The sequence below is a fragment of the Halarchaeum grantii genome (assembly GCF_014647455.2).
In the GTDB taxonomy this organism is placed as follows: Archaea; Halobacteriota; Halobacteria; order Halobacteriales; family Halobacteriaceae; genus Halarchaeum; species Halarchaeum grantii.
In genome coordinates this window covers 763,535-871,674 of sequence record NZ_BMPF01000001.1, presented here as the reverse complement: position 1 = coordinate 871,674, position 108,140 = coordinate 763,535, and the positions used below count along the sequence as shown (strand labels likewise).

Sequence of the window (108,140 nt, the reverse complement as noted above, 5' to 3'; positions counted from 1 at the left end):
CCTCAAAACGCCACCGTTTCACACACCCGCGCGGGCGGTGCTTTTAGGCGCCAGCCCCGAGACGTTCGGGTCGGATGGAGTTCGATACGCGGACGATATTCGTCGGGTTCCTCGGCGCCGTCGCCGTCCTCGCGGCGCTCCTCTGGGTCGTCGGCATCGGCGAAACCCGGCGGGTCCTCGGCCTGCTCTCGCCCGCCGTGCTCGCCGTGATCCTCCTCGTCGGGGTCGTCTGGCTCGTCGCGTGGGGGCTCGCCCTCCGGCGGGTCCTCGGCGCCCTCGGCGTCACCGCGAGCGCGGCCGACGGCTTCCTGCTCTACGCCGCCGCCGCGTTCGCGAACAACGTCACGCCGTTCGGGCAGGCCGGGGGCGAGCCGTTCAGCGCGCTCCTCATCTCGCGCGCCACCGACAGCGAGTACGAAACCGGCCTCGCCGCCATCGCCAGCCTCGACACGCTCAACTTCGTCCCCTCGATCCTCCTCGCGCTCGTCGGGCTCAGCTACTACGCCGCGCGATTCACCGTCGGCGACAGCGTCCGCCTCGTCCTCGGCGTCGTCGTCCTCCTCGCCGTCGGTATTCCCGCTCTCGCCTACGTCGGCTGGCGGAACCGCCACGCCGTCGAAGCCCGCATCGTGCGCCTCGTCCACCCCGTCTGGAGCGCGCTCGGCCGGCGCCTCCCGGTTCTCGGCGTCCCCAACCGCGAGAGCGTCAGCCGCCGCATCGACGGCTTCTTCCGCGCCATCGAGCGCGTCGCCACCAGCCGCCGCGACCTCGCGGTCGCGCTCACCTACTCCACGCTCGGCTGGCTCTGCATGTGCCTCGCGCTCGCCCTCTCCCTCCGGGCGCTCACCCCGATGACGGACGTCGGCGCCGCCGTCGTCTTCGTCGTCGTCCCCGTCGCCTCCATCGCGAGCATCACGCCGCTCCCCGGCGGAACCGGCGGCGTCGAGGCCGCCATCGTCCTCCTCCTCGTCCCCATAACCGGCATCTCGGCGGCCACCGCGACGTCCGCCGCGCTCGTCTTCCGGGGTGCGACCTACTGGTTCCCCATCCTCCTCGGGGGTGGTGCGACCGCGTGGCTCGAAGCGCGGACGGGGCGCTAACGATGGGTTTAACCCTCGGCACCGAGCACTAGTCGCGTAATGGCAACCCTCTACGATGCCCCGACGGACGAGCTCCTCGAAGCGCTCACCGACGAACTCGACGGCCGACTCGACGCCCCCGCGTGGGTCGAGTTCGCGAAGTCCGGCCACGACCGCGAGATGCCGCCCCAGCAGGAGGACTTCTGGGCGCGCCGCGCCGCCAGCCTCCTCCGTAAGGTCGCCGTCGACGGTCCCGTCGGCGTCGAGCGCCTCAGCACCGAGTACGGCTCCCTGACGAAGGGTTCGACGCGCTACCGCGTCAGCCCCGCCGAGAAGACCGACGGCTCGAAGAACGTCATCCGGACCATCCTCCAGCAGCTCGAGGACGAGGACCTCGTCGAGACGCAGGGCGTCGAAGGACGCATCGTCACCGCCGAGGGCCGCAGCCTCCTCGACGACACCGCCGGTGACGTCCTCGAAGAGCTCGACCGCCCCGAACTCGAGCGCTACGTCTAACGCGTCACACACCGCATCGCCCGCCAACCGCTCCCGACGCGAGGCCTCGTCAGCCCGCGTGCGTCGGACCGCCGCACACCGCGTGCGGCGGCACCCCGTTCGTAGAGGGAGTCCCCGAATTTTCGTCTTACCGTTTCGCGTTCGCGAGCCATCGGCTTGCGGAGTTTTTGGTCCAGATTTTTCGAGGAGAGGGTCGCGCCGGCGCGACCCGGAGGGAAGAACGGCCCCTGCAGGATCCGCCACCCAACTAAGGCTTTTTCCCGTTCGAGCGGCTACGTGGGCGTATGAGTGAGAACCCGGACGACGACCGACTCGAGGAGCTTCGCAAGCAGAAGAAGGAGCAGCTGAAGCAGCAACAGCAGGAGGGCGGCGCCGCCGGGGGCGAGCAACCACAGCAGCAGGCCTCGCAGCAGGCCGAACAGCAGAAGAAGGCGATGCTCCGCCAGTACCTCTCGGACGGGGCGCGCCGGCGGCTGAACTCGGTGAAGATGAGCAAGCCCGAGCTCGCCGAGCGCGTCGAACAGCAGGTCGTCGCGCTCGGACGCTCCGGGCGGATTCAGGACCAGCTCGACGAGGACCAGATGAAGGAGCTGCTGCGGGAGCTGAAGCCGGACTCGAAGTCCTTCGACATTCAGCGGCGCTGAGCGGGCGATTGAGAGCGAAACCGAACGGGTTTTTCGTCTTGGCGGCCGATACCCGCTAATGGTCTCGGGTATCGCCACCGCCGTTCTCGCCGCCTTCGTCTGGGGCGGCTACCTCTACGCGCTGAAACGCTACTTCTCGGCGTACTCGGGCGCGGTCGTCGCGGTGGTGATGAACGTCTGCGCGACGCTCTGGTACCTCCCGACGGCCGGGCTCTACCTCGGCGGGTTCCCGTCGCTCCCGCCGCTCGACGCGATGGGCGCGCTCGTCACGCTCGGGACGATAGCGCTCGCCGCTGCGGGCTTCCTGACGTTCATGCACGCCATCGCGGACGGTGACGTCTCGCTGGTCGCACCCGTCGCGAAGGTGGTGCCGGTGTTCGTCCTCCCGCTCGAAGTCCTCTTCTTGCAGGAGGCGTTCGGCCCCCTGCAGGTGCTCGGCGTGGTCTTCGCCACGGCCGCGATCTACCTCGCGAACTACGAGGGCGGCCCGCTCCTCGAGCCGTTTCGGAACCTCGCGTCCTCGCGCGCCGTCCAGCTGGCGTTGCTCTCCGCGATGTGTTACGCGGTGAGCGACGTCGGGAAGCGCCTCGTCCTCCAGGACATCGACGTCCCGGGGTCGGTCTGGATCCCGCTGAGCCTCGTCGGCGCCGCCGCCATCCTCTCGCCGATCGCCTATCGCGACTGGCCGGCGGGCGGGATCCGCGAGGACCTCCCGTTGTTCGTCGCGGCGGCGGCCGTCGTCGTCGTCGGGCGCGTCCTCACGACGGTGACGTTCTCCGTGACGTCCGCGTCGGTCGCGGCCACCATCATCAACGCGCAGGCCGTCGTCGCCGTCGTTCTCGGAGGGTACCTGCTCGCGGAGGACGGCTTCCGGACGCGCCTCGCCGCCGCTGCGCTCGCCGTGACGGGGATCGCGCTCATCGCGAGCTAGGCGCTGCCTACGCCAGCGCCGAACGCGCGAGCGCGGGCGTGAGCGAGACGCGAACTGGCCGATCCCGTAGGTATCGGTGAGACGCGAGCGAGGAGGGACGACCCGCGAACTGGGAGAGCGCGCGAGCGTCGCCGAAGGACAGGCTTGAAGCGCGCCGGCACCGAACACGCCCGTATGTACGACCGGCTCAAGGGATTCCGGGACTTCTACCCCGGGGAGATGCGCGCTCGACGGGAGGCGATGGACGCCGTCGAGGACGCGGCGCGGCGCTACGGCTTCCGCGAGATCGGGACGCCGGCCATGGAGCGCGCGGAGATGTGGACGGACAAGTCCGGGGGCGACATCGTCACCGAGCTCTACGACTTCGAGGATCAGGGCGGGCGACACGTCACGCTCACGCCCGAACTCACGCCGACGGTGGCGCGGATGGTCGTCGCGAAACAGCAGGCGCTCTCGAAGCCCATCAAGTGGTACTCGACGCGCGACTTCTGGCGCTACGAGGAGCCCCAGTCCGGGCGCAACCGGGAGTTCTACCAGACGAACGTCGACCTCTTCGGGTCGAGCGAGCCCGAGGCGGACGCCGAGGTGCTGGCGACGGCGGCGGACGCGCTGACGGGTCTCGGGCTGACGGGCGAGGACTTCGAGTTCCGCGTGAGCCACCGCGACGTCCTCGGCGGCGTGCTGAACAGCTTCGACGCGGACGTCCAGACGCGGGACGCCATCCGCGTCGTGGACAAGCGCGCGAAACTCGACCACGACGACTACGTCGACCGCCTCGCGCGCACCGGCCTCTCGGTCGCGCAGGCGGAGGCGTTCGACGACGTCATCGCGTCGAACGACCTCGAGGACCTCGTCGCGTTCGCGGACACCGAGCGCGTCACGAGCGCGGTGAAGAACCTCCGCGCGGTCCTGCGGGCGACCGAGGACTACGGCGTCCGGGAGTACGTCGACGTCTCGCTCTCGACGGCGCGCGGCCTCGACTACTACACGGGCGTCGTCTTCGAGTGCTTCGACTCCACCGGCGAGGTCGGGCGCTCGGTCTTCGGCGGCGGGCGCTACGACGACCTCATCGAGTCCTTCGGCGGCCAACCCACCCCCGCCGTGGGGTTCGCGACGGGCTACTCGACGCTGCCGCTCCTCTGCCAGCGCGCGGGCGTCTGGCCGGAAGAGGCGGTCCGCACGGACTACTACGTCCTCCAGGTTGGCGATGTCCGCGAGGAGGCGGCGGGCGTCGCGCGCGCCCTCCGCGAGCGCGGCCACGTCGTCGAGACCGACGTCTCGGGGCGCTCCTTCGGCTCGCAGATGAACTACGCGGACTCCATCAACGCCGACACGGTCGTCATCGTCGGCGAGCGCGACCTCGAGGAGGGGAACGTCACGGTGAAGGACATGGCGTCGGGCGACCAGACGCAGGTCCCGCTCGAGGCGTTCCCGGGCGACCACGACGAACCCCGCTACGACGACTTCGAGTAGGCGGATGCGCCGCGCGTTCCGCCTCGCCTACGACGGCCGGCCGTTCTACGGCTTCCAGCGCCAGCCGGCCGTCCCCACCGTCGAGGACGCGTTCTTCGACGCGCTCCGCGCGCTCGACGTGCTCGACGCGGGCGACGAGCGGCCGCCGGGCTACGCGGCCGCCGGGCGGACCGACCGCGGCGTCTCGGCGCGCGCGCAGACGGTCGCCCTCGACTGCCCCGACTGGCTGACGCCGCGCGCGCTGAACGCCGAGCTCCACGACGCCGTCTGGGCGTGGGCGCACGCGGCCGTCCCCGCCGACTTCCACGCGACCCACCACGCGCGCTACCGCGAGTACGTCTACCACCTCTACGCGCCCGACGCGGACGCCGAGCGGGCGCGCGCGGCCGCCCGCACCCTCTCGGGCGCCCACGACTTCCACAACCTCACGAGCGACGCGACGGGCACCGAACGCGACCTCTCGCTTACCGTCGACCCGGACGGCGACTTCCTCGCGTTGCGGGCGCGCGCCGGCGGCTTCCCGAGGGGACTCGTCCGCCGCCTCGCCGCGCTCGTCCACGCCGTCGCGACGGGCGCCACACCGCTCTCGAAGGTCGAGCGCGTCCTCGGCGCCGACGAGCTCGACGGCCCCGAGGGCGTCCCCGAGGCCGCGCCCGAGCCGCTCGCCCTCGTCGACGTCGGCTACGGCGACGCGTCGTTCGAGACGGACGAGCGGGCGGCCGCCGACACCCGCGCGTTCTTCGCGGACGAGCGCGCTCGCCACCGCGCGCTCGCGCGGGTCGCGGACACCGTCGCTGCGGACCTGTCGGAGCGGTGAGGAACGCTTAACAGCGCTCCGATTCACGACTCGACAATGAGTAGCGTCCCCGAACGCGAGGAGATCGAGTCGGCGTACAAGTGGGACCTCGACAGCGTCTACGACTCCACGGAGGAGTGGGAGACGGAGTTCGAGTGGGCGAAGGAGCGAATTTCGGCGCTGAAGGAGTACGAGGGGCGCGTCGCCGAGGACGGCGAGACGCTCCTCGAGTTCTTGGAGGCGTACGAGGAGGTCGCGCGGACCGTCTCGACGCTCTCGTCGTACGCGCGGATGCGCTCGGACGAGGACACGCGGAACCAGGACGCACAGGGACTGAAGTCCCGGGGGTCCGCGCTCTCCTCGCAGCTCTCGGCGGCGACGAGCTTCCTCGAACCCGAACTCCAGTCGCTCTCGCGCGACGAACTTGAGGCGATGGTCGCCGAGACGCCGGGGCTCGAACTCTACGAGCACTACCTCGACGACGTCTTCCGGATGAAGGCGCACACGCGCTCGGCGGAGGTCGAGGAGCTCATCTCCGAGTTCGGCGAGGTACTGGGGGCGTCCAGCGACATCTACGGGATGCTCACGAACGCCGACCTCGAGTTCCCGACCGTCGAGGACCCCGACGGCGAGGACGTCACGATCACGCAGTCGAACTTCACGACGCTCCTGAAGGAGCGCGACCGCGAGTTCCGACGCACCGTTCACGAGTCCTTCTACGACCGCATCTCGGAGGTGCGGAACACGATCGGCTCCTCTTTGCAGTACTCGACGAAGTCGGACGTGAAACTGGCGCGCGCGAGGAACTACGACACCGCTCGGGCGGCCGCGCTCGACGGCCCGAACATCCCCGAGGAGGTGTACGACAACCTCGTCGCGACGGTTCGCGAGAACCTCGACGCGCTCCACCGGCACGTCGACCTGAAGGAGCGCGCGCTCGGCGTCGACGAGCTGGAGATGTACGACGTCTACATGCCGCTGACGGACGCCGAGGAGCCCGACATCGACTACGGAACGGCCTGCGACCACATCGTCGAGGCGGTCGCGCCGCTCGGCGAGGACTACCAGTCGCGGGTCGCCGAGGGCCTCGAGTCGGGCTGGGTGGACGTCTACGAGAACCGGGGCAAGCGCTCGGGCGCGTACTCCGGCGGCACGTACGACACCCAGCCGTTCATCCTGATGAACTACCAGGGCGACCTCGACTCGGTCTACACGCTCGCGCACGAGCTCGGACACTCCCTGCACAGCCAGCTCTCGAGCGAGCACCAGCCCTACGTCTACAACGACTACGAGATCTTCGTCGCGGAGGTCGCCTCGACGGTGAACGAGAGCCTCCTGACCCACCACCTGCTGGAGACGACGGACGACGACGCGCTACGCGCCCACGTCCTCGACCAGTACCTCGAACGCTTCCGCTCGACGCTCTTCCGCCAGACGCTGTTCGCGGAGTTCGAGCACACGATCCACACGATGGAGGAGAACGGCGAGCCGCTGACGCCGGACGCGCTCGACGAGGTGTACGGCGACCTCAAGCGCGAGTTCTACGCGAACGCCGCCGTCGACGACCGCATCGTTCGGGAGTGGATGCGCATCCCGCACTTCCACTACAGCTACTACGTCTACCAGTACAGCACGGGCATCAGCGCCGCCGTCGCGCTCACGCAGGACATCCTCGCGGGCGACGCGGACGCCGCGGAGGCGTACGTCGACTTCCTGCAGAGCGGCTCGCGCAAGTACCCGCTCGAACTGCTCCGGGACGCCGGCGTCGACATGTCCTCGCCGGCACCCATCGAGTCCGCCATCGACGTCTACCGGGAGTACCTCGACCGCTCGGAGGACCTGCTCCTCGCGTAACGCCGCGTCTCAGGGCCGCGAACCCCGGTTCGTGTCCGTGACCCAAAGGAACTTCTTTGTGCGGGCCGTAGCATCGGGTAACGGATGTCTCGTAGTCCTACTCTACCGGACCGGCCGACGCTCGAGCTCGACCCCGAGTCGAGCCCGGAAGAGCGGCTGGCGGCGCTCAGGGATCACCTCCGGGAGCTCCTCGAGGTGAACGAACAACTCGAGGACCAACTCGACGCGGTCCAAGACCACCACGAGGACCTCCGCGAGGAAGTCGACGACCTCCAGCGCGAGAACGACGCGCTGAAGACGGCGTCGCTCTACCTCGCGACCGTCGAGGACTTCTCCGAGGACGGCGCGGTCGTCAAGCAACACGGGAACAATCAGGAGGTCCTGACGGAAGTCTCCGACCGGATGCGCGAACGCATCGAGGTCGGCGACCGCGTCACGATCAACGACTCCTTCAGCATTCAGGACGTCCTCGACGCGGAGACGGACGCCCGCGCGCAGGCGATGGAGGTCGACCAGTCGCCGAGCGTCGAGTACGAGGACATCGGCGGCCTCGACGCGGAACTCCGCGAGGTTCGCGAAGCCGTCGAGGACCCGCTCGTCAACCCCGAGCAGTTCGAGCTGGTCGGCGTCGAGCCGCCGAGCGGCGTGCTCCTGCACGGGCCGCCGGGGACGGGGAAGACGATGATGGCGAAGGCCGTCGCGAACGAGACGGACGCGACGTTCATCAAGATGGCCGGCTCCGAGCTCGTCCAGAAGTTCATCGGGGAGGGCTCGCGTCTCGTGCGCGACCTCTTCGACCTCGCCGAGCAGGAGGAGCCCGCCATCCTCTTCATCGACGAGATCGACGCCGTCGCCGCCGAGCGCACGGACTCGAAGACGTCGGGCGACGCGGAGGTCCAGCGCACGATGATGCAGCTCCTCAACGAGATGGACGGCTTCGACGAGCGCGGCGACGTCCGCATCATCGCCGCCACCAACCGCTTCGACATGCTCGACTCGGCGATCCTGCGCCCGGGGCGCTTCGATCGGCTCATCGAGGTGCCCGAGCCCGATCAGGCGGCCCGCGAGCGCATCCTCGACATCCACACGCGCGGGATGAACCTCGCGGAAGCCGTCGATTACGCGTCGCTCGCCCGGAAGACCGACGGCTTCAGCGGCGCGGAGCTCGAGTCGCTCACCACGGAGGCCGGCATGTTCGCGATCCGCGACGGCCGCGACGAGGTGACGATGGCGGACTTCGAGGACGCCCTCGCGAAGATCCAGCGCGACGAGGAGTCCGGCACGCCCGGCTACGCCGCCTACGTTCAGTAACCCCGCCGGCTCTCGTTTTCCGTCTTCGTCGCTCCCGGAGCGAACCGCTTACCTCGCTCACTCCGCTAGGCCGTGTATGAACACCATCAACGTCGTCTGGGGCACCGGGACGGGCCCGACGGCGATGTCCGCGTACGACGCCGCGCTCGCGGACGCGAACGTCCACAACTACAACCTCGTCACCGTCTCCTCCGTGATTCCCGCAGCGGCCGACGTGGAGGCGGTGGGCACCGCGCCCGACCTCGGGCCGGCCGGCGAGCGCCTGACGGTCGTCGAGGCGCACGCGAACGCGGCGGGACCGCGCCACGTCTCGGCCGGCCTCGGGTGGACGAAGGCCCCGGACGGGCCGGGGCTCTTCTACGAGGTGGCGGACGAGACCGACCCTGAGGACGTCGCGGCGCGGGTGCGCGCCGGCCTCGACGCCGGCCGCGAACTGCGCGACTGGGCGTTCGCGGGCGAGCGCGTGGAGACGACGGCCGTCGAGGCCGACCCCGGCGAGTACGCGTCGGCCGTCGTCGTCGCCTGCTACGGCGAGAGCGAGCCGATTCTCTGAGGGTCGCCGGTGGGGGAAGGCCTTTCAACCGCGTAGCCACTACTCGGGGGCATGAACGGCAACACGCCGTACGCCGGACCGGGTGGGGATCCCCAGAACGAACCGGACGCGGAGCTGACGCCGGAGCAGCGCCGCGCGCTCCGCGACAGTCTCGCGCGCATCGCGGCCCAGACCCGCGAGTACCTCCCGGACGAATACGTCGTCGGCGCCGAGATCGGGAGCGGGCACGACGGCACGCGCGCGACGGTCGCCGTCCGGCCGCCCGCCGGCAACCCCGTGAGCGCGGGGTTCACGCCGGAGTTCGACGAGGAGGAGTCGGACCTCGTCCCCGCCGACGAGCGCGCGGAAGTCGCACAGGGGCTCGCGGCGTCCGCCGCCCTGCAGGTGAAGCAGGCGTTCCAGAAGCGTTCCGACGACCCGATCGCGAAGTAGCTCAGCTCGCGCTCCGCCCGCTCCCGCCACGGCCCACCGGCGGGTCGCCGAAGAGCGCGTAGCCGAGCACGGCGGCCGCTCCCGTGCTCCCGACGGCGATACCGGTCCGGATACCGATATCGGCTATCACCGCGCCGAACGCGCCGGCGAGGAGGACGAGCGGTATCGCAGCGAGCACGAGGTCGTGGCGCGTCGTGCTCGGCTTCGTCGCGATGCGTTCCACTCCCGTCGTGTCGTCTCGCTGCATGGTTCACTCACGAATACGGACGCGGCCCACGAAAATTTTACGGCGTCTGGAGCGCGTAGCGACGCCCTCGACCGCTCTCAGTCAGTCACTCTCGCCCCGGAAGTCGCCGTGTGCGGGGAGCCTGATTCGGATCCGGTCCTCCGAGCCGTCACCGAGGTCGAACGTCCCCTCGGAGCGCTCGACCGCCCATCGGACGGTCCAGAGCCCGATCCCGTCGGCGTGTTCGAGCGGCGTCTCCGCCTCGTCCCGGGAGATGACGCGTGCGCCCGCCGGGATGCCGGGGCCGTCGTCGACGACGACGATTTCGACCGTTTCGCCGTCGTCGACGAGGCGGCAGGTGACGTCGAGCGTCGTCACGTCCGCGGTGTCTGCGACGGCGGTGTCGAGGACGGCGTCGAGGGCGAGTTCGAGGAGCCGGTGGCCGCGCGCGACGGCGTCCTCGTCCACGGTCCCGGAGACGTCGATGTCCGGGTGGTCGAGGCGCAGCTCGGTGAGACGCGACGTGAGTTGCTCGCCGACCGCGATGGGGCGGACGCGATCGTCCTCGAGGAGGCCTTCGACGACGCGGGCTTGCTCGGCGAGGTCGACGAGGCGGTGCGCGCGCTCGCGTAGTTTCTTGAGCTCCGGGGGCTCCTCGCCCGCCTCGAAGTAGCCGCCGACTTGGTCGGCGTATCCGAGGACGACGTTCAGGTCGGTGCGGACGTCGTGTCTGAGCACGCGGTTGATGACGGAGAGCTGTTGGGCGAGGCGCTGTGCGTCCGCGCTCGCGCGCTCGGCGTGCTCGCGCGCCATCTGCCGTCGCGTGTCGACGTAGCCGACGTAGAGGCCGACGACGCCGCCGCCCATCACCCACATTCCCGTGACGAAGACGGGCTCGGCGAGCGTGGCGCCGCGCAACGCCTCGACGGCGAGCGACGCGGCGCCCGACGCGCCGAGGACGAGCGCGCCGCTCAGGAACCACCGGCAGAACGTCCACCCGTAGTCGTCGGCGTCGCGGCCGCGCGCCCACCGCATACTCGCCACCACCGCCACGGAGAGCGCGAGGCTCGGCGCCCACCCGACCACGTAGTCGACGGGGAGCGCGTGCGTGTCCGCGTGTCCGAGGAGGAAGTGCGAGATGTTGTACGCCACGAGGGCGCCGCTCACCACTGCGATGATCACCCACGCCCAGCGCGACCGCACCCCCGCGACGTCGTCCATCACTACCGTTCCTCGACGCTCTGGGGTGTTAAGCGACGTGACCGTTCGAAACGTCGAAACGGTTCACCCCGCGACCGCGCGCTACTTCCCCCAGAAGGGGTCGCGTTTGCGCTGGGTTTCGAGGAACTGGTGGAGGGCTTCGCGTTCGTCCATCGGGATCTCCTCGAGGAGCTCCTGTTCGAGGACCTTCGCGTGTTTCTCGGGGAGGTCGACCCAGAGCTCGTCGCCCTCGTTGATGTCGCGGCCGACGGTGGGGCCGTCGATACTCACCGCGACCTCGTTGCCGGCGCGGACTTCGTCGACGTCCTCGCCCTGGTCCTGGATGCCCTTCACGACGCCGACGCGCTCCATCTCGTTGCCGTCGAAGTACCCGACGGGCGTGTTGCGACGGAGGGTGCCGGAGAGCACTTCGACGCCGACGACGGCGGGGTCGGACTGGCGGAAGACGTGGTCCTCGAGGACGCGAAAGCGCGCGGGGCGCATGACGTTCTCGAAGACGGCCTCCTTCTGGCGGCGCTCGATCTCTTCGACGAACCCCTCGTACTCCTCGACGAGCTGGTAGATGACGTCGCTCTCGAAGACCTCGACGTCGTCCTGCTCGGCGCGGTCGGCGGCGTCGCCGAGGACGTCGACGTTGAAACCGAGGATGGCGCGGTACTCCTCCTCCTCGACGGTGGTCGCCATCGCGACGTCGCGGGGTGCGATGTCGCCGACTTCCGCGCGCATCATCGGTATTTCCGCCTCGTCGAGGGCGTTCGCCATCGCTTCGAGGCTCCCGAGCGTGTCGGCTTTCACGACGACGCCCTCCTCGCCGGTGTCGACGGCGACCTCCGCGAGTTCCGCCTGCACGTCGGCGATGACGTCGTCGAGGTCACGGTTACGGACGACCCTGACGGGCGCGCCCGCGATAGCGTCGTCGAGGTCGGGGGCGGCGATCTTCACGCCGGCCGCCGCCGCGATTTCGTCGACCTTCTCGAAGCGGCTCTCCGTGCGGATCTCGGCGAGCGGCCGCGGTTTCAGGAGCGCGCGGACGTCCGTGACGATGGGGCCGTTGACGCCGCCGACGACGACGGTGTCGTCGGCCCGCACGGTGCCGTCGTAGAGGATGACGTCGAGCGTCGTCCCGAAGCCGCGTTCCTCCTTCACTTCGAGGACGGTGCCGGCGCCCGGCCCCGTCACGTCGATCTCCATGTCCTCCTTCATGTAGCGCTGCGCGAGGCCCATGAGGACGGCGAGGAGGTCGGGGATGCCCTCGCCCGTCATCGCCGACACCGGGACGACGCCGACGTTCGAGCGGAAGTCCTGCACGCGCCAGTAGAAGTCGGAGGTGAAGCCGGCGTCGGAGAGCTCGCCGATGATCTCGTAGAGCTTCTCGTTGAACTGCTGCTCGACGCGATCCGACTGCGCTTCCAGCGTCTGCTGGATCGGGGCGTCCTCGGTGACCTGCCAGCCCGGGATGGTGTCGACCTTGTTCGCGGCGACGACGAACGGCGTCTCGGAGTCCGCGAGGATCTTGATGGCCTCCTCGGTCTGGGGCTGGAACCCGTCGTTCACGTCCACGACGAGGATGGCGATGTCGGCGAGCGCGCCGCCGCGCGAGCGCAGCGTCGTGAAGGAGTGGTGGCCGGGCGTGTCGATGAAGAGCAGGCCCGGGAGGTCGAACTCGGTCGGGTCGACGAGGCTCCCCGCGACTTCGCCGACGACGTCGAGCGGGACGGCGGTCGCGCCGATGTGTTGGGTGATGGCGCCGGCCTCGCCCTCGATGACGGTCGACCCCCGGATCTTGTCGAGCAAGCTGGTCTTCCCGTGGTCGACGTGACCGAGCACGGCTACGATGGGGGTTCTGAGTCCCCCGTGTTGTGTATCTCCAGACATTGAAACCCACGCCAGAACGGCTGTTGTCCGAATGCAGCGCGCAGAGACAGGTAAATCCCCCGCATCGAACACGCCCTAGCCGCGCACGACGAGGGCGGCGCCGGCGACGACGAGGACGGCGGCGACGCCGAGGCGCCACGTGACGCGCTCGTCCCGCCGGAGCAGGACGGCCGCGCCGAGGACGACGAAGAGCGTGCTGACCCCGAGGAGCGGCGTGACGACGGCGACGGGCGCGCGGTCGAGCGCCGCGTAGTACGCGACGAGGTAGCCGGTGTTCGCGACGCTCGCGCCGAGGAGCCACCGGTTCGCGCGCGGGCGCCACCACTCGCCGGTCGCGTGCGAGTGCCACGCGACGTAGGCGAGGAAGCCGAGCGCGGCCGCGATGACTCGCGTGGTGAGGCCGACGAGCGGCGCCGTCCCCTCGGCGAGACCGAGCTTCGTGAATATCGGGTCGATGCCGAGGAAGAGCGCGGCGGCGAGCGGGTAGACGAGGTCGAGCCAGAGGCGCCGGCCGGACGCGGTCGCCGGCGTCGCCCGCGAGTCGGCGGCGACGACCGCACCGCCGAGCACGAGCAGTCCGACGCCGGCGGCGAGCGTGAGCGTCGGGCGTTCGCCGAGCGCGGCGACCGCGATAGCGGTGGCGAAGACGGGGAAGAGCGCCTTCAGCGGTTCGGCGCGACTCGCGCCGAGGCGCGCGATGCCGTGGAAGTAACAGAAGCGCGCGAGCAGCGACCCCAGCACCCCGGAGACGGCGAACGCGGCGATAGCGGTCGGCGTGAGCCCGTAGTCGGGGAAGGCGGTGAACGCGGTGACCGGGACCAACACGAGGAGGTTGACGCCGAACATCGCCGCGATGACGTCCGCGACGCGGTGGGTCTTCGTGCCGAGGCGGACGGTGAGGCTCTGGACGGCGAGGCAGGCGGCGGAGAGCACGGCGAACCCGGCCCCGGCGAGCAAGTCGGCCATTCGGGTGAACGTGTGGCCCGGCGGGGCTTAACGCCCGTGGGTGAGGACGGCGTCGAGCGGCGGGCGCCGTGCGCGTCGTGCGTCGGGTGTGGAGGTTTTAAGTCGCCCGCCGGCAACACGGACGGTATGGCCGACATCCTCGCCGAGAACCTCTCCGGGAAGGCCGTCATGGGCTCGGATGGCACGGAGCTCGGAATGCTCTACAACATCACGATGAACCTCAAGAGCGGGACGCTCGTCGACCTGCTCGTCGAGCAGACCGAGGAGACGAACCAGATACAACTCGACTTCCCGACCGACGAGCGCGGGCGCTATCGCATCCCGGTCGGGCGCGTGCAGGCCGTGAAGGACTACATCGTCGTCGACCGATAGTGTACGTCCTCGACTCGTCCGCGTTCATCGACGAGTACGACGCCGACGGCCCGGCGGCGACGATTCCGGCCGTCCGCGCGGAACTCGAGGACGCCGCGAGCTACCGCTTCGACGCGATGGAGGGCGCGGGCATGAGCGTTCACGTTCCCGACGACGTGACGGTGCGCCGCGTCCGCGAGGCGGCGTCGGGCACGGGCGACCGCGACGTCCTCTCCGAGACGGACGTGCGCGTCATCGCGGCGGCGCTCGAACTCGACGCCGTGCTCGTCACCGACGACTACGCGATGCAGAACGTCGCGGACGCCCTCGACCTCGAGGTGGACTCGATCGCCAAGGAGGGCATCAGCGAGCGCCGCGACTGGAACTTCCAGTGTCAGGGCTGCGGGCGCGAGTTCGACGAGAAACGCGAGCGCTGTCCGGTCTGCGGGTCGTCGCTCGCGCGGAAGAACCCGAACTAGCGCGGCCGAGCGCTCAGGCGACGCTCGCGTAGAAGAGCGCGCCGAACTGGATGGCGTCGTAGCCGCCGTGCGCGAGCGCGGCCGCGACGACGCTCTCGGTGCGCTCGTAGACGACGCCGAGGACGAGCGACACCAGAAAGAGGCGTGCGAGCGTCGCGAACAGCGCCGCCGCGCCCGCGCCCGGCGTCGCGTACGCGGGCAGGTGGACGAGCGTGAAGACGAGACAGCCGACGAGCACGGCGCCGCGTCGCGAGAAGGCGTCGTAGAGGCGTTTCTGGACGACGTTCCGCATCAACAGCTCCTCGCCGGGGCCGACGAGGAGGAGCGAGACGGGGACGAGCAGGAGGCCGAGGTACGGCGTCTGTCGGATGGTCTCCACGGTGTCGTGTGAGGCGGCGGGGATGCCGAGCGCGCTCGCGGCCGCGCTCCCGGCGAGGAGGACGGCGAACATTCCGACGAGGCCGCCGACCGTCCAGAGCGCGTCCCGCCGGCCGAAGCGGACGTCGAAGTACCGGAGGGTGCGTCGCGTCACGACGACGTAGCCGAGCGCGGTGACCGCGAGCGCGAGCGCGAAGCCGCCCTGCGCGGCCGCGAGGCGCACCACGGTCGGCGGGTCGAACGCGGCGGCGACGGAGACGACGAGGCTCTGGACGAGCGCGCCCGCGACGAGGCCGAGGACGGCGACGCCGACGACGGCGGCGCCGACTCGAACGCGGCGGCCGAGGCCGGCGGCGTCCACGCGCGCGTGGTCGGCGACGGCGAACCCGACGGCGAAGACGCCGAGGGCGAGGCAGACGGGCGCGCCGACGCCCACGGGAGCGCCGGTCCCGCGCACGGCCGGGAGGACGAGCGCGGCGGCGGCGACGGCGACGAGCGCCCCGGACGCGACGGCGGCGAGGCGCGCGCCCGCCTCGCGCTCGACGACCCCGCGACGGCGCGCGTAGAAGGCGGCGGCCGCGACGAGCGCCGGGAGCGCTGGCTCGGGCTGGAGGCCGGCGATGGCCCTGAACACGAGCGCGTCCGTCCACGGGAGGCCCGCCGACGCGACGCCGAGGCCGGCCGCGAGGAAGCCGAGCGTGGCCGCGAGACGCTCCGACTCGTCGCCGTCGTTGCCCGCGTTCGCCTCCCGGCGCTCCATACCGTCGTCGCGTTCCGTCGCGTCGCTCATTCGCGCGTCACACGCAGCGACTCCGTCTCCTCGAGGGCCTCCTCGCCGCGCAGGAGGCCGCGCGCGACCTCCTTGCCCCACTCGACGGCGGGCTGGACGAACGTCTCGACGCCGTAGAGCTCGCCCGCGAGCACGGTCGCGGCCTCCATGCCGAAGAGGAGGCCGCCGACGGCGGGGGCGTCCACGCGCTCGATCTCGACGCGGACGCTCGGGAGGCCGACGTCCGCGAGGCTCGCTTCGGTGGCCGCGAATTCGGCGTCGCGGAGCTCGCCGAGCGTCGCGCCGGCGAGGTAGTCGAGGCCGTCGAGGTCGGCGCTCGGAATCGGGACGTCCGGGCCGTCGCGGGCGTGGACGAACGTGACGAGTTTGTCGTTCGGGCCGGCGCGATAGAGCTGGAGTTGGCTGTGCTGGTCGGTCGCGCCGAGCGCTCTCACTGGTGTTTGCCCGAGGCCGTCCTTCCCGAGGCTCTCGGCGTGGAGTTGAGCGTACCACTCCGCGTACGTCTCGAGCGACTCGTGGTAGGGCATCATCACGTTCGCGTGCGCGCCCCGCCCGTCGAGCGCGTAGAGGAGCGCGCCGTAGGCGTACGCGGGCGTCTCGAAGAGCGACCCGGAGAGGGCGTCGCGCTCCTCGCGCGCGCCGGCGAGGACGCCCTCGATGTCGACGCCGAGGAGCGCGGCGGGCGCGAGGCCGACGGTGGAGAGGGCGGAGAAGCGCCCGGGCACGCCGTCGGGGACGGCGAGGACGGGCAGGTCGTGCTCGTCGGCGAGGTCGCGGAGGTTCCCCGAATCGCCGGTGGTGACGAGCGTGCGCTCCGTCCAGTCGACGCCGCGCTCCTCGTAGGCCTCGCGGACGACGAGGAAGTTCGCGAGCGTCTCGGCGGTCGTGCCCGAGCGCGAGACGACGTTCACGGCCGTCGACTCGAGGTCGAGGTCGTCGAGCAGGCTCGACACCTGCGCGGGGTCGACGTTGTCGAGGTAGTGGGCCTCGCCCTCGGTGGCGAGGGCGTCCGTGAGCGTCGCGGCGCCGAGACTGCTCCCGCCGATGCCGACCGTGAGCACGGTGTCGGCGTCCGCGAGGGGGGCGACGGCCGCGCGGATCGCGTCGGGGTCGGCGCGCTCCGGGAGGTTCAGTGCGGCGTAGCCGAACTCGTCGTCGGCCATCCCCGTCCGAATGCGGTCGTGGGCGTCCGCGACGCGCTCGTCGAGGCGGTCGAGGTAGCTCCGCGGGACTCCGGGGGTGGCGACGCCCGCGAGGGCGTTGCCGATGTCGACGTCCATACCTCACTCTCCGACGCGCGGACCAAGAGGGTTGTCACTCCGCCCGTGACGCGCCCGCACGCGGCGAAACCCGGAAAAGGCCGAGCGGCCTATCGCGGGTATGACCGACTCAGAAAAGACGAGCACGTTCCTCGTGACGCACGCCGAGGAGTCCTCGGCGATGCTCTCGGACGTCCACGGCGGACAGGTCCACACCCTCTCGGACAACCCCGGCGTCGAGGCCGGCGAGGTCGTCGAGGCGACCGTCGCGCCCGACCCGCCCATGGAGGTCACCTACTCCGTCGTCGAGGTCGCGGACCGCTACACGGTCGACGTCTTCGAGAGCGAGGAGGCGCCCACGCAGCAGGCCCGCGAGCTCGCCGCCGACCTCGCTGAGGGCGACCTCGCCACCGAGGAGCGCGCGGGCGACGGCGAGATACACGTCCTCTCCGTGCCCGAGGACGCGACGGAGGAGGCCGTCGCGGACGTCGTCGCCGACGAGGCGACCGTCGAGCGCGCCGCGCGCGTCGGCGCGACGCGCGTCGAAGTCCGCTCCGAACCCGGCGTCGTCAACGTCCGCTACCTGCCGTAGGCGCTCCTCTTCCGGGACGACGCGTACGGCGAGGCGGCCGTCGCCCCGTGAGCCGGCGATAGGGTTTTATTCTGACCTCCCGTATCCGACTATACAATGATGGCGACGACGCACGCGCTCGTCGGCCTCCTGCTGGCCGCCGTCGCGAGCGCCATAACCGGCGAGGGGTCGCTCCTCGTGGCCGCCGCCGGGATACTCGGTGGTGTGTTCCCCGACCTCGACCTCTACGCCGGCCACCGCAAAACGCTCCACTTCCCCGTCTACGGGTCGCTCCTCGCGGCCCTCGCCGTCGGCGGCTACGTCGCCGTCGGCGGCCCCGTCGCCCTCGCCGTCGCGCTCTTCGTCCTCGCCGCCGCCGTCCACGCCGCCAGCGACGCGCTCGGGGGCGGCCTCGAACTCCGGCCGTGGGAGGGGACGAGCGACCGAGCCGTCTACGACCACTTCCGGGGTGTGTGGTGGCGGCCCCGCCGCCTCGTCCGCTACGACGGCGCGCCCGAGGACGTCCTGCTCGGCGTCGCCGTCGCCATCCCCGGTTACCTCGCCTACTCCGGCGTGGTCCGCACGGCCGTCCTCGCCGCCATCGGCGTGTCGGTGGCGTACGCCCTGGTCCGCAAGCCGATGGTCGCGCTCGCCGAGCACCTCGTCCACGCGACGCCCGCCCCCGTTCTCGCCTACGTCCCCGAGCGCTTCGTGCGCGATATGCGCTGAGCGTTCCCTCGGGGGAGATGAGTCTTGTGGTCGCGACGGCGACGCGACCATCGAGATAAGCGAAGTCTTATCCGAAACCCCGCCGCTACTCGAACGCATATGCCCTCGTTCGACGTTCCGGAGGTGGACTACACCCGGTACTCGAACCGGCAGCTCGCGGCCGTCCCGCTCGGCGTGCTCGCGCTCGCGCTGCTGGTGCTCGCCGGGTGGTACGTCCTCTACGGTACTCCCGTCCGACTCGGTATCGCGTTCACGGGCGGAACGGAACTGACGATTCACGCGACGTCCGCGCAGGCCGCCTCGCAGGACGCGATCAGACAGGCGTTCTCCACGTCCACGACGTCCATCCGCGCGATCCCGTCGCGCGCCGACACCTACCTCGTGACCTTCGGGTCCGGCGTCGACGTCTCCACGCTCCAGCAGCAGGCCCGCGCCGCGAACTACGAGGTCGTCTCCGTCTCCAGCACCTCGGCGACGTTCGGTGCGAGCACCCAGCAGCTCGCCCTCTACGGTCTCGTCGGCTCCTTCGTCGGCATGGCCGCCGTCGTCTTCGTGCTCTTCCGGACGTTCGTCCCGAGCGCCGCCGTCGTCCTCTCCGCGTTCGGCGACATCGTCGTCCCGCTCGCGCTCATGAACGTCTTCGGCATCCAGCTCTCGCTGGGGACGGTCGCCGCGCTCCTGATGCTCATCGGGTACTCCGTGGACTCCGACATCCTCCTCACGAACCACGTCCTCAGACGCTCCGGGAGCTTCTACGAGAGCGTCCACCGGGCGATGAAAACCGGCGTGACGATGACCGTGACCTCCATCGCCGCGATGACCGTCATGTCGCTCGTCGCGTTCCTCTTCGGTATCGACCTCCTGACGAGCATCGGGCTCGTCCTCGTCTTCGGCCTCGTCACCGACCTCGTGAACACCTACATGCTCAACCTCAGCCTGCTTCGCTGGTACAAGTTCGAGGGGGTGAGCCGGTAGATGGCGCCGAGTATCCGCGACAACTGGCGCGTCGCCCTCCTCGTCGTCCTCCTCGTCGGCAGTCTCGGCGCCGTCTTCGTCCCCGGCGCCGCGCCCGTCACCGGGAGCGCGGGGAACGCCGCCACGCAGGGCGCGACGAACCTCCAGTACGGCCTCCAGCTCTCCGGCGGGACGCGCGTCCGCGCGCCCGTCGTCGGCCTCACGGCCGAGAACGTCGACGTCCCCACCGACCAGCAGGCGCAGAACGAACTCCGGGAGACCATCGCCGCGAACCTCTCGTCCACGACCGCCTCCGACGTTCAGCTCCGCCTCTACAACAACTCCGCCGGCACCGCCGAGGTGTTCACGAACGTCACCCAGTCGCAGTTCCGGAGCGCCCTCACGAGCGCCGGTCTCTCCGTGAGCGCCGATGACGTTCGCGACGGCGTCACGCAGGCGACCCGCGACGACATCATCGAGACGCTCTCGTATAAGGTGAACTCGCTCGGCTTCTCCGGCGCCGAGGTCACCGCGCAGTCGACGCCCTCCGGCGAACACTACATCGTCGTCGAGGCGCCGAACACGAACGTCTCGCAGGTCCGCGAACTCGTCAGCAGTCGCGGGAACGTCCGTATCGTCGCCTACCACCCCGCGAACGGGAGCGCGCAGGTGAACGACACCGTCCTCTCGAACGATCAGCTACAGGCCTCGCAGATCAACGACCCGACGACGCAGCGCGGCGTCCCCGTCGTCCCCATCACGCTCACGGACAGCGCCGCGCAGTCCTTCGCGGACGACATGCAGGCGTACGGCTACACCTCGAGTGCCGGCATCTCGAGCTGCCGGTACCCGAACGGCACGCCCGGCGAGCAGTACTGCCTGCTGAACGTCCGTGACGGCAACGTCGTCTACTCCGCCGGCATGGGACAAGACCTCGCGAACTCCATCGAGAGCGGCGACTTCCAGCAGACGAAGACGTTCGTCCTCCAGACGAACTCGATGAGTGAGGCCCGCCAGGTCGCCGTCGACCTCCGCGCGGGTGCGCTGCCCGCGCCCCTCAACATCGACTCGGGCACCATCTACAGCATCGACGCGTCGCTCGCCGAGCGCTTCAAGCCCCTCAGCTTCCTCACGGGCCTCATCGCCGCGCTCGCGGTCAGCCTCGTCGTCTACCTCCGCTACGGCCGCGCGAAGGTCGCGCTCCCGATGCTTGTCACCGCGCTCAGTGAGGTCGCCATCCTCCTCGGGTTCAGCTCGCTCGTCGGTCTCTCGTTGAACCTCTCGCACATCGCGGGGTTCATCGCGGTCATTGGGACGGGGGTGGACGACCTCGTCATCATCGCCGACGAGGTGACGACCCAAGAGGTGTCCTCCGAGCGCGTCTTCCAGAGTCGCTTCCGGAAGGCGTTCTGGATCATCGGCGGCGCCGCCGCGACCACCATCATCGCGATGAGTCCGCTCGCGTTCCTCTCGCTCGGTGACCTCCGCGGGTTCGCGCTCGTCACCATCCTCGGCGTCCTCATCGGCGTGCTCATCACGCGGCCCGCCTACGGCGACATCCTGCGCTACCTCCTCACCGACGAGGGCAAGTAGCGCACCCCTTCCTTTTCTCGGCCGTCGCTCACGTTCCGCCTATCCTCCGACACGTACGACGAGGTGTACCGCGCGAGCCGTGACGCCCTCCTCGACCTCGCCGCGACGCGGGACGCGCGCGGCGCCGTCGTCGGTGCCCGACTCACCCTCGCCGGTCTCGCGTGGAGCGTCGACCGCGCGGTCGTCGGTGCGTCCCGGTGGGCGCTCAGTCGAAGTCCGTGAGCGTCGCGTTCCCGAGCGTGGCGTCCGTTTCGAACTCAGGGAGCGCGACGAACTCGAGCCCGGCGTCGCGACACGCCCGCTCGACGCGCTCCGACGCCGACGGAGCGACGAGCAGGCCACGGACGTCGCCGGTGTCCTCGTAGAGCGAGACGTAGCGCTTCAGCTGGTCGAAGTGGTTGAGCGTCGCCTGCACGCGCTTCACCTCGACGACGACGGGCGTGCCCTCGGCGTCGACGGCGTAGAAGTCGATGAAGCCGTACTTCGTCTCGCGCTCGTGCTCGACGATGCGGAGGCCGTCCTCCAGCTCCTCGGGGTGGGCCTCGATGTACTCGTGCATCTCCGCCTCGGTGCCGGACTCCTCGTACTCGGCGGCGTCGGCGGCGTCGAAGCGGGTGAGGCCGTACGTCTCGCGGACGCGCACCTCCACGCGCTCGCGGGGGTTCGAGCGCCGCGCGACGATGACGGGTTCGTCCGCCGTCTCCGCGACGGAGGTGACGATCGTCCCGCCGGTCGGCATCCAGTTCACGGGCTTGTGCTTCGTCGGCTGATGGACCAGTAGCGTGCCGTCCGGTTTCGCGACGACGAGGCGGTCGCCCGGGCCGAGGTAGCCGCTCGTCCGGCCGTCGTACTCCACCTCGCACGCCACCTCGGCCGTCACCACCGCGCCCTCGTGGAGCGCGGTGGAGACGACGTCCGCGACCGTCTCCGCGTCCGGCGACTCGTATCGCTCGACTCCCATTCCGTCCGCACGGTCGCGCGGGCGACACATAAGCGCTCAGAACTCCTCGAGCGCGGACTGCTCGGCGGCCGCGAGGACGTCGTCGCACGTCGCCCACGACTCGCGCGCGCAGTCGGGGAGGCCGCCGGTCTCGGCGACGTAGGCGCGGAGGAACTCGCGCGTCGCGGGGTCGCTCGGGTAGCCGCTCCCGACGTCGTAGCCCGCGTGCGCTTCGGCGATGGCCTCGACGTGTCGGTCGCGCGCCACTTTCGCGACGATGCTCGCCGCGCCCACGATGGCGTGCGCGCCGTCCGCGCCGTGCTCGGCCACGAGGTCGATGTCGGCGTCCACGCGCTCGGCGACGCGGCGCCCGAAGCGCGCGGCGTCCACGTCCCCGCCGTCCACGACGCCCGCGAGGCCGTCCGTCGCGACCCGCCCGAGGGCGTCGGCGTGCGCCGCCACGGTCAGCGTGTTCATGTCGGTCGCCGGGTCGTCGATGCGCTCGACGCCGACCTCGGCGACGCCGACGTCCGCAACTGCCCGAATCCGCTCGTCGAGCGCCTCGCGGCGCGCGGGCGCGAGCGTCTTCGAGTCCCCGATTCCGTCCGGCAACTCCTCGGGGTCGCAGACGACGGCGGCCGCGAACATCGACCCCAGAACCGGGCCCTTCCCGGCCTCGTCCACGCCGAAGCGCCGCGTCATCCGTCCGACTCGACGAAGAAATCCGGGTCCCCGAAGGGCTCGTCCTCGCCCTCGACGGCGAGCACGTCGAGTTCCATCACGTGACACGCGGTCCCGAGCAGACCGGCGAGCGACGGCTCCGTCCGCCCCTCGTCGCTCGAGACGAGTTCCTTGATGTAGAGGCCGCCCTCGCCGTGGATCTCGACGGTCGCGTGCGTCTCGTCCTCGAGCTCGCCCGACACCGCGTAGGCCTCACGGATACGGGTCTTCGCCGCGCGGCGATGCGAGACGCGCTCGGGCGTGTTCTGCTCGATGGTCGCGCCGTCGAGGGAGTCGAGCGCCGTCTCGAAGGCCGCCTCGTCGACCGGCGCGTCGAACTGCACGCGCGCACGGTACGTCTTCGACGCGTCGAGCTCCTTCACGCGCTCGACCATGTCGTAGGTCGCGAGGCGCAGGCCCTCGACCTCGACCTTCCCGTCCGCGTGCTCGTTGACCTCGGCTTCGAGGGCGTCGACGTCCGGGAAGCGCGCCCGGGGGTGTTTCACCTCGACGACGAACGGTCGACCCGTCCCGAGCATCTTCGCGTCGATGTCCTCCCGGCCGGCGCCGTGGAACGAGGAGTCGTCGCCGTCCATCGCCTCCAGAATCGGGGGCGAGACGAGTTGCTCGACGGATTCGGCGTACATGTAGCCCGTGCCGTCGCAGTGGATGCAGGGCTCGCCCGCGCGCCGCCCGGTGCCGTTGCACTCCCGGCACGGCCACTCAGTCTGGGGAATCTCCCGCGAGAGCTTCCGATAGCGGCCGTAGACGAACGCCGGGTTCACCTGCACGTCCACGGACTCGTCGGCGACGTCGAGGACGAAGAGGACGTCCGGGCGCTCGAAGTCCACCTCGGTGTCCGTGAGGTGCCCGACGCGCTTGCCGACCTCGCGGTTGAACTCCGCCTTGAACGGCTCGCCGCCGTCGTCGTCGAGGCCCGCGCTCTCGCGCAGCAGCGTCTCGTTCTCCTCGACGAGCGGCGGCGCGCGCGTCCCCACCTGATAGGTCGCGAACTCCACGTCGCTGACGCCGCTCGCCGCGCGCTCCGCCCACTCGTCGAACGTCGCGCACAGCCCCTCGCAGACCCAGCACGCCTCCGTCTCGACGGGGTCGTGCGGGTCGTCGTCGTCGAGCTCGACGCTCACTCTGAGCGCCCGTCCGCGCTCCTCGTTCGTCAGCCCGAAGCTCCGGTCGGCGAACTGCCGGCCGAGACAGGCGTCGCAGACCGGGCCGTTCTCCACGACGGCCCGCGCGTCCTCAAGGATGCTCATACGCGACGTATCGACGCGCGCCGGGAGGAACCCTTCGGTCCGCCGTCGCCGGCCGCCCGGCACAACGCCTTTGCCCACAGTCGACGAACCCTCCCCGCATGGCCCTCCACGCCGTCGACGACGTGACGGACGCGCTCTCGACTACGACCGCCTTCCTCCGCAAGCTGACTCCCGTCGAGTGGCTGAAACTCGCGCTCGTCGCCGTCCTCACCGGCGGCGTCAGTAGCGGGTTCTCCGGCTCCGGGAACGTCAACACCGGCGACGTCGGGACCGTCCCGGACGCCGGCCTCCCCCACGGGTCGCTCGGTGACGTGCTCGCCACCGTCCCGCTCTGGGCGTGGGCGCTCCTCGGAGTCGCGCTCCTCCTCGGCGTCGCGTTCGCCGTCATCGGCGCCGCCCTCGAGTTCACGTTCGTCGACGCCCTCGTCACCGGCGACGTCGAACTGCGCGCCACCCTCGCCGACCACTGGGGGCAGGGCCTGCGCCTCTTCGCCTTCCGCTTCCTCCTCGGCACTCTCGTCCTCGGGGTGTTCGCGCTCGCCATCGCGCCCGTGCTGCTCGGCCTCCCCGTCGGCGCGCTCTTCCTCCTCCTGCTCCCCGTCGGCGTCATCCTCGCGCTCTGCGTCGCCGTCGTCCTCGGCTTCACGCGCGCGTTCGTCGTCCCCATCATGTACCGCGAGGGCGTCGGCGTCCTCGCCGGCTGGCGGCACTTCTGGGGCGTCCTGCGCGCGCATCCGAAGGAGTACGGCGTCTTCTTCGTCGCGAACCTCGTGCTGACGCTCGTCGGCGGCGTCGCCGTCGCCATCGTCCTCTTCATCGCGCTCGTCCCCGTGGTGCTCGTCCTCGGCCTCGTCTTCGGCCTCCCGTTCGTGCTCGCCGGCGCGGGCGGCGCCCTCGCGTGGACGTGGCTCGGCGCCGGCCTCCTCCTCGGGCTCCTCACCACCCTCCTCCTCGGCGGCCTCGTCTCCGCGCCCGTACAGGCCTATCTGCGCTACTACGCGCTCCTCCTCCTCGGCGACACCGAGACGAGCCTCGACCTGATCCCCGAGCGCCGCGCCGCCGCGCGGAACGACGACGCGGACGGCGACGGGGGCGACGCCGCCTGACGCGACCCGACCGGCGAGTCGCGGCGTTCAACACACTCCGCACCCTCCAACCCGTATGCGCCACTTCGTCGTTCACGGCCACGACGCCCCAACCACCGCCGACTTCGACCTCGCCGACCTCGCGGGCGGCGCCGGCCGCCTCGACGTCCTCTGCCGGTGCGTGAACTCCGCGGTGTTCCTCTCGCACGGCATCCGCGAGGACGTCCGGGTGTCGCTCGTCCTCGCCGACGACCTCACCGTCCGCTTCGAGGGGAGCGAACTGCGCTATCTCAACCCCGACGAGCGCAACATCGCGGGGATGCTCCGCAAAGCCATCGACGCCAAGGGGAACGCCATCGGCCACCGCGAAGCCAACCCCTCCCCCGGCGTCTACGTCTCGAAGCGCGGCTTCGAACCCACGCTCGACGACGCCGCCGCGCGCGGGACCGTCCTCGAACTCCACGAGGACGGCCGCCCCCTCCCCGACGTCGAACCACCCGCGGACCCGGTCTTCGTCCTCTCCGACCACCGCGACTTCACCGACGCCGAAGCCACGCACCTCGCCGATTCGAGCGACGAACGCGTCCGCGTCGGCCCCGAAATCCTCCACGCCGACCACGCCATCACCGTCGCGCACAACTACCTCGACACCGACGCCTACACGTCCTACTGACCCCCAGAGACCCTTTCGGAAGCGTTAAAGGCAATCGCCTCATCATTTCGAGTGCGGGCCGGTGGGGTAGCTTGGTATCCTTCGGCCTTCGGGTGGCCGTAACCGCGATTCAAATTCGCGCCGGCCCACTTTTCCCGCATTCCGAACACCGAACAGCGATTTCTCCTCGTCGTTCACTCACCGTCGCGCTCGCCGATCCGCCACGTCGAGCGCCGCCGCGAACGCCCGTAGACCGGTGTCCGCGCGTGGCCGACCCCGATGCTCCCGGCTCGGCATCGACGGCGAGCGTCCCACGCCTCGACGGCGCCGCCGCGCTCCGGTTCCGCGACGGTCGCCGTGTCGTGTCAGATAAACGGATTGTGTGGGTTGAGGCCGTATCGCGGGCGCTAACAAAGGTTTCGCCGGGATCGAACGCCATAATCGGCCATCCATTTTAAGTTATCTCCGAGTCAGATAGCACATAGACGCCGACCGCCGTCAGCAGAAGGGAGCGTAGCGACGGAGGCACCCACCTCCCGACCTACGCGATGGGAGTCGTACGACTCCTATATCGCTTCTGTGGCAGGGTTGGCGCATCACAACCATGAAACTAAGCAATCTGTTCAACGCGGACGACCGTGGCGTCTCCCCGGTGATCGGAGTCATCCTGATGGTCGCGATCACGGTGATTCTCGCGGCTGTCATCGGGACGTTCGTTCTCGGACTCGGCAGTCAGGTCGGGAACAACGCACCGCAGGCCAGCTTCGACTGGGATAGTGGAAATATGTCGTCGGTGAACGCGACGCTTCAGAGTAGCGGCTCGGCGATCTCCACGTCGGATTTGAACGTGACGTCGAGCCAATCCTCGGTCAACATCTCGAACCGTGGTTCGCTCAGTGACAAGCTCTCGGCGGGCGACACGTTACGCATCGAATCCGTCTCCGATTGGAATGACGGGCAGAAGGTGAACCTCGTCTGGAGTTCCGACTCCGGCCAGTCCTCGATCATCTCGTCGTGGACGTACAACGCCTAATGGAACTGAAGCAGCCCCTCGATGACGACCGTGGTGTCTCCCCGGTGATCGGAGTCATCCTGATGGTCGCGATCACGGTGATTCTCGCGGCCGTCATCGGGACGTTCGTCCTCGGACTCGGCAGTCAGGTCGGGAACAACGCACCGCAGGCCAGCTTCAGCTACGAATACGCGAACTTCTCCAGCTCGGGGAACCAGACGATCAGCATCACTAGTCAGGGGAGTAACTCCCCGATACAGGCGGAATCGGTCACCGTCTCTGTCAGCGGCGACACCATTTACTACGGTGAAAACCAGTCGTTCGTCTCCCCTGCACAGAGTAATGTAACGAAGGCCAGCAACAGCACGTGGCCCGCGGACAAGATTTCCGCCGGTGCCACGCTGAGGGCCCAGAGTGAGGCTGGCAATCCGTTCGGTACCGGTGAGACGGTCCGTGTCGTCTGGAGCTCCGGTTCCGGGCAGTCCTCGATCATCAGTTCGTCGACGACGCCGAGCTAACGTTCGCTGACTCGACGCCGCGGTTTTTCTTTCGCGCCCATCTGGAGAGCGACAGCTAACCGAGGTCGCGCCGGGGCGTCGCGCTGTCGGCCGCGAACACTTTTTACCCGTCGTGTGAACCGATGTGCTAGAAGGATGACGCTCTCGGAGTTCATCGAGGACGTGGACGCGCCGCAGGCGTCGCTGGTGGTGGTGAATCGCGACCAGCCGATGCCGGTCCAGCGGATGCTGGAGGGACTCTTCGAGGGCCAGCCGGTCGCGGTGTCGGAGGCCGACCTCCCCGAGGGCGAGCGCGATGTCGTGCTGTTGGTGCGCGACGGCGATATCGTGGCGTCCTCGCCGCTGTCGGCGGTGATGGACGCGGTCCTGCTGGTGAACTCGGACCTGTTCATCACGGGGTCGCGGGGGCTGGAGGACGCGGAGCTACCGGCGGTGCTGGCGGGCTTGGAGGACACCCGCTTCGACGTCCGCGGGTATCCGGAGACGGAGAAGGACAAACTCCTCCTGATCGCGGTGTCGCGTGCGATCGAGCGCGAGGCGTGGCTGGCGGGCGAGGGCAGACTGCGCTCGGCGTTCCAGCGGCTCTCGCGGATGAACGACGAGTCGGGGACGCGCGCGGTCTACGAGACGCTCGCGGAGACGGACGTGGACGTGCACGTCTACGGGACGCCGGACTGGATGCCGCCCGTGGGGTTCGACGTGACGGCGCACGCGGGCTACGGCGACGACTTCCGAAGGGGGTGGTTCGTCGTGTTCCGGCGCCCCGAGGGCGGCGGGACGGCGCTCGTGGCGTACGCGGACACGCCCCGGCAGTGGTCGGGGTTCTGGACGAGCCGCGACGACGTCGTCGACGCGGTCGCGAAGGACGTCGCCTATCGCCTGTGAGCGTGAACGCTATCCGCGTCGCCACCCTCGGGGACCCATGACCGAGGGGTTGGACGCGGACGTGCCGTCGGCGGAGGCGACGGCGGCGGAACGCGACGCCGTCGTGGCGCGGGTGCGCGAGCACGCGGGGCGACTCGCCTACGAACTCGCGCGGCTCAAGGGCGGCGACTACGGCCGACGGACGTTCCGCGTCGATGGCGGCGAGTGGACGCTGAAGTACGAGGCGGGCGACGTGGACTTCCTGCGCTTCGAGGGGCGCTCGGGCCTCGACGTCTACGTGGTCTCCTCGAAGGCGGACCCGGACGCGGGCGAGTTGGCGACGGCGATGGAGCACTACGACGAGTTCGTCGCGGCGTTCGAGGCGTACGTGGCGTCGCTCGCGGGCGTGCTCGACGGCGTGCCCGAGGAGTTCCCGCCGGTGGCGTCGACGGGCGAGGTAGCGGCGGAACGCGACCGTATCGTCTCGCGCATCGAGGACGCCGCGGACCGGATGGCGGCGGAACTCCACCGCGTCGAGCCCACGGAGTACGGGACGTTCGCGGCGACGGTGGATGGGACGCGCTGGGAGCTGAAGCGCGAGGCGGCGTCGGCGTCCTACGTTCGGGCGGGCGGCGAGGGCGGCGTCTACCTCGTCTCGCAGTACGCGCCGCCGTCGCCGGGCGACGTCCGCGAGTACGCGCCGGGGTTCCGGGGGTTCGTCGAGGCGTTCAACGCCGACATCGCGGAGCTGAGCGACTCCCTCGACGGCGTCGAGCTCTGAGCTCTCAGTCGATGTAGCCGAGGCGTTCGAGGCGCTCCGCGACCTCGGGGTCGAGGTCGGTGTGTTCGAGGGCGTCGCGCCCGGCGGCGTCGCGCTCTTCGAGGATGGTGAGGAGCTGGAGCGACGTCCGGAGCTTGTAGTGGACGTCCGGGTCGTCGGTCTCCTCGAGGAGCGATTCGAGCATGGTCCGGATGGTCTCGATGGGCGTGTCGGTCATACGCCATCTCGTCGTGGAATGCTGATAAACCATGCCGCTGTTCTCGGCCGGTGCGCACTCGGACGGTCGCGCGGAACCGAAACGGCGAGGGGGACGCGGGCCGAGCGCTCACTCGATGAGCGACGACGCCGACAGCGAGGACGCCGACGACGCGCGCGACGCGCTCGCGTGGGAGACGACGGACAGCGACGTCGCCTACGACTGCCCGGGCTTCGACGTCGTCCACGAGGACGTCGTGCTCCCGGACGGCACCGAGAGCGACTTCGACTACCTCGACGAGGCCCCCTCCGTCGTGGTCCTGCCGCTCACGCCGCAGGGCGACGTCGTCGTCATCGAGGAGTGGCGACAGGCCGTCAAGCGCGTGAACCGCGGCCTCCCGGCGGGCGGCGTCGAGGACGCGGACGCGGACCTCGCGGACGCGGCGCACCGCGAACTCACCGAGGAGACGGGCTACGAGGCCGAGCGCGTGGAGAAGCTCGCGTCCTTCGAGCCCACGAACGGCGTCGCGAACGCCCGCCACCACTACTTCGTCGCGTACGGCTGTACGCCCTCGGGCGAGCAGGAACTCGACTTCAACGAGAGCATCCGCGTCGAGGAGACGACGCGCGACGCCCTGCGCGGGGCGCTCAGACGCGACGACCTCCGGGACGGCCGGGCGGCGCTCGCGCTCCTCTACTACGAGACGTTCGGCCCGGAGGCCGAGTTCCGCGCGTAGGCGGACAACACAACCCTTAGTCGTTCGCCGCGCGAAACGCGAGCAATGAGAGACGTCTTCGAGATCCGTGCGCAGGACGCCGGCGGGCGCATCGGCGACCTGCGCGTCCCGCGTGCGGACGTGACGGTGGAGACGCCCGCGCTCCTCCCCGTCGTCAACCCGAACCTCATCACGGTCGACCCGTCGCGCTTCTCCGAGTTCGGCGCGCAGATGCTCATCACGAACTCCTACATCATCAAGCAGGACGAGGACCTCGCCGAGCGCGCACGCGAGGAGGGCCTCCACGACCTGCTGGGCTTCGACGGCGCCATCATGACCGACTCGGGCTCCTTCCAGCTCGCCGAGTACGGCGAAATCGAGACCGACACGGAGGAGATCCTCCGCTTCCAGCACGACATCGGGAGCGACGTCGGGACGCCAGTGGACATCCCGACGCCGCCGGACGTTCCGCGCGAGCGGGCCGCGGAGGAGCTCCGAACCACGCAGGAGCGCCTCGAACTCGCGGAGACCGTGGACGTCGGCGAGATGCTCGTGAACGCGCCCGTGCAGGGCTCGACCTACCCGGACCTCCGCGAGGACGCCGGCGAGCACGCCTACGGGACGGACCTCGACGTCTTCCCGGTCGGCGCGGTGGTGCCGATGATGAACCAGTACCGCTACGACGACATGGCGCGCGCCGTCGCGGGCGCGAAACGCGGGTTGGGGCGGGACGCGCCCGTCCACCTCTTCGGCGCCGGCCACCCGATGATGTTCGCGCTCGCGGTCGCGCTCGGCTGCGACCTCTTCGACTCGGCGGCGTACGCCATCTACGCGCGCGACGACCGCTACCTCACCGTCCACGGCACCGAGCACCTCCCGGACCTCGAGCACTTCCCGTGCTCGTGTCCGGTCTGCGTCGAGCACACGCCCGAGGAGGTGCGCCGGATGCCGGACGCGGCGCGCGAGGAACTGCTCGCCGAGCACAACCTCCACGTCTCCTTCACGGAGCTCCGCCGCGTGAAGCAGGCGGTCCGCGACGGCGACCTCATGGAGCTCGTGGAGGCGCGCTCGCACGCCCACCCCCGCACGCTCGACGGCTACCGGGCGTTCCTCGACCACGCCCGCCAGTACGAGGCGAGCGACCCCGCGAGCAAGGACACCTTCTTCTACACCTCCGCCGAGTCCGCGCGCCGCCCCGAGGTCATCCGCCACCGCGAGCGCCTCGACCGACTCTCCCCGGAGGGCCACGTCCTCCTGACGGAGGGCCCGCGCCACCGCGACTACGACGACTGCTGGCACGTGAAGCCGCCGTTCGGCCCCTACCCCCGCGAGCTCTCAGAGACGTATCCGCTGACGGCCGAAATCCCGGAGAACATGGACCGCGAGGGCTACGAGGCCGCCGCGAAGGCCGTCGCGCGCCTCGCCGGCGAACACCCGGACGTCGAGTTCACGCTCGCCCACGACAGCTGGCCGGGGGACGCCCTCGATTACGTGCCGCCGCGTGTCGCGCTCGTCGACCTCCGCGAGGAGCGCCTGGAGGGGCCGCAGACCGAGCCGTAGGCTCGGTCGAACGAGCGAGCGGTGAAACCGCGAGCGAGCGACGAGCCGCCGTTCTTCGGCGTCGGTACAGCGGGTGGCGATGGCCTTACGTACGCCCGGGGTGACGGTGGGGACGATGGAGGCCGTTCTGTGGTACGTGCTCACCGGGACGCGCGGCGGGCCGAACCGCGCCCGCATCCTGCGCGCCCTCGACGCGCGGCCGCGGAACGCCAACCAACTCGCCGAGGACTTAGACCTCGACTACAAGACGATCCGCCACCATCTCGACGTTCTCACGGACAACGACGTGGTGCAGAAGAGCGGCGACGACTACGGCGCCGTCTACCTCCCCTCGGAGCGTGCGCGGAGCAACTGGGGGACCGTCGAGGACGTCCTCGAGAAGGTGGAGTGAGTATGGAGGAATTTGGGAAAGTGCCTATACGCGCCGACGTCGAACGGTGGGACAGATGAGCCTCTGGGCCGACGCCGCGAAGGTCGCGACGGGACTGAACGTCGTGCTGTTAGCGGTGCTGCTCGCGGTCTGGGTGCGCAACTACCTCCAGTTCCGCTCGAAGCACACGCTCGGCCTCGCGCTCTTCTGCGTCTTCCTCCTCGCGCACAACGCCGTCTACTTCTACATCTACCTCGTCGACCCGATGCTCTCCGGGTGGTTCTCGACGGCGGTGCCGGTGCTCGTCTGGCGTTTCCTGATGGCGCTCGCCGTCTTCGAGACGCTCGGCCTCGCCGTCCTCGCGTGGACGACGCTCGACTAACTGATTCCTGATACGTTCTCTCGGTTCGGCTCGGCGACGCGACCGAGTGGCGACGCGAACACTCGAACGAGGCGGGCCGAAATACACGAAAACGACCAAACCGGGATCGAGTGGGAACGAATTTGGGTGAGAGTCCGGAAAATAGTCTTTAGGTGATACGTCCTCGTTCGGGCCATGCGACGACAACTCGCATCCGTACTGGTCGTCGCGGTGGTGCTCGTCGGCGCGGTGCCGGCGGGCGCGGCCGCAGCGAGCACAGCCCCGGACGAACCCGCGGACATGCACGCGCCCGCGGTGTCGTTCTCGAACCAGAGTAGCGGCGGGACGGTCGTCACGGTCGACTCGGTGACGCTCCCGGACGGCGGCTTCGTCGCCATCCACGACGCCTCCGTCACCGAGGGGAACGTCCTCGGGAGCGTCGTCGGTACGTCGCAGTACCTCGCGGCGGGCACCCACGAGTCGGTCGAGGTCCGCCTCGACGAGCCCCTGAGCGAACTCGGGACCCGGACGCTCGTCGCGATGCCTCACGCGGACTCGGACGGTGACCGCGCGTACACGTTCGTCGCCTCGAACGGCGAGACGGACGGACCCTACACCGCCGGCGGGAGCGCCGTCGTCGACACCGCGAGCGTCGACGTCTCGGCCTCTGTCTCGATGAGCGACCAGCCGACCGACGGGTCGAGCGTCGTCGTCGACCGCGTCGAACTCGCGCAGGGCGGGTTCGTGACGGTGCACGACGCCTCTGTCACGGAGGGGGCGGTCTTCGAGTCGATCCGCGGCACCTCCGCCTACCTCGACGCCGGCGTCCACCGCGACGTCCGCATCGACCTCGACGCGAACGTCACGCAGAACGCGACGCTCGTCCCGATGGCGCACCGCGACACGAACGACGACATGGCGTACGACTTCCCGGCCTCGGACGGCGAGACGGACGGTCCGTACACGGCTGACGGCTCCGCCGTCGTCGACACCGCGTCCGTCACCGTCGGGCAGTCCGCGATGGTCGCCTACGGCGGCGGCGCGACCGGCGGCCACCACGTCAGCGTGGATTCGGCCTACCTCCCCAACGGCGGGTTCGTGACGGTGCACGACGCCTCTGTCACGGAGGGGGCGGTCTTCGAGTCGATCCGCGGCACCTCCGCCTATCTCGCGCCCGGCCTCCACCGGAACGTCTCCGTGACGCTCGACGCGCCCGTGGAGAACGACACGACGCTCGTCCCGATGGCGCACCGCGACACGGACGACGACATGGCGTACGACTTCTCGGCCTCGGACGGCGAGACGGACGGTCCGTACACGGCTGACGGCTCCGCCGTCGTCGACACCGGTGCGGTGACCGTCTCCGCCGCCATCACCTACGGCCCGACCGCCGCCGACGGGGCCACCGTCACCGTCCCCGTCGTCGACCTCTCCGAGGGCGGCTACGTGACCGTTCACGGGCCGTCGCTCTACGCCGGCGACGCGTTCGGGAGCGTCCTCGGCACCACCGAGTACCTCGACGCGGGCGTCCACCGCAACGTCACGGTGACCCTCGACGAGCACGTCCGCTCGACGCGCCTCCTCACCGCGATGGCGCACACGGAATCGAACGACAACACGGCGTACGAGTTCGTGTCGAGCGAGGGCGCGAACGACGGACCCTACACCGCGAACGGGAGCGCCGTCGTCGCCGCCGCACAGACCGACGTGAACGCCCACGTCGCCATCGGCGCCCAGTCCGGCGACGGCGCGAACGTCACGGTCGACTCCGTGACGCTCGCCGACGGCGGGTTCGTGACGATTCACGACGCCTCGGTCACGGAGGGAGCGGTCTTCGAGTCGATCCGCGGCACCTCCGCCTACCTCGCGCCGGGCACCCACGAGAACGTCACCGTCTCGCTCGACGCGCCCTACGAGGGCGACGGGACGCTCGTCGCGATGGCCCACCGCGACACGAACGCGAACATGGCGTACGAGTTCGCGTCGAGCGAGGGCGCAAATGACGGCCCCTACACCGCGAACGGCGCGGCCGTCCTCGACACCGCGAGCCTGAGCGTCGCGGGCGCGAGCACGACGACCGACGCGACCACCACGACGGCCACGAGCACGTCGATGGGTGAGACCACCTCCGGTGGCTCGCCCGGCTTCGGCGTCGCGCTCGCCGTCCTCGCGCTCGTCGGCGCCGCGCTCCTCGCGCTCCGCCGCGACTGACGCCACCGCAACGACCGACGAGTCGGGCGCGTGACGCGACGGCCCGCACGCGCCGTCACGCACGCGCCCCGGACCGCGTCGGTGTCGCGCCCGCGCGGCACGCGGCGCACCGACGAGTAAGGCAAGACAGTTCTTTCTGCGTCCCCGAAACCCCTCCATGACCGACTACTTCGAGGTCCACGCGCGGGACGCCGCCGCCCGCATCGGCGAGTTGCGTCTCGCCGACCCCGTGGAGACGCCGGCGCTCGCCGACGACGTCGTCGAGGACGCGGGGAGCCTCTGGAACGCCGAGCGCGAGCTGCCCGAGGGGAGCGAGGAGCACGTCACGGTTCTCCCCCACCGGGCCTTCCCGAGCGGCACCGCCGAGGAGGTCCAGGAGTCCTTCGCCGTCGACCACCCCGACGTCGACTACCCGAGCGGCGTCGTCGTCTCGCCCGAGACCGCGGAGACCCACGGCGCGGACGTCTACGTCGTCTCGGGCGCGCCCGGGTTCGTCGGCCACGGGAGCGCCTTCCGCGACGCCGTCATCGACGTCCGGGAGGCGATTCCCGACGACACCGCGCTCTACCTCTCGGGCGTCGCGACACCGTCGAACGTCGCGACGCTCGTCTACGCGGGCGTCGACCTCGTGGACGCCGACCGCGCCGTCGTGCGCGGGACGCAGGGCCGCTACCTCACCACGGAGGGCGCACACGACCTCGACGACCTCGAGGAACTCCCGTGTGCGTGCCCGGCGTGCCAGCGCCCGCTCGCGGAGTTCGGGCGCGAGGCCTGCGCCGAGCACAACGTGAACGCCCTCGAGGCGGAACTCGCGCGCGTCCGCGGTCGGATCAAGCAGGGGCGACTCCGGGACTACATCGAGGGCCAAGCCCGCCACGAGGCGTGGACGACCGCCGCGTTCCGCGAGTTCGACCAGCAGTGGCGCTACGTCGAGGAGCGCACGCCCGTCGAGCGCGACAGCCTCCTCCTCGCCGCGAGCGAGGACACCCTGCGGCGCGTCGAGATACAGCGCTTCGCCGAGCGCGTCACCGCCCGGTATACGCCGCGCCTCGACGACTACCCGCTCCTGCTGGTGCCGTGTTCGGCGCGCAAGCCCTACTCGGACTCGCAGAGCCACCGGCAGTTCCAGGACGCCGCGAACTATCGCGGGCACGTCGTCTCGATGACCTCGCCCATCGGCGTCGTCCCCACCGAACTCGAACTGACGTACCCCGCCCAGCACTACGACTCGGTGGTGACGGGCCGGTGGACGGAGAACGAACTCGACTTCGTCGCGCGGGTGCTCGAGCGCTACCTCGACCGGACGGACTACCCGCGAATCGTCGCGCACGTTCCCGACGAGGGCTACGAGGAGATCGTGCGGCGCGCGACCGCCGACCGCGACATCCCCGTCGAGTACACGGTCGTCGACCACCCGACGACGGACGAGTCGCTCGGCGAGCTGAACGCCGCCCTCGCGGGCGAGGACCAGATCTGGGTGCAGGAGCGCGAGGCCGCCACCCTCCGCGCCGTCGCGGACTACCAGTTCGGCGACGGCGCCGGGGACGAGCTCTTCCCCGAGGACGACTTCACCCTGCAGGGCCGCTACCCCAAACTGCAGGCGCTCGACGGTGAGGGCGAACAGCTGGCGGCGCTCGTCCCGCAGTACGGGACGCTCTCCCTCTCGCTCGCCGGCGCGCGGGCGTGGGTCGAGAGCGCCGTCCCGACGAAGCGCGTGGAGATCGACGCGTTCGTCCCGCGCGGCAACGTCCTCGCGCCGGGCGTCGTGGCCGCCGACGACTCGATCCGCCCCGGCGACGAGGTCGTCGTCGAGGGCCCCGAGGCGTTCGCGGTCGGGCGCGCCGCCGTCCACGGCTCCGCGATGGCGGACGCGACCCGCGGCGTCGCCGTCGACGTCCGGCACAGCGTCGAGAAGTGACGCACCCGCTCCCCCCGGACGCCGTCGAAGCCGCCGCCGCGGAGCACGACCTCGCCGTCGAGCGCCTCGACGCCCTCCTCGCCCGCGTCGCGGACTACTTCAGCGGAAAGGAGTTCGCGCTCGAACGCCAGTACGAGGCCGTCCTCGACGCCGACGACGGGCGGGTCCTGCTCGCCGACGCGGCGTTCTGGTCGCGCACCGGGACCGCGCTCGGCTACGACGAGGCGGAGACGGCCGCCGTCCGCGCGGCCCACGAGGCGACGCTCCGACTCGCCGGCCGGCACGAGGAGCGCGACGCCGAGTTCGCGAGCGCGCTCGAGATACGGACCGCCGTCGTGCTCGGGCGCTGAGCACGCCGAGCGATCGAACCGGCATCGCTTAAGTGCGCGCGCCGAGCGAGTAGGGACGAACGATGGCGGGCGCACTCCTCCTCGAAGCCGGCGTGATGTTCGCCGCAATCGCCGCCGTGAGCTTCCTCGCGGCGCGTCTCGACCTCTCCCCGATCCCGTTCTACATCCTCGTCGGGATGGCGATCAACGAGTTCGTCCTCGGGCGCTACGGCCTCCCCTACGTCACCGAGACCGCGTTCGTCGAGATCGGCGCCGAACTCGGCATCGTCTTCCTCCTCTTCTTCCTCGGCCTCGAGTTCAACCTCGAACGCCTGCTCGCCGACCGCCGCCGCATCGGCGCCTCCGGCCTCATCGACCTCGGCGTGAACTTCACCGTCGGCTTCGCACTCGGCTATCTGCTCTTCGGTGGCGCCGTCGCCGCCGTCGTCTTCGCCGGCATCGTCTACATCTCCTCCAGCGCCGTCATCACGAAGACGATGCTTGACGTCGGCTGGATCGCGAACCCGGAGAGCGGCCCGCTCCTCGGCACGCTCGTCTTCGAGGACCTCGTCATCGCAATCTACCTCGCTGTCGTCGGTGCCGCCGTCCTCGGCGGTGGCTCCATCGGCGCCGCCGCCCAGTCCGTCGGCGTCGCGCTCGGCTTCCTCCTCGCGCTCGCGCTCTTCGTCTACGTCGGAACGCGCGCGCTCGAACGCCTCCTCTCCACGACCTCCGCCGAGTACTTCGTCCTCCGCGCCGTCGGGACGACCGTCCTCATCGCGGGCGCCGCGCTCGCGATCGGCGTCAGCGAGGCCGTCGCCGCCTTCTTCGTCGGGATGGCGTTCAGCTCCACGTCGTTCGTCCACGACCTCGAGGAGTCGCTCGCGCCCCTCCGGGACACCTTCGCCGCCGTCTTCTTTTTCTGGATCGGCCTCGTCACCGACCCGTTCTCCTTCCTCGGCGTCCTCGACCTCCTCGCCATCGCGGTCGTCGTCACCCTCCCCGCGAAGGTCATCAGCGGCTTCTACGGCGGGCGCGTCTACGGCCTCGGCGACCGGCGCTCGCTCCGCGTCGGCCTCGCGATGGTGACGCGCGGGGAGTTCTCGCTCATCATCGCCGCGACCGCGCTCGCCGGCGCCGGCGCCGCCCTCCCCGCCGAGACCGCACAGACCCTCTACGCGTTCACCGTCGGCTACGTCCTCGTGATGAGCATTCTCGGCACCGTCCTCATCCAGACGTCCGGCGTCTTCGAGCGCTACCTCCCCGCCGGCGGCTGAACGCCCGGCAGTATCCTTTTCTCCGGGCCCCGCGAAGGGGCGCCATGAGCATCTTCGAGACCGACATCCCCGGCGTCGGCCGGCGCTTCGAGATGGAGCTCACCGGGGGCACGCGGCTCGTCACCGTCGTCCACCACGACGGTCGCTGCGAGCTCTTCCGCCGCGACGGCGAGGACGCCGACGGCGAGAAGATCCTCGACCTCAGCGGCGATCAGGCGAACAAACTCGGCTCCATCCTCGAGGGCGCCTACTTCGAGTCCGTCGACGTCGACGAACTCACCGTCCCGCTCGGCGACGCCATCCTCGAGTGGGTCGAGGTCACGCCCGACTCCCCGCTCGCCGAGGAGGCGCTCGCGGACACCGATATCCGCGCGGAGACCGGCGTCTCGGTCATCGCCGTGCAGCGCGACGACGAGACCATCCCGAACCCCGGCCCCGACTTCGTCATCGAACCCGGCGACCTCCTCGTCACCGTCGGGACGCGCGAGGAGCACGCCGCGTTCGCCGACCACGTCGAACCCTGAGCGCGTCCGCGTCGCCTTCGGTGGGTGTTTATCCCCGCGCCGTCCACCGGTTCGTATGGACCGCCACGCTCTCGGACGCGGCGTCCGCGACGCCGCCCCGCTCCTCCTCGGCATCGTTCCGTTCGGCCTCGTCGCCGGCGTCGCGTCCGTCGAAGCCGGCCTGACGCTCGCGCAGGCGCTCGGCCTCTCCGTCTTCGTCTTCGCGGGCGCCTCCCAGCTCGCCGCGCTCTCGCTCATCGAACAGGGGAGCGCGTTCGCCGCCATCGTCGCCACCGCCGTCGCGGTCAACCTCCGTATGGGGATGTACTCGGCGTCCATCGCGCCCTACTTCGAGAAGTACGCGACGCGCTGGCGCGCCCTCCTCGCCTACTTCCTCACCGACCAGGCGTTCGCGCTCTCGCTCGCCGCCTACCGCGACTCCGACGTCGACCACCGCTGGTACTACCTCGGCGTCTCCATCACGCTCTGGGTCGTCTGGCAGCTCACCACCGCGCTCGGCGTCTTCCTCGGCACCGGCGTCCCCTCCTCGTGGGGACTCGGCTTCACCGTCCCGCTCGTCTTCCTCGCGCTCCTCGTGCCCGCGATCGAGGGCGTCCCCCACGCCGCAGCGGCCGCCGTCGCCGCCGCCGTCGCCACCCTCGGTGCCGGCTGGCCGTTCAACGTCGGCCTGCTCGTCGGCGCTGGCGCCGGCATACTCGTCGGCCTCGTCGTGGAGGCGAGTCGCCGATGACGTCATTCGACGCGCTCACGCTCTGGGCGCTCATCCTCGCCATCGGGATTCCCACCTTCCTCATCCGCTACTCGTTCATCGGCCTCCTCGGGCGTCTCGGCGACGTCCCAGACTGGACGGAGCGCGTGCTCGCGTTCGTCCCGGCGGCCGTGCTCGCCGCCCTCGTCGTCCCCGACGTCGTCACGGTTCAGTCGACGCTCCTCGGGACGCTCGGACAGGACCGCGTGCTCGCGGGCGCCGTCGCCGCCGCCGTCGCGTGGCGCACCGAGGACGTCCTCGCCACCATCGCGAGCGGCATGCTCGCACTCTGGACGGTCCGGTTCGTCCTCCCGATGGTGCTCTGAGCGATGCGCCGGCGCCTCGTGGTCCTCGGCGTCGCGCTGGCCGTCGTCGTCGCCTCCCTCCTCCCCGGCGCGGGCGCGCCGACCGCCGGCGGCCTCCCGTGGGACAAACTCGCGCATATGCTCGGCGGCGCGGCGCTCGTCCTCGCGAGCGCGTGGGCGCTCCGGCGACGCGACGGCCGCGCGCTCCTCGCGTGCGCCCTCCTCGCCGTCCTCGTCGGCGCCGGCATCGAACTCGCGCAGGCGTTCGTCCCCGGCCGGCACCCGTCGCTCCTCGATTTGACCGCCGACGCCGTCGGCGCCGCGCTCGGCGCGCTCGCCGTCCGCCTCCTCACGCGCGCCAGTCCGGGTCCTTGACGGCGCGCTCGCTCTCCGGGCCGTCGACGGCCGCGAGACGTGCTCCGACGGCCTCGAAGAACGCGTTCGCACACCGCGCGGCCGCCGCCTCCACGGGGCGACGGCCGTGCGCCGCGAGCACGCCCGAGACGTCCGCCCGTGCGGTCAGCGTGACGCGACACCCGCCCTCGGACGCCGCGACGGTGAGCGACACCGCCGCCGCGACGTCAACCTCGTCCGCGTGTGCCTCGACCTCCGTCGCGAGCCGCGGATAGTCGCGCTCCGTGACGGCGACCGTCCCGTCGAGCGCCACATCGACGCCGCGGACGCGCGCCGCCAGCGTCGCGTCGTAGCGCTCGCCCTCGGCGACGCACCTCGCCTCGCGGGTCGCGGGGTCGGCGGCGAGTAGCCGCGAGAGCGAGCGACGCGAGCGCGTCCGACCGGCGGACGAGAGCGACACACACCCCGGGAGGGTGTCGCCGACCGTTCCCGGGTCGGAGAGGGCGACCCACACGTCCCTCGGCGGGGCATCGAAGGCGTGCTCGACGGTGACCGTGGCCGAAACCGACGCCGGCATACGCGGACGCAGTCGCGCGCGCCGGGTACGCGTTGTGGCCGCACACCGGGGACCGCGGAGGTTTTACGCGCTCGCGGGCTTCGTTCGAGTAATGAGTCAGCCGTCCCCGGAAGTCTACGAGCAGGGGCGCGGGATGGACGCGCACAATCAGGTGATGCGCGAACTCCGCGCCGAGAAAGGGGCCAAGAACTACGACCCGCACGAGCCGACGCGCGTCTGGCTCGACGAGGACAACACGCCCGACGGCGTCTATCAGAGCCTGACGATCATCCTGAACACGGGCGGCTGTCGCTGGGCGCGCGCCGGCGGCTGCACGATGTGCGGCTACGTCGCCGAGTCCGTCGAGGGCGGGAGCGTCGGCCACGACGCCCTCATGGACCAGATTCAGGCCTGCCTCGACCACGAGGCCGAGGAGGCCGAGGAGGAAGCCGGGCTCGTGAAGATCTACACCTCCGGGAGCTTCCTCGACGAGCGCGAGGTTCCCGCCGAAACTCGAAAAGCCATCGCCGACGTGTTCGCGGACCGCGAGCGCATCGTCGTCGAGAGCCTCCCGGATTTCGTGGAGGCCGAGCGCGTCTCCGACTTCACGGACGTCGGCCTCGAGACCGACGTCGCCGTCGGCCTCGAGACCGCCACGGACCGCGTCCGCCACGACTGCGTGAACAAGTACTTCGACTTCGCTGACTTCGAGGACGCGGCTCGTGAGGCGCGCTCCGTCGGCGCCGGCGTCAAGGCCTACCTCCTGATGAAGCCGCCCTTCCTCTCCGAGTCCGAGGCCGTCGCGGACATGAAGCGCTCCATCGAGCGGTGCGCGGCCGTCGAGGGCTGTCACACCGTCTCGATGAACCCGACGAACGTCCAGCGCTACACGATGGTCGACCAACTCCACTTCCGGGGCGGCTATCGCCCGCCGTGGCTCTGGTCGGTCGCCGAGGTGCTCGAGGAGACCGCCGACGAGGACGTCATCGTCGTCTCCGACCCTGTGGGTAACGGCTCCGACCGGGGCCCGCACAACTGCGGGGAGTGTGACGACCTCGTCTACGAGGCCATCAAGGACTTCGACCTCCGACAGGACCCGAGCGTCTTCGAGGAGGTCTCCTGCGGGTGCGAGCTCACGCACGACGCCGTTCTCGAACGCGAGACGGCCTACAACCTCCCGCTGGCGGAATAGGCGGCTCTGAGCGGCAGCGAAGAACCGCCATCGACCGAACGGCGACCGGCGGGCCGTGAGGAGTCGGGCCGAGCGAACGCGAGGGGCGACCGGACGTCCGAGCGGGGAAGGGACGACCCGCGAGGAACCGGTCGGTTCGGGAACTCCTTCGGTCGTCTCGACCCCCAGTTACTGGTGGCCGGCCGCGCTCAGTCGCTGACGCGCACGACACCGGGGTCGCGGCCGTGACCGGCGTAGTAGAGCGCGCTCCCGCGAACCGAGGGCGCACTCGTGAGTGCGGGTCGGGTATCCAGCCCGAGCGACCACGTCGTCTCGCCGCTCGCGGCGTCGAGTGCGTACAGCGTCTCGTCCCCGAGCGCGAACCGCGTATCGGCGGCGACGACCGGCGGACGCGGCCCGAGGTCGACGTCGAGTTCTCTCGTCCACTTCGCGGCTCCGTCGGTCACGTCGAACGCCGCGAGCGCGCCGTCGGGTGACTGGACGTGGAGCGTGTCGCCGCTCACGGCGGCGTATCCACTCCCGTTCTCCGGCAGTGCGACGGACGCGCGCCACTCCGTCGCCCCGTCGTCGAGTGCGAGCGCGTACACGTCGCCGCGATGTGCCGCGTAGTACAGGTGGCTCTCGCCGACCACGAGCGGGACGGTACTCTCCGGGAGGTCGTGCCGTCGCCAGCGCTCCTCGCCCGACATCGGGTCGAGGGCGGCGACACCGGTCGTCCCCTCGCTCGCACCCACGGTCGTGTACGCGACGCCGTCGCGGGCGACGACGGACGCGGCAGACTCCCCTGCGTCGTAGTGCCAACGCTTCTCGCCGGTTTCGGGGTCGCGACCGTAGACGATCCCGCCGTCGTCCGTGAGGAGGGTGTCCGCAGCGAGAACGGGCGCGTTCGACACCGCTCCGTAGCCACCCCGGTCGGTTCGCCAACAGAGCTCGCCGTTCCGTCCGTCGTACGCCGCCACGAACTCCGCCGTCGAGACGAAGACCGCGTCTCCGGCGACCGTCGGCGTCGACTTCCCGTACGGATAGCGAACCGACCACGACCCCGTCGCGGAGTCGAGTCCGAAGCCGCGATACGCGCCCGCCTCGCCGTTCCCGTCGCTGTACCCCACGATACCGCGGCCACCGGCGAGCGTTACCGAGGTGCCGGTCGCGATGGCGACGGCCGCGACGCTGGAAACGGCCGGGTCGCCGGACGGCCCGCTGTCGGCCGTACCGCCGGTGTTCGCGAAGTCGTGTTGGTAGGTCGGCCACGCCCCGGCGACGTCGCCGACGGGGGCGTCCCGTTCGTGAACCCGGTCGGCTCCCGCGACGACACGACCGATACACCCCGTGAGGGAGGCGAGCGCCGTCGCTCCCGTCGCTGCGAGCAGTCCGCGGCGCGTCTGTGCGTTGGAGGGCATCGCACTAGTGTCGCGACCGAACTGGTAAGTAACTTGTCTCTATTCCGGGACGGGTGACGGCCGTTCGGAAGCCCGTCGTGCTCGCGTCATCGCCGGGAGGGATTACGCGAACGCGGTCGCAACGCAGTTGCTCCTTGCCCGCGTAACTGCTTCGCCAGTTACGCGAACGCTTCCAACACGCCCTGCCCGTCCGTCCCGCCGAGGAGCGGGAGCGCGGCGCGCTCCGGGTGGGGCATCATGACCGCGACCGTCTCGTCCGCGCCGAGGAGGCCCGCGACGTTGTGCTTCGAGCCGTTCGGGTTCGCATCGTCAGTGACGTTTCCGTCGGCGTCGCAGTAGCGGAAGAGGACCCGATTCTCGTCCTCGACGGCCGCCAGTTCGGCGTCGGGAATCTCGAAGCGCCCCTCGCCGTGCGCGATGGGGAACTCGACGACGTCGCCCTCATCGTAGGCGGCCGTCCACGGCGTGTCGGCGCGCTCGACGCGGAGGTTGACGTGCTCGCACTGGAAGCGCGCCGAGCGGTTCGTCGTGAACGCGCCCGGCGTCAGGCCGGCCTCGCAGCCGATCTGCGCGCCGTTGCAGATGCCGAGGACGGGCGTGCCCGACTCGGCGGCCTCCCGGACGTCGTTCAGGATCGGCGAGCGCGCCGCCATCGCGCCCGCGCGGAGGTAGTCGCCGTAGGAGAACCCGCCCGGCAGGACGACACCCTCCGTGTCGGCGGGGAGGCCGTCCTCGTGCCAGACGATGTCGGCGTCGACGCCGACCGTCTCGAGCGCGCGCACGGCGTCGCGGTCGCAGTTCGACCCGCCGAATCGAATCACGGCGATCATTCGCGCGCGGCGACCTCCACGTCGTAGTCGTGGATGGTCGGGTTCGCGAGCAGGCGCTCGGCCATCTCCTCGGCCCGCTCTGCGGCGGCGTCCGCGTCCGCGGCGTCGAGGTCGAGCTCGAAGCGATCCATCGAGCGCAGCTCGTCGAGCTCGAAGCCGAGGCGCTCGAGGGCGTGCTTCGTCGTCTCGGCCTCGGGGTCGAGGACGCCGCGCTTGAGTCGGACGGTCACCGTCGCGGTGTAGGCGCTCATCGCGTGAGGGTGCGTGTCCGTGGTCAAAAAGCCTTCTGAAACGACGGGGTGTTACACGTTCGTGCGACATCGCCCGGGAGCGGCCCGAAGACGCGGGCCTTTTCACTACGCGCCACGTTCGAAACGCTGTATGTCTGCGTTCGACAGCCAGCGGAGGTGGTCGCGATGACGAGCGAATTCGCCGAGATTACCGTCGTCGGAGGAGACAAGACGGGAATCGTCGCGAACGTCACCTCCGCGCTGTTCGAGCGCGGGATCAACATCGAGGACATCGACCAGGCCGTCCGCGAGGGCACCTTCCGGATGACGCTCCACGCGGACATCTCCGAGATGGTCTGCACGCGCGAGACCCTCCGCGAGAGCCTCGACGACATCGCCGCCGACCTCGGCGTCGACGTCACCGTCCGCTTCCCGATCGAGGAGGTCGCACGCGGCCTCGCGCTCCTCGTCACGAAGGAGTCTCACCCCCTCGAGTACATCCTCGAGCGCCGCGACGAACTCGACGCCGAGATCCGCGTCATCGTCGGCAACCACTCGAAACTCGAAGGCCTCGCCGACGCCCACGACGTCCCCTTCTACGACATCGGTACCGACTCGGGCAAGCCCGACGAGGAGCGCCTCCTCGAACTCTTAGAGGAGTACGAGGTGGACTGCATCGGCCTCGCGCGCTACATGCGCATCCTCTCACCGGACGTCGTCTTCCGCTACGAGGGCCGCATCATCAACGTCCACCCGAGCCTCCTCCCCGCCTTCCCCGGCGCGGAACCCTACCGGCAGGCGCTCGACGCCGGCGTCCGCATCGCGGGCGTCACCGGCCACTACGTCACCACCGACCTCGACCAGGGGCCGATCATCGCCCAGCGCGCCTTCGACGTCCCGCCCGAGGCCGACCGCGCCGACCTGAAGGCGCGCGGCCAGCCCGTCGAGGCCGAAGTACTCTTCGAGAGCCTGCGCCTCCACCTCAACGACGACATCGCCGTTCATAGAGGGAAAGTCGAGTTCCGTGGCGACCCTGAGGAGTACCAGCTCGGTCTCACCCCCGAGGCGCGCGACGCGAACCCGAACGCGCCCGTCGACGACGCCCTCGATGTCGAGGGCGCCGACCCCGTCGAGCCGAACACGGACGACTAACGCCCTTCTCGCTCCCCGATTTCTGCCGACCCAGTAGTTTCCGGCGACCGCTTTTCACGCGGAGCGGCACGCCACGCCGATTCGCGCGCTCTTCAGGCGATGACCGTCAGTTCGGCCCGTCGGACGTCCGCCTCGAAGTACGCCGCGACGAGGTCGTCGGCGTCCACGGGGACGATTCGGCGTGGTATCGTCACCGAGAGCGATGGCACGTCGAAGGGGTACGGGTCGAGGCGAAGCGTCGCCGGCCCGACGGGCGAGACGTCGATACTGGTGGTGTCGCCGTCGCCCGTCGGCACGGGCCCGATCGTCGTCTCTTCGTAGCGCGCGCTGTCGCAGACGTAGAGCGAGAGGGAGTCGAGCGCCTGCAGGAGGAGGTAGTTCCGCCAGAGCGGGCTCCGGATCGCGCCCGCGGGCGCGGCGCCCTCGGCGTGAAGGTCGTCGAGGACGTCGCGCTCGCGCTCGCCGACGTCGTACGCGTCGCCGTCCGCGAGGGCGGCGAGGAGGTCGTCCTGCCGGGCCTCCTGTGCGGCGACGAACGCCGCGTAAGGCGCGCGGTCGCTCAGGTCGAGGATCTCGGTGCGGACGCCGTAGCCGCCGCGTCGGAGGCCGGCGGCGTGCATCGACGTGAGGAGGCCGGCGTAGGGGTCGATGTCGGCGACGACGTCCACGCCGCGCGCGTAGAAGTCGACCCAGTCGTCGCCGTCCGCCTCGACGAACCCCACCGGGTCGCCGTCGCCGTCGAGGCGCGGGCGCGTGTCGTAGTCGCTCCACCCTTGGTCGTGGTGCTCGGCGGCGACGACGAGCGGGTGGCGCGGCTCCGGCGTGGCGACGGCGTCGCTCCCCCAGTGGCGCGCGAAGCGCCCGGAGAGCGCCGCGTGCGCGGGCTGCGTGACGAAGCGGTAGCGGCCTGCGGCCTCCGTGACGATCATACACCTCGCTAAGTGCCCGAGCACCAAGAAGGAGGGCGGAGAAAAGTAACTAGAGGTCGCGAACGGCGTCCACGGCGGCCTCGACGTCCGGCGCGTCGAACCAGTCACTATCGGTGTAGGCGTTCGTCCCGGCGCGATAGAGGTCGGAGACGGCGTCGATGACGTCGGCGGGGAGGGGGTCGGGGGCGGCCTCGCAGAGGTCGCGCCAGTCGGCGACGCCGCGCTCGTCGGCCTCGGCCTTCGCGGCGCTCACGGCGTCGACCCACGCGGGGTCGTAGGACTTGTAGTACTGCCGGACGACCTCCTTCGAGACCTGCTGGTCGCCGTAGGCGAAGCGGTTCTCGTCGAAGGTGCCGACGACGTCCGCGACCTGAACCGTGCCGTCGACGTACGCGCACTCGATCTTGCCGTCCTGGTGGTCGAAGCCGCCCTCGCTGGCCTGCTCGGTGACGACGTGGTTCACGGCGAGCGCGAGCTCTTCGAGGGCGTCCACGTCGGCGTCGCCCGCGATGCGGTCGGCCTCCGCGCGCGAGAGGTAGCGGTCCTGCTCCTCGTACTTCGTGGAGAACTCGACGACGGGCTCCGGGAGCGTGACGGGTTCGTCCGGCCACTCCTCGACGTCGAGGCCGTAGTCGGCGGGCGCGCCGCGCGAGCGCAGACTCGACCCGACGGGGACGGTGTTCCGGAAGACGATTTCGAGGGGGATGATGTAGTTCGTGCCCGCCCCACCGTGGTAGGCGTCGTAGTCGTAGGCGCCACCCTCGAAGGGGAGGTCGGGGACCTGCACGAGGTCGATGACCATCTCCGTCGGCGGCGCGCTCGCCTCGCCGAGTTCGACGACCTCGCCGGTTTCGGGGTCGACGACGCCCTCGTAGTGCGTCGGGACGTGGTTGACGTCGAGGAGCTCGAAGTTGTACGCGCCCATCGTGCAGAGCGCGGCGCCCTTCTGCGGAATCTCGTCGGGCATCTTCCCCCAGTCGAAGACGCTGTAGTCGTCGGTGAACGCGAACCGACCGCGGCCGGGTGCGTCGGCTGTCGGGGCGTCCTTGACCACGAGGTCCTTCACGCTCGTCATACCCGCCTCTCGGACAGCCGGGGACTAAGGGGTTTCCATCGACGTGCCTATCACTCGACTCCTCTCCATAGAGTTATACACGAACGTGGTTCTTTCGTCCCACCTGCATTTATGCCGTCCCGGCGGCGAGAAACGGGTATGTCGTCACACCCGACTCTACAGGAACTCACCGATTGCGGCGTCGTCGCGGTCATGCGCGGCCTCGACCCGGAGACGCTCGTCGAGACCGGCGACGCCCTCCGCGAGGGCGGCGTCACCACCATCGAGGTCACCGCCGACTCGCCGGGCGCCATCGAGGGCATCCGCGAGCTCGCCGACCACTTCGAGGGCACCGAAGTCCACGTCGGCGCCGGCACCGTCATCGACGAGGAGACCGCGAACGCGGCGCTCCGCGCGGGCGCGCAGTTCGTCGTCTCCCCGTCGCTCCACGAGGAGGTCATCGAGACGTGCAGCCGCTACGGCGTCGTCTGCGCGCCCGGCGTCATGACGCCCACGGAGGCCGTCACCGCCTACGAGGCGGGCGCGGACGTCGTGAAGGTCTTCCCCGCGAAGACGGTCGGCCCCTCGCACGTCGGCGCCATCAAGGGCCCGCTCGGCCAGATTCCCATCATCCCCACGGGCGGCGTCGGCCCGTCGAACGCACAGGAGTACGTCGAGGCGGGCGCCGTCGCCGTCGGCGCGGGGGGCTCGCTCATCGACGAGGACGCCATCGAGCGCGGCGACTTCGAGGTCATCACCGAGAACGCGGAGGAGCTCGTCGCCGCCGTGGAGGCAGGCCGTGGGGCCGAGTGAGCGCCAGCGAACGAGGGCCCACGAAGACGCGAACGCCGAGCGCGAGTGAGCCGCGAGCAGGCCGTCGTTCGGACTGAGCGGGCTCGGCGACGCGAGAGAGAACGACGCGGAAGCGAGCGGCGATAGCCGCGAACGGGACGCGAGCGGTGAGCGGTAGCGAGCCGCGAGCAGGACGCCGGGCCGAGTGACCCGAGTCGCGTTCGACTGCCCAACTCTCCCGACGCTACCCGCCTGCTTTTGGGTGTCCGCGCGCAACTGCGAGTATGTCTTGGATCGACGACCGGGCGAGTTCGCTCGAGGCCGACGAGTTCGGCTTCGAGGTGCTGCCCGAAACCGACCAATCCTTCGAGAACGCGCTCGCGAAGGCCCGCGACGGCGAGCGGCTCAGCGTCGACGACGGCATCGAACTCATGACCACGGGGACGGACGCCGTGGGCATCGACCCGCGACGCAAGGAACTCGTCCTCGAGGCCGCTGACCGCCGGCGCGCCGAGGTGGTCGGCGACGAGGTGACGTTCGTCGCGAACGTCAACAACAACGTCACCACCGCGTGCAACGTCGGCTGTCTCTTCTGCAACTTCAAGGACACCGCCCACCAGTTCGAGGAAGAGTATCAGGACGAGCACGGCGGCTTCACGAAGACACCGGCGGAATCCCGCGACATCGTGGGCGACGCCGTCGAGCGCGGCGTCTACGAGGTCACGTCGGTGTCCGGCCTCCACCCCGGCATGACGCTCGACGAGGAGCACCGCGAACTCCTCGACCCCGACGACCCCGAACTCAACTTCAAGCCCCCCGAGGTCTACGAGACGCCGCCCGCGACCTACCGCGAGCAGATCGCGGCGATGGCGGAGACGGGCGCACACGTTCACTCGATGACGCCCGAGGAGGTCCATCACGCCCAGCGCGGCGCGGACTGGGACTACGAGTACGTCTACCGCGAGCTCGCGGACGTCGGCCTGAAGACGGTGCCCGGGACGGCGGCCGAGATCCTCGTCGACGAGGTGCGCGACGTCATCTGCCCCGGGAAGATCACCACCGACGAGTGGGTGGCGTCGATGGAGGCCGCCGCCGACGTCGGCCTCCCGATGACCGCGACCATCATGTACGGGCACGTCGAGAACGAGGCCCACCGCGTCCGGCACCTGAAGGTGATCCGGGACTTACAGGACCGCACGGACAACATCACGGAGTTCGTCCCGCTGTCGTTCATCCACCAGAACACGCCGCTCCACGAGCACGGCGTCGTGGACTCGGGCGCCTCGAAGGCCGAGGACGAACTCATGGTCGCCGTCTCCCGGCTCTTCCTCGACAACGTGGAGCACATTCAGTCCTCGTGGGTGAAGTACGGCGACGAGCACGGGATGAAGCTCCTGAACTGCGGCGCGGACGACTTCATGGGCACCATCCTCTCCGAGGAGATTACGAAGCGCGCGGGCGGCGAGTACGGCGAGTTCCGATCCTTCCGGGACTACGCGGAGATGATCACGGCCATCGGTCGCACGCCGGTCGAGCGCTCGACGGACTACACGGAGCGCCGCCGCGTCGACCCGGACACGGCTGTCATCGGCCCCCGCCTCGGCCCGGAGGCCGACGGTACGCCGCTCCTCGACTAGGGACGCCGGCATGATGGTCACGACGCACGCGGCGATGGGCGCGGCGCTGAGCGCGCTCCTCCTCCCGCTCTCGCCCGAACTCGCGGGCGTCGCGGCGCTCGCGGCCTTCTGCGGCGGCGTCTTCCCCGACCTCGACCTCCTCGTCGGCGAGCACCGCCGCACCCTCCACTACCCCGACTACTACACGCTCCTCGCGTTCGGCCTCGCGGGCGTCGCCCTCCTCCGGCCCGTCGCCGCCACGGTCGCCGTCGCGGCGTTCGTGGCGTCGGCCGCCGTCCACTCCGTCGCGGACGCGTTCGGCGGCGGCCTCGCGCCGCGCCCGTGGGTTCGCGACGACCATCGCGGCGTCTACTGCCGCCTGCGCGGGCGCTGGGTCCACCCGCGCCACTGGGTACGCTGGGACGGCGCGCCCGAGGACCTCGCGCTCGGCGGCGCGCTCGCGCTGGTCTGCATCGCCGCCTTCGACGGCCCCGTCCGGTGGCTCGTCGTCCTCACGCTCCCGGTCTCCGCGACGTACACCGCCGTTCGCAAGCGCCTCCCGGAGTGGGCGCCGTGGCTCCTCGAGTGAGGGGCGCGTGCGGTGTCTATCCCTCCTCGGGCGTCCACTCGCCGCCGACGCGGTCGTACCCCATCATCGACGGCCCGTCGTGCTCCGTGAACACCACCTTCAAGTTCGGCGTCGGCACCCCGTACGCCTCGTGGGCGTGCTCCATCACCGCGAGCGCGAAGTCGCGCTTCGTCTCGTCGTCGCGGCCGCGCCGGACCTCGGCGTCCGCGAAGAGCAGGTCGCCCTCGACGCCGCGCCCGATGGAGAGCGCCGATTCGTCGTGCTCGCGGACGGTGACGGCGACGTGACTCGTCCCCGTGCGCATCCGCTCGGCGTACGTCTCGCGGACGAACGCGGCGAAAGCCTCCGTCTCCGTGGCGTCGAGCGACAGCGTCGTGTCGAACTGGAGCAGCGGCATGGCTGACCGTCCGCGTCGTCGGCACAAAAAACCGCGCGGCAGAACGGAGAGAGAGAGAGTCGCGTGAGTCCGACGCCGTTAGTGGCCCTGCTCGTGCGGGGCGACCTGCGTGCCGTAGTACTCGGCGTGGTCGGTGTAGTCGATGAAGCGCGGGGCGTCCGGGTCGAAGGGGCGCTCGAGCGACTCGAAGGCCTTCTTCTTGTCCCAGCCCTGCAGCTTCCCGACCGCCTTCCGGGAGTCGAGGTCGCGGTGCTCGAGGGCGGCCTCGGTGGCCTCCCACGCCTTCATCCCCTGCTCGTTGCGGACGATGACGGAGGAGTAGCCGTCCGCCGACCCCACCGAGCCGACGGTGACGTCGGAGGTCATGCCGGTGAAGTCCGCACACTCGTCACAGCCCTTGAGGGTGGCGTCGTGGAACTCGTTGACGTCCTCGGCGATGATCTGCTCGCCGTCGGTCCCGTAGACGCGCATCTCGCCCTCGATGACGTCCATCTTCCCGATGTCCTCGGGGTAGATGTCGCGCTTCTCGGCGAGCTGCTCGCCGATGAGGCGCTCGTAGTTGAAGTTCTTCGTGCACATCAGCGAGATGCGGAAGTCGACGGCCTCGACGAGTTCCGTCTGCGCGCCCTTCGACCAGTCGAAGTCCTGGAGGGCGCTGATGCCCTCGATCTCGCAGGGCGTGCCGACGAGCGCGAGGCTGAGGTCCTCGGGGTCCTTCTCGGGGAGCTTGTCCTCCCACTGCCCGAGGTCGAGGTTGCCGAGCGCCATCGTCTGGTTGTAGAACGACCCGGCGTTCTCGACGAGGTCCTCGTGGCTCGTCGCGAGGAAGGACTCGGCCTTCCACGGGTCCTCCTCGGACTCGGTGGCGACGAGCGCGCCGTCGATCTCGCCGTCTTCGAGGAGCGTGGAGAGCATCGCGGTGACGACGCCGCCGTCCTGTGCGTCCTCGTGCCAGTCGTCGCGAACCTTCGCGGTGAACTCCGTGATGGGGTCGCCCGCGCCGGAGACGTTGTCGTCGCCGCCGGTGATCTTCCACTGGCGCTCGTAGCGCAGGCCGCCGCGCGGACAGAAGTCCCAACACATCGAGCAGCCCGTACACATCTTGACGAGTTCGGGCTTCCCGTCGTCGCCGACGCCGATGGAGTCCGAGGGGCAGGCGGCGACGCACGTCCCGCACTGGATACAGCGGTCGGCGTCGATGACGGCCTCGTCGAGCTCCATGAACCACGTCTTCTCGTCGGGCGTCTCGATGTCGTTCATCTCCGAGCGGATCGAGTACTCGGGCGTGTCGAGGTCGACGCCCTCGGGAACGCCGACGCGCGTGTCCGGCTCCGCGCCGGGCGAGTCGACGTCCTGACTCTTCCCCTCGGAGGGCGGCGTGAAGTCGACGTCGCCGAGCTGGCCGTTCTCGTCGACGTTGACGGCGCCAGCACCGTCGGAGCGGAGCTCCGACGTTCCTCGCGCTCCTACGGAGCCCTCACCCCCGTCGGCGCGGACGGCCGTGGACTCCTCGCTCGGGCCGGCGTCCGTCGAACAGCCGCAGTCGCTCCCGCAGGAGCCGCTCTCGCCGTCGCTCTCGTTCGACGTCCCGACGTTCGGGACGCCCGGAGTCCGATCAGTCACCGTGCGCCACCCCCTTGGAGACGGGGCCGTCGGCACGCTGCATCACGGTGCGCAGGCGGTCGTTGTCGACGCGGCGCGTCCACTCGTAGAAGCGCTCGTCCTCCGTGCGCTCCTCGGTGTAGACGGCGAACAGCTCCTCGAGGGCGCCGGTGACGCTCCCGGCGGGGACGGCGGTCTCCACCCAGTCGAGGAAGGCGTTGTCGGGGCCGAGGCTCCCGCCGAGGCCGAAGTCCATCCCCTCGACGATGTCGTCGTCGCTGTTGTCGGCGGTCTCGACCTTCACGGTCTCGCCGCGGAAGCCGACGTCCGCGATCTGGGGCTGTGCGCAGGACGCCGAACACCCGGACATGTGCATGCGGACGACGTCGAGGTCGTCGGGCGTCTCGATCTGCTCGTCGAGCTGGCGCGCCCACTGCTTGGTGCGCGCCTTCGTCTCGATGATGGCGTACTTGCAGTACTCCGTGCCCGTACAGGCGACCGCACCGCGGGAGAACGGGCCGGGGTCGGGCTGGTAGTCCTCGGCGAACGCCTCGTTCACGAGGTCCTCGACGTTCTCCTCGGGGACGTGCGTGATGAGGAAGTTCTGGTCGGTCGCGAGGCGGACGGTCGACTCCTCGGTGCCGTACTCCTTCGCGGCGCGGGCGGCCTCGACGAACTCGTCGCCGCCGACGCGCCCGGAGATGACGTTGAAGCCGACGTACTTCAGGCCGTCCTCCTTCTGGTCGTGCACGCCGACGTGGTCGCCGGTGTACCCCTCGGTGAGGTCGATGCCGGCGTTCGGGAGGTCGACGTCACAGCGGTCGCGGACCGCCTGCTCGAAGTTCTCGGGCCCCATCTGCTGGACGAGGTAGCGCATCCGGCAGACGCCGCGGTTGTGGCGGTCGCCGAGCTCCTTGAACGTCTGCGCGATGGCGCGGCAGAACTCGACGGCGTGCTCGGGGCGGACGAAGACGTCGAGCTCGGAGGCCATTCGCGGACCGTCGGAGAGGCCGCCGCCGACGCGAGCGTGGAAGCCGTAGACGGCGCCCTCGTCGGTCTGCTTCTTCGCGGGGACGAGGCCGACGTCGTTGATCTGGGACTGCGCGCAGTCGTGCTTGCAGCCCGTGATGGTCATCTTGAACTTCCGCGGGAGGTTGGCGTACTCGCGGTTGTTCGTGAAGTAGTCGGAGACGGCGTCGATGACGGGCTGAGCGTCGAAGCACTCGTGGTCGTCGAGGCCGGCGGCCGGACAGCCGAGCACGTTCCGGGCGGAGTCACCACACCCCTGAATCGTGGTGAGCCCGACCTCGTCGTACTTGTCCCAGATCTCGGGGACGTCCTCGACTCGGATCCAGTGCATCTGGATGTCCTGGCGCGTCGTGATGTCGAGGTAGGCGTCGCCCCAGAACTCGTCGTTGACCTCCTCGTACTCCTCGTCGGGCTGGACGGCGTACTCCTCGGCGACTTCGCCGATGACCTCGGCCTGCTCGGGGGTGAGGTGCCCGCCGGGGACCTTCGTCCGCACCATGAAGTAGCCGTCCTGCTTCTGCGTGTACGCCCCCGCCCACTTGAGGCGCTCCCACTCGCCGTCGCCCGCCCGCTCCTCGATGTCGTCGAAACCGAGTTCCTCCTCTGCGTACTCGCGGAGGTCCTCGACGACGTCGAGGGGGTGTTTCTCCTGTTTCCACTGCTCGGTCGTGTTCAGACTCACTAGGTGGGTACTACACGCGCGCGACCCTCTTTCTGCGTATGCCTGCAAGGAGTGTCACGGCTCCCGGGTACGGGACGTGACTCGCCGCCGTACGTGACACGCCGCGATCCGCGAACTCCCCTTCGGCCCGCCCCGAGTGCGACGGTTCGCCGTGAACCCCGGTCGGATACGGGTCGTAGGACGGGGCAATTACTGCCTCTAAATGTGACGTCTCAGTCGGCCGCGCCGGTCGCCCCCGCCCGAACCGCCCGATAGCGCTCGCCCGCCTCGTCCGTCGCTTCGAGCGCCGATCGGATCCGCTCGGACGTCCAGCGCTCCGACTCGAGGAACCGCTCGTAGGTCGGGAGGCGCTCCGCGAGCGGGACGCCCGCGTGCTCGGCGACCGCTTCGAGTTCGCGCAGCGCCGGCCACGCGTAGTCCGGGTTCACGTGGTCGTCCGTCACCGGCGAGACGCCGCCGAGGTCGTCGACGCCGCAGTCCACCACCTCGCGGGCGTCGAAGAGGTTCGGCGGCACCTGCACCGACACCGAATCGGGGAGGACGTCGCGCGCCATCGCGACGGCGCGGCGCATCGTCGCCAGCGAGGGCGACCCCTCGTGCCAGCGCTCGTTGTCCGAGACCGGCTGGACGATGACCTCCTGGACGTGGCCGTAGCGCTCGTGGAGGTCGCGGATCGCGAGCAGGCTCTCCGCCCGGTCGCGCCACGTCTCCCCGATTCCCACGAGGATGCCGGTCGTGAACGGCACGTCGAGCTTCCCGGCGTTCGCGATGGTGTTCAGGCGCTGGCCCGGCACCTTCGAGCGCGGCCCGCCGTGCGCCCGCACCTCCGCGGTCGTCTCCAGCATCACGCCCATCGAGGCGTTCACGTCCGCGACGGCCGCCATCTCCGCGTGCGTCTGGTCGCCCGGATTCGAGTGCGGGAGGAGGCCCTCGTCGAGCGCGATTTCGCACGCCTCCCGGAGGTACGTGTGGATGGAGTCGTGGCCGAGCTCCGCGAGTTCGGCGTGGATCTCCGTGTACCGGTCGTCCGGGTCGTCGCCGAAGGTGAACAGCGCCTCCGTACAGCCCGCGTCGGCGCCGCGCCGACACGTCTCGCGTATCCCCTCGGGCGTCATCAGCGACGCCTGCCCGGGCGGGTCGTAGTAGGTGCAGTACGTGCAGGTGTAGCGACACGCCGTCGTCAGCGGCACGAAGACGTTGCGCGCGAACGAGAGCTCGTCGGCGGCCTCGACGTCGTCCGGTCGCACCGCCAGCGCGCGCTCCACGTCGCGGTCCGCGACGTGCACGTCCACCCCGTACTCCTCGACTCCCGGGAACACGCCTGTCGCTATTGCGTCCGTCCCGAAAAGGATTGCTACCCCGACACCCCGACGCGTCCGGCGGGCGCTGGCTGCCGGCTCCCGGGAACCCACCGCGTACGGCCGGCGAGTTCTTCGACCTCGCGCAACCCTACGCGTCCGCGTAGAACTCGCGGTTCCGCAGGACGAAGGACCCGTAGCCCACGGCGACGCCGCCGAGGACGACGACGACGAACGTCCCGAATATCGAGTGCAATCGGAGGCCCGCCGCCGCGAGCGCGCCGCCCGCGACGAACGCCGCGCCCGCCGCGAGCAGTACTTCGAGGCCGAGACGCGCCCGGCCCGCCCGGCGGAGCGCGTCCGTCCGCACGTCCCGTCCGAGCGGCGTGTAGGCGTCCGCGACCGGCAGCACCACCGTCACCGCCACCGCCGCCGACACCGGGCCGGCGACCGCGACCGGGGCGTCCAGCGCGAGCAGTGCGACGTCGACCAGCGTGCCCGTGACGCCGGCGAGCGCGAGCAGGCCGACCACCGACGCGGCGGCCCGCAGGAGGCGGTGTTTCATCGTCGGCCCGTCGTCCGCCACACGGTTACTCGCTTCGGGTGACGGTCGTCCGCCCGCCCGTCCGGTCGAGGCGGACGCCCGCCTCGCGGAGCCACGCGCCCGCCTCGCCCTCCCCGCGCACCAGCACGTCCGCGAGGTCCGCACGCTCGTCCACGTCGAGCGCGAGCCGCGTCGCGTCGAACTCCCGAACCGACAGCCCGCCCTCGTGGGCGGCCCGGAGGTGGTCGAGGTAGGACGTGCCGTGGTAGTCGACCGCGAAGGCGTCGTCCCGAACGACGAGCGCGTTCGTCCCGCCGCCGAGACCCGGGGCGAGCACCACGTCGCCGTCCGCCGCGAAGAAGCGCGCCAGCGCGCGCGGCGTCGCGAGCGCGAGGTCGGCCATCACCACCGCCGTCCCCGCGTCGAGACGGGCGTTCACCGCCTCGCTCAGCGGCCGCTCGTCCACGACGACGGGCGCCGCGCAGTCGACCGACTCGGTCGCGACGACGAGCGGGTCGCCGCCCGCCGCGCGGAGCGCCGCGAGGACGTCCGCGAGCAGCACGCCCGCGAGGTCGCGTCGCTCCGACGGGGTGAACAGTCCCGCGAGGCGCGTCTTCGGGTCCGTGGCGTCGAACGGAACGAGCGTCCGCATCTGGCTGTCGTAGGACGAGGAGCGTAGAAAGGCGTGCGGGTTCGACCCTAGCCGAGGCGGTCGTAGGTGTCGCGCTGGCGCAGGTACCACCAGACGCCGCCGCCGATCACGAGGAGCGCGACGACGACCCCCGCGCCGATGAACAGCCAACGCTGGGTCTGCGCGGAGGAGGCCGCGGACTCGGCCTGCTGTTCGGCCTGACTCGCGAGCGAGATGGCGTTCTCGAAGTTCCCGGCGTTGTACGCGGAGATGGCGTTCTCGACGAGCGAGGTCGCCTCACTCACGCTCGCGCCCGCGCTCTGCGCGCTCTCGATGGCGCTCTGGGCGTCCTCGATCGCGGTCCGTGCCTCCTGACTGCTCTCGGTGTACGGCCGCGTCGTGTGCGCCTCGCCGATCATCGACGCGGAGCCGCCCTGCTGGGCCTGCGTGAACTCCGCGACCGTGAGCTGCTGGGCCGGCTCGTAGCTGTACTCCTCGACCGCCGGCACCGTCCCCTCGACGCGCACGGTCACCTTGTTCACGTCCTCGCTCGCCTGCACCTGCTGCTCGAAGCTCTGCCCGGTCGGCGAGTGCTGGGCGATCTTCGCGCCCGTCTGGTCGTAGAGCGTCACCGTCCACGTCACCTGCGTGAGTTCCGTACTCCCCCGGAGCGTCCACGTGTCGTACTCCTCGTAGAGGTCGGTGAACGTGTACGTCGCGGTCTGCTGGCTCCCGACCTGCGCGGACGGCGGCGCGGTGCCGTCCACGGAGACCGCACCCGCGGGGACCGCGAGAACGGAGAGGGCGAGCAGCGCCGCGAGCGCGAGGCTAGAATAGCGGCTCGAGTTCATCGTCATCGTCTTCGACGAGGTCCTGTAAGTTCTGTTCGCTCTCGCCGCGAATGTCGTCGATGTTCTCCCGCGCCTCGATGGCGATCTGCTGGAGCTCCTTGATGCGCGGGACGTCGGTCACGCCGCTCAGGAGGACGACGGCCGCGACGTTGTTCGAGTCCTCCACGGGGTAGTCGCCGCCCCGGACCTCCATGGAGCCGGTCTGCTCTTCGAGCCACTTGCGGCCGCGCTCGATACCCTTCCGGTTGAGGAACTGCGAGGGGCCGGCGGTGACGAGGAGGGCGCGCTCGGCGCCGTTCTCGATCTTGCAGGGGAGGGTGAGCCGGCCGAGCGCGGCCTTCCGGACGAGCGAGGTGATGCGGTTCGTCGTGCTCGCGGAGTCGAGGCTGGACTGCTCGTCCCCGCCGGTGAAGCGCGAGAGGAGGCCGCTGCTCTGCTTCTCGTCGGAGACGTCTTCGGCGGCGTAGCCGACCGTGGAGACGCCGCCGCCCGCGAGCGTGTTGATGATCTCCGAGGAGTCCACGACGCTCTCGGCGACCTCGCCGCCCTGCTCGACCTCGCCGGCGCCGAAGAGGATGCCGAAGCGGGTGACGATCTCGTCGTTTATCTGCCGGTAGCCGCCCTGCATTGACTCCCCGCTCTTGCGCCACGCGTCGTTGTCGAAGACGAGGAGGTTGTCGACCTCGCGGACGAGCGTCCGGAAGGAGCGTGCGGCGTTCAGCGTGTAGATGCCGCCCTCGTCGCCCGCCGGGAGGACGCCGAGGCCGTAGACGGGTTCGGTGTAGATGCGCTTGATGTGGCGCGCCATGACGGGCGACCCGCCGGAGCCGGTGCCGCCGCCGAGACCCGTGATGATGAGGAAGGCGTCGACCTCGTGGACGGGGATGGAGTCGATGGCGCCCTGTATCTCGTCGATGTCCTCCTCGGCGATCTCGGCGCCGAGTTCGTTGTCCGCGCCGACACCGTGCCCCTTCACCCGCGACTGGCCGATGAGGACGCGGTTCTCCTGCGGGACGTGCTCGAGTCCCATCAGGTCCGCCTTCGCCGTGTTGACCGCGACGGCGGCGCGGACGACGTTGCTCCCGGTCTGCTCGTCGTGCTCCAGGAACCTGTCGAGAATCTTCCCCCCGGCCTGCCCGAAGCCGATCATTGCGAGTTTCATGTGGTGCCAGTTACAGAGAACAGAGCTATGAGACGGATAAGTGTTGTTATGACGGCTGTCGGACGACGCCCCCCATTTGACGATTTCGGCGGTTTCGGCCCTCGTAACCGAAGTACACCGTATCGACCGTTCGGCCGAATAACAGCTGTTTATATACGTTCGGTTAGGGCTCTCGGAGGTACTCCGAGAGGCGCTTCAAGTCCGCGGGGTCGCGCCCGAACGCCGCGACGTCGTTCTCCGCGACGGTGTTGTCGAAGCGCAGCGAGCGGTACTGGTCGCGCCCGAACGGCACGCCCGGCACCGCGTCCGCCATCGACATCCCGACGCCCGCGAGCCCCATCGGCACCGAGAGCACGGTCAGGGACTTCCCCTCCGCGCGGTAGATCTGCTTCGCGACGTCCGCGAGCGACAGCACCTCCGGGCCGCCGACCTCGTAGGTCTCGCCGTCGTGCTCGCGCTTCAACGCGTCCGCGATGATTCCCACGAGGTCACCCACCCAGATCGGCTGGAAGCGCGTCTTCCCGCCGCCGGGGAGCGCCGTGACGTACGGCGTCGTCAGCGTCCTCGTGAAGGAGACGAACTCGCCGCCCTCGCCGAACACCACGGACGGACGGAGGATCGTCGACGCGAGCTCGGACTCCCGCACGGCCGCCTCGGCCTGCCCCTTCGCGCGGACGTACGCCGTCTCGCCGTCGGGGTCCGCGCCGAGCGCCGACAGCTGGACGAGCTTGCGCACGTCGTGCGCCTCGGCGGCGCGGACGACGTTCTCCGTCCCCTGCAGGTGGACCTCGAAGTGCCGCTCGTCCCCGCCCTTCGGCTTGAACAGCGGCGAGAGCGCGACGAGGTGGACCACGGCGTCCTGCCCCTCGAAGGCGCCCTCCATCGAGTCGTACGCCGTCACGTCGCCCGTCACCGCCTCGACGCCCTCGGGAACGCCGTCGTCGTTCGGCGTCCGCGCGAGCGCGGTCACGTCGTGGCCCCGCTCTACGAGCTCTCGACAGAGGTGCGTGCCGATGAATCCCGTGCCGCCGGTGACGAGAACCTTCATGGTTCCTCGTTCGGGCGGTACCACCCTAAAGGTAGTCCCCGGCTTTCGGTGGCGATAAACCGCCACGCCCGAAACCCCGCGTATGCTCGTCACGCTCGAAGGTATCGACGGGAGCGGGAAGACCACCGTCTGGGAGGCGCTCCGCGAGACCCGCGACGACGGCTACGCCTTCACCCGCGAACCCACGGACTCGTGGTACGGCGAGGCCGTCCTTCGCTCCGTCCGGGACGACGACGCCGACCCGCTCGCCGAGGCGTTCCTCTACACGGCCGACCACGCCGCCCACCTCTCCCGGCTCGTCCGTCCCGCCCTCGAGCGCGGCGATATCGTCGTCTCCGACCGCTACTCGGACTCGCGCTACGCCTACCAGGGCGTCGCCCTGTCGGGTCGCGTCCCCCGCCCAATGCGGTTCCTCCGCGACGTCCACGAGCCGTGGACCAGAGAGCCGGACCTCACGCTCTACTTCGACGTCGACCCCCACACCGCCGCCGAGCGCGCCGGCGCGACGAACAAGTTCGAGCAGGCCGAGTTCCTCGCGGACGTCCGCGAGAACTACGAGCGCCTCGTCGAGGCCGACCCCGAGCGGTTCGTCCGCATCGACGCCACGCGGTCGCCCGACGCGGTCGCCGAGCGCGTCGAGGCGGTCTTCGACGCCCGCGTCGACTAGGCCGACATCGAGATGTACGTCTTCGTGTCCGCCACCCCTTCGAGCGCCTGAATCCCCGACGAGGACGCGCCGAGGAGGTCCTGCACGTCCTCGGTGTCGGCTTCGGCGATGACGTCCCACTCCCCGGCGACGTCGACTTCGTCGTCACGGTCAGCGTGGAGTCCCCGACGACCTGAAGGCGGTCGCCGCCAACGCGATTCAGGGCATCCGGGGCGTCGAGGACACCGAGACCTACATCGCGATGGACTGATTAGAGGCGGTCGGCGCTCGCGCCCGACTGCCCCCGGCCCGCCGCCCGGTCCCGGAGGTCCTGCACGTCCGGCCGATAGTCGTAGCCCGGGATGATGCCCTCGAACCACGTCCCCTCGACGTAGTTCACGACCGCGAGCGCGTCCTCGGCGGCGTGCCCCGCGCGGGCGTCGATGACCGTCTCCACGACGACGTCGCCGCCCGCGCGTTCGACCGTCGGCGGGCTCGCTTCTTCGGCGCGCGTCACGTTCGGCGCGTCCGCCACTCGCAGTTCGAGCGTCTCCAACCACCCGTCCTCGACGACGTCCGCGACCGTCTCCTGCTCCGTGACGGCCGCCGACAGCGTCGGCACGCGGACCGTCACGGTCAGCGTCCCGTCCGCGATCTCGACCGTCGCCTCCCAGTCGTTCGTCGTCGGGACGTACGCGTCGCCCTCGGCCGCGAACGTCTCGCTCTCCTCGAACTCGCGCTCGACATCGCTCATACACACGAGAACGCGAGCGACGGAAATGGGCGTTGCGCTCCACGCGCCACTCCGGTGTCGCTAAGTGCCCGCCGGTCGCATCGTCCGAGGACGCGGGCGATGGCGTCCGCCCGCCCCAAACCGCCGGAGACACCGGCTGATGACGCCTCCGTCACACAGCCATGTCCACGCGAACACTCACCGCCGGTCCGCTCCGCGCGCGCCTCCGCGTCGCCGCCCTCGTCGCGCTCGGCGGCGTCGCCGGCGCGAACTGCCGGTACGCCGCCGCCCTCCTCGCACCCGGCCTCCCCGGCACGCTCCTCGCGAACGTCCTCGGCGCATTCGCGCTCGGCTTCCTCGTCTACGGGACCCTCTACCGGGGGGCGCTCCCCGCAGACGTCCGCCTCCTCGTCTCCACCGGCTTCCTCTCCTCGTTCACCACCTACAGCACGTTCGCCGTCCAGAGCGCCACCGCGCGCCCCGCCCTCCTCGTCGCGAACGTCGCCCTCACCTACGCGCTCGGCTTCGCCGCCGTCCTCGCCGGCCGCACGCTCGCCCGCCGGATCACCGGGTGGTCCGCGTGACCGCTGCTACGGCCACCGCCCGATTGACCCACACGCGCCACCGGGGGTGGCTCGCGTGACTCACGCGGCAGCCGACCGCAGAGAGGGCGCCGCGCCCAGACGAGCGGGAGCGAGCGAACGCGAGCGACACGCGAGTCGCGCCGGACCTCCGGCCCGACTGACTCGCACTCCCCACCGGAGGTGGCTCTCGTGAGCTCCGGCTTCGCCGCCGCCACCCTCGTCGGCCTCGGCGGCGCGCTCGGCGCGCTCTGCCGGACCGCCGTCGGCGAGTCCGTCGCCGCTGACGGGTTCCCCGCGAGCACGCTCGCCGTCAACGTCGTCGGGAGCTTCCTCCTCGGCCTCCTCACCTTCGCCGGCGTCGGCGGTGACGCCATGCTTCTCCTCGGCACCGGCGCCTGCGGCGCGTTCACCACCTTCTCCTCGTTCGCCGTCGAAACCGTCCGGCTCTGGGAGACCGGCGAGCGCGTCCGCGCCGCGATTACCGCCGTCGCGAACCTCCTCGGTGCCGGCGCCGCCATCGCGCTCGCGTGGCTCATCCTCGCGCTCGCGGGCTGACCCGTCACTCCGACTCGTCGACGCGCGCCACCAACACCGGCACCGGCGACTCGCGGACGACGCGCTCCGTCACGCTCCCGAGCAGGAAGCGCTCCACGCCGCTCCGCCCGTGCGTCCCCATCGCCACCGCGTCCACGTCGCCGCTCCTCGCGCGCTCCAAAATCACCTCGTGGGGCGTCCCGTCCGCGACCACCGTCTCAGCGTCCACGCCCGCCTCGTTCGCGCGCTCGGCCACCGACGCCACCGCGCGTTCGCCCTCCGACTCGAGTTCGTTCCGCAACGCCGTCCACTTCGCCTCCGGAAGCGACCGGTAGTCGTTCGTGTCCACCACGTAGAGCGCCACCACCGTCGCGTCCGCCAGCGCCGCGAGGTCGATCGCCTCCTCGACGGCGCGGTCGCTCTCCAGGCTTCCGTCCGTCGGCACCAGAATTCGCTCGTACATACCTCGCGCTTCGAACGCCCGCCACAAGAACGTGACCGCCGGACGCGACCCCGAGGTGCCCGCGTCGCTCACGCGTGTTCGCGACAGCATGCGAGAGATGGGATTCGAACTAACGCGAGACGGTCGCTCACGTGCGCTCGCACTGCGACTCGCTAAGCCGCGAATCCCACTCGATGCGTCGCTCACGTGCGTTCGCGACAGCATGCGAGAGATGGGATTCGAACCCATGAACCCCTACGGGAGCGGGTCTTAAGCCCGCCGCTTTTGGCCGCTCAGCCACTCTCGCAGCCGGTAGTTGTCCGCTCGCCCGCAAACCGTTTTCGGTGTCCTACCAGTCCACGGAGAGGGTGCCGTCGCCGTGCGGGTCGGGCGCGACCTCCTCGTCCGTCCGCCGGTCGACGACGTGGATGACGCCCGGCCCCTTCTTCGCGGGGCAGGCCTCGGCCGCGGCGACGTTGTCGTCGAGGGCGTCCTCGCCGAAGAAGTAGGTCTTGGGCTTCCCCATCCCGGAGGTGATGTCCATCTCCCAGTTGTCGGAGACGGCGGCGCACTTCCCGGCGCCGAAGCACTTGTTCGCCTCGAAGATGATCTTGTAGGGCGCCTCCGCGACCGGTGGGGCGTTCGCCTCGCCGATGGTCGAGGGGTCGACGGGGGTCTCGTCGTCCGAATCGCTCATACCGGAGGGTGAAGGGCTCCGAGCGCTTCAGGTGTTCGGTCCGTCTAGACGCCGAGGCCGGAGTAGTCGAGGTCGCGGGTGTCGCCGTGGAGCTTCACGGACTCGAGCGTGACGTCCTTCATCGGTTCGTCGTTCCGGTCGGTCGGGACGTTCCCGATGGCCTCGACGACGTCCATGCCCTCGACGACGTCGCCGAAGACGGCGTGGCGGTCGTCGAGGTGGGGCTGGGCGTCGAGCGTGATGAAGAACTGCGAGCCGTTCGTGTTCGGCCCCGAGTTCGCCATCGAGACCGTGCCCGCGTCGTCGTGACGGAGGTCGTCGTGGAACTCGTCGTCGAACGTGTAGCCGGGCCCGCCCCGCCCGGTGCCGGTGCGGTCGCCGGTCTGGATCATGAAGTCCGCGATGATGCGGTGGACCGGGACGTCCTCGTAGTAGGGTTCGTTCTCGACGACGTCGCCCGTCTCGGGGTCCTCCCACGCGATCTTCCCGTTCGAGAGGCCCGCGAAGTTCGCGACGGTCGTCGGCGCCTTCTCCGGGTAGAGTTCGATCTCGATGTCGCCCTCGCTCGTGTGCAGCGTGGCCGTCAGGTCGCTCATACTCCCGAGATGGGCGCAAGAACGGAAAACGCCACCGGTGCGTGGCGGTCGCCGGGCGGCGGTTTCAGGCGGGGAACGCCTGCAGGTCGGCGAGCGTCTCGGCGGCCGCGCCGGTCTCGATGGCGTCGCGAGCCACCTCCAGCCCCTCCTCGAGGTCGGCGACGTCCTCGGCGGCGTAGAGGCGCAGCGCGGCGTTCAGCGCGACCGCGTCCGCGAACGCGTCGTCGCGCTCACCGGCGAGCACGGCCTCGGTGATGGCGGCGGAGTCGGCGGCGACGTCCTCGACCTGTAGGTCCTCGTTCTCGACGTCCATGCCGTACTCGGCCGTCTCGACCGTGAAGTCCGCGAGGTCGTCGCCCTCGTTCCACTCCGCGACCGTCGTCGACCCGGGGCGGACGTCGTCGTACCCCTCCATCCCTTGGAACATGAGGACGCGCGAGACGGTCGCTTCCTCGCTCTCGCGGACCGTCTCCACGATCTTCTTCGCGAACGCGAGGTGGTAGAAGCTCCCGAGGTGGACGTCGGCGTCAGCGGGGTTCGCGAGCGTCTCCACCGTGTTCACGAACGTCCGCACGCCCATCTCGTTGCGGCGCTCGAGGAGCGCGTGGACGCCCGGGTTGAAGCTCGGCTGGTAGTAGAAGCCGAAGCCGACGTCGTCCGTCATGCGCGCGGACGCCTCGGGGTCGAGGTCCGTCTCGACGCCGAGCTCGTCGAGGACGTGCTTGTACGCGACGCCGTTTCCAGAGGGGACGCGGTCGCCGGAGTGGACGACGACGGGCGTGCCCGCGCTCGCCGCGACGACGCCCGCCGCCACACCGAGGAGCGCCGAGCGGCCCTTCCCGTCGTAGTTCGCGCCGCAGTCCACCGGGTCGCAGTCGGGCGCGGCGCGCACCACGGACTCGCGGTCCATCACGTCGAGGAACGCCCCGAGCTCCTCGGGGACGTTCTTCTTCCATCGGTTCGCCAGCCAGAACGCGCCGAGCGTGGTGTCCTCGGGTGCGCCGCCGAGGATGCGCTCGAAGGCCTCCGTCGCCTGTGCGGCCGTCATGTCCTCGGCGGACTTCGGGCCGGACCCGACGACCTCACTCATCAGGCGCTTCAGCGGCCACTCGCCGTACTCCTCGCCCTCGGACTCGGATATCGTCGACATACGTGGACCTACGGACGCGGCGGCCGTAAAATCTCCCATCGCGGCTCCGCGCTTTCGTCGTCGAGCGCGACCGGCGCGCGCGGAACCGATACACGGTAGTGGGGCGCCCGCCTACGGACGGGTATGTCCGCGCTCGAGGGGGACTGGCGCGACGCGCTCGACGACGTCGACGCGCGGCTCGTCGACGGCTACCAGAGCGGCTTCCCGCTCGTCGAACGCCCGTTCCGCGCCGTCGCCGACGACTTCGGCACGACCGAACGCGACGCCCACGACCGCGTCGCGCGCCTCCGGGACGTCGGCGTCTTCCGGCGCTTCGGCGCCGTCCTCAACCCGCCCGTCATCGGCTCCTCGACGCTCGCCGCCCTCCGCGTGCCCGACGCGCGCTTCGAGGAGGTGGCCGACGTCGTGAACTCCTACCGGCAGGTGAACCACAACTACCGGCGCGACAACCCGTGGAACATGTGGTTCGTCGTCACCGCCGGGAGCCGCGAGGTCCGCGACCGCATCCTCGCCGACATCGAGGCCCGAACCGGCCTCGACGTCCTCAACCTCCCGATGCGCACCGACTACTACATCGACCTCGAGTTCCCCGTCGTCAACTCCGACCGCTTCGCGCGCGAGAGCGCCATGGAGACCGACGTCTCCGCGACGCGCGTCACCGAGGACGCCCGCCGCGACCTCACCGAACTCGAGGGCGACGTCCTCCTCGCCGTCCAGGACGGCTTCCCGCTCACCCGCACGCCCTATCGGGACGTCGCGGACGCCGTCGGCGCCGACGTCGATGCCGTCCTCGACGCGCTTCGGGACCTGCTCGCCGGGAACTGCATCAAACGCATCGGCTGCGTCGTCAACCACCTCGCGACCGGCTTCGACGCGAACTGCATGGTCGTCTGGGACGTCCCCGACGACGCCCTCGACGAGCGGGGAATCGCCGCCGGCGAACTCCCCTACGTCACCCTCTGCTACCACCGCCCGCGCCGGTCCGACCAGGAGTGGCCGTACAACCTCTTCACGATGGTGCACGGGCGCGACCCCGACGCCGTCGACGCGAAGGTCGACGAACTCGCCGTCGAGACGCTCCCCTACGACCACGAGCGCCTCCCCTCGACCGCGACGCTCAAGCAGACCGGCGCGCGCTACGACGACCTCCTCACCCGGTGAGGTCGACGTGTCGGAGCCAGCCGTACCAGAGGAGGAACACCGCCGTCGCGTACCCGCCCACGTAGAGCAGGTCGGCGACGAGCGAGAACCCGGCGCGGTTCAGGTAGTAGTGCGCCATCCCCGGCCCGAGGATGCCGACGACGAGCAGTACGGCGAGCGTCCGCCGCGAGAACGATTCGCTCATGCGTGGCTCTTGGGTGGCGGGTGTGGTGTGTCGTTCGGTTCGGGGTCGCTACCTATTCGAGTTGCGCCCGACACGTCTCCGCGAACGACGCGAGCGGCACGTCCGCGTCCGAGTCGATGCTCACGAACAGGCCCGTGAACCCGTCCTCGATGAAGTGGAACGCCGTCAGCTCCTCGAAGCGATGCATCGAGCAGTGGAGCGCGCCCGCCTCGAACAACTCCTCGAGGTAGTCGCGCCCGACCTCCCGGATGACTAACTCCTCGTGGACGCCCTCCGCGAGCGACGCCACCTTCGACTCGACGTCGTCGCGGAGGTAGACGACGTCGTAGCCCTCCCGGTCGTACGTCGCGATGATGCGAACCGACCCGCCTGCCGCATCGCGAACCGCGGCGGTCACGTTGGTGGCGTCCTCCACAATAGCTTTTCTTTCGGACTTGAAATCTATTCAAACCATTGGCCGGGCTACCGTCGAGAAGCGCGCCGTCCACGCCGGGGTACGGGGGAGTGAACGAACGATCACCTCGCTGGGACGTGTGATGGACGGAGCGAATACACGCCGAGGGCGTGGACGTCGTCAGGAACGAGAGTGGGCCAGTGCGGATTTGAACCGCAAGCCTCCACCTTATCAGAGTGGCGCTCTACCTAGTTGAGCTACTAGCCCGCCTGCACTCATTCGTTGCCGGGTGGGACAATTAAGGGTTTCTTTTCGACCGAACTACGCCACCGTCTCTCACGCCTTCGAGGGCCCGTCGTCCTCGTCGTCGAAGTCCACGTCGTAGGCGTCCTCGCCGAGGTCGACGGTGTCGCCGGCGCCGCCCGACCCGCTCGGGCCGGGGCCGCGGTCGCCGGTCATCGACCCCATGCCGCGGTCGCGCCCGTCGTCGCTCGGGAAGCCGAACGTGTAGACGTTTCCGGTGGCGAAGCCGCCCGTCCACTCGTCCATCCGCGGGACGACGTAGTACTTCTTGACGACGCGGCGGATCACGTGTCTGGTCGGCGGGAAGACGAGCAGGAACCCCACGAAGTCGGTGACGAACCCGGGCGTGAGGAGGAACGCGCCGGCGGCGATGAGGAGGCCGCCGTCGACGAGTTCGTCCGTGGGTGGGTCGCCGCGCGCGAGCGAGCGCTGGATGCGGCGTAGGGTGTGTCGGCCCTCGGCGCGTACGGCGAGCATCCCGAGGAGGCCGGTGAGCACGACGAGTGCGACGATGAGCCGCCAGTCGAGGAACGCGCTGGATGCGACGAGCAACAGCGCGTCGAGGAGCGGGATGAGCAGCAGTCCCGCGATGAGGCGCTTGGCCATCTCTGCGTCGAACTAGGCCGGGCGTGCGTTATGGGCTTTTCGAGGCGTCGCGCGCCGACCTGCGTGCCGCGACGCCTCGCCTCCACGGGTCGCACGCCGCCGCCTTCGAAGCGCTTTCACGCCCGCCGCGTCGAGACGGTGTATGGACGAGTCCGCGGAACGGACGAAGGTCGAGTGGCGACCGTGGGGCGGCGCGGCGTTCGAGGCGGCCGCCGAGGCGGGGAAACCCGTCCTGCTCTCACTGGTCGCGTCGTGGTCGGCGCGCTGTCGCGAGATGGATCGGGAGGCGTTCAGCGAACCGCGCAACGCCGCGAACGTCAACGAGGAGTTCGTGGCGGTGCGCGCGGACGCGGACCGCCACCCGCGCGTGCGCGAGCGCTACAACATGGGCGGCTTCCCGTCGACGGTGTTCCTCACGCCGTCCGGGGAGCTCATCGCGGGCGCGACCTACCTCGAGGCGGAGAGCTTTCGCGGCGTCCTCGACCGGGTGCGCGAGACGTGGGAGGAGAAGGGCGCGGACGCGGGGCGGGTCCCGCGCGCCCTGCGCGGGCAGGAGCCGCCGGCGGGCGCCGTCACCGACGACATCGAGGCGCTCGTCGCCGGCCAGCTCGGCGAGCAGTACGACGAGCGCTTCGGCGGGTGGGCGACGAACGAGAAGTTCCCCCTGCCCCGCACCGTCGAGTTCGCGCTGAAGCGCGAGCGCCAGCAGGCCCTCCGAACTCTGGAGGCCGTGAGTCGGAACCTCGCGGACGACTACGACGGGGGCTTCTACCGCTTCGCGCACGCTCGCGACTGGAGCGACCCCCAGCGCGAGAAGCTCCTCGAGACGAACGCCGGCCTCCTCCGGGCGTTCGCGAACGCCTACCTCTACACGGGCCGCGAGACCTACGAGGGGCCGGCGTCGAACGCCGTCGACTTCCTGACGGCGACGCTCTGGACGGGCGAGGCGTTCGGCGGGAGCCAGCATCCCGGGGAGTACTTCGAGCGCTCGCCCTCCGAGCGCGACGAGGCGGACGAACCCGGGATCGACGAGACGGCGTACGCGGAGAAGAACGCGCGCGCCGCCGACGCCCTCCTCGTCCACTCGGCCTACACGGACGACGGGACGGCGCGCCGGTACGCCGAGCGCACCCTCGACTACCTCGCGGAGACGCTCGTCGACGAGGACGGCGCGGTCGCGCGCTACGACGACGCGGACGCACCGACCGGCCTCCTCACCGACCACGCGGCGGTCGCGCGGGCGTTCGCGCGCGGCGCGCAGGTCGCCGACCCCGACTACGTCGAGTCGGCCGTCGCGGTGGCGGACTACGCCGTCGAGCACCTCCAAGAGGGGGCCTTCTTCGACGGACCCGTCGAGGACGTCGGCCTGCTCGACAGGCCGCTCCACCCCATCGACGACAACGCGACGATGGCGCACGCGCTCGTCGACCTCGCGGAACTCACCGAAGAAGACGCCTATCGGGAGGCGGCGCGGGACGCCGTCGGCGCGTTCGCGGGCGCGGCCGACCGGATGGGTGTGCAAGTCGCGGACTACGCGGCGGCGGCCTCGCGCGTCGTCGAGCGCCCGCTGACGGTCCGCGTCGGCGACGAGGTCGACTCGGACCTGCATCGCGCGGCGCTCCGCGTCGCCGACCACGAGAAGGTCGTCGTCCCGCGCGCGGCCGGCGTCGAGGACGACGCAGCGTTCGTCATCGTGAACGGCGACCTCCACGGGCCGGCGCGCGACCCCGAGGTGCTCGCGTCGCTCGTCGCCGAGCACGCCTGACGGCGACCGACGCGGAAATTAAACTCGCGGAGGGTTTATCACTCCTCGTTGACAACGAGCGGTATGGCTGACCTCACGGACCTCGGCCTCTCAGAGTACGAGTCGCGGGCGTATCGCGGGATCCTCGACGTCGGTCCGGCAACCGCGAACGAGTTGTCAGATACGAGCGGCGTGCCGATGGGCCGCATCTACGACGTGCTGGGCAGCATCGAGTCCCAGCACCTCGTGCGCTCGCAGGCGGCGAGTCGCCCGAAGAAGTACGTCGCGGTCGAACCGGAGACCGCGCTCGACCGCCTGCTCGAGGACCGCAAGCGCGAACTCCGAGAGGAGGCCGAGCAGTACGAGTCGGTCGTCGACTCGCTCGTGCGCGACCTCGAAGGGCCGCCGAAACCCGAGGAGGGCTTTTGGACGGCGGAGGTCGGCGCGGACGGTGCGCTCGACCTCCTCCTCGAACGCATCGCCGCCGCCGAGGAGAGCGTCGACGTCGTCTCCGGCGCCACCTCCTCGAGCTTCGACGTCCGAACCGCCTCCGACGACATCGCGGACGCCATCTCGGCGACGCTGGACCGCGGCGCCGACGTCCGCATCCTCCTCTCGCCGGCGGCCATCGAGGCCTACCCGTCCCACGTCGACGACGCCTCGATGGCCGATTTCGGGGCGACCGACGGCTTCGAGGTCCGCGTCGGCGACGCCGTCTACGGGGACGTCATCGTCATCGACGGCACCGAGGTCTGCGTCGGCTTCCCGAACCCCGTCGAACCCGAGGAGCCATTCGCGCTCATCGACCTCACCGACCCCGCGTTCGCCGCGCAGATCGTCGCCGAGTTCGAGCGCGGCTGGGAGGCGGCGGACGCGGTCGGTGACGCGCGCGCCGACGGCGGCTGTCCGTAGCTCAGTCCCCGACCTCCTCGCGGAGTTCGTGGAGTTCCGCGACGCGCTCGGCGTGTGCGTTGTGCTGGTGGATGGACTCGTCGTTCGATTGGCGCATCGTCACCACCGTCTCCTCCGGCAGGTCGTCGTAGCTCTCGACGACCTGCTCGGCCATCGAGCGCACGCAGTCCTCGACGAAGCGGGCGTTCGCGTGCGCCTCGTACGTCATGTGGTCCTCGTCCGGGCGCTTCGCGAGGTTGTAGATGCGCGCGCTCATCGACTCCTTCGCGATCTCCGCGAGGTCCATCAGGTTCACGCCGGGCGTGCCCGCCGTCTCGACGGTCAGCGTCGCGTGCCCGCGCTGGGAGTGGCCGGCCTGGGGCACCTCTTGGAGGAACGCCTTCACGTCCTCCTCGTCGACGCCGAGGTCCGCGAGCTTCTCGGCGGCGCGCGCGGACATCATCTGCTGACTGCACGGGCAGACCGTCATCCCGGTGACGCGCGCGCCGACTTCCTCGCGCGTCTCCTCGCCCTCGCGCGCCGTCGCGGACGCCACGATGTCGATGGTACCCTGCGTCGCGCGCTCGGACTCCGGCGTCTCCTCGCGCGTCATGTACGTCGCCTCCATCGACACCACCGCTCGGGATGTGTAGTCGTGTTTCGCGAGCAGGCGGTCGGCGGCCTCCCCGCAGACGTCCTCGACCTGATAGATGGGCTCGTCGACGGCGGACTGGAGCGTCTCGTCGATGACCTCCATGTTCCGACTCATGTCGATGCCCTTGCGCTCGCGCGGGAGGTCGACGTACACCTCGAACTCCGCCGTCAGCACGACGGGGCGCTTCCCCTCGCGCTCCAAGGTGACGAGTTTCTCGACGCCCGTGACTCCGACGTGACTCAACCCGACCGAGACGTCCGGCGCGGAGGCCTGCACGTCCGGCAGCTGTCGGTCCTTCGCCATTGAGCGCCCTTCGGAGAGCGGCCGGTTAGCGTTTGTCCTCCCGGCCCGCGCCACCTACTCGAGCTTGTTCAGCGCGCGGAAGAAGTCGCTCTCCGGGCCGGCGACGCGCGCGGGCTCCTCGGCCTGCGTCAGCGTGATGACCTCCGGAATCTCGACGTGATACCGGCTCGCGCCGTCCGAGGAGACGACGACCTCGTCCGCGCCGTCGACCCGTACCGTGATCTCGGCGTCCAGCGGCACCAGCAGCGGCGGCATCGTGTCCGTCGCGCACATGTCGTTCAGGACGAACCCCTCGACGCCCGGTTGGACGAGCGGGCCGCGCTCGCTCATGTTGTACGCCGTCGACCCCGTCGGCGTCGCGACGAGCACGCCGTCCGCGTGCCCCGCCGTGTAGAGCGACCCGTCGACGCGCACCTCCATCTCGACGCCCTGCCCGTGACCGCGCGTCGGCCCCTGCACCACCACCTCGTTCAACGCCGGCGTCAGCGACCACTCTTGGGCGCCCGTCGCCTGCACGCGCGGCACCTCGCGCGCGCGAACCGACCCGGTCTCCCGGAAGCGCTCGAGCTCCTCGCGCACCGCGTCCACCGCGTCGTCGGGCGCGACCGCGTTCAGGAACCCCACCTCGCCGAGGTTCACGCCGAGCACCGGCGTCGACTCCGCGCCGCGCGCCGCGAAGAGGAACGTTCCGTCCCCGCCGATACTCACCACGAGGTCGCAGCGGTCGAACTCCTCGACCGGCGTCCCCGGCACGTCGATCGTGTCGGCGGTCTCCGTGTCGTACCACACCTCGGCGTCCGCCTCGGTGAGCATCTCCCCGACGTCCGCCCCGAGGTAGGCCGCACGGGCGTTCCCTCGCTGAGCGACGATGCCGACGCGCATACCGCCGACGACGGCGCCCTCCCCCAAAAAGGCACAGATCGACGGGGGAACCTTCTTGCCGCCGGAAACTGTCAGTACGCACTATGACGCAGGGACGCGCGACGGCAGGGGGGTCACACCGTGTCCGGTAACGGGGACGACGACTGGCCCGACGACGAGGACGAACCCGACGGCGAGGACGCGTTCGCGGACGCGTTCAGCGGCGACGAGCCCGACGACTCCGGCGGTGACGACTTCGGCTTCGGCGGCGGTGGCGGTGGCGGCGACGACTTCGGCTTCGACGCCGGCGGCGACCCCGACCCCTCCGAGTTCGGCTTCGGCGGCGGTGGCGGCGGCGACGAGTTCGAGGAGGAGTTCGAGTCCGACATCCCCCGCATCGAATTCGGCGTCGAAGGCCTCGACAACATGGTGCAGGGCGGCATCCCCGAGCGGAGCCTCCTCGTCACCATCGGCGGCGCCGGGACCGGGAAGACCACGTTTGGCCTCCAGTTCCTCGAACAGGCCGTCCAGAACGGCGAGAAGGGCGTCTTCATCACCCTCGAGGAGTCCTACGACCGCATCATCCAGAGCGCCGCCGAGAAGGGCTGGCCGTTCGAGGAGTACGTCCAGAACGACCAGCTCGCCGTCATCGACCTCGACCCCATCGAGATGGCGAACTCCCTCTCCAGCATCCGCAGCGAACTCCCCCACCTCATCGAGGAGTTCGGCGCCGACCGCCTCGTCCTCGACTCCGTCTCCCTCCTCGAGATGATGTACGACGACCAAGCCACCCGGCGCACCGAGATCTACGACTTCACCAAGGCCCTCAAGCGCGCCGGCGTCACCACTCTCCTCACCAGCGAAGCCTCCGACGAGAACGCCTTCGCCTCCCGCCACGGCATCATCGAGTACCTCACCGACGGCGTCGTCGTCCTCCGCTACGTCCGCCCCGAGGACTTCCGCGAGACCCGCCTCGCCGTCGAGATACAGAAGATACGCGACGCCAACCACTCCCGCGAGACCAAGCCCTACGAGATCACGAACAGCGGGATTTCGGTCTACCGGCAGGCGAACATCTTCTAGACGACCGTTTGCCGCGCTTGAGCGCGCTTCGCGCGCTCTGCGCTGGCAAAAGCTCGACCATCGGAAGAAGCGACGCTTCTTCCTATGCAGCGAGACGGCTTCGCCGTCTCGCACGCAAAACGTCTGTCAGACCTCCTACGAGGGTCTTCGGACCTCGCGGCTTCGCCGCGAGTGAATCGCGGACCTACCGGGTTCTTCGAACCGCTCGGTCCGCGAACGCTCTCGTCGTGTCCGTCGCCCCTCGTCGTCGGGGGCCGTTCCGTTCGCGCGTGGAGTCGTCGGCTCGGGACCATTCGGTCACGTCGGGACGGAATACGCTACCCCGGCGAAGTCACTCGAGAGGGGGCGTACTCCGGTACGGAAACCAGCGGCAGAGCCGGAACGTTTTACTTGGCGCCGGTGACTGCCCTCGGTATGGCGGTCGGATTGCTGCTCGGAGGGTTCTGGCTCGGGCTCGGTGTACTGATGTGGTGGTGGCCCGCCGCGGTCTTCGTAGCCTTCGATAACGACGACGTTACCCCGGGTGCGAGGGCGTTTGCGATAGCCGCCATGTTCTTCGGTATCCTCCTCCTCGCGATGGACGTTCCAGTCCTCACCCTGGACTACAGCGTGCCAGCGACGGTCTCTCTCGTCGGTGTTCTCTTGCTGGTAAAGCCAGTGAACGTCCTCGGGGTCGACGCGGACGGCACGATAACGCCACGACGTGCTGGTGTTGCGCTTCTCGTCGGTGGCGTCGTGCTCGCTGCTCTCACCTGAGAGCGGCACTGCCGCGTGCTGCATACGCTCTCTGCCCCTACCGGGCGGTCGGCCACGCCACTCTCTATTCCGGGTATCTCCAACCCGTTCCGCCGAGTATCCGCGAGCGAGCGGCTGGAGGCCGCGAGCGCAGCAAAAAGGACTAGCGCACGATGGTGACGGGGATGGGGGAGCGCCGGACGACGTTCTCGGCGACGCTGCCGAGGAGGATGCGGGTGACGCCGCTGCGGCCGTGGCTCCCCATGACGATGTGCTCGAAGTCGTTCTCCTCGGCGTAGTTGACGATGGTGCGCGAGGGGCGGCCGACTTCGGTGACGGTATCGAGGGTGACGCCGTACTCGTCGGCGGTCTCCTGGGCGCTCTCGAAGAGGGTTTCGGCCTCGGATTCGGCCTGCTCGTACCACTCCTCGGAGTAGCCGGGGACGGTGGCTTGGGCGGTGTAGCCGGCCTCGATGGGGTCGATGATGTGGATGAGCGTGATGTCGTCGCTGGTGAACTCCTCGAGGGCGTACTCGAGGGCGTCCGTGGACTGCTGCGAGCTGTCGATGGGTACGAGGATTCGCGTCATGGTCCGGGATTCTGTCGGGGACAGCAAAAACGTGGGGGCCGCCGTCGCGCTCAGTCGCGCCCGTGGCGGGTGAGGCAGGTGGGGAGGCCGACGAGTTCGACGGGTTCGGAGTTGTCGGGCGAGTAGACGACCATCTGGCCGGTCTCCATGTAAGGGACCTTCTCCGCGAGGCTCGCGGGGATGTTGACGCTCTTGATGGCGTCCTCGTCGCCGAGGTTGAGGACGACCTTCGTGTTGATCTGCTTGAACACGCTCTCCGCGACGTCCTGTGGGTCCTGCGTGATGAGGAAGAGCCCGAGGCGCTCCTTGCGCCCCTGTTTGGCGGCGTCGGTGAACTTCGCGACGACGTGGCGGGCTTGGACGGTGTCGGCGTCTGCGAGGAAGTTGTGCGCCTCGTCCATCCCGACGACGAGCGGCGTCTCGGCGATGCGGGGGTGACGGGGGTCGCTCGAAAGCTTCTCGTCGACGAGGAGGCTCGCGAGCGCGAGCACGACCGTCTCGGTGGCGCGCGAGTCGCTGATGTGGTAGGTCGGCACCACGGAGAGGCGACCCGGCTTGACGAACTGCTCGACGAGGTCGGTGATGGGGCGGGCGTCCTGGTCGAAGACGCCGTCCGGGACGCCGCGTACGCGGCGGAAGACGGCCTCGTAGGTGGCTTCGTGGACCTTCCCGGACTCGTCGAGTTCCTCCTTGAGCGCGGGGTCGTCGAGGAAGGCGCAGAACTCCTCGTAGGTCCCGTCCGCGCCGCGCTGGCGGAAGAAGCGCTGGAGGAGGTCCTGCAGGGCGGGATACTGGTTGTCGTTGAGGCCGGCGGACGCGGCGAGCCACGGGCGACTGCGAGCCATGCTGAACGGGATGGTGAACGGCACCTGGTCGGCGCCGTGGTGGGCGGCGGTGTAGGTCGCGTTCCCGACCTTCGGGACGAACGCGACGGTGTCGTCGTGGCCGCCGTGCGCGATGCCCTCGCGCTCCCAGCGGTGCTCGTCCTCGCGGGTAGCGTCGGGGTTGTCGTCGTGCATCTGTGCGTACTCGTCCTGCGGGTCGAACTGGACGACGGCGGCCTGCACCTCCCGGTCGCTCCCCGCCTCCACGGGATAGGTGCGCTCCTCGCTGAGGTACTGGCGGAGGACGTTCTTCGCGGTGTGGGTCTTCCCCGACCCGGTGCCGCCGGCGACGAGCGTGTGGCGGAACGCGAGCGGGTCGCCCGTCGCGTAGTCGTCCTTCACGCGGTAGTCGATGGTGGGCGGGGTCGCGCCCGTTCGAACCTTCTCGCCGCCGACGGCGAGATGGCCGACGAAGACGCCGGCGTCGGGTATCTTGAGCGCGGTCTTTATCTCCGCGTCGTCGTCGGCCTCGCGGACGACGGTCTCGGGCTTCGGCACGCGGTCGGGCATCCGGCGCTTCAGCTCGCCGTCGTCCCGATAGAGGACGCTGACGGGTTCGAGGTCGGCGACGAACCGGTAATCGTCCTCGTCGATGTCGCCGCTCTGCATCGCGCGCCGCGCGTGGATCTCGTTCGCGTCGTCGCCGTGGAAGCGCCGGCCGTACTCGAGGCCGACGATGCGACAGAAGAGCGACTCGCCGTCCGGGTAGGGGGCGACGAGATAGCGCCCCAACCGGACGTTCGAGCGGTTCGCGCTCGTGACGTAGGCGCGCAGGCGCGTCTCGTCCTCGCGCTCGCCGATTCGCAGGCCCTCGGAGACGGCGAGCACGCCGAGGCCGTCGCCGCCGCCGCCCTCGTAGGCGACGCGCTCGAAGGACTCGCTCGCCGTCCCGGTGTCAGTGTCCGCATCCGTGTCGGCGTCGCGGGCGCCGCCGGCTCGGTCCCCCTCGGCGTCGCCCTCCCCGTCGCCGCCGAACTCGGAGAAGTCGCCGAGGTCGCTGTCGGTCATGTGACGCGAAACACCGCGTGTCCCTAAACGTCTTTTCGTCTCCCGGGGTCGCCGCACGCCTTTTGCCCGCGCGCGGCGTACGGGGTGTCATGCTACTCGTTCGGGGCTCGGCGGCGGGCACCACACTCACCGGCACGGTGTACGAGCGCGGCGAGGACGCCCCATCGTTCAAGGGTGCGCCCGACGAGCAGGCGCCCTACGTCTGGGTCTGCGACGAGTTCTACGAGGTCGAGAGCGGTGGCCTCGTCCAGAAGGTCGACGGGACGGACGTCCACGTGGCCTTCGAGTCGCCGATGCCGCGCGGCTTCGACACGCGCGATCAGGCCGTCGCGGCGGCGCGCGAGCACGTCCGCACGCAGTTCGCGCGCATCGGCGTCGACCCCGAGGACGTCGAGATCGACGTCGAGCGCGAGTACTAATCGCTAGCCGCCGAGCCCCCACCGGTCGACGTCGTAGCCCTCCCGGGGTTCGGTCTCCATCGCGTCGGCCATCGCGTCGACGAGCTGGCGTTTCTCGCTGACGCTGATGCGTGCGAGCTCGTCCGCGCGCCCGACGGCGTCCGGCGGGCCGCCCGCGGCGGCGACGTCGCGCACGAGCTGGTCGGTGACGCGCTCCCGGACGTCGTCGTCTTCCGCGAAGACGCGCGGGAGCTCGGCTTTGTAGACGGTGTCCGTTCGCGGGTCGTAGAGCACGCAGAACGCTACCTCGTAGGCCTCGGCGTCGAGCGCGAGGTCGAGGTCGAGGCGGCCGCCGAGCGTCGAGAACTCCCGGTCGTACCCCACTCTGGAGAGGAACCAGTTCGTGTACGCGAGGTCCGAGGTCAGGCGCTCGCCCCGGTCGCCGCGGCGCTCTAAGAGCTGGCCGAAGAGCTCCGCGTCGTCGAGCCACGGCGCGTGCGTCTTCGCGTCGAGCGCGCGGACGATGCCGCGCGCGGAGACGTTCTTCACGAACCCCCCGACGACGGTGTCGGTCTCGACGGCGCGCTCGACGAGGCCGAGGTAGTTCTCGATGACGCGGCGCGTCAGGCCGTCCTCGGCGGGGAGGGCGGCGAGTTCCTCGTTCTGGTCGAGCCAGTTCGTCACGAGCTTCGGGTAGAGCGGGCCGTCGAGGAGGAGGAACTCCCCCACCGCGTCGAAGTGCGCGTGGGCGTGCTCGCTCTCCGCGAGGTAGAGCGAGAGCGCGTGGACGACGGCGCGCTCGTTGCGCTCGACGTGGGGCGCGTCGATCGCCTGCCCGCGCCAGTAGCCCTCGTCCTGTCGCGTCCACGCCTCGGGGTCGAACGCGCGCGGTTTCGCGGTGCGGTCCCGTCGGAGCATCGTCGCGATGACGGTGCGGTGGCGGTGGGTGTCGGTGTCGCCGGGCGCGACGCCCATCGCGGCCTGCGCGACGTCGAGGACGATGCCGTTCTTGAACGCGCGCGGGTTGATGGTGCCCGAATCGAGGCCGTGGACGGCGTCGAAGGCGGGGTCGCTCGCGCCCGCCTCGGTGAGGTCGGCGAGGTAGCGCGCCTGCTCGTCGATGGGGCGGAGGACCGCGCCGTCGTCGTAGAGCGGGTCGAAGTAGGTCTCCCACACGGCCTCGGCGTCCGCGCGGTGCTCGGCCTCGTCGACGTCGCCACCCACGTCGCGCACGAGGTCGGGGATGCCAGCGAAGTGGACGGGGTCGAGAGTCATACTCGTGGATGCCGGCGGACGCGCTTCAAATCGGCGGTGTCGCGCGTCGCCCGCGCGTCCTGCCGGGTCGTCCGTGAACGACGATGCCGAAGAGTAGTTAGGACGCGCCCGCGAGGGGTGCAGTATGCGAGCGGCACTCGTCATTCTGGACGGCTGGGGACTCGGCGACCACGACCGACTGGACGCGGTGAAGGCGGCGGAGACGCCGAACGTCGACCGCTACACCCGGGCCGGCGCGTCGGGGACGCTGACGACGCACGGCCGCGACGTCGGCCTCCCGGAGGGCCAGATGGGGAACTCCGAGGTCGGCCACCTCACCATCGGCTCCGGCCGCGTCGTCATGCAGGAGTACACCCGCATCAACGACGCCATCGCGGCGGGCGAGCTCCGCGAGAACGACGCCATTCGCGGGGCCTTCGACTACGCGGACGAGAACGGCGGGCGCGTCCACTTCATGGGTCTCGTCTCGGACGGCGGCGTCCACGCCGACCACGAGCACCTGCACGCGCTCATCGAGGCCGCCGCCGACTACGGCGTCGAGGCGACGACGCACGCCTTCACGGACGGCCGTGACACCTCGCCGAAGGGCGGCGAGGGCTACCTCCGCACCTTGGAGGAGGTCGTCGAGAGCTACGGGACGGGCGACGTCGCCACCGTCTCCGGGCGGTACTACGCGATGGACCGCGACCAGAACTGGGAGCGCACGAAGCAGGTCTACGACGCCATCGTGGAGCGCGACGGCCAGCACCGCGCGGACTCCGCCGTCGAGGCCGTCACCGACTCCTACGAGCGCGGCGACACCGACGAGTTCGTCGACCCGACCGTCGTCCGGGGCGGCGACCGCCTCAGCGACGGCGATTCGGTGGTGTTCTTCAACTTCCGCTCGGACCGCGCGCGCCAACTCACCCGCCTCCTCGCGGACGTTCGGCCCGACGACTGGGCGTTCGAGACCGAACCGCCCGCGGTCCGCGTCTCGACGATGACGGAGTACGACCAGACGTTCGACCTCCCGGTGGCGTTCGAGCCCCACGAGCCACAGCACACGCTCGGCGAGGTCGTCTCGGCGGCCGGCCAGACCCAACTCCGCATCGCGGAGTCCGAGAAGTACGCCCACGTCACCTACTTCCTGAACGGCGGGCGCGAAGTGGAGTTCGACGGCGAAGTTCGCAAAATCGTCGAGAGCCCGGACGTCCCGACGTACGACGAGCAACCCGAGATGAGCGCGCCCGAGGTGACGGACACCGCCATCGAGACGGTCGAGGCCGAGGACCCGGACCTCCTCGTCCTCAACTACGCGAACGCGGACATGGTCGGGCACACCGGTGACTTCGACGCCGCCGTCGAGGCCGTCGAGGCCGTCGACGAGCAGGTCGGCCGCCTCGTCCCCGCGCTCCGGGAGGCGGGCGCGCACGTCCACCTCACCGCCGACCACGGGAACGCAGACGACATGGGCACCCGCGAGGACCCCCACACCGCGCACACGTTCAACCCCGTGCCGTTCGTCTATCTCTCCCCGGACGGCGGCGACGGCGGCCGGACGGTTCGGGGCGGCGGGACGCTGCGCGACGTCGCGCCGACGCTCCTCGCGCACTGCGGCGTCGAAACGCCGGCCGAGATGACGGGCGCGGACCTACTCGAGTAGGCGAAACGAGCAGTCGAGCGGCGGCGCGGAGTGCGTGAGCGCGCCCATCGAAACCACGTCCGCGCCCGCCGCCGCGTACGCCGGCACGTCCGCGACGCCGATGCCGCCGCTCGCCTCCACGAGCACGGACGACTCGAGACGCTCGCGCGTCGCGCGCACCGCCTCGGGCGTCGCGTTGTCCACGAGGACGACGTCGGCGCCCGCGTCGGCGGCGCGTTCGGCTTCCGATACGGTTTCTACCTCGACGTCGATTCGCGTCGCGAACGACGCGCGCTCGCGGACGCGCTCGACGGCGTCTTCGAGGCCGAACGCGGCCACGTGGTTGTCCTTCACCATCGCCATGTGGCTCGCGTCGAGGCGGTGGGTGTCCCCGCCGCCCGCACGCACCGCGCGCTTCTCGACGCCCCTGAGTCCGGGCGTCGTCTTGCGCGTCGCCGCGATGGCGGTGTCGCCGCCCGCCTCGCGTGCGCGCTCGACGGCGTCGCGCGTCCGCGTCGCGATGCCCGACGCGTGTCCGACGAGGTTCGTCGCGACGCGCTCGCCGCGGAGGACGTCACGGGTCGCTCCCTCGACGGCGAGTAGTACTGCACCCGCGTCGACGGACTCGCCCGCCTCGACGTGCGCCTCGACGCCGACGCCGAGCACGTCGAACACGACTTCGGCGGCGTCCACGCCCGCGACGACGCCGCGCTCCTTCGCGACGAGGCGCGCGGCCGACTCCCCGGGGAGGTCGTTCGTCACGTCGTCGTGGCCGAGGTCCTCGCGGAGCCAGCGCTCGGCGTCCGCGCGCGTCACCGGCACGGGACCCCCTCCAGCGCGTGACAGCCCGCCGGCTCGGCCTCGCGGGCGGCGCGCGCGAGCAGGAGGCCGGCCGTCGCGGCGTTCCGGAGTTCGGCGACCTCGCGGGAGGGCCGCGTCCGCGCGTAGGCGTCCGTCTCGCCCTTCAGGCGGCGGAGCGCCGCGCACGCCCGCTCGAGGCCGTCCGGGTCGCGCCGGAGGCCGACGTGCGCGCCGAGCACGCGGTGCAGGCGCTCGAGCTTCCCGTCGACGAAGCCATCGGGGAGCGCGGGGTCGCGCTCGGGGCGGCTCGGTATTTCGGGGTCGCCGGTGACGCGCTCGCGGGCCGCGGCGTCGCGTCCCGCGCGTCGGCCCCAGACGAGGCCTTCGAGGAGGCTCGTGGAGGCGAGACGGTTCGCGCCGTGGACGCCGGTTCGCGACACCTCGCCGACGGCGTAGAGGCGGTCGAGGCTCGTGCGGCCCCGGTCGTCGACGGCGACGCCGCCGCAGAGGAAGTGCTCGGCGGGCGCGACCGGGATCGAGGCGGGGTCGTGGCCGGCGTCGCTGATGCGCTCGCGGAGCGCCGGGAACGCGCCCGCGAAGTCGACGGGCGTCGTGTCGAGGACGACGCCGCCGGTGCGCTCGCGCTCGTCCGCGACGGCGCGCGCGACCACGTCCCGCGGCGCGAGTTCGGCGTCCTCGTGGACGGCGGGCATGAAGCGCTCGCCGTCGGCGTTCCGCAACACCGCGCCCGCGCCGCGCACCGCTTCGCTGACGAGCACGGGGTCGTCGCCGACCGTCGCGGTCGGGTGGAACTGGACGTACGCGAGGTCCTCGAGGTCGGCGCCGGCGCGCGCGGCCATCGCGAGGCCGTCGCCCGTCGCGGTGTCCGGGTTCGTCGAGCGCGGGAAGCACGCGCCGACGCCGCCCGTCGCGAGCACGGTGGCGTCCGCGAGCTCGGCCGCCTTCGACCCGTCCGGCCGGTCGAGGAGCGCGCCGCGAACGCGGCCCTCCTCGGTGAGCAACTCGAGCGCCGCCGTGTCCTCGTGGACCGTCACGCGCGGGTGGTCGTCGAGGTGCGCGAGGAACGGCGCGAGGACGTGTCTGCCCGTCTCCGCGCCGACGTGTCGGATGCGGTCCGCGGAGTGGGCGGCCTCGCGCCCGTAGTCGTCCGCGAAGGGGACGCCGAGGCGCTCGACGAGCACCGATTCGACGGCGTCGTCCGCGTTCTCGACGAGCGTCTCGACGGCGTGCGGGTCACAGCGGCCGTCGCCCGCTTCGAGGACGTCGGCGGCGAACGCGTCCGGGTCGCCCCGCGAGACGGCGATTCCGCCCTGCGCCCAGTGCGTCGTCGTCTCCGCCGGTCGCGTCGCTTTCGTCGCGAGCACGACCTCCGCGCCGCTCTCGGCGGCGGCGAGCGCGGTGCTACACCCCGCGATTCCGCTCCCAAGGACGAGCACCTGCGTCATAGTTCGAGCATGCGGTCGAGGGCGACTTCGGCGCTGCGCGCGACGTCGGGGTCGACGCTGACGACGTTTCGCTCGACGCCGTCCGCGAGGCCCTCGAGGATCCACGTGAGGTAGTTCGGGTCGACCTGTCGCATCGCGTTGCAGTCCATGCAGGCGTCACCGCAGAGCGCGACGACGTCCGTCTCGTGCCAGCGGTCGAGGTGCTCGACGAGGTGGATCTCGGTGCCGACTACCACCGTCTCCTCGGGGCCGGCGTCGGCGACGGCTTCGGTGATGGTCGCCGTGCTCCCCGTCTCGTCGGCGGCCGCGACGACCTCGGGGCGACACTCGGGATGGACGACCACCGTCGCCTCCGGGTGGGCGTCGCGGGCGGCCGCGACGTGGTCGGCGGTGAAGCGCTCGTGGACCTGGCAGTAGCCGTCCCAGAGGACGACGTCGGCGTCGTCGAGGGCGCCGCTCGATTCGTCGGCCCACGGGTCGAACTCGACGACGGAGTCGAGGCCCATCGCGTTCGCGGTGTTCCGCCCGAGGTGCTTGTCCGGGAGGAACACCACGGTGTCGCCCCGGGAGAGCGCCCACTCGAAGGCGGCGTCCGCGTTCGAGGACGTGCAGACGAGGCCGCCGTGCTCGGCGCAGAACGCCTTCAGGTCGGCGTAGGAGTTCATGTAGGTGACCGGGACGACGTCGCCCTCGGTCGCGCGCTCGATGCGCTCCCACGCGGCGTCGACCTGGAGGGCTTCGGCCATCCCCGCCATCGGACACGAGGCCTCCATCGAGGGGAGGTGGACGGTCTGCTCGGCGCCCGTGAGGAGGTCCGCGCTCTCCGCCATGAACGTCACCCCGCAGAAGACGACGTGCTCGGCGTCGGACTCGGCGGCGTACTCGCTCAACTGATAGGAGTCACCGACGTGGTCGGCGTGCTCGACGATCTCGCGGCGCTGGTAGTTGTGTCCGAGCACGAGGACGTCGTCGCCCAGCGCCTCGCGCGCCGCCGCGATCCGCTGTCCGCGTTCCGTCTCCGAGAGGTCGCGGTAGTCGGACGGGAGCGCTTCGAGGTTCCCGTATTTGAACAAGCTCAGTTCGCTGTCGACTTCTGTCGTCTCCATCTGGACCATGATCGGATGCTGTCTTGCTAGCGCCATAGAGAAACCTCTGTGAAAAAGATTCGTCTTCAAGACTGTATTGCAGGAGACGTCTCTCTACGTCGGCGGCATCCCGAAGAACGAGGGTGTGTCGCTCAGTCCTCCTTTCGGTCGTTCCGGCGGCGCTCGACGCGCTCGCGCGTCTCCGACGCCGCGACCTCGCGGTCCCTCCTCGGGCCTTCGTCGCTCTCGGCCTCGACGAGGACGTAGAGGAGGAGGGCGCCCGCGACGGCGAGCGCGAACGCGAGCACGATCAGGAGTGCGGGGGCGGCGCTCACACGCCGGCTACAGCCGCCAGCGGGAAAGAACTACGGGCGCGCGTCGTAGACGACGTCGCCGTCCACCACCGTCATCGCGACGTCTATGTCGGTGAGTTCGTCGGCCTCCCACGGCGACCCGTCGAGGGCGACGAGGTCGGCGTCCGACCCGACCGCGAGCGCGCCCCGGCGGTCCTCGCTGAAGCCAGCGTACGCGCCGCCCGCCGTGTACGCGCGCAGCGCCTCCGTCACCGAGAGCGCCTCGCCCGTCGGCGGGTCGACCGCGAACGCGACGCCGTAGAGCGGGTCGAGCGGCATCGAGTCGCTGGAGAACGCGAGGTGCGCGCCCGCGTCCGCGAACTCCCGGAAGCGGTTCGTCCCCCGACGGCGCTCCGCACCGAGGCGCGCCGCGTAGAGGCCGTCCGCGCCCGTCCACCGGTGGAAGTTCGGCTGCATCGACGCGACGACGCCGAGCTCGGCGAGCCGCTCGATCTGCGCGTCCGTCGCGAGCTCCGCGTGCTCGATCCGGTGGCGCATCTCCCCCGGATTCGGCGTCTCCGTCTCGTAGGCGTCGAGGACGGCCTCGATGGCCTCGTCGCCGATCGCGTGCGCCGCGACCTGCAGGCCGGCGGCGTCCGCGCGCCGCACGATCTCGCGGAGTTCGTCCGGCTCGACCACCCACTGACCCGTCCCCCCCGAATCGGCGTACGGCTCCGAGAGCTTCGCGGTGCCCGCGCCGAGACTCCCGTCCGTGAACGTCTTGACGGCCCCAGTCTCCACCCACTCGCTCCCGTGATTCGTGCGCGCGCCGAGCTCCTCGAGCGCGTCGAGGTGGTCGGCCCAGTAGTTCAGGCGCACGCGCACCGAGAGGTCGCCCTCGGCCGCCATCTCGCGGTAGATCGCCGGGGCGTTCGAGCGCCGCACCATGTCGTGGACGGCCGTCACGCCGCGCGCGTTCGCGTGGCGCTGGGCGGCCGCGAGCAGCTCGCGCATCTCCGTCGCCGACGGGTCGATGGCCTCGTAGAGGGCGTCCACTGCGCCCTCGACGATTCGGCCGTTCTCGCGGACGTCGCCCGCCGGCATCGCCGCGTCGAGGCGTTCGAGCGCGATGCCGTTCAGGACGGCGGTGTGCATGTCCACGCGGACGGCCGCGACGGGGCGCGTCTCGCTCACCGCGTCGAGGTCCGCGCGCGTCGGCGCACCGTCCGGCCACGTCGACTCGTCGAACCCCCAGCCGAGCACCCACCCCTCCGAGTTGGGGGCCTGCTCGCGGAGCGCGTCGACGCACTCCGCGCGGTCGGCCGCGTCCCGGAGGTCGGCTTCGACGCGGTAGCGGCCGGTCGTCGCGAAGTGGACGTGCGCGTCCACGAACCCCGGGAGGAGGACGCGTCCCCCGAGGTCGACGACGTCCGTCTCGACGCCCACGGAGAAGTCGACCTCGTAGTCGGAGTCGAGACGCGACACGCGGCCGTCGCGCACCGCGAGCGCCTCGTACGTCTCGTCCGGTTCCCCAAGCGTGTGGACCTCGCCGTTCACGAAGACGACGTCCGCGTCCGCGCTCATGCCTGCAAGCGGGTCCGGCGGCGGCAAGAACGTTCGGGAACCCGACTCGGCCGCTCAGCGCCGGCGGAACCCGACCCAGTACGCGACGAGCAGGCCGACGGCGAGCGAGGCGACGTCGTCGAACGGCCCCTCGACCCAGCCGACGGTGGCGTTCGCGACCGTTTGGATGGCGACGAGCGCGGCGAACGACGCGAGGTAGAACGCGACGAGCGCGGACGCGAGCCGTCGCGGTGCGACTTCCGCGCGGACGGCGGCGTACGCGCCGAGGAGGCCGCACCCGAACGCGAGCGGCACGCCGTAGACGAGCTGCGTGAACGGGTCGGGCGGCGTGACCAGCGCGACGAGCGCGAACGCGAGCGGTGCCGCGAGGAACCAGCCCAGTATCGCCCGGAACGCGGTGTCGAGGCGGCTCATACGCCCGAGTATCGACGCCGTGGGGAAGTACGCACCGATACGAACCGTTTAGGGGCGTGGCTCGCCCAGAGGGCGGTATGAGCGACCACGACGCCGACGCCCTCGCGGAGCGAGTGCGGGACGGCGACCTGCGCCTCTACGAACTCGAAGAACACGCGGACGCCGAGACGGCGGCCGCCGCGCGCCGTCGCCTCCTCGAACGCGAGACCGGCGCCGCCCTCGACGTCACCGGCGACTACGCCTTCGACCCCGAGGCCGCCGCGGACTCGGCCATCGAGAACCTCGTCGGCGGCACCCAGATCCCCTTCGGCGTCGCCGGCCCCGTCGCCGTCGACGGCGACGCCGCGAGCGAGGCGTACTACCTCCCGATGGCTACCACCGAGGGCGCGCTCCTCGCCTCCGTCAACCGTGGCTGCTCGGCCATCACCGCCGCCGGCGGCGCGAACGCCCGCGTCACGAAGCGCGGGATGACGCGCGCGCCGGTCTTCCGCGTCGCGGACGTCACCGAGGGCGCGGAGGTCGCGCGCTGGGTGGACGAGCACTTCGCGGACCTCAAGGCGGCCGCCGAGTCCACGACGGACCACGGGACGCTTCAGGAGGTCACGCACTACGTCGTCGGCGACAACGTCTACCTGCGCTTCTCCTACGACACCGCCGACGCGATGGGGATGAACATGGCGACCATCGCCACCGGCGAGGCCTGCGACGTCGTCGAGGCGAACACGCCCGCCGAACTCGTCGCGCTCTCCGGGAACCTCTGCGCGGACAAGAAGCCCGCCGCCATCAACGCCGTCGAGGGGCGCGGACGCACCGTCACGGCGGACGTCCACATCCCGCGCGACGTCGTCGAGGAGCGCTTCAAGACGACGCCCGAAGCCATCGCCGAGGTGAACACGCGCAAGAACCTCGTCGGGTCCGCGAAAGCCGGGAGCCTCGGCTTCAACGCGCACGCCGCGAACGTCGTCGCCGCCGTCTTCCTCGCCACCGGGCAGGACGCCGCGCAGGTCGTCGAGGGCTCGAACTGCATCACGACCGTCGAAGCGAGGGACGACGAACTCTACGCCTCCGTCAACCTCGCGTCCCTCGAGGTGGGCACCGTCGGGGGCGGCACGAAGCTCCCGACGCAGGCCGAGGCCCTCGACGTCCTCGGTGTTCGCGGCGGCGGCGACCCCGCCGGCTCGAACGCCGACGAACTCGCCGAGGTCATCGCCGCCGGCGCGCTCGCCGGCGAACTCTCCCTGCTCGCCGCGCTCGCCTCCCGACACCTCTCCTCCGCGCACGAGGACCTCGGGCGCTGAGGCGGCGTCCGCGAGCCCTCACGACCGGAGGGCCGCGAGCGGGTCCCGGCCGAACCCGAGCGCGAGCGCGTACCCGCCAGCGACGAGGACGAGCGCGAACCCCGCCCACGTGAGGAGCGGGCGCGCCCACCTGACGCCGCCAGTGATGCCCGCCCAGCCGACCGCCACGACCGCCATGACGGCCGCGCGCCGCCGCGCGCCGTTCAGCAGGTTCCCGACGACGAAGCAGACGCACATCACGAGGAACGACGCGCTCGCGACCGGCCACGACGGCGCCACGCCCGCTACGGCGAGCACCGCACCCGCGACGACCACCGCCGCGCCCGTCACCTGTAGCGCGTCACCCGGTGACACCGAATCCATGTGGGCGCGTCCGCGCCCCACCGAGAAAAACGTGGCTCAGAGCAGTCGGTAGACGCCCCGCGACTCCGAGGCCTCACCGCGTCGCGCGAGGCGCTCCACGGCCTCGCGGGCGAACGACTCGGAGACGCCGTGCTCCTCGCAGTAGGCGGCGACGTCGTCCGCCGTGGGCGAATCGAGTTCGCGGAGCGCCTCCTTCACGCGCTCCGTCCGGGAGACGGAGCCGCCCCCGCGCTCGTCCGCCGCGCGCGTCTCCGCCGCGTCCACGCCCGCCGCGTCGAGGTACTCCTCGTCGTCCACGACGGCCTCGTCGGCCCGTTCGGCCATCTCCGTGTAGGAGTCGAGGTCCGCGAACGCCTCCCCGTAGCCCGAGCGGTTCGCGAGCATCGACGCGCGCACCTCTGCCGCGTGCTCGCGGTCTTCGGTCGTCACGAACTGCTTGCGCTTCGCGTGCGCCTTGCTCGTCCCGCAACGCGGGCACTCGGTGCGCTCCGGGCGTCCCTCGACCACCCAGAGCATCGAGCAGTCGCTACACCCGACGACGGCGTACATACCTCCCGTTCGCGCCCTCGTGGACATAAACTCGTCCCCACCGTTCTCCGGGGCGCCCTTATTCGACGTTGAACCCCATCTCCTCGAGGATGTCGGGGACGCGGTCGACGTGGTCGCCCTGAATCTCGACCGTGCCGTCGTTCACCGTGCCGCCGGCGCCGAGTTTCTTCTTCAGCTTCGTCGCGACGTCCTGCAGGTCGGTCGCCTCCTCGTCGAACCCCTCGACGATGGTGACGGGCTTGTTGTACGTGCGGCGCTCGACGCGCACCGTCAGGTGCTCTTCGGCGCGCGCGAGGTCCTCCTCGATTCCGGGGATGTCCGCGAACGGATCGTCTACCATACCCGGACGTTGTGCGTCACGGACAAAGAAGCCACGTGGCCGACGCCGGGCGAAGCGCGAGACGGGCGGCCGACGCCGTCGCTGGCGGCGCGCGAAAAACGGGGAGAATCGGTGTGCGTTCTCGCGGAGAGGACCGAGACGTCTGGCCGAGGTCCTCGATCGCGTCGGAACGGAGTTCCGACTGACCGAAGACTCGCTTACGCGAGGTCCTCGATGCGGTCGACGATCTCGTCGGCGTACTCGGACGCGGCGAGCTTGACGCCGCCCTCGACCTGCCGTTCGAGGTCGTAGGTGACGCGGTGCTCGGAGATCTGCGCCTCGACGGCGTCGTGGACGAGGTCGGCGGCGTCGTCCCAGCCGAGCTGTTCGAGGAGGATCTTCCCGGAGAGGATCATCGCGGTCGGGTTCGCCTTGTCCTTGCCGGCGTGCTTGGGCGCGCTGCCGTGCACGGGCTCGGCGAGGACGCGGCCGTCGCCGAGGTTGGCGCCGGGCGCGATGCCGAGGCCGCCGATCTGGGCGCCCGCGGCGTCGCTGAGATAGTCACCGTTGAGGTTCGGCATCGCGAGCACGTCGTAGTTGTCCGTGCGCGTGAGGAGCTGCTGGAGCATGTTGTCCGCGATGCGGTCCTTGACGACGACGGTGTCCTCGGGGGCCTCGCCGTCGTACTCCTCCCAGAGGGTGTCCTCGTCGATGGTCTGCTCGGGGAACTCCTCGGCGGCGATCTCGTAGCCCCAGTCACGGAAGGCGCCCTCGGTGAACTTCATGATGTTGCCCTTGTGAACGAGCGTGACGGAGTCACGGTCGTTCTCGATGGCGTACTCGATGGCCTGCCGGACGAGGCGCTTCGTGCCGAACTCGGTGATGGGCTTGATGCCGATGCCGACGGGGCCGTCGTGGATGGTGGCGTCGAAGCCCATCTCGTCCTCGACGAACTCCCGGACCTCCTCGACCTCGTCGGTGCCGGCCTCCCACTCGATGCCGGCGTAGACGTCCTCGGTGTTCTCGCGGAAGTTGACCATGTCCATCTCCTCGGGCTCGGAGACCGGGGACGGAACGCCCTCGAGGTAGTAGGTGGGGCGCATGTTCGTGTAGAGGTCGAGCTTCTTGCGGAGCGCGACGTTCAGGCTCCGGAAGCCGGCGCCGACCGGCGTCGTGAGCGGGCCCTTGATGGAGGCGCGGAACTCGCGCAGGGCGTTGACGGTGTCGTCGGGGAGGTTCTCGTCGTACTTCTCGCGCGCGCTCTCGCCGGCGAAGACGCGCATCCAGTTGATGTCGCGGCCGGTCGCGTCGGCGGCGGCGTCGAGGACCTGCTGTGCGACGGGTGCGACGTCCTTCCCGATGCCGTCCCCGTAGATGATGGGGATGATGGGGTTGTCCGGGACGACGAGTTCGTCCGCGTCCTCGTCGTACGTGACTTTCTCCCCCTGGTCGGGGACTTCGACTTGCTCGTACTCGTAGCTCATCTCGTTTCGAACCCTCCCGGTGCGCGCCTAAAAGGACTGCTGTTTCCGCGAATCAATACGTCAATCGTCGATATTCCGGGTCGTCGTCGTGCGTACGATCCGCGAGAGCCCGGCCGACTCGCGAGGCGAACGGTTGGCGCGTGTTCGCACGCCGCTTTCGGCTCGTGCGTCGCGCGAGCGGACCCGAACGGTAAAAAGACGAGCGCGCCAACTTCGGGCCATGACGGACACCGTGGAACCCGGAAGCGAGGCGTACGACACGTACCACGAGGCGGGCGACATCCTCGCGCAGGTGCTCGACGAGGCCGAGGAACGCGTCGAGGTCGGCGCGACCCACCTCGAGGTCGCCGAGTTCGCTGAGGACCGCATCCGAGAGCTCGGCGGGAAGCCGGCGTTCCCCGTGAACATCAGCGTCGACAACGAGGCGAGCCACGCCTCCCCGCACGGCGACGAGGAGACGGAGTTCGGCGAGGAGATGGTCTGTCTCGACGTCGGCGTCCACGTCGAGGGCTACATCGCGGACGCCGCGCGCACCGTCGACCTCTCCGGGAACCCCGAGCTGAAGGAGGCTGCCGAGGAGGCGCTCGACGCCGGCCTCGACGTCGTGGAGGCGGGCGCACACACCGGCGAGATCGGCGCGGAGGTCGCGGATGTCATCGAGGCGTACGGCTACCAACCGATCGTGAACCTCTCCGGGCACGGCCTCGAGCAGTGGGACGCGCACACGGACCCGAGCGTTCCCAACCGTGGCACCCAGCAGGGAACCGTCCTCGAAGCGGGCGACGTCCTCGCCGTCGAGCCGTTCGCCACGACGGGCTCCGGGAAGGTGACGGAGGGCTCGAAGACGGAGATCTACTCCCTCGTCGACGACCGCTCGGTGCGCAACCGGCAGGCCCGACAGGTGCTCGAGACGGTGCGCGAGGAGTACCGCGAGCTCCCGTTCGCGAAGCGCTGGCTGGACTCGCCGCGCGCGGACATGGCGGTCCGGCGCCTCGAGATGGAGGGCGTCCTCCGCTCGTACCCCGTCCTCCAGGAGTCGGAGGGCGAACTCGTCGGGCAGGCCGAGCACACGATCATCGTCACCGAGGACGGCTACGAGGCGACGACGGAGCCGTAACGACGGACGCGGCGCTACCCGGGGCGTGCGCTCGACGCCGAAGAAATACGAGGGGGGAGGTGGCGACGATTGACCGCGCGTCGTGGTTTACGCGTTGTTCATCCGGGTTGACGACGTCTCACCGCAGACGCGACACTTCGCGACGCGGTACGGCTCGCGCGAGAACTCGGCGTTCTCGTCCTTGTCGGACTCCGTCTTCAGCTCGACGGAGACCGCGTGGGGTGTCTCTTTCCCACAGCTTTCGCACGATTCCGCCATACCGTCGGAACGAGGTGTTTTGCTCGCCATCGGAACCACCCTCGGCTCCGACAAACGGCGTCCGGACACAAAAACATCGGCCCTTCTCGCCATCGCGAATCCTTCCCCGTTCGATAACGCGGCAGATGACTACCGATTCGTTCGTCAAACGGGTATACGATACCGACCTGTCGCCGTCGCGTTCCGTAAGCTACCTGTCGCGCCCGCGCGAGTCGGCGGGTATGGAGCAGGTGTTCGCCCCGTGGCGCATCGAGTGGGTGCGACGTGAGGAGAAGAACCCGGACATTGATGAGTGCGTCCTCTGCGAACTCCCGGAGCGCGCGGACGCCCGCGAGAACCTCGTCGTCGCGCGCAGCGAGCGCGCCTACGTCCTCCTGAACAACGCGCCGTACAACCCCGGACACCTGATGGTCGTCCCCCTCGCGCACGGCGGGGAGTACGCGGCGCTCGACGACGACGCCCTCCTCGATCACGCGCGCCTCAAACAGCGCGCGTTCGACGCGCTCGACGAGGCCGTGGGCCCGGACGCCTACAACGCCGGTCTGAACCTCGGCGGCGGGCCGGCCGGCGGGAGCATCGACGACCACCTGCACACGCACGTCGTCCCGCGCTTCGACGGCGACACGAACTTCATGCCCGTGATCTCGGACACGAAGGTCGTCGTCGAGGCGCTCGAGGAGACGTACGACCGCCTGCACGACGCGTTCGCCGACCAACCCGGCGCGACGGTCCCCGGCGAGGACGCGGCGGTCGAACTCGCTTTCGACTGACTCGAAAACTCCGCAACGCACTTGCTTCGGGGGCCGCTATCGCTGGTCGATGGACCGGAAGACCGCGATGCGCCGCGCCGGGGTCGTCGTCCTCGCGGCGAACCTCGTCCTCCTCCTCGCGAAGGGCGCCGTCTGGTGGTACACCGGGAGCATCGCGGTCGGCTCCGAGGCGGTCAACAGCGGTGCGGACGCCGTCTACAGCGTCGTCATCCTCGGCGGCCTCTACCTCACGACGCGACCGGCGGACTTCGAGCATCCCCACGGCCACGAGCGCATCGAGCCGTTCGTCGCGCTGTTCGTCGCGCTCGGCGTCTTCGCGGCGGGCGTTGGCGTCCTCTACAACGCGTCGACGGCGGTTCTCACCGGCTCGTACGGCGGCACGGCCGGGCCCGCGGGCGTCGCGGTGCTCGTCCTCACGGCGCTCGCGAAGTACGGCCTCTACCGCTACTGCCGACGCACGGGCGAGCGCACCAACTCGCCGGCGCTGGTGGCGACGGCGCTCGACAACCGCAACGACATCCTGACGTCGAGCGCGGCGCTCGTCGGCGTGCTCGGCGCGATGGTGGGCGTCCCGGTGCTCGACCCGATCGCGGCGGGCGTCGTCTCGCTCGGCATCCTCTACACGGGCTACGAGATCGTCCGGGACAACGTGAACTACCTCGTGGGGGCGGCGCCGCCGGAGGACCTGCGCCGCGAGATCCTCGAGCGCGCGCTCAGCCACGACCGCGTGCGCGGCGCGCACGACGTCGTCGCGCACTACGTCGGCCCCGAGGTGGACGTCAGCCTCCACATCGAGGTGGAGGGCGACCTGACGCTCTTCGAGGCCCACGACATCGAGTCGGCGGTCGTCCAGGACATCCGCTCGATGCCGGAGGTCGACGACGTCTTCGTCCACGTCGACCCGAAGGAACTCGGCGAGTGGAAGGCCGACCGGGAGGCGGCGGGGTTGCTCGGTCACGACCGCTGAGTCGCGGGTCGCCGATGCGCCGCGACTCCTACAGGGGTTCGCCGAACGCGTACATCGTCTGGTGGCCGGTGACTTCGACGGTCGCGAAGTCCCCGGGTTCGAGACCGTACTCGTCCGCGTTCTGCACGATGACCTGCCTGTACGCGGAGTCGTAGCACTTCACGGAGTCACCGGTGCCGTACTCGGTGACGAGGACGTCGCGTTCGTCGCCGACCATCGACTCGTAGGCCTCCCCGACGATCTCGCGCTTCGCCGCGCTCATCTCCTTCGAACGCTCCTTCTTCAGCGTCCCGCCGAGGCCCTTCATGTCGGCGGCGTCGGTGCCGGGGCGCTTCGAGAAGCGCGTGACGTTCACCTTCTCCGGGCGCGTCTCCCGCAGGAGCGCCATCGACATCTCGTGGTCCTCATCGTCCTCCGTCGGGAAGCCGACGATGAAGTCCGTCGAGAGCGTCCACTCCTCCAGGTGGTCGTCGAACGTCTCGACGATCTCGACGTACTGCTCGACGCGGTGCTGGCGGCGCATCTCCTCGAGGACGTCGTCGCTCCCGGACTGGACGGGCGCGTGCAGGAAGTTGTAGAGCTCGTCGTGGGCGGCGAACACCTCCGCGAGCTCCTCGCGGATGCCGTGGATGCCCCCGGGGTTCGCCATCCCCACCCTGACGCGGAAGTCGCCCTCGATCTCGGTGCAGATGCGCTCCAGGAGCTCCGGGAGCTTCCGCTCGCCCGTGTCCCAGCCGTACACGCCGGTGTCCTGTCCGGTGATGCGGATCTCCGTCGCACCGGCGTGAACGAGCGCGCGCGCCTTCTCGACGTTCTCCTCGACGGGGGGCGATTCGACGCGGCCCGTCGCCTGCTTCGTGATGCAGTACGAGCAGTTCGACATGCAGCCGCGCGCGATCGGGAGGATGCCGACGACGCCGTCGAGGATCGGCTCGGCGTCCGGCGTCGGCGTCGGGCACTCGCCGTTCGTGACCGCCTCGGGCACCTCGTCCCAGTGGAGGACCTCGGCGTCGACGTCGGCCTCGCGGAACTCCTCGCCTTGGGCGAGCGCCATACAGCCGGTGACGTAGAGGTCCGCGATCTCGTCGGTGAGCTCCTGTGCCCGGCGGAGCATGTTGCGCTCCGTCTTCTCGACCACGGTACACGTGTTCAGGATCGCCACGTCCGCCTCCTCGACGCCCTCGACGCGGTGGTGGCCGGCGTCACGGAGCCGTCGCTCGATCTCGCGGCTCTCACCGCGATTCGACGTGCATCCGTACGTCTCGATGTGGTACCGGGCCATCTCGTCCACTCGTTCTCCGGCCGGCGGCAAAAGCCCCGCGCTTTCGGTGGTTCACGGCGGGTCCGAGCCGAGGTCCTCGGCGGTGTCGACGTCGCCGGTGACGCGCTCGCCGCGCGCGAGCGGGACGACGAGGAGGCGGACGGCCTGCACGCAGAGGACGACGAGCAGCGGGCCGGCGAAGAGACCGTACCACCCGAACACCATCGAGCCGACGATGAAGCCGAACATCACGAGGCCGACGTGCGTGTCCCGGCCCGCGATTTCCGGGAGGACGAACGTCATCGGGACGAAGTCGAGGAAGACGAAGCAGACGGCGAGCAGGGCGAGCGGGTACGCGAGCGAGGCGTCCGGCGCCTGGAGCGCGCTGTACGTCAGGTAGCCGACGAGCGGGCCGTAGACGAGCTTCCCGACGACGAGCGGGACGACGGACGCGAGCCCGGTCGCGAGCGCGAGCGCGGTCGGGAAGGGGATGGCGAGCGCGGGCGGCGCGAGGAGGTTGTAGGCGTGATAGACGACGACCGCGCCGAGCGCGATGACGAAGACGATCAGCACCGACCCGAAGTAGAGCGGTTCGAGGTCGCGGTCGACCGCCGTGACGTACGCGAACGTCGCGGAGTCCGCGCCCGCGACGCCCGCGAACCACTCCCGGACGCGCGCGCCGTCGCGCAGGAGGTAGAAGGCGATGAGCGTCGCGAACACGAGGTGCATCGCCGCGCTCGACAGCAGCCCGAGGTAGTGACGCGCGCGCTCGAGGAAGAGGCCGAGCGAGTACCGCTCTGGGTCGCGGAGGGCGGCGACGAGCTCCGTGACGGGCTGCTGGAGGAGCGCGTCCACGTTCACGTACGGTCGGAGCACTTCGCTGTAGACGCGGATTCGCGGGCGGAGCTCCTGAAACCCCATCAGGCCGAGGTAGCCGGTGACGGCGAAGAAGGGGAGCGCGACGAGCAGGAGGGTGAGGAGCGCGGCGACCCCGGGGCTGACGGCGCGCTCGAGGCGCCGGTGGATGGGGCGGACGCCGTAGTAGATGAAGAGCCCGAAGGTGATCGTCCCCGCGACCGTGGCGAACACGTGGGCGACGAAGCCGGCGAGCGTGAGGACGACCGCCCAGAGGAGGACGCGCTCTCGCCGCTCGGGCACCCAGTCGGCGAGGCTCATCGCGTGTGCGTACCCTCGGTGTGCGCCGAGAAAAACGCGGCGGCTCCACGCACCCGAAGACATTTGGCCCGGAGCGAGTGACGCGAACGTATGCCCTCCAGACGCGACGTCCTCGCGACCGCCGGTGCGTTCGCCGCCGCGGCGCTCGCCGGCTGTCAGACGCCATCGGACGGCTCGACGCGAAGCGACTATCCCGAAGGCGTCGTCTTCGACGACGGCTGGCGTTCGCCGAACCACGACGACGCGAACACGCGCGCCGTCCGCGACGGCCCGACGCTCACCGACCCCGAGGTCACGGCGACGCTCCCGCCGGCACGCGGCGGCGTGACGGGCGCTGAGGGGCGGCTCTTCCTCGCTCGGCGCTCGACGCTCCGCGCGTTCGACGCCGCGTCCGGCGACGCGCTGTGGACGGCGTCGGCCGACGGCACGCACCCGCCGAGCGTGCTCGGTGAGGTCGTCTACGCGCCCCATCCCGAGGCGCCCGTGGTCCGGGGCTTCGACGCCGAGAGCGGCGACGTCGTCGAGACGCACGACCTACCGGCGCGCGCGGTGACGCCGCCCGCGTGGAGCAACGGCCGCGATTCGTTCGCCGTCGCGCTCGCGGGCGGCCGACTCGCCGGCGTCACCGTCGACTCGGGCGAGACGTGGACGGCCGACCCGTGGGGCGGCGTCGAGGCCCACCTCGCGCACAACATGAACACCGTCGTCGCCGCGACGGCCACCGGCGAGGTGTACGCGTACGGCGCGCGAGGGACGCCCCGGTGGCGGACGAACCTCGGTGCGGTCGACCTCGTCGCGCCCGTCGTCGGCGACGAGCGGGTCTACGTCGGCGGCTGGGACGGGACGATAGCCGCGCTCTCGCGGACGGACGGCGAACGCGTCTGGACGCGCGAGCGCGCCTTCGTGGACGCGCCGCTCGCCTTCGATGGCACCCGGCTCTATCACGCCGCCGGCGACCTCGTCGCGTTCGACGCGGCGACCGGGGAGACGAACTGGACGTACGACGCGACGGCGTCCTGTGCGCCCGCCGTCGTCGACGACACCGTCTACGTCGGCCGCGACGACGGCGCGCTCGCGGCGCTCGACGCCGCGTCCGGGGGGGAGCGCTGGACGCTCGCGCTCGGCTCCTCGGTCGGACCGACCGTCGCCGCCGTCGGCGACGCGCTCGTCGCGGCGGGCACCACCGACGACGGGCGCATGGTGACGTTCCTCGTCCGCTAGCCCTCGAAGCCCTCGACGAGTGCGACGCCCGAGCTCGCGCCGATGCGCTCGGCTCCCGCGTCCAGCATCGCCCTCGCCGTCTCGTAGTCGCCGATCCCGCCGGAGGCCTTCACCGGGAGGTAGGCCGCGAGGAGCTCGACGTCCGCGACCGTCGCGCCCCCGTCGGCGAACCCCGTCGAGGTCTTCAGGTAGTCCGCGCCCGCCTCGCGCGCGAGCTTGCCGGCGGCGCGCTTCTCGTCGTCCGTGAGGAGCGCCGTCTCCACGATGACCTTCACCGGGCGCGTGCTCGCCGCGACGACGGCCTCGACGTCCGCCCGCACCGCCTCGTGCTCGCCGGCCTGCAGGCGGCCGACGTTCACCACCATGTCGAGTTCGTCCGCGCCGTCCGCGGCCGCGATTCGCGCCTCCTCGCGCTTCGCCTCGGTGGCGTGCTGGCCGTGCGGGAAGCCGACGACGGTGGCGAGCGTCACCTCGGGCGCGTACGCGCTCGCCTCCGAGAGGTAGCACGGCGGCACGCAGGCGTTCATCCCGTACTCCTGACAGTCGTCGAGGACGCCCTCGACGTCGGCGACGGTGGTCTCGGGGCCGAGGACGGTGTGGTCGATGCGGGCGGCGAACTCCTCTCGGTTCATACCGGGAAGGCGCGTCCGGCCGGCAAAAAGCCAGCGTCAGGACGGCCGGGTCGCCGACCAGAGGCGGTCGGCGAGCGTCTCGCCCGCCGCGCGCGTCACCGCGTCGCGGTAGGCCGGCCACGAGTAGACGCCCGTCGCCTCGTGCTCGACCGTCACCGTCCCGGACGCCAGATAGGGCTCGCGCGCGCTCAGGTTCGCCGCGCTCTCGCGGCGTATCGCGGCCGCGACCGTGCCGTTCCCCGTCTTCGCGTAGCCGAACGCGACTGTCACGCGCCCGGACGGCGTCACCGGGTCGTACCGGAGGTCGGCCTCGGTCGTTTCGACGGCGAGGACGGGGCGGTCGTGGTCGGCTTCGAGCGTCGCGACGCGCTCGACGGTGACGCCGTGTCCTCGGAGGCCGGCCGCGACGCCCGCCGCCACCCGGTCGGCGTACGGTCCGTCCGCGTGGAGGTACACCGTCCCGTTCAGCCCGCTCGTCGCGTTCCCGACCGACGACGTCCCCACGGCGGCCGACGCGGACTGCTGTGCGCTCCCCGCGTGGAACGACGCGTAGCCGAAGGCGACCCCGGCGAGGACGACGGCGCACGCGAGCGCGACGGCGACCCCGAGCGCGAGGCGGCGCTGGTGCTCGTTCACACTCCCGCGTCGGCGGCCGAGGAGAAGAACGTGGTGCCCGCGCGCCGCCACCGCCGCGCGCGCCCCGAGCGATGCCTCCCGGGATGGTAACGCTTTCCCCGCCGCGTCACGCGTGCTACGAGTATGGTACTGCCGTCCGGGTTCACGGTGCCGCCGCTCCTCTACCTCCTCGGCCTGCTCGCGGCGACGCTCCTCGTCGGCGGCGCGCTCGTCCGCGAGCGGCCCGCCGTGACCTCCCGGACGGTGCTCGCGTTCGCGCCGTGGATGGCGCTCGGCTCCACGCTCTACGTCTGCTATCAGCTCGGCGTCGTCCCCGCGATCGTCGCGCCGCTCGTCTCCGCGCCCGCCGTCTACCTCACGACGTTCGCCTGCATGGGCGCGGTCTGGCTCGCCGCGCGACGAACGGCCGCACCCCGGCGCGTCCTCGCGGGCGTCGGCCTCCTCGGCATCTCCCTCCCCGTCGCCGTCGCCGTGCGCTACGGGACGACGCACGGGACGCTCACGCCCGCGTGGCCGCTCGCCGGCCTCCTCGTCGCCCTCCTCCTCACGGGCGTCTGCTGGGCGGGCCTGCGACGCCTGCGCGTCGAGGACGCCCGCGTCGTCGAGGGCGCGGGCGCGCTCGCCGTCCTCGGGCACGCCCTCGACGGCGTCACGACCGCCGTCGGCGTCGACCTTCTGGGGTTCGGCGAGCAGACGCCGCTCTCCCGGCTCGTCATGGAGTTCGCGGGCACGCTCCCCACCGCCTCGGTGCTGGGCGTCGGCTGGCTCTTCGTCCTCGTGAAACTCGCCGTCGCCGTCGGCGTCGTCCTCCTGCTCGCCGACTACGTGCGCGATGCGCCCGCTCAGGGCTACCTCCTCCTCGCGTTCGTCGCCGCCGTCGGCCTCGGTCCCGGCGCGCACAACCTCCTCCTCTTCACCGTCGCGTCCGCGTGAGGGCGGGCGTTTCAAGTCGCCGTGGTGTCTCCGCACGCCCATGAAGGCGTTCTGCGCGTTCCCGAGCGGGCTGTTCGTCGTCGAGGACGGTGAAGTGCGAGAGCGCCTCGGCGACGTCACGCCGACCTGCGTCGCGGTCAGCGGCGACACCGTCTGCTGTGGCACGAGCGACGCCGGCATCCGGCGCTCCGTCGACGGCGGCGAGTCCTTCCACCGGGTCGCCGACTTCGAGCGCGCGCACGTCACCGCGCTCGCCGTCGGCCCCGACGGGACGTGGTGGGCGGGCACGGAGCCGAGCGCGCTCTACCGCTCCGACGACGGCGGCCGCGCGTGGCGCGAGACGGCGCCGCTCACCAACCTCGACTCGAGCGACGAGTGGAGCTTCCCGCCGCGCCCCGACACCCACCACGTCCGCTGGGTCCGGCCCCGGCCCGACGACGGGGACGCGCTCGCCGTCGCCATCGAGGCGGGCGCGCTCGTCCGCACCACCGACGGCGGCGACACGTGGCGCGAGCGCGTCCCCGGCGGCCCCCTCGACGCGCACACCATCGCCACGCACCCCGGGACCCCGGACCGCCTCTACGCCGCCGCCGGCGACGGCTACCACGAGTCGCCGGACTGGGGGGAGACGTGGGAGACACCGGAGTCCGGCCTCGAGCACACCTACTGCTGGAGCGTCGCCGCGACCGAGCGCGACCCGGACACCCGCGTGCTCTCCGCCGCCTCGGGGCCGCGCGCCGCGCACTCGGAGGGCGGCGCCGCCGTCTATCGACGCGAAGCCGGCACCGACTGGACGCGCGTCCCGGCCATCAGCGGCGACGACCTGCTCGCGCCCGTCCTCGCGGCCGGCGCAGGCCGCACCGTCTACGCGCTCTCCAACCACGGCCTCCATCGCTCGACCGACGGCGGGCGGACGTGGCGCCGCGTCGCCCTCGGCTACGCCCCCGAGGAGCGCGCGACCGGCCTCGCGCTCGCGCCCTGACGCGATACCCGGACGCTTTTCTCGCTCTCACGCGAGGTGTCGGTATGGCCAAACAGCCCCACCTGCTCGTCGAAGAGGGTGACGTGAACGACATCGCGCTCGTCCCCGGCGACCCCGGCCGCGTCGAGCGCATCGCCGGCCACTGCGAGGACGTCGAGGAAGTGGCCTCGAACCGCGAGTACACCGTCGTCAACGCCACCTACGAGGGCGTCCCTCTCACCATCTGCTCGACCGGCATCGGCGGCCCGAGCGCCGCCATCGCGCTCGAGGAGCTCGCGAACGTCGGCGTCGAGACCTTCATCCGCGTCGGCACCACGGGCGCGCTCCAGTCCGACATCGAGATCGGCGACATGATCGTCGCCACCGGCGCCGCCAAGGAGGAGGGCACCTCGAAGCGCTACGAACCCGAGCTCATCCCCGCCGTCCCCGACTACGACGTGCTCTCCGGGCTCGTCGACGCCGCCGAAGCCCGCGACGAGGACGTCCACGTCGGCCCCATCGTCAGCGACGACGCCTTCTACAACGAGAACGACGACTACGTCGCGGCGTGGAACGAGGCCGGCCTGCTCGCCGTCGAGATGGAGGCCGCGACCCTCTTCGCGCTCGCGCGCCGGAAGGGCCTGCGCGCCGGCGCCATCTGCACCGCCGACGGCAACCTCGTCGAGGGCACCCAGAAGGGCGCCGACAGCGACGAGGAGCTCCCCGAGAAGGCGAAGAACAACGTCGAACGCGCAATCGGCATCACGCTCGACGCGGTCGTCGCGCTCGCCTGACGCGAGCGCGACGGCATCCGCGCGTACGGCGGTGCCGCTCGTTCTTCCGCGGTTCCTCGCACTGCTCGGAACCGCGATGCTCGCGGCGGTGCCGCTCGCTCGTTCGGCGACGCCGTCGCCTGCATGACGAAAGAGCAAAACCCCCCGCGTCCTTCGGGACGGAACATGCTCGACGGCGCGCGACGACGGCTGCGGCGGCTTCGCAGACGAGCGCGCGCGCTCGAACGCCGCCGCTCGCGGGACGCGCGCCACTGGCTCGCGGAGACGAGCAACCTCACGCACGTCTCCGTCCTCCTCTTCGTCCCGCTGCTCATCGGCTTCGTCACCCTGCTCTCGAACGAACTGCAGGTCCTCTCCTTCCTCCTCTTCCCGCCGCTCGCCTCCGGGACGTACACGCTCTTCGCGGACCCCGAGGGGCGCTACGCGAACCCGTGGACGTTCGTCGGCGGGATGAGCCTCGGCGCCTTCTGCGGGTGGGTGGCCATCGAGCTCACCGCGCTCCTCACCGGCCCGTCCGCGAGCGCCGGCGTCGCGACCCCGGGCGGCCTCTGGGAGGTGCACGCGTGGGCGGCCGCGCTCGCCATCTTCCTCGCCGGCGCGCTCACGTGGGTGCTCGACCTCGAACTCCCCTCCGCGTTCTCCACCGCGCTCCTCGTCCTCCTCACCGACCCCGGGCGCTTCGTCAGCGTTGCGGGCATCACCGTCTCCACGAGCGTCGTCTACGTCGCCACCGTCGCGCTCTCCGCGAGCGTCGTCGCCGGCGTCTTCGCCGTCTGGCGCCACGAGTTCTACGAGCGGCGCGCGCGCTACCTCTACTCGACGACGCAGGCCGACGACCACGTCCTCGTGCCGATGCGCGGCGAGACCGGCGACGCCACCGCGATGTTCGGCGCGCGCGTCGCCGCCGCCCACGACGCCGGAAAGGTCGTCCTCCTCGACGTCGTGGACGACGACGCCATCGCCGCCGCCGAACGCCGCCTCCTCGAGGAAGGCGAGACGGCGGCCGTCGAGGACGCCGATAGCGTGGCCGAAACCGCCGAGGACGTTCGGGAGCGCGCCGAACGGAGCGCCGCCGACGAGGCCGCCGCCGAGTTGGAGCGTTGCGCCGCCCGCATCGAGACCCGCGTCGGCGTCCCCTGCGAGGTCGTCGTCGCCGTCGAGTCCGACATCACCGTCACCTCCCTCCTCGACGCCGCGCGCGACACGAACTGCGACCTCGTCGTGACGCCGCTCGAGCGCGACCCGGACGGCACGCCGACGCGCTTCCTCCGCGACCTCTTCCGGAGCGACATCGACGCCATCGCCTTCGACTCGAAGACCGAGCGCACCGACTGGAAGCGCGTCATGGTGCCCGTTCGGGCCGCCGGCCAACTCGCCCACGCGATGGTGGACTACGGCCAGCGCCTCGCCGGGAAGGTCGGTACCGTCAGCGTCTGCACCTGCATCGGCGACGAGCGCTCCCGCCGCACCGCCGAGTCGATGCTCGCGAACCTCACGGAGACGAGCGACGCGCGCTGTGAGACGCGCGTCTCGCGGGCCTCCCTCGACGAGTTCATCGAGCGCAACGAATCGCACTACGACCTCGTCGTCTTCGGCGCGCACGACTACGGCTCGCGCTTCGCCGTCTCGCAGGCCTTCGAGTGGGCCGACGAGACCGAGACGGACGCCGCCGTCGTCCACACGCGCTGACGCCGCGTCGGCCACGCCCGCGAGCGCGCGTCCCGGTTCGTCCGCTCGGACGCCTCGTCCGACCCGACTCGGTCCGCTCCGTGCTACTCGCCCTCCGAGACCTGTTTCGCCGTCTCCTCGGCGTTCTCGTCGCCGAGCGCGGACTGGACGAGGAGGCGCCCGCCGATGACCGCAGGGCTGATGACGGTGTTCGCGCCCGCCGCGCGGAGCTTCTCCTCGTTCTCGCGCTCGCTCGCCGCCGCGACGATGCGGATGTTCGGCTGGAGCTGGCGCGCCGTCAGAATCGCGAGCGCGTCCTGCCCGTCGTCGTTCGTCGCCGCGACCACCGCGTCCGCGCGGTCGATTCCCGCGTGCTCGAGCGAGGACGCGTCCGAGGGGTCCTCCGTGAGGACGTTCAGGCCGCGCTCGCGGAGCGATTCGGCGACCGCCGGCTCCTTCACGAGCACGACGAACGGCCGGCTCGCCGCGAGTTCTTCGAGGATCGATTCGGTGAGCTCGCCGTAGCCGGCGACGATCACGTGGTGTTCGAGGGATTCGAGTTGTGACTGGGTCATGCGTCCGAGTGCGGAGGCGAAGCGGGCTTCGATGGCGGGACCGAGCAGGGCGCTGAGCGCGAGACCGAACCCGGCGACGCCGAGGACGAGGACGGTGAGCGAGAAGAGCGTCGCCGCCGGCGTTTTGGGGGTTATATCGCCGTAGCCGACCGTGCTCGCGGTGACGAGCGTGTAGTAGAAGGCGTCAAGCAGGGAGTTCACGCCCGGGAACCCCTCGCGGAGCGCGTACGTCCCGACCGTGCCGTACGCGAGGACGCCCGAGAGGATCAGCGCCGCAGTGAGCTGACTCGTCGAGAGGGAGAGCTCCCGGTCGAAGCGCGAGCGCGTGAGCGCGACGACGGGGAGGGAGACGACGGAGAGCGCGACGAGCGGCACCGAGTAGATCGAGGACTGCACGAGGCCCTGAAGCGCCGTCACGGGCAGGAGGACGACCGTCGACCACCACGCCGCGCGGAGGCCCCGACGCATCCCGAGCGCGGACGCCACCATCAGGAAGCCCGTGAGCGTGCCCGTGAACCCCGCTATCTGCTGGACCGCGTCCGGGACCAACGGCCCGAACTGGGGGTTGAGGATGTTCACGACGCCGGTGACGACGGAGAGCACCGCGACGAGCGTCGTCAACAGCACCGCAGCGCGCGTCGAGAGCACCCGCCGGCTCGTGAAGGCCATACCCGGTGAGGCGGCGCCCGCGACTATAAACCGCACGGGAACGACGACGGCGCCCCGCGACGCAGCGCGAGGCGCGTCACCGTCACCACACTACCGCGACATCACCGCGACCGCTGGCCGCAGACGTGCCTCGCGACGTAGCGCGAGGCACGTCTGCGGCGATACCGATTTACCACGTCCACCCCACACCCGAGGTATGCCGCTCGGTCTCGCGCTCGACTCGTTCCCGATGCAGGTGCTGCTCGGGCTCTACCTCGGCGTCCTCACGGGCATCGTCCCGGCCCTCGTCTGCTTCGCGTTCGGGTTCAGCTTCAAGTACGTCACCGGACTCACCATCCCCGGCCTCGGTGTCGTCGTCCTCGGCGTCGCCATCGCCGGCATCAACGGCGGGCTGATGGCGTTCAACGACCCGACGATACTCAAGTCCTCGAACAGCGTCGCCGTCGTCACCGGCCTCGTCGTCGTGTTGATGCTCTGCTTCTACGCGCACGCGCAGGGCGACAAACTCGGCGTGAGCCTCCCGAAGCACTTCTCCTTCAAGCGCCTCCGCGAGCGCACGCTCTCGAAGGACGTCGTCGACTTCGTCGGCGGCATCGGGCAGGTGCGCGTCCCCGTCGTCGGCGGCGTCGCGGACATGGAGGGCTACCCGCCGCTCCCCGCCGACCTCCGCGAGGAGATCGCCGGCGTCGACTGGACGTTCCCCGCCGACCTCCCGCTCGATGAACTCGAACGCCGCTTCGAGGACCGCCTGCGCTCCGAGTTCGACGTCGCGGACGCCGACGTCCAGATCGACGCGCAGGCGCGCGCCACCGTCATCGTCGCGCCGCCGCTCTCCGGCGTCTCCAAGCGCGTCCCGCAGGGCAAGCGCGCCGTCTCCCTGACCGCTGTCATTCCGACGGGCGTCGCGCGCGGCGACGACGTCACGCTCACCACGAGCGCCGGCAGTTGTACCGGCACCGTCGTCGCCGCCAAATCCGGCGCGAAGAAGGAGGAGAAAAAGGAGGCGGGCGACACGCCGCCGGTCGCGACTGACGGCGGCGCGACGGAGGCCCCCGCCGCGAAGTCCACGGCACCCGTGACCACGGGCGGCGAGGGTCGCATCACCGTCGCGACCGACCGCGCGTCGGCGGAGACCCTGCTCGACGCCGCGGAGGGCGCCGTCGTCGTCACCGCGCGCGGAACGCGCCGCGAGTTCGAGTTGCTCTCACTCCTCCGGCGCACGGGCAACCGGATGCGCCGGCTCACCGTCCGTGCCGACGGCCCGCTCGACGCCACCACCATCGGCGAGGCGAACGTCCGCGACGTGTACGGCGTCGCCGTCCTCGCGGTCCGCCACGACGGCTCGTGGACGGTCGCGCCGCGCGGCGACACCGCCATCGCCGGCGGTGACGACTGCTTCGTCGTCGGGCCGCGCGAGAAACTGAGCGCGTTCGCGGAGGCGGTGGCGTGACGATGCCCGCGACCCTCGCCGTCGTCGCCCTCCCGCTGCAAGCCGACGCCGTCGACTACGTCGAAATCCTGATGCGCGGCGCGCTCCGCATCGCCGGTCTCGGCGTCTTCAGTTTCCTCGTCGCCGCCGTCGTCGGCGCGGTCTACCGGTGGTACTTCCGGCAGGCCGCGCACGTCGCGCTCGGCGCCTTCGCCGGCGTGTCCGCCGTCGCGCTCTACCTGAACACGAAGACGGCGCTCGCGTCCGTCGTCGCGAACCAGTCCACCATCTTCGACCCCGGGACCGTCGTCTTCAACGTCGCCGTGTTCTCCGTCGCCGCCGCCTTCGGAACTCCCGGCGCGAAGGCGGGCGAGCGCCTCGCCGTCGAGGCGTTCGCGTTCGTCGGCGCGCGCGAACTCGACGGCGACGTGAGCCAACTCGTGAAGGCCGTCGGGCGCGTCGTCGCCGTCGAGATTCCGAAGGACATCGAGGACGTCGAAGGCTACGACCCCGTCCCCGAGGAGACGAAGGCGGAGATGCGCAACAAGACGCTGCTCTTCCCGCGCAAGCTCACCGTCGCCGACCTCGAAGCGCGCGTCGCCGCGCGCCTCCGCGACGACTACGACGTCGGCTACGTCGACGTCGACATCGACGAGAACGGCGCCGTCGAGTACATCGGCGTCGGCACTCGCCTCGCCGGTATCGGCCCGACGCTCGGGCCCGGGATGGGCGCGACCGCCGTGAAAGCCGACCCGCCGAACAACGCCAGCCCCGGCGACGTCGTGCAGGTCTGGAAGACCGACCCCGAGCGCGAGCGCGTCGCCACCGCCGAACTCCGTGGCGTCGCCGACGACGTCGTGACGCTCGCGCTCGACGCGGACGACGCCGAGCGGATCGCCGGCGGCGACTATCGGCTCCTCACGCTCCCGAGCGACCAGAACGCCGAACGCCAGTTCGCGTCCGTCCTCCGGGGCGCCGACGAGACGATGGTCACCGTCACCGTCGACGAGGGGAGTCCGCTCGCCGGCGCCACCGTCGGCGACGTCGAAGCCACCGTCGCCGCCGTCCGCCCCGCAGCCGGTTCGATCGAGCCGATCCCTTCCCGCACTCGCGTCCTCGGCGTCGGCGACGTCCTCTACCTCGTCGCGCGGCCGGACGTCGTCCGCGACATCGAGGTGCGCGCGAGCGAGCGCGCCGCCGAGCGCGAGGGCGAATCCGACGGTGGCTCGCCCCCGACGACACCCTGATACGGCGCGCACTCGGACACCCGAGTATGGACTGGAAGCTCTTCGCGGACCTCGCGGAGGTCGCGGGCGACGACGAGCCATCGGTGCGCGTCGGCGACGACGCCACCGTTCGGGACGCTCTCGACGCGCTCATCGACGCGCATCCCGCGCTCGCCGAGCGCGTCCTCGACGACGACGGCACCCCCCACGAGCACGTCAACCTCCTTCGGAACGGCCAGCGCGCCGAGTTAGACGAGCGCGTCGACGCCGGCGACGAACTCGCGCTCTTCCCGCCCGTCAGCGGCGGCTGAGCGTCACGTCCGCGCGCTCAGGTCGCACGTCAGCACGAAGTCGGGCTCGTCGCCGACGTCGACGCGCGCCGTCGCGACGTCGCTCACCGCCCGCGCGGTCTCCGGGATGAGCACGCGCGCCTCCTCGGCGTCCTGCGCGGCGGCGTCGCGTGCGACGGCGGCGAGGACGTCCCGGCACGCCGCGCCGTCGCGCCACGCGGCGACCGCGTACTCGGCGCGTTCGCCGTCCGCGAGGCCGTCGGTCCGCGCGCGGAGCGCGACCCCGCGCGTCCCAACCCCCGCCTCGTGGCAGACGAGGAGCCTGTCCTCGCGCGCCGCCTCGTGGAGGCGCTCACGCGTGAGTTCGGCGAGCGCCCACGGCTCGTCGTCGTCGAGTGCGAGACCCGCAAGCCGGTCACGCGCCGCCGAGCGCGACCAGAACGCCCACGCGGCGTCCGGGTCGTCGCGGACGTCGCCGACCGGCGTCGCGCCCGCGTCGGGCTCGGGGTGTATCCAGCGGAACTCGCAGGTCGGCTCGAAGCCGACCGCCCGCGTCCCGCCGAGGCCCTGCACGTTCCACGAGAAGACCATGCAGCGCGCGACCGCCGCGCCGCGCTCGGCCGCCCAGTCGAGTGCGGCTTCCAACAGCGCGCTCCCGGTGCCGCTCCCGCGCGCGTCCGGCGCGACGCGGAGGCCCTGCACCCACGCCTCGTGCTCGCTCAACAGGACGCCCTGCACGACGCCGACCGCCTCGTCCGCCTCGTCGGCGGCGACGAGCGTCCGGCGGTCGGCGCCGTCCGACTCGACCCACCCCTCGAAGACGTCCGCGGCGTAGTCGCCGTGCGCCCACGTCTCCTCGGTGAACGCGGCGACGGCGGCCGCGTCCGAGCGGCGCGCGCGGCGGATGTCCATTCAGGCCTCGGGCACGGAGCGCTCCGAGAGCTCGCCCGCGAGCGGCGTCCGCATCGCCTCCTCGGGGGAGTCGGTGTTCGCGAGCGCCCACATCAGCTTCGCCTTCGCGGTGCCGGGGAGGAGGTCCTCGCCCTCGACGACGCCCGCCTCGAGGAGGTCCCGACCCGTGTCGTAGACGCGGTCGCAGACCCGGCCGCCGAGACACTGCGAGGTCATCACGACCGTCGTGCCGTCGTCGACGAGGTCGCCGAGGACGTCCACGAGGTCGGAGTGGACGTGCCCGAGGCCGGTGCCCGCGACGACGACGCCCGCCGCCCCCTCGAGCACCTCGAAGAACGCGGGGTCCATCCCCGGCGTGAACGTCACGAGCTCGACGTCCGGTTCCAGCGCGGGCGCGATGTCGAGGTCGGTCTCGTTGCGCGCCGCGAGGTCGGCGGCGTCGTCGAACTCGACGCGCTCGCTCTCGTAGTCGACGTGCCCGATCGGCGACCCGCCGACGGTCTCGAAGGCGTCGCGACGGGACGTGTGGCCCTTCCGGACGCGCGTCCCCCGGTGGAGCGCACAGCGGTCGTCGGACTGCGTCGCGTGCATGCAGACCATCACCTCCGCGACGTCGCTCTTTGCGGCCTCGACCGCGCAGACGGCGTTCATCACGTTGTCCGAGGACGGCCGGTCCGCCGAGCGCTGGCTCCCGGTGAAGACGACGGGAACCGGCGTGTCGAGCATGAACGAGAGCACGGAGGCGGAGTACTGCATCGTGTCCGTCCCGTGCATCACGACGACGCCGTCCGCGCCGTTCTCGATCTCCTCGTGGACGGCGGCGGCGAGCTCGCGCCAGATGGAGGGGTCCATGTTCTCCGAGAGGATGTTCGCGACGACGCGCCCCCGGTAGTTCGCGCGCCCGGCGAGGTCCGGGACGGCCCTGAGAACGTCCTCGGCGTCGAACTGCGCGGTGACGGCGCCCGTCCGGTAGTCGACCGTCGAGGCGATGGTCCCGCCGGTGGAGATGAGCGCGATGGTCGGGAGGTCGTCGTCGAACTCGACCTCGGAGCCCGCGCCGGCCTCCTCGCCCGCGTTCGAGTCGACGGCGTAGACGTCGGACTCCAGCACCTCGGTGCTCGCGCCCTCGCGTTCGATGCCGACGTTGTATCCGCTGTCGAGCTTCACGACGAGGTGCTCCGACGTCGAGGACGGCAGGAGGACGCCCTCGTTCACCAGTCCGTCGCGCTCCACGCGGACACGGTCCCCTGTGTTCATGTCTCGGAGAAGCGCGGCACCGACCTTGAAAGCATCCGTTCGGCACGCCACGGGACAAGAGTGATGGGGCGAGCGCGCCCCTAGACGGGTATGCCCTCCGACGGCCGCCGCGTGTCCGGCGAAACCGAGCGCGAAGACTGGGACGCGCTCCTCGACGACGACGCCACCGCGAGCGACGCTCCGGCCGCCGACCGCGACGACGCGAACTCCCGCTCGACCGGCCGCCTCGCCGGCGTCCGAAGACGCGTCGGTCGGCTCTTCTCGGTGCGTTACTTCCTCCTCGCGGCCGTCGCCGCGCTCGCCGGCCTCCTCGTCGGCGGCCTCGTCCCGCTCGTCGGCGGGGTCACGCGCTTCGTCGGCCTCGCCGCCGCGACGTTCC

General features: G+C 70.7%; 118 protein-coding genes, 3 tRNA genes, 1 pseudogene and 1 riboswitch (1 of these 123 cut by a window edge). Of the genes and pseudogenes, 64 read left to right on the top strand and 58 right to left on the bottom strand.

Annotated features, from left to right (window positions below; genetic code table 11):
• The first annotated feature begins 74 nt into the window (after positions 1-74).
• From IEY12_RS04755 to IEY12_RS04710, 10 genes are all read left to right on the top strand, one after another.
• Complete coding sequence (locus IEY12_RS04755; protein WP_188879700.1) at positions 75-1,100, top strand: lysylphosphatidylglycerol synthase transmembrane domain-containing protein; 1,026 nt, start codon at positions 75-77, stop codon at positions 1,098-1,100.
• A 39-nt stretch (positions 1,101-1,139) separates the two neighbouring features.
• A complete protein-coding gene (locus tag IEY12_RS04750) occupies positions 1,140-1,595 on the top strand; it encodes a 30S ribosomal protein S19e (protein WP_188879698.1) in 456 nt (151 codons plus the stop codon).
• Positions 1,596-1,879: 284 nt separating this feature from the next.
• Positions 1,880-2,239, top strand: a complete 360-nt coding sequence (locus tag IEY12_RS04745) for a DNA-binding protein (protein WP_188879696.1) — start codon at positions 1,880-1,882, stop codon at positions 2,237-2,239.
• A gap of 58 nt (positions 2,240-2,297) precedes the next feature.
• Entirely contained in the window at positions 2,298-3,170 is an 873-nt protein-coding gene (locus tag IEY12_RS04740) for an EamA family transporter (protein WP_188879694.1), read from the top strand.
• 174 nt (positions 3,171-3,344) lie between these two features.
• Positions 3,345-4,643 carry a histidine--tRNA ligase gene (gene hisS / locus IEY12_RS04735; protein ID WP_188879684.1) on the top strand — a complete coding sequence of 433 codons (1,299 nt, stop codon included), beginning with the start codon at positions 3,345-3,347 and terminating at the stop codon, positions 4,641-4,643.
• A gap of 4 nt (positions 4,644-4,647) precedes the next feature.
• Positions 4,648-5,460 carry a tRNA pseudouridine(38-40) synthase TruA gene (gene truA, locus IEY12_RS04730; RefSeq protein WP_188879682.1) on the top strand — a complete coding sequence of 271 codons (813 nt, stop codon included), beginning with the start codon at positions 4,648-4,650 and terminating at the stop codon, positions 5,458-5,460.
• Positions 5,461-5,496: 36 nt separating this feature from the next.
• The gene (gene pepF / locus IEY12_RS04725; protein WP_188879680.1) at positions 5,497-7,293 is read left to right on the top strand and encodes an oligoendopeptidase F; all 1,797 of its coding nucleotides are present in this window, start codon (positions 5,497-5,499) and stop codon (positions 7,291-7,293) included.
• An 84-nt stretch (positions 7,294-7,377) separates the two neighbouring features.
• Positions 7,378-8,604, top strand: a complete 1,227-nt coding sequence (pan2, locus tag IEY12_RS04720; protein ID WP_188879675.1) for a proteasome-activating nucleotidase Pan2 — start codon at positions 7,378-7,380, stop codon at positions 8,602-8,604.
• Positions 8,605-8,680: 76 nt separating this feature from the next.
• Positions 8,681-9,157: a pyruvoyl-dependent arginine decarboxylase gene (locus tag IEY12_RS04715; protein WP_188879673.1), complete on the top strand. Its 477-nt coding sequence runs from the start codon at positions 8,681-8,683 to the stop codon at positions 9,155-9,157.
• A gap of 51 nt (positions 9,158-9,208) precedes the next feature.
• Positions 9,209-9,589 carry a DUF5811 family protein gene (locus IEY12_RS04710; RefSeq protein WP_188879666.1) on the top strand — a complete coding sequence of 127 codons (381 nt, stop codon included), beginning with the start codon at positions 9,209-9,211 and terminating at the stop codon, positions 9,587-9,589.
• 1 nt (position 9,590) lies between these two features.
• Here IEY12_RS04710 and IEY12_RS04705 read toward each other — a convergent pair whose 3' ends face one another.
• The 4 genes from IEY12_RS04705 to IEY12_RS04690 all read right to left on the bottom strand — a co-directional run bounded on the left by IEY12_RS04705 (position 9,591) and on the right by IEY12_RS04690 (position 13,877).
• Positions 9,591-9,836, bottom strand: a complete 246-nt coding sequence (locus IEY12_RS04705; protein ID WP_229870937.1) for a DUF8015 family protein — start codon at positions 9,834-9,836, stop codon at positions 9,591-9,593.
• Between the two features lie 81 nt (positions 9,837-9,917).
• The gene (locus IEY12_RS04700; RefSeq protein WP_188879664.1) at positions 9,918-11,036 is read right to left on the bottom strand and encodes an ATP-binding protein; all 1,119 of its coding nucleotides are present in this window, start codon (positions 11,034-11,036) and stop codon (positions 9,918-9,920) included.
• A gap of 81 nt (positions 11,037-11,117) precedes the next feature.
• Positions 11,118-12,911: a translation initiation factor IF-2 gene (infB, locus tag IEY12_RS04695; RefSeq protein WP_188879662.1), complete on the bottom strand. Its 1,794-nt coding sequence runs from the start codon at positions 12,909-12,911 to the stop codon at positions 11,118-11,120.
• A 75-nt stretch (positions 12,912-12,986) separates the two neighbouring features.
• Positions 12,987-13,877 (bottom strand): EamA family transporter, encoded by an 891-nt coding sequence (locus IEY12_RS04690; protein WP_188879660.1) that lies wholly within the window; start codon positions 13,875-13,877, stop codon positions 12,987-12,989.
• Between the two features lie 126 nt (positions 13,878-14,003).
• Between IEY12_RS04690 and IEY12_RS04685 the strand changes: the two genes are divergently transcribed.
• Both IEY12_RS04685 and IEY12_RS04680 read left to right on the top strand, forming a co-directional pair.
• The gene (locus tag IEY12_RS04685) at positions 14,004-14,249 is read left to right on the top strand and encodes a PRC-barrel domain-containing protein (protein ID WP_123075124.1); all 246 of its coding nucleotides are present in this window, start codon (positions 14,004-14,006) and stop codon (positions 14,247-14,249) included.
• A complete protein-coding gene (locus tag IEY12_RS04680; protein ID WP_188879656.1) occupies positions 14,249-14,707 on the top strand; it encodes an NOB1 family endonuclease in 459 nt (152 codons plus the stop codon). Before IEY12_RS04685 ends, IEY12_RS04680 begins: the two co-directional genes overlap by 1 nt.
• Positions 14,708-14,720: 13 nt before the next feature.
• On the opposite strand, the gene IEY12_RS04675 is transcribed toward IEY12_RS04680, so the two are convergent.
• Together IEY12_RS04675 and IEY12_RS04670 are read right to left on the bottom strand one after the other, a co-directional pair.
• Positions 14,721-15,875: a CPBP family intramembrane glutamic endopeptidase gene (locus IEY12_RS04675; protein ID WP_188879654.1), complete on the bottom strand. Its 1,155-nt coding sequence runs from the start codon at positions 15,873-15,875 to the stop codon at positions 14,721-14,723.
• Positions 15,872-17,155, bottom strand: coding sequence for a glucose-6-phosphate isomerase (locus IEY12_RS04670; RefSeq protein WP_188879652.1), 1,284 nt, complete (start codon positions 17,153-17,155; stop codon positions 15,872-15,874). Before IEY12_RS04670 ends, IEY12_RS04675 begins: the two co-directional genes overlap by 4 nt.
• A 100-nt stretch (positions 17,156-17,255) precedes the next feature.
• On the opposite strand from IEY12_RS04670, the gene IEY12_RS04665 reads away from it, so the two are divergent.
• From IEY12_RS04665 to IEY12_RS04645, 5 genes are all read left to right on the top strand, one after another.
• The gene (locus IEY12_RS04665) at positions 17,256-17,726 is read left to right on the top strand and encodes a DUF5812 family protein (RefSeq protein WP_188879650.1); all 471 of its coding nucleotides are present in this window, start codon (positions 17,256-17,258) and stop codon (positions 17,724-17,726) included.
• 96 nt (positions 17,727-17,822) lie between these two features.
• A complete protein-coding gene (locus IEY12_RS04660; RefSeq protein WP_188879644.1) occupies positions 17,823-18,434 on the top strand; it encodes a metal-dependent hydrolase in 612 nt (203 codons plus the stop codon).
• A 99-nt stretch (positions 18,435-18,533) separates the two neighbouring features.
• A complete protein-coding gene (secF, locus tag IEY12_RS04655) occupies positions 18,534-19,409 on the top strand; it encodes a protein translocase subunit SecF (RefSeq protein ID WP_188879642.1) in 876 nt (291 codons plus the stop codon).
• On the top strand, positions 19,410-20,981 hold the full coding sequence (locus tag IEY12_RS04650) for a preprotein translocase subunit SecD (RefSeq protein ID WP_188879640.1): 1,572 nt from the start codon (positions 19,410-19,412) through the stop codon (positions 20,979-20,981).
• 63 nt (positions 20,982-21,044) lie between these two features.
• Entirely contained in the window at positions 21,045-21,203 is a 159-nt protein-coding gene (locus IEY12_RS04645; RefSeq protein ID WP_188879638.1) for a hypothetical protein, read from the top strand.
• Here IEY12_RS04645 and nucS read toward each other — a convergent pair.
• From nucS to IEY12_RS04630, 3 genes are read right to left on the bottom strand one after another with little or no spacing between them, the layout of a single operon-like run.
• Positions 21,187-21,942 (bottom strand): endonuclease NucS, encoded by a 756-nt coding sequence (nucS, locus tag IEY12_RS04640; protein WP_188879636.1) that lies wholly within the window; start codon positions 21,940-21,942, stop codon positions 21,187-21,189. The genes IEY12_RS04645 and nucS overlap by 17 nt on opposite strands.
• A gap of 36 nt (positions 21,943-21,978) precedes the next feature.
• Positions 21,979-22,623 carry a ribonuclease HII gene (gene rnhB / locus IEY12_RS04635; protein ID WP_188879634.1) on the bottom strand — a complete coding sequence of 215 codons (645 nt, stop codon included), beginning with the start codon at positions 22,621-22,623 and terminating at the stop codon, positions 21,979-21,981.
• Positions 22,620-23,912, bottom strand: a complete 1,293-nt coding sequence (locus tag IEY12_RS04630) for a tRNA pseudouridine(54/55) synthase Pus10 (protein ID WP_188879633.1) — start codon at positions 23,910-23,912, stop codon at positions 22,620-22,622. The genes rnhB and IEY12_RS04630 overlap by 4 nt, the downstream gene beginning before the upstream one ends.
• 98 nt (positions 23,913-24,010) lie before the next feature.
• Between IEY12_RS04630 and IEY12_RS04625 the strand changes: the two genes are divergently transcribed.
• The 7 genes from IEY12_RS04625 to IEY12_RS04595 all read left to right on the top strand — a co-directional run bounded on the left by IEY12_RS04625 (position 24,011) and on the right by IEY12_RS04595 (position 28,824).
• Positions 24,011-25,018, top strand: coding sequence for a DUF7544 domain-containing protein (locus IEY12_RS04625; RefSeq protein ID WP_188879630.1), 1,008 nt, complete (start codon positions 24,011-24,013; stop codon positions 25,016-25,018).
• Positions 25,019-25,073: 55 nt separating this feature from the next.
• Positions 25,074-25,670 carry a tRNA (pseudouridine(54)-N(1))-methyltransferase TrmY gene (gene trmY, locus IEY12_RS04620; RefSeq protein ID WP_188879628.1) on the top strand — a complete coding sequence of 199 codons (597 nt, stop codon included), beginning with the start codon at positions 25,074-25,076 and terminating at the stop codon, positions 25,668-25,670.
• Between the two features lie 55 nt (positions 25,671-25,725).
• A tRNA-Pro gene (locus tag IEY12_RS04615) sits at positions 25,726-25,798 on the top strand.
• Between the two features lie 455 nt (positions 25,799-26,253).
• Positions 26,254-26,682 carry a type IV pilin domain-containing protein gene (locus IEY12_RS04610; RefSeq protein WP_188879627.1) on the top strand — a complete coding sequence of 143 codons (429 nt, stop codon included), beginning with the start codon at positions 26,254-26,256 and terminating at the stop codon, positions 26,680-26,682.
• On the top strand, positions 26,682-27,179 hold the full coding sequence (locus IEY12_RS04605) for a type IV pilin domain-containing protein (protein WP_188879623.1): 498 nt from the start codon (positions 26,682-26,684) through the stop codon (positions 27,177-27,179). Before IEY12_RS04610 ends, IEY12_RS04605 begins: the two co-directional genes overlap by 1 nt.
• A gap of 135 nt (positions 27,180-27,314) precedes the next feature.
• On the top strand, positions 27,315-28,064 hold the full coding sequence (locus IEY12_RS04600; protein WP_188879620.1) for a DICT sensory domain-containing protein: 750 nt from the start codon (positions 27,315-27,317) through the stop codon (positions 28,062-28,064).
• A 37-nt stretch (positions 28,065-28,101) separates the two neighbouring features.
• Positions 28,102-28,824, top strand: a complete 723-nt coding sequence (locus IEY12_RS04595; RefSeq protein WP_188879618.1) for a profilin-fold protein — start codon at positions 28,102-28,104, stop codon at positions 28,822-28,824.
• Between the two features lie 4 nt (positions 28,825-28,828).
• Here IEY12_RS04595 and IEY12_RS04590 read toward each other — a convergent pair whose 3' ends face one another.
• Positions 28,829-29,041, bottom strand: a complete 213-nt coding sequence (locus tag IEY12_RS04590) for a hypothetical protein (protein WP_123075156.1) — start codon at positions 29,039-29,041, stop codon at positions 28,829-28,831.
• A 115-nt stretch (positions 29,042-29,156) separates the two neighbouring features.
• On the opposite strand from IEY12_RS04590, the gene IEY12_RS04585 reads away from it, so the two are divergent.
• From IEY12_RS04585 to IEY12_RS04530, 12 genes are all read left to right on the top strand, one after another.
• Positions 29,157-29,756 (top strand): NUDIX hydrolase, encoded by a 600-nt coding sequence (locus tag IEY12_RS04585; protein WP_188879616.1) that lies wholly within the window; start codon positions 29,157-29,159, stop codon positions 29,754-29,756.
• Between the two features lie 45 nt (positions 29,757-29,801).
• A complete protein-coding gene (tgtA, locus tag IEY12_RS04580; protein WP_188879614.1) occupies positions 29,802-31,295 on the top strand; it encodes a tRNA guanosine(15) transglycosylase TgtA in 1,494 nt (497 codons plus the stop codon).
• 115 nt (positions 31,296-31,410) lie between these two features.
• A complete protein-coding gene (locus tag IEY12_RS04575; protein ID WP_188879612.1) occupies positions 31,411-31,686 on the top strand; it encodes an ArsR/SmtB family transcription factor in 276 nt (91 codons plus the stop codon).
• 55 nt (positions 31,687-31,741) lie between these two features.
• Positions 31,742-32,047: a DUF8036 family membrane protein gene (locus IEY12_RS04570; protein WP_188879610.1), complete on the top strand. Its 306-nt coding sequence runs from the start codon at positions 31,742-31,744 to the stop codon at positions 32,045-32,047.
• 174 nt (positions 32,048-32,221) lie between these two features.
• Positions 32,222-34,237, top strand: coding sequence for a DUF7282 domain-containing protein (locus IEY12_RS04565; protein ID WP_188879607.1), 2,016 nt, complete (start codon positions 32,222-32,224; stop codon positions 34,235-34,237).
• A gap of 157 nt (positions 34,238-34,394) precedes the next feature.
• The gene (arcS, locus tag IEY12_RS04560) at positions 34,395-36,155 is read left to right on the top strand and encodes an archaeosine synthase subunit alpha (protein WP_188879599.1); all 1,761 of its coding nucleotides are present in this window, start codon (positions 34,395-34,397) and stop codon (positions 36,153-36,155) included.
• Positions 36,152-36,505, top strand: a complete 354-nt coding sequence (locus IEY12_RS04555; RefSeq protein ID WP_188879597.1) for a DUF8048 family protein — start codon at positions 36,152-36,154, stop codon at positions 36,503-36,505. The genes arcS and IEY12_RS04555 overlap by 4 nt, the downstream gene beginning before the upstream one ends.
• 62 nt (positions 36,506-36,567) lie before the next feature.
• Positions 36,568-37,761 carry a cation:proton antiporter gene (locus IEY12_RS04550; protein ID WP_188879594.1) on the top strand — a complete coding sequence of 398 codons (1,194 nt, stop codon included), beginning with the start codon at positions 36,568-36,570 and terminating at the stop codon, positions 37,759-37,761.
• A 44-nt stretch (positions 37,762-37,805) separates the two neighbouring features.
• The gene (locus IEY12_RS04545; protein ID WP_188879592.1) at positions 37,806-38,285 is read left to right on the top strand and encodes a cation:proton antiporter regulatory subunit; all 480 of its coding nucleotides are present in this window, start codon (positions 37,806-37,808) and stop codon (positions 38,283-38,285) included.
• A 55-nt stretch (positions 38,286-38,340) separates the two neighbouring features.
• Positions 38,341-39,015 (top strand): AzlC family ABC transporter permease, encoded by a 675-nt coding sequence (locus IEY12_RS04540; protein ID WP_188879586.1) that lies wholly within the window; start codon positions 38,341-38,343, stop codon positions 39,013-39,015.
• A complete protein-coding gene (locus IEY12_RS04535; protein WP_188879584.1) occupies positions 39,012-39,359 on the top strand; it encodes an AzlD domain-containing protein in 348 nt (115 codons plus the stop codon). The genes IEY12_RS04540 and IEY12_RS04535 overlap by 4 nt, the downstream gene beginning before the upstream one ends.
• A 3-nt stretch (positions 39,360-39,362) precedes the next feature.
• Complete coding sequence (locus IEY12_RS04530; RefSeq protein ID WP_188879579.1) at positions 39,363-39,713, top strand: VanZ family protein; 351 nt, start codon at positions 39,363-39,365, stop codon at positions 39,711-39,713.
• Here IEY12_RS04530 and IEY12_RS04525 read toward each other — a convergent pair.
• Positions 39,688-40,269: an SRPBCC family protein gene (locus IEY12_RS04525; RefSeq protein WP_188879577.1), complete on the bottom strand. Its 582-nt coding sequence runs from the start codon at positions 40,267-40,269 to the stop codon at positions 39,688-39,690. The genes IEY12_RS04530 and IEY12_RS04525 overlap by 26 nt on opposite strands.
• A gap of 91 nt (positions 40,270-40,360) precedes the next feature.
• Between IEY12_RS04525 and IEY12_RS04520 the strand changes: the two genes are divergently transcribed.
• Complete coding sequence (locus IEY12_RS04520; RefSeq protein WP_188879575.1) at positions 40,361-41,440, top strand: archaeosine biosynthesis radical SAM protein RaSEA; 1,080 nt, start codon at positions 40,361-40,363, stop codon at positions 41,438-41,440.
• A gap of 188 nt (positions 41,441-41,628) precedes the next feature.
• Here IEY12_RS04520 and IEY12_RS04515 read toward each other — a convergent pair whose 3' ends face one another.
• The 3 genes from IEY12_RS04515 to purS form a co-directional block, all read right to left on the bottom strand.
• A complete protein-coding gene (locus tag IEY12_RS04515; RefSeq protein ID WP_188879573.1) occupies positions 41,629-42,840 on the bottom strand; it encodes an outer membrane protein assembly factor BamB family protein in 1,212 nt (403 codons plus the stop codon).
• A 158-nt stretch (positions 42,841-42,998) separates the two neighbouring features.
• Complete coding sequence (gene purQ / locus IEY12_RS04510) at positions 42,999-43,670, bottom strand: phosphoribosylformylglycinamidine synthase I (RefSeq protein ID WP_188879567.1); 672 nt, start codon at positions 43,668-43,670, stop codon at positions 42,999-43,001.
• Entirely contained in the window at positions 43,667-43,921 is a 255-nt protein-coding gene (gene purS / locus IEY12_RS04505) for a phosphoribosylformylglycinamidine synthase subunit PurS (protein WP_123075189.1), read from the bottom strand. Before purS ends, purQ begins: the two co-directional genes overlap by 4 nt.
• A gap of 165 nt (positions 43,922-44,086) precedes the next feature.
• Here purS and IEY12_RS04500 point away from each other — a divergent pair, with 165 nt between their 5' ends.
• A complete protein-coding gene (locus tag IEY12_RS04500) occupies positions 44,087-45,052 on the top strand; it encodes a formyltetrahydrofolate deformylase (RefSeq protein WP_188879565.1) in 966 nt (321 codons plus the stop codon).
• Between the two features lie 92 nt (positions 45,053-45,144).
• Here IEY12_RS04500 and IEY12_RS04495 read toward each other — a convergent pair whose 3' ends face one another.
• Both IEY12_RS04495 and IEY12_RS04490 read right to left on the bottom strand, forming a co-directional pair.
• Positions 45,145-45,981: a DUF3891 family protein gene (locus tag IEY12_RS04495; protein WP_188879563.1), complete on the bottom strand. Its 837-nt coding sequence runs from the start codon at positions 45,979-45,981 to the stop codon at positions 45,145-45,147.
• 49 nt (positions 45,982-46,030) lie between these two features.
• Complete coding sequence (locus IEY12_RS04490) at positions 46,031-47,056, bottom strand: phosphoribosylaminoimidazolesuccinocarboxamide synthase (RefSeq protein ID WP_188879550.1); 1,026 nt, start codon at positions 47,054-47,056, stop codon at positions 46,031-46,033.
• A 138-nt stretch (positions 47,057-47,194) separates the two neighbouring features.
• On the opposite strand from IEY12_RS04490, the gene IEY12_RS04485 reads away from it, so the two are divergent.
• The 3 genes from IEY12_RS04485 (at position 47,195) to IEY12_RS04475 (ending at position 50,032) form a co-directional block, all read left to right on the top strand.
• Positions 47,195-47,848 (top strand): bifunctional 4-hydroxy-2-oxoglutarate aldolase/2-dehydro-3-deoxy-phosphogluconate aldolase, encoded by a 654-nt coding sequence (locus IEY12_RS04485; protein WP_188879543.1) that lies wholly within the window; start codon positions 47,195-47,197, stop codon positions 47,846-47,848.
• 263 nt (positions 47,849-48,111) lie between these two features.
• A complete protein-coding gene (gene cofH, locus IEY12_RS04480) occupies positions 48,112-49,464 on the top strand; it encodes a 7,8-didemethyl-8-hydroxy-5-deazariboflavin synthase subunit CofH (RefSeq protein ID WP_188879541.1) in 1,353 nt (450 codons plus the stop codon).
• A gap of 13 nt (positions 49,465-49,477) precedes the next feature.
• On the top strand, positions 49,478-50,032 hold the full coding sequence (locus IEY12_RS04475) for a metal-dependent hydrolase (RefSeq protein ID WP_229870934.1): 555 nt from the start codon (positions 49,478-49,480) through the stop codon (positions 50,030-50,032).
• Between the two features lie 16 nt (positions 50,033-50,048).
• Here IEY12_RS04475 and IEY12_RS04470 read toward each other — a convergent pair whose 3' ends face one another.
• The 9 genes from IEY12_RS04470 to IEY12_RS04430 form a co-directional block, all read right to left on the bottom strand.
• The gene (locus IEY12_RS04470) at positions 50,049-50,429 is read right to left on the bottom strand and encodes a tautomerase family protein (RefSeq protein WP_188879535.1); all 381 of its coding nucleotides are present in this window, start codon (positions 50,427-50,429) and stop codon (positions 50,049-50,051) included.
• Between the two features lie 78 nt (positions 50,430-50,507).
• A complete protein-coding gene (locus IEY12_RS04465; protein ID WP_188879533.1) occupies positions 50,508-52,052 on the bottom strand; it encodes a Coenzyme F420 hydrogenase/dehydrogenase, beta subunit C-terminal domain in 1,545 nt (514 codons plus the stop codon).
• Positions 52,045-53,736, bottom strand: coding sequence for a nitrite/sulfite reductase (locus tag IEY12_RS04460; protein WP_188880356.1), 1,692 nt, complete (start codon positions 53,734-53,736; stop codon positions 52,045-52,047). Before IEY12_RS04460 ends, IEY12_RS04465 begins: the two co-directional genes overlap by 8 nt.
• A 218-nt stretch (positions 53,737-53,954) precedes the next feature.
• Positions 53,955-55,061 carry a 7,8-didemethyl-8-hydroxy-5-deazariboflavin synthase subunit CofG gene (gene cofG, locus IEY12_RS04455; RefSeq protein ID WP_188879531.1) on the bottom strand — a complete coding sequence of 369 codons (1,107 nt, stop codon included), beginning with the start codon at positions 55,059-55,061 and terminating at the stop codon, positions 53,955-53,957.
• Between the two features lie 130 nt (positions 55,062-55,191).
• A complete protein-coding gene (locus tag IEY12_RS04450; protein ID WP_188879525.1) occupies positions 55,192-55,626 on the bottom strand; it encodes a hypothetical protein in 435 nt (144 codons plus the stop codon).
• Positions 55,627-55,630: 4 nt separating this feature from the next.
• Positions 55,631-56,236 (bottom strand): 2-phospho-L-lactate guanylyltransferase, encoded by a 606-nt coding sequence (gene cofC / locus IEY12_RS04445; RefSeq protein WP_188879516.1) that lies wholly within the window; start codon positions 56,234-56,236, stop codon positions 55,631-55,633.
• A gap of 47 nt (positions 56,237-56,283) precedes the next feature.
• Positions 56,284-57,066, bottom strand: a complete 783-nt coding sequence (locus tag IEY12_RS04440) for a hypothetical protein (RefSeq protein ID WP_229870928.1) — start codon at positions 57,064-57,066, stop codon at positions 56,284-56,286.
• Positions 57,044-58,228 carry a tubulin/FtsZ family protein gene (locus tag IEY12_RS04435; protein WP_188879512.1) on the bottom strand — a complete coding sequence of 395 codons (1,185 nt, stop codon included), beginning with the start codon at positions 58,226-58,228 and terminating at the stop codon, positions 57,044-57,046. Before IEY12_RS04435 ends, IEY12_RS04440 begins: the two co-directional genes overlap by 23 nt.
• Positions 58,229-58,391: 163 nt before the next feature.
• Positions 58,392-59,276: a complex I NDUFA9 subunit family protein gene (locus IEY12_RS04430; RefSeq protein WP_188879510.1), complete on the bottom strand. Its 885-nt coding sequence runs from the start codon at positions 59,274-59,276 to the stop codon at positions 58,392-58,394.
• A gap of 82 nt (positions 59,277-59,358) precedes the next feature.
• Between IEY12_RS04430 and tmk the strand changes: the two genes are divergently transcribed.
• The gene (gene tmk, locus IEY12_RS04425) at positions 59,359-59,943 is read left to right on the top strand and encodes a dTMP kinase (RefSeq protein ID WP_188879508.1); all 585 of its coding nucleotides are present in this window, start codon (positions 59,359-59,361) and stop codon (positions 59,941-59,943) included.
• A gap of 250 nt (positions 59,944-60,193) precedes the next feature.
• Here tmk and IEY12_RS04420 read toward each other — a convergent pair whose 3' ends face one another.
• Positions 60,194-60,676, bottom strand: coding sequence for a DUF5813 family protein (locus IEY12_RS04420; RefSeq protein ID WP_188879506.1), 483 nt, complete (start codon positions 60,674-60,676; stop codon positions 60,194-60,196).
• A gap of 86 nt (positions 60,677-60,762) precedes the next feature.
• Positions 60,763-60,832: riboswitch (Fluoride riboswitch) on the top strand.
• Between the two features lie 5 nt (positions 60,833-60,837).
• Here IEY12_RS04420 and IEY12_RS04415 point away from each other — a divergent pair.
• Both IEY12_RS04415 and IEY12_RS04410 read left to right on the top strand, forming a co-directional pair.
• A complete protein-coding gene (locus IEY12_RS04415; RefSeq protein ID WP_188879504.1) occupies positions 60,838-61,239 on the top strand; it encodes a fluoride efflux transporter FluC in 402 nt (133 codons plus the stop codon).
• 189 nt (positions 61,240-61,428) lie between these two features.
• The gene (locus IEY12_RS04410) at positions 61,429-61,794 is read left to right on the top strand and encodes a fluoride efflux transporter FluC (protein ID WP_188879502.1); all 366 of its coding nucleotides are present in this window, start codon (positions 61,429-61,431) and stop codon (positions 61,792-61,794) included.
• Between the two features lie 4 nt (positions 61,795-61,798).
• Here IEY12_RS04410 and IEY12_RS04405 read toward each other — a convergent pair whose 3' ends face one another.
• The 5 genes from IEY12_RS04405 to IEY12_RS04385 form a co-directional block, all read right to left on the bottom strand.
• A complete protein-coding gene (locus IEY12_RS04405) occupies positions 61,799-62,236 on the bottom strand; it encodes a universal stress protein (RefSeq protein WP_188879500.1) in 438 nt (145 codons plus the stop codon).
• A 203-nt stretch (positions 62,237-62,439) separates the two neighbouring features.
• Positions 62,440-62,522, bottom strand: a tRNA-Leu gene (locus tag IEY12_RS04400).
• Between the two features lie 42 nt (positions 62,523-62,564).
• Positions 62,565-62,912 carry a ferredoxin gene (locus IEY12_RS04395; RefSeq protein WP_188879498.1) on the bottom strand — a complete coding sequence of 116 codons (348 nt, stop codon included), beginning with the start codon at positions 62,910-62,912 and terminating at the stop codon, positions 62,565-62,567.
• A 44-nt stretch (positions 62,913-62,956) separates the two neighbouring features.
• Positions 62,957-63,508, bottom strand: a complete 552-nt coding sequence (locus IEY12_RS04390; RefSeq protein WP_188879495.1) for a peptidylprolyl isomerase — start codon at positions 63,506-63,508, stop codon at positions 62,957-62,959.
• A gap of 64 nt (positions 63,509-63,572) precedes the next feature.
• Positions 63,573-64,658, bottom strand: a complete 1,086-nt coding sequence (locus IEY12_RS04385) for an anthranilate phosphoribosyltransferase (protein ID WP_188879492.1) — start codon at positions 64,656-64,658, stop codon at positions 63,573-63,575.
• 123 nt (positions 64,659-64,781) lie between these two features.
• Between IEY12_RS04385 and ahbB the strand changes: the two genes are divergently transcribed.
• Positions 64,782-65,819, top strand: a complete 1,038-nt coding sequence (gene ahbB / locus IEY12_RS04380) for a siroheme decarboxylase subunit beta (RefSeq protein WP_188879482.1) — start codon at positions 64,782-64,784, stop codon at positions 65,817-65,819.
• Here ahbB and IEY12_RS04375 read toward each other — a convergent pair.
• From IEY12_RS04375 to IEY12_RS04360, 4 genes are all read right to left on the bottom strand, one after another.
• The gene (locus IEY12_RS04375; protein ID WP_188879475.1) at positions 65,809-66,003 is read right to left on the bottom strand and encodes a DUF7996 family protein; all 195 of its coding nucleotides are present in this window, start codon (positions 66,001-66,003) and stop codon (positions 65,809-65,811) included. The two genes, ahbB and IEY12_RS04375, sit on opposite strands and share 11 nt — an antisense overlap.
• A 52-nt stretch (positions 66,004-66,055) precedes the next feature.
• Complete coding sequence (locus IEY12_RS04370; protein ID WP_229870925.1) at positions 66,056-66,400, bottom strand: DUF7522 family protein; 345 nt, start codon at positions 66,398-66,400, stop codon at positions 66,056-66,058.
• 190 nt (positions 66,401-66,590) lie between these two features.
• Positions 66,591-66,664: transfer RNA gene (locus tag IEY12_RS04365), tRNA-Ile, on the bottom strand.
• A gap of 69 nt (positions 66,665-66,733) precedes the next feature.
• A complete protein-coding gene (locus IEY12_RS04360; RefSeq protein ID WP_188879473.1) occupies positions 66,734-67,306 on the bottom strand; it encodes an FxsA family protein in 573 nt (190 codons plus the stop codon).
• Between the two features lie 142 nt (positions 67,307-67,448).
• Between IEY12_RS04360 and IEY12_RS04355 the strand changes: the two genes are divergently transcribed.
• Positions 67,449-69,071, top strand: a complete 1,623-nt coding sequence (locus tag IEY12_RS04355; protein WP_188879470.1) for a DUF255 domain-containing protein — start codon at positions 67,449-67,451, stop codon at positions 69,069-69,071.
• Between the two features lie 63 nt (positions 69,072-69,134).
• A complete protein-coding gene (locus IEY12_RS04350) occupies positions 69,135-69,962 on the top strand; it encodes a TrmB family transcriptional regulator (protein ID WP_188879468.1) in 828 nt (275 codons plus the stop codon).
• Position 69,963: 1 nt separating this feature from the next.
• Here IEY12_RS04350 and mptA read toward each other — a convergent pair whose 3' ends face one another.
• Together mptA and IEY12_RS04340 are read right to left on the bottom strand one after the other, a co-directional pair.
• Positions 69,964-70,899, bottom strand: a complete 936-nt coding sequence (gene mptA / locus IEY12_RS04345) for a GTP cyclohydrolase MptA (protein WP_188879465.1) — start codon at positions 70,897-70,899, stop codon at positions 69,964-69,966.
• A gap of 54 nt (positions 70,900-70,953) precedes the next feature.
• On the bottom strand, positions 70,954-71,781 hold the full coding sequence (locus IEY12_RS04340; protein WP_188879463.1) for an NAD(+)/NADH kinase: 828 nt from the start codon (positions 71,779-71,781) through the stop codon (positions 70,954-70,956).
• Between the two features lie 114 nt (positions 71,782-71,895).
• On the opposite strand from IEY12_RS04340, the pseudogene IEY12_RS04335 reads away from it, so the two are divergent.
• A pseudogene (locus IEY12_RS04335) lies at positions 71,896-72,843 on the top strand (KaiC domain-containing protein); the annotation flags it as partial.
• A gap of 414 nt (positions 72,844-73,257) precedes the next feature.
• Positions 73,258-73,599, top strand: coding sequence for a hypothetical protein (locus IEY12_RS04330; protein ID WP_188879459.1), 342 nt, complete (start codon positions 73,258-73,260; stop codon positions 73,597-73,599).
• Between the two features lie 142 nt (positions 73,600-73,741).
• Here IEY12_RS04330 and IEY12_RS04325 read toward each other — a convergent pair whose 3' ends face one another.
• Together IEY12_RS04325 and IEY12_RS04320 are read right to left on the bottom strand one after the other, a co-directional pair.
• Complete coding sequence (locus IEY12_RS04325) at positions 73,742-74,167, bottom strand: universal stress protein (protein WP_123075250.1); 426 nt, start codon at positions 74,165-74,167, stop codon at positions 73,742-73,744.
• 50 nt (positions 74,168-74,217) lie between these two features.
• Positions 74,218-76,059: an ATP-binding protein gene (locus tag IEY12_RS04320; RefSeq protein WP_188879458.1), complete on the bottom strand. Its 1,842-nt coding sequence runs from the start codon at positions 76,057-76,059 to the stop codon at positions 74,218-74,220.
• Positions 76,060-76,148: 89 nt separating this feature from the next.
• Between IEY12_RS04320 and IEY12_RS04315 the strand changes: the two genes are divergently transcribed.
• Positions 76,149-76,478, top strand: a complete 330-nt coding sequence (locus tag IEY12_RS04315) for a DUF7113 family protein (protein WP_188879457.1) — start codon at positions 76,149-76,151, stop codon at positions 76,476-76,478.
• 3 nt (positions 76,479-76,481) lie between these two features.
• On the opposite strand, the gene IEY12_RS04310 is transcribed toward IEY12_RS04315, so the two are convergent.
• On the bottom strand, positions 76,482-77,732 hold the full coding sequence (locus tag IEY12_RS04310) for a DNA double-strand break repair nuclease NurA (RefSeq protein ID WP_188879456.1): 1,251 nt from the start codon (positions 77,730-77,732) through the stop codon (positions 76,482-76,484).
• Positions 77,733-77,856: 124 nt separating this feature from the next.
• Between IEY12_RS04310 and gpmI the strand changes: the two genes are divergently transcribed.
• Positions 77,857-79,374, top strand: a complete 1,518-nt coding sequence (gene gpmI / locus IEY12_RS04305) for a 2,3-bisphosphoglycerate-independent phosphoglycerate mutase (RefSeq protein WP_188879455.1) — start codon at positions 77,857-77,859, stop codon at positions 79,372-79,374.
• On the opposite strand, the gene nadC is transcribed toward gpmI, so the two are convergent.
• From nadC to IEY12_RS04275, 6 genes are all read right to left on the bottom strand, one after another.
• Positions 79,363-80,175, bottom strand: coding sequence for a carboxylating nicotinate-nucleotide diphosphorylase (nadC, locus tag IEY12_RS04300; RefSeq protein ID WP_188879454.1), 813 nt, complete (start codon positions 80,173-80,175; stop codon positions 79,363-79,365). The two genes, gpmI and nadC, sit on opposite strands and share 12 nt — an antisense overlap.
• Complete coding sequence (locus tag IEY12_RS04295) at positions 80,166-81,620, bottom strand: L-aspartate oxidase (protein ID WP_188879453.1); 1,455 nt, start codon at positions 81,618-81,620, stop codon at positions 80,166-80,168. Before IEY12_RS04295 ends, nadC begins: the two co-directional genes overlap by 10 nt.
• Complete coding sequence (gene nadA / locus IEY12_RS04290) at positions 81,617-82,726, bottom strand: quinolinate synthase NadA (protein ID WP_188880354.1); 1,110 nt, start codon at positions 82,724-82,726, stop codon at positions 81,617-81,619. Before nadA ends, IEY12_RS04295 begins: the two co-directional genes overlap by 4 nt.
• Before the next feature lie 131 nt (positions 82,727-82,857).
• Positions 82,858-83,040 carry a hypothetical protein gene (locus IEY12_RS04285; protein ID WP_123075266.1) on the bottom strand — a complete coding sequence of 61 codons (183 nt, stop codon included), beginning with the start codon at positions 83,038-83,040 and terminating at the stop codon, positions 82,858-82,860.
• A gap of 30 nt (positions 83,041-83,070) precedes the next feature.
• A complete protein-coding gene (locus IEY12_RS04280) occupies positions 83,071-84,582 on the bottom strand; it encodes an amidohydrolase (RefSeq protein ID WP_188879452.1) in 1,512 nt (503 codons plus the stop codon).
• A 54-nt stretch (positions 84,583-84,636) separates the two neighbouring features.
• The gene (locus tag IEY12_RS04275; protein ID WP_188879450.1) at positions 84,637-84,996 is read right to left on the bottom strand and encodes a hypothetical protein; all 360 of its coding nucleotides are present in this window, start codon (positions 84,994-84,996) and stop codon (positions 84,637-84,639) included.
• Between the two features lie 77 nt (positions 84,997-85,073).
• Between IEY12_RS04275 and hmgA the strand changes: the two genes are divergently transcribed.
• Entirely contained in the window at positions 85,074-86,294 is a 1,221-nt protein-coding gene (gene hmgA / locus IEY12_RS04270; RefSeq protein ID WP_188879448.1) for a hydroxymethylglutaryl-CoA reductase (NADPH), read from the top strand.
• Positions 86,295-86,312: 18 nt separating this feature from the next.
• Here the strand turns inward: hmgA and IEY12_RS04265 are convergent, their stop codons facing one another.
• The 4 genes from IEY12_RS04265 to icd form a co-directional block, all read right to left on the bottom strand.
• Entirely contained in the window at positions 86,313-86,657 is a 345-nt protein-coding gene (locus tag IEY12_RS04265; protein WP_188879445.1) for a hypothetical protein, read from the bottom strand.
• 36 nt (positions 86,658-86,693) lie between these two features.
• Positions 86,694-87,206, bottom strand: coding sequence for a DUF5817 domain-containing protein (locus IEY12_RS04260; RefSeq protein ID WP_188879443.1), 513 nt, complete (start codon positions 87,204-87,206; stop codon positions 86,694-86,696).
• Positions 87,207-87,264: 58 nt separating this feature from the next.
• Positions 87,265-87,546: a stress response translation initiation inhibitor YciH gene (gene yciH, locus IEY12_RS04255; RefSeq protein ID WP_188879440.1), complete on the bottom strand. Its 282-nt coding sequence runs from the start codon at positions 87,544-87,546 to the stop codon at positions 87,265-87,267.
• A 197-nt stretch (positions 87,547-87,743) separates the two neighbouring features.
• Positions 87,744-89,009 carry an isocitrate dehydrogenase (NADP(+)) gene (icd, locus tag IEY12_RS04250; protein WP_188879438.1) on the bottom strand — a complete coding sequence of 422 codons (1,266 nt, stop codon included), beginning with the start codon at positions 89,007-89,009 and terminating at the stop codon, positions 87,744-87,746.
• Positions 89,010-89,229: 220 nt separating this feature from the next.
• Here icd and map point away from each other — a divergent pair, with 220 nt between their 5' ends.
• Positions 89,230-90,126, top strand: a complete 897-nt coding sequence (map, locus tag IEY12_RS04245) for a type II methionyl aminopeptidase (RefSeq protein WP_188879436.1) — start codon at positions 89,230-89,232, stop codon at positions 90,124-90,126.
• Between the two features lie 87 nt (positions 90,127-90,213).
• On the opposite strand, the gene IEY12_RS04240 is transcribed toward map, so the two are convergent.
• Complete coding sequence (locus tag IEY12_RS04240; protein WP_188880353.1) at positions 90,214-90,414, bottom strand: DUF7835 family putative zinc beta-ribbon protein; 201 nt, start codon at positions 90,412-90,414, stop codon at positions 90,214-90,216.
• 191 nt (positions 90,415-90,605) lie between these two features.
• On the opposite strand from IEY12_RS04240, the gene IEY12_RS04235 reads away from it, so the two are divergent.
• Positions 90,606-91,154 (top strand): HIT family protein, encoded by a 549-nt coding sequence (locus IEY12_RS04235; protein WP_188879423.1) that lies wholly within the window; start codon positions 90,606-90,608, stop codon positions 91,152-91,154.
• Positions 91,155-91,203: 49 nt separating this feature from the next.
• Positions 91,204-92,121, top strand: coding sequence for a cation diffusion facilitator family transporter (locus IEY12_RS04230; protein ID WP_188879421.1), 918 nt, complete (start codon positions 91,204-91,206; stop codon positions 92,119-92,121).
• Between the two features lie 28 nt (positions 92,122-92,149).
• Here IEY12_RS04230 and IEY12_RS04225 read toward each other — a convergent pair whose 3' ends face one another.
• Both IEY12_RS04225 and IEY12_RS04220 read right to left on the bottom strand, forming a co-directional pair.
• Positions 92,150-93,403, bottom strand: a complete 1,254-nt coding sequence (locus IEY12_RS04225; protein ID WP_188879419.1) for a tRNA (N(6)-L-threonylcarbamoyladenosine(37)-C(2))-methylthiotransferase — start codon at positions 93,401-93,403, stop codon at positions 92,150-92,152.
• Between the two features lie 51 nt (positions 93,404-93,454).
• Complete coding sequence (locus IEY12_RS04220; protein ID WP_188879414.1) at positions 93,455-94,558, bottom strand: AI-2E family transporter; 1,104 nt, start codon at positions 94,556-94,558, stop codon at positions 93,455-93,457.
• Positions 94,559-94,648: 90 nt separating this feature from the next.
• Here IEY12_RS04220 and IEY12_RS04215 point away from each other — a divergent pair, with 90 nt between their 5' ends.
• Positions 94,649-95,779, top strand: coding sequence for a PQQ-like beta-propeller repeat protein (locus tag IEY12_RS04215; RefSeq protein WP_188879412.1), 1,131 nt, complete (start codon positions 94,649-94,651; stop codon positions 95,777-95,779).
• Here IEY12_RS04215 and deoC read toward each other — a convergent pair.
• Together deoC and IEY12_RS04205 are read right to left on the bottom strand one after the other, a co-directional pair.
• A complete protein-coding gene (deoC, locus tag IEY12_RS04210; RefSeq protein ID WP_188879409.1) occupies positions 95,776-96,411 on the bottom strand; it encodes a deoxyribose-phosphate aldolase in 636 nt (211 codons plus the stop codon). The two genes, IEY12_RS04215 and deoC, sit on opposite strands and share 4 nt — an antisense overlap.
• 36 nt (positions 96,412-96,447) lie before the next feature.
• Positions 96,448-97,047, bottom strand: a complete 600-nt coding sequence (locus IEY12_RS04205; RefSeq protein WP_188879407.1) for a hypothetical protein — start codon at positions 97,045-97,047, stop codon at positions 96,448-96,450.
• A 123-nt stretch (positions 97,048-97,170) separates the two neighbouring features.
• Between IEY12_RS04205 and IEY12_RS04200 the strand changes: the two genes are divergently transcribed.
• The 4 genes from IEY12_RS04200 (at position 97,171) to IEY12_RS04185 (ending at position 101,424) form a co-directional block, all read left to right on the top strand.
• The gene (locus IEY12_RS04200; protein WP_188879405.1) at positions 97,171-97,980 is read left to right on the top strand and encodes a DUF63 family protein; all 810 of its coding nucleotides are present in this window, start codon (positions 97,171-97,173) and stop codon (positions 97,978-97,980) included.
• A 40-nt stretch (positions 97,981-98,020) separates the two neighbouring features.
• Positions 98,021-98,962, top strand: coding sequence for a WD40/YVTN/BNR-like repeat-containing protein (locus IEY12_RS04195; protein ID WP_188879403.1), 942 nt, complete (start codon positions 98,021-98,023; stop codon positions 98,960-98,962).
• A 44-nt stretch (positions 98,963-99,006) separates the two neighbouring features.
• Positions 99,007-99,735, top strand: a complete 729-nt coding sequence (locus tag IEY12_RS04190; protein ID WP_188879401.1) for a guanosine phosphorylase — start codon at positions 99,007-99,009, stop codon at positions 99,733-99,735.
• Positions 99,736-99,900: 165 nt separating this feature from the next.
• Positions 99,901-101,424, top strand: coding sequence for an HPP family protein (locus IEY12_RS04185; protein WP_188879399.1), 1,524 nt, complete (start codon positions 99,901-99,903; stop codon positions 101,422-101,424).
• Between the two features lie 83 nt (positions 101,425-101,507).
• Here the strand turns inward: IEY12_RS04185 and IEY12_RS04180 are convergent, their stop codons facing one another.
• On the bottom strand, positions 101,508-102,647 hold the full coding sequence (locus IEY12_RS04180; RefSeq protein WP_188879397.1) for an NAD-binding protein: 1,140 nt from the start codon (positions 102,645-102,647) through the stop codon (positions 101,508-101,510).
• A 196-nt stretch (positions 102,648-102,843) separates the two neighbouring features.
• Here IEY12_RS04180 and IEY12_RS04175 point away from each other — a divergent pair, with 196 nt between their 5' ends.
• The 3 genes from IEY12_RS04175 to IEY12_RS04165 are packed head-to-tail and all read left to right on the top strand — an operon-like array spanning position 102,844 to position 105,613.
• The gene (locus tag IEY12_RS04175) at positions 102,844-104,097 is read left to right on the top strand and encodes a potassium channel family protein (RefSeq protein ID WP_188879395.1); all 1,254 of its coding nucleotides are present in this window, start codon (positions 102,844-102,846) and stop codon (positions 104,095-104,097) included.
• 2 nt (positions 104,098-104,099) lie between these two features.
• Positions 104,100-105,323, top strand: coding sequence for a TrkA C-terminal domain-containing protein (locus IEY12_RS04170; protein ID WP_229870920.1), 1,224 nt, complete (start codon positions 104,100-104,102; stop codon positions 105,321-105,323).
• A 26-nt stretch (positions 105,324-105,349) separates the two neighbouring features.
• Entirely contained in the window at positions 105,350-105,613 is a 264-nt protein-coding gene (locus tag IEY12_RS04165) for a ubiquitin-like small modifier protein 1 (RefSeq protein ID WP_188879393.1), read from the top strand.
• A gap of 3 nt (positions 105,614-105,616) precedes the next feature.
• Here IEY12_RS04165 and IEY12_RS04160 read toward each other — a convergent pair whose 3' ends face one another.
• Together IEY12_RS04160 and gatD are read right to left on the bottom strand one after the other, a co-directional pair.
• A complete protein-coding gene (locus IEY12_RS04160) occupies positions 105,617-106,504 on the bottom strand; it encodes a GNAT family N-acetyltransferase (RefSeq protein ID WP_188879388.1) in 888 nt (295 codons plus the stop codon).
• Positions 106,505-107,761 (bottom strand): Glu-tRNA(Gln) amidotransferase subunit GatD, encoded by a 1,257-nt coding sequence (gatD, locus tag IEY12_RS04155; RefSeq protein WP_188879385.1) that lies wholly within the window; start codon positions 107,759-107,761, stop codon positions 106,505-106,507.
• 90 nt (positions 107,762-107,851) lie between these two features.
• Here gatD and IEY12_RS04150 point away from each other — a divergent pair, with 90 nt between their 5' ends.
• A protein-coding gene (locus IEY12_RS04150; RefSeq protein WP_188879383.1) for a hypothetical protein crosses the window boundary here: on the top strand, positions 107,852-108,140 show its 5' portion. Its footprint extends 242 nt past the window's final position; 289 of the gene's 531 nt are visible here — the first part of the coding sequence; it begins with the start codon at positions 107,852-107,854; the stop codon falls past the right edge of the window.

What these genes read in the sequence shown, in the direction of transcription:
- gpmI (WP_188879455.1), top strand. Translation starts at nt 77,857, where the DNA reads ATGCGAGCGGCACTCGTCATTCTGGACGGCTGGGGACTCGGCGACCAC.
- IEY12_RS04265 (WP_188879445.1), bottom strand. Translation starts at nt 86,657, where the DNA reads ATGGATTCGGTGTCACCGGGTGACGCGCTACAGGTGACGGGCGCGGCG.
- IEY12_RS04390 (WP_188879495.1), bottom strand. Translation starts at nt 63,508, where the DNA reads ATGAGCGACCTGACGGCCACGCTGCACACGAGCGAGGGCGACATCGAG.
- IEY12_RS04280 (WP_188879452.1), bottom strand. Translation starts at nt 84,582, where the DNA reads ATGAGCGCGGACGCGGACGTCGTCTTCGTGAACGGCGAGGTCCACACG.
- IEY12_RS04740 (WP_188879694.1), top strand. Translation starts at nt 2,298, where the DNA reads ATGGTCTCGGGTATCGCCACCGCCGTTCTCGCCGCCTTCGTCTGGGGC.
- IEY12_RS04160 (WP_188879388.1), bottom strand. Translation starts at nt 106,504, where the DNA reads ATGGACATCCGCCGCGCGCGCCGCTCGGACGCGGCCGCCGTCGCCGCG.
- IEY12_RS04705 (WP_229870937.1), bottom strand. Translation starts at nt 9,836, where the DNA reads ATGCAGCGAGACGACACGACGGGAGTGGAACGCATCGCGACGAAGCCG.
- IEY12_RS04405 (WP_188879500.1), bottom strand. Translation starts at nt 62,236, where the DNA reads ATGTACGAGCGAATTCTGGTGCCGACGGACGGAAGCCTGGAGAGCGAC.
- IEY12_RS04605 (WP_188879623.1), top strand. Translation starts at nt 26,682, where the DNA reads ATGGAACTGAAGCAGCCCCTCGATGACGACCGTGGTGTCTCCCCGGTG.
- IEY12_RS04350 (WP_188879468.1), top strand. Translation starts at nt 69,135, where the DNA reads ATGGCTGACCTCACGGACCTCGGCCTCTCAGAGTACGAGTCGCGGGCG.
- IEY12_RS04545 (WP_188879592.1), top strand. Translation starts at nt 37,806, where the DNA reads ATGAGCATCTTCGAGACCGACATCCCCGGCGTCGGCCGGCGCTTCGAG.
- IEY12_RS04165 (WP_188879393.1), top strand. Translation starts at nt 105,350, where the DNA reads ATGGACTGGAAGCTCTTCGCGGACCTCGCGGAGGTCGCGGGCGACGAC.
- IEY12_RS04535 (WP_188879584.1), top strand. Translation starts at nt 39,012, where the DNA reads ATGACGTCATTCGACGCGCTCACGCTCTGGGCGCTCATCCTCGCCATC.
- hmgA (WP_188879448.1), top strand. Translation starts at nt 85,074, where the DNA reads ATGAGCGACCACGACGCCGACGCCCTCGCGGAGCGAGTGCGGGACGGC.
- IEY12_RS04170 (WP_229870920.1), top strand. Translation starts at nt 104,100, where the DNA reads ATGCCCGCGACCCTCGCCGTCGTCGCCCTCCCGCTGCAAGCCGACGCC.
- icd (WP_188879438.1), bottom strand. Translation starts at nt 89,009, where the DNA reads ATGAGCTACGAGTACGAGCAAGTCGAAGTCCCCGACCAGGGGGAGAAA.
- purS (WP_123075189.1), bottom strand. Translation starts at nt 43,921, where the DNA reads ATGAGCGCCTACACCGCGACGGTGACCGTCCGACTCAAGCGCGGCGTC.
- IEY12_RS04185 (WP_188879399.1), top strand. Translation starts at nt 99,901, where the DNA reads ATGCTCGACGGCGCGCGACGACGGCTGCGGCGGCTTCGCAGACGAGCG.
- IEY12_RS04435 (WP_188879512.1), bottom strand. Translation starts at nt 58,228, where the DNA reads ATGAAACTCGCAATGATCGGCTTCGGGCAGGCCGGGGGGAAGATTCTC.
- trmY (WP_188879628.1), top strand. Translation starts at nt 25,074, where the DNA reads ATGCGCCACTTCGTCGTTCACGGCCACGACGCCCCAACCACCGCCGAC.
- IEY12_RS04570 (WP_188879610.1), top strand. Translation starts at nt 31,742, where the DNA reads ATGAGCCTCTGGGCCGACGCCGCGAAGGTCGCGACGGGACTGAACGTC.
- IEY12_RS04675 (WP_188879654.1), bottom strand. Translation starts at nt 15,875, where the DNA reads ATGAGCGACGCGACGGAACGCGACGACGGTATGGAGCGCCGGGAGGCG.
- IEY12_RS04375 (WP_188879475.1), bottom strand. Translation starts at nt 66,003, where the DNA reads ATGAGCGAATCGTTCTCGCGGCGGACGCTCGCCGTACTGCTCGTCGTC.
- IEY12_RS04585 (WP_188879616.1), top strand. Translation starts at nt 29,157, where the DNA reads ATGAGCGACGACGCCGACAGCGAGGACGCCGACGACGCGCGCGACGCG.
- gatD (WP_188879385.1), bottom strand. Translation starts at nt 107,761, where the DNA reads ATGAACACAGGGGACCGTGTCCGCGTGGAGCGCGACGGACTGGTGAAC.
- IEY12_RS04340 (WP_188879463.1), bottom strand. Translation starts at nt 71,781, where the DNA reads ATGCGCGTCGGCATCGTCGCTCAGCGAGGGAACGCCCGTGCGGCCTAC.
- IEY12_RS04660 (WP_188879644.1), top strand. Translation starts at nt 17,823, where the DNA reads ATGATGGCGACGACGCACGCGCTCGTCGGCCTCCTGCTGGCCGCCGTC.
- IEY12_RS04525 (WP_188879577.1), bottom strand. Translation starts at nt 40,269, where the DNA reads ATGCCGGCGTCGGTTTCGGCCACGGTCACCGTCGAGCACGCCTTCGAT.
- IEY12_RS04240 (WP_188880353.1), bottom strand. Translation starts at nt 90,414, where the DNA reads ATGGCGAGCAAAACACCTCGTTCCGACGGTATGGCGGAATCGTGCGAA.
- IEY12_RS04320 (WP_188879458.1), bottom strand. Translation starts at nt 76,059, where the DNA reads ATGACCGACAGCGACCTCGGCGACTTCTCCGAGTTCGGCGGCGACGGG.
- IEY12_RS04190 (WP_188879401.1), top strand. Translation starts at nt 99,007, where the DNA reads ATGGCCAAACAGCCCCACCTGCTCGTCGAAGAGGGTGACGTGAACGAC.
- IEY12_RS04690 (WP_188879660.1), bottom strand. Translation starts at nt 13,877, where the DNA reads ATGGCCGACTTGCTCGCCGGGGCCGGGTTCGCCGTGCTCTCCGCCGCC.
- IEY12_RS04220 (WP_188879414.1), bottom strand. Translation starts at nt 94,558, where the DNA reads ATGAGCCTCGCCGACTGGGTGCCCGAGCGGCGAGAGCGCGTCCTCCTC.
- nadA (WP_188880354.1), bottom strand. Translation starts at nt 82,726, where the DNA reads ATGGAGACGACAGAAGTCGACAGCGAACTGAGCTTGTTCAAATACGGG.
- IEY12_RS04590 (WP_123075156.1), bottom strand. Translation starts at nt 29,041, where the DNA reads ATGACCGACACGCCCATCGAGACCATCCGGACCATGCTCGAATCGCTC.
- IEY12_RS04325 (WP_123075250.1), bottom strand. Translation starts at nt 74,167, where the DNA reads ATGACGCGAATCCTCGTACCCATCGACAGCTCGCAGCAGTCCACGGAC.
- IEY12_RS04235 (WP_188879423.1), top strand. Translation starts at nt 90,606, where the DNA reads ATGGAGCAGGTGTTCGCCCCGTGGCGCATCGAGTGGGTGCGACGTGAG.
- IEY12_RS04420 (WP_188879506.1), bottom strand. Translation starts at nt 60,676, where the DNA reads ATGAGCGATGTCGAGCGCGAGTTCGAGGAGAGCGAGACGTTCGCGGCC.
- IEY12_RS04415 (WP_188879504.1), top strand. Translation starts at nt 60,838, where the DNA reads ATGTCCACGCGAACACTCACCGCCGGTCCGCTCCGCGCGCGCCTCCGC.
- IEY12_RS04260 (WP_188879443.1), bottom strand. Translation starts at nt 87,206, where the DNA reads ATGTACGCCGTCGTCGGGTGTAGCGACTGCTCGATGCTCTGGGTGGTC.
- IEY12_RS04470 (WP_188879535.1), bottom strand. Translation starts at nt 50,429, where the DNA reads ATGCCGCTGCTCCAGTTCGACACGACGCTGTCGCTCGACGCCACGGAG.
- mptA (WP_188879465.1), bottom strand. Translation starts at nt 70,899, where the DNA reads ATGGCGAAGGACCGACAGCTGCCGGACGTGCAGGCCTCCGCGCCGGAC.
- IEY12_RS04515 (WP_188879573.1), bottom strand. Translation starts at nt 42,840, where the DNA reads ATGCCCTCCAACGCACAGACGCGCCGCGGACTGCTCGCAGCGACGGGA.
- IEY12_RS04475 (WP_229870934.1), top strand. Translation starts at nt 49,478, where the DNA reads ATGGTCACGACGCACGCGGCGATGGGCGCGGCGCTGAGCGCGCTCCTC.
- IEY12_RS04440 (WP_229870928.1), bottom strand. Translation starts at nt 57,066, where the DNA reads ATGAACTCGAGCCGCTATTCTAGCCTCGCGCTCGCGGCGCTGCTCGCC.
- IEY12_RS04355 (WP_188879470.1), top strand. Translation starts at nt 67,449, where the DNA reads ATGGACGAGTCCGCGGAACGGACGAAGGTCGAGTGGCGACCGTGGGGC.
- IEY12_RS04175 (WP_188879395.1), top strand. Translation starts at nt 102,844, where the DNA reads ATGCCGCTCGGTCTCGCGCTCGACTCGTTCCCGATGCAGGTGCTGCTC.
- IEY12_RS04670 (WP_188879652.1), bottom strand. Translation starts at nt 17,155, where the DNA reads ATGGACGTCGACATCGGCAACGCCCTCGCGGGCGTCGCCACCCCCGGA.
- IEY12_RS04665 (WP_188879650.1), top strand. Translation starts at nt 17,256, where the DNA reads ATGACCGACTCAGAAAAGACGAGCACGTTCCTCGTGACGCACGCCGAG.
- IEY12_RS04530 (WP_188879579.1), top strand. Translation starts at nt 39,363, where the DNA reads ATGCGCCGGCGCCTCGTGGTCCTCGGCGTCGCGCTGGCCGTCGTCGTC.
- IEY12_RS04520 (WP_188879575.1), top strand. Translation starts at nt 40,361, where the DNA reads ATGAGTCAGCCGTCCCCGGAAGTCTACGAGCAGGGGCGCGGGATGGAC.
- IEY12_RS04575 (WP_188879612.1), top strand. Translation starts at nt 31,411, where the DNA reads ATGGAGGCCGTTCTGTGGTACGTGCTCACCGGGACGCGCGGCGGGCCG.
- tgtA (WP_188879614.1), top strand. Translation starts at nt 29,802, where the DNA reads ATGAGAGACGTCTTCGAGATCCGTGCGCAGGACGCCGGCGGGCGCATC.
- purQ (WP_188879567.1), bottom strand. Translation starts at nt 43,670, where the DNA reads ATGATCGCCGTGATTCGATTCGGCGGGTCGAACTGCGACCGCGACGCC.
- tmk (WP_188879508.1), top strand. Translation starts at nt 59,359, where the DNA reads ATGCTCGTCACGCTCGAAGGTATCGACGGGAGCGGGAAGACCACCGTC.
- IEY12_RS04215 (WP_188879412.1), top strand. Translation starts at nt 94,649, where the DNA reads ATGCCCTCCAGACGCGACGTCCTCGCGACCGCCGGTGCGTTCGCCGCC.
- IEY12_RS04650 (WP_188879640.1), top strand. Translation starts at nt 19,410, where the DNA reads ATGGCGCCGAGTATCCGCGACAACTGGCGCGTCGCCCTCCTCGTCGTC.
- IEY12_RS04540 (WP_188879586.1), top strand. Translation starts at nt 38,341, where the DNA reads ATGGACCGCCACGCTCTCGGACGCGGCGTCCGCGACGCCGCCCCGCTC.
- IEY12_RS04225 (WP_188879419.1), bottom strand. Translation starts at nt 93,403, where the DNA reads ATGGCCCGGTACCACATCGAGACGTACGGATGCACGTCGAATCGCGGT.
- IEY12_RS04330 (WP_188879459.1), top strand. Translation starts at nt 73,258, where the DNA reads ATGGCGGTCGGATTGCTGCTCGGAGGGTTCTGGCTCGGGCTCGGTGTA.
- IEY12_RS04700 (WP_188879664.1), bottom strand. Translation starts at nt 11,036, where the DNA reads ATGGACGACGTCGCGGGGGTGCGGTCGCGCTGGGCGTGGGTGATCATC.
- yciH (WP_188879440.1), bottom strand. Translation starts at nt 87,546, where the DNA reads ATGGTAGACGATCCGTTCGCGGACATCCCCGGAATCGAGGAGGACCTC.
- IEY12_RS04630 (WP_188879633.1), bottom strand. Translation starts at nt 23,912, where the DNA reads ATGAGCATCCTTGAGGACGCGCGGGCCGTCGTGGAGAACGGCCCGGTC.
- IEY12_RS04550 (WP_188879594.1), top strand. Translation starts at nt 36,568, where the DNA reads ATGGCGGGCGCACTCCTCCTCGAAGCCGGCGTGATGTTCGCCGCAATC.
- cofH (WP_188879541.1), top strand. Translation starts at nt 48,112, where the DNA reads ATGTCTTGGATCGACGACCGGGCGAGTTCGCTCGAGGCCGACGAGTTC.
- cofC (WP_188879516.1), bottom strand. Translation starts at nt 56,236, where the DNA reads ATGCGGACGCTCGTTCCGTTCGACGCCACGGACCCGAAGACGCGCCTC.
- IEY12_RS04200 (WP_188879405.1), top strand. Translation starts at nt 97,171, where the DNA reads ATGGTACTGCCGTCCGGGTTCACGGTGCCGCCGCTCCTCTACCTCCTC.
- IEY12_RS04750 (WP_188879698.1), top strand. Translation starts at nt 1,140, where the DNA reads ATGGCAACCCTCTACGATGCCCCGACGGACGAGCTCCTCGAAGCGCTC.
- IEY12_RS04490 (WP_188879550.1), bottom strand. Translation starts at nt 47,056, where the DNA reads ATGACGAGCGTGAAGGACCTCGTGGTCAAGGACGCCCCGACAGCCGAC.
- truA (WP_188879682.1), top strand. Translation starts at nt 4,648, where the DNA reads ATGCGCCGCGCGTTCCGCCTCGCCTACGACGGCCGGCCGTTCTACGGC.
- IEY12_RS04275 (WP_188879450.1), bottom strand. Translation starts at nt 84,996, where the DNA reads ATGAGCCGCCTCGACACCGCGTTCCGGGCGATACTGGGCTGGTTCCTC.
- IEY12_RS04500 (WP_188879565.1), top strand. Translation starts at nt 44,087, where the DNA reads ATGACGAGCGAATTCGCCGAGATTACCGTCGTCGGAGGAGACAAGACG.
- IEY12_RS04310 (WP_188879456.1), bottom strand. Translation starts at nt 77,732, where the DNA reads ATGACTCTCGACCCCGTCCACTTCGCTGGCATCCCCGACCTCGTGCGC.
- IEY12_RS04395 (WP_188879498.1), bottom strand. Translation starts at nt 62,912, where the DNA reads ATGAGCGATTCGGACGACGAGACCCCCGTCGACCCCTCGACCATCGGC.
- IEY12_RS04230 (WP_188879421.1), top strand. Translation starts at nt 91,204, where the DNA reads ATGGACCGGAAGACCGCGATGCGCCGCGCCGGGGTCGTCGTCCTCGCG.
- infB (WP_188879662.1), bottom strand. Translation starts at nt 12,911, where the DNA reads ATGTCTGGAGATACACAACACGGGGGACTCAGAACCCCCATCGTAGCC.
- ahbB (WP_188879482.1), top strand. Translation starts at nt 64,782, where the DNA reads ATGTCCGCGCTCGAGGGGGACTGGCGCGACGCGCTCGACGACGTCGAC.
- pepF (WP_188879680.1), top strand. Translation starts at nt 5,497, where the DNA reads ATGAGTAGCGTCCCCGAACGCGAGGAGATCGAGTCGGCGTACAAGTGG.
- nucS (WP_188879636.1), bottom strand. Translation starts at nt 21,942, where the DNA reads ATGGGAGTCGAGCGATACGAGTCGCCGGACGCGGAGACGGTCGCGGAC.
- IEY12_RS04710 (WP_188879666.1), top strand. Translation starts at nt 9,209, where the DNA reads ATGAACGGCAACACGCCGTACGCCGGACCGGGTGGGGATCCCCAGAAC.
- rnhB (WP_188879634.1), bottom strand. Translation starts at nt 22,623, where the DNA reads ATGACGCGGCGCTTCGGCGTGGACGAGGCCGGGAAGGGCCCGGTTCTG.
- IEY12_RS04495 (WP_188879563.1), bottom strand. Translation starts at nt 45,981, where the DNA reads ATGATCGTCACGGAGGCCGCAGGCCGCTACCGCTTCGTCACGCAGCCC.
- pan2 (WP_188879675.1), top strand. Translation starts at nt 7,378, where the DNA reads ATGTCTCGTAGTCCTACTCTACCGGACCGGCCGACGCTCGAGCTCGAC.
- IEY12_RS04625 (WP_188879630.1), top strand. Translation starts at nt 24,011, where the DNA reads ATGGCCCTCCACGCCGTCGACGACGTGACGGACGCGCTCTCGACTACG.
- deoC (WP_188879409.1), bottom strand. Translation starts at nt 96,411, where the DNA reads ATGAACCGAGAGGAGTTCGCCGCCCGCATCGACCACACCGTCCTCGGC.
- IEY12_RS04745 (WP_188879696.1), top strand. Translation starts at nt 1,880, where the DNA reads ATGAGTGAGAACCCGGACGACGACCGACTCGAGGAGCTTCGCAAGCAG.
- IEY12_RS04685 (WP_123075124.1), top strand. Translation starts at nt 14,004, where the DNA reads ATGGCCGACATCCTCGCCGAGAACCTCTCCGGGAAGGCCGTCATGGGC.
- IEY12_RS04600 (WP_188879620.1), top strand. Translation starts at nt 27,315, where the DNA reads ATGACGCTCTCGGAGTTCATCGAGGACGTGGACGCGCCGCAGGCGTCG.
- IEY12_RS04565 (WP_188879607.1), top strand. Translation starts at nt 32,222, where the DNA reads ATGCGACGACAACTCGCATCCGTACTGGTCGTCGCGGTGGTGCTCGTC.
- IEY12_RS04295 (WP_188879453.1), bottom strand. Translation starts at nt 81,620, where the DNA reads ATGACGCAGGTGCTCGTCCTTGGGAGCGGAATCGCGGGGTGTAGCACC.
- IEY12_RS04430 (WP_188879510.1), bottom strand. Translation starts at nt 59,276, where the DNA reads ATGAAGGTTCTCGTCACCGGCGGCACGGGATTCATCGGCACGCACCTC.
- IEY12_RS04610 (WP_188879627.1), top strand. Translation starts at nt 26,254, where the DNA reads ATGAAACTAAGCAATCTGTTCAACGCGGACGACCGTGGCGTCTCCCCG.
- map (WP_188879436.1), top strand. Translation starts at nt 89,230, where the DNA reads ATGACGGACACCGTGGAACCCGGAAGCGAGGCGTACGACACGTACCAC.
- IEY12_RS04180 (WP_188879397.1), bottom strand. Translation starts at nt 102,647, where the DNA reads ATGGCCTTCACGAGCCGGCGGGTGCTCTCGACGCGCGCTGCGGTGCTG.
- IEY12_RS04715 (WP_188879673.1), top strand. Translation starts at nt 8,681, where the DNA reads ATGAACACCATCAACGTCGTCTGGGGCACCGGGACGGGCCCGACGGCG.
- IEY12_RS04195 (WP_188879403.1), top strand. Translation starts at nt 98,021, where the DNA reads ATGAAGGCGTTCTGCGCGTTCCCGAGCGGGCTGTTCGTCGTCGAGGAC.
- arcS (WP_188879599.1), top strand. Translation starts at nt 34,395, where the DNA reads ATGACCGACTACTTCGAGGTCCACGCGCGGGACGCCGCCGCCCGCATC.
- secF (WP_188879642.1), top strand. Translation starts at nt 18,534, where the DNA reads ATGCCCTCGTTCGACGTTCCGGAGGTGGACTACACCCGGTACTCGAAC.
- hisS (WP_188879684.1), top strand. Translation starts at nt 3,345, where the DNA reads ATGTACGACCGGCTCAAGGGATTCCGGGACTTCTACCCCGGGGAGATG.
- IEY12_RS04360 (WP_188879473.1), bottom strand. Translation starts at nt 67,306, where the DNA reads ATGGCCAAGCGCCTCATCGCGGGACTGCTGCTCATCCCGCTCCTCGAC.
- IEY12_RS04595 (WP_188879618.1), top strand. Translation starts at nt 28,102, where the DNA reads ATGACCGAGGGGTTGGACGCGGACGTGCCGTCGGCGGAGGCGACGGCG.
- IEY12_RS04485 (WP_188879543.1), top strand. Translation starts at nt 47,195, where the DNA reads ATGTCGTCACACCCGACTCTACAGGAACTCACCGATTGCGGCGTCGTC.
- IEY12_RS04315 (WP_188879457.1), top strand. Translation starts at nt 76,149, where the DNA reads ATGCTACTCGTTCGGGGCTCGGCGGCGGGCACCACACTCACCGGCACG.
- IEY12_RS04385 (WP_188879492.1), bottom strand. Translation starts at nt 64,658, where the DNA reads ATGTCGACGATATCCGAGTCCGAGGGCGAGGAGTACGGCGAGTGGCCG.
- IEY12_RS04755 (WP_188879700.1), top strand. Translation starts at nt 75, where the DNA reads ATGGAGTTCGATACGCGGACGATATTCGTCGGGTTCCTCGGCGCCGTC.